At 59.4% G+C, this 115,343-nt stretch carries 99 protein-coding genes (1 of these 99 running past the window's edge); 51 read left to right on the top strand and 48 right to left on the bottom strand.

Translation table 11 applies throughout. The features are described from left to right. The 7 genes from algG to yaaA all read right to left on the bottom strand — a co-directional run. Nucleotides 1–1,542: the 5' portion of a mannuronan 5-epimerase AlgG gene (algG, locus tag AC0IXA_RS11995; RefSeq protein ID WP_471813168.1), read on the bottom strand. The gene continues 30 nt to the left of window position 1, outside the view; the window shows 1,542 of its 1,572 coding nt (coding positions 1–1,542); it begins with the start codon at nucleotides 1,540–1,542; the stop codon falls past the left edge of the window. 26 nt (nucleotides 1,543–1,568) lie between these two features. Then, nucleotides 1,569–3,050 (bottom strand): alginate export family protein, encoded by a 1,482-nt coding sequence (locus AC0IXA_RS11990; RefSeq protein ID WP_110600255.1) that lies wholly within the window; start codon nucleotides 3,048–3,050, stop codon nucleotides 1,569–1,571. Beyond that, on the bottom strand, nucleotides 3,047–4,459 hold the full coding sequence (gene algK / locus AC0IXA_RS11985; protein ID WP_073473671.1) for an alginate biosynthesis TPR repeat lipoprotein AlgK: 1,413 nt from the start codon (nucleotides 4,457–4,459) through the stop codon (nucleotides 3,047–3,049). Before algK ends, AC0IXA_RS11990 begins: the two co-directional genes overlap by 4 nt. Before the next feature lie 9 nt (nucleotides 4,460–4,468). Then, nucleotides 4,469–5,638: an alginate biosynthesis protein Alg44 gene (locus AC0IXA_RS11980; protein WP_024011680.1), complete on the bottom strand. Its 1,170-nt coding sequence runs from the start codon at nucleotides 5,636–5,638 to the stop codon at nucleotides 4,469–4,471. Nucleotides 5,639–5,673: 35 nt separating this feature from the next. Then, a complete protein-coding gene (alg8, locus tag AC0IXA_RS11975) occupies nucleotides 5,674–7,155 on the bottom strand; it encodes a mannuronan synthase (RefSeq protein WP_408005039.1) in 1,482 nt (493 codons plus the stop codon). A gap of 231 nt (nucleotides 7,156–7,386) precedes the next feature. After that, nucleotides 7,387–8,703 (bottom strand): nucleotide sugar dehydrogenase, encoded by a 1,317-nt coding sequence (locus tag AC0IXA_RS11970; RefSeq protein WP_341639135.1) that lies wholly within the window; start codon nucleotides 8,701–8,703, stop codon nucleotides 7,387–7,389. Between the two features lie 809 nt (nucleotides 8,704–9,512). Next, nucleotides 9,513–10,292: a peroxide stress protein YaaA gene (gene yaaA, locus AC0IXA_RS11965; protein WP_471813165.1), complete on the bottom strand. Its 780-nt coding sequence runs from the start codon at nucleotides 10,290–10,292 to the stop codon at nucleotides 9,513–9,515. A gap of 364 nt (nucleotides 10,293–10,656) precedes the next feature. Here yaaA and AC0IXA_RS11960 point away from each other — a divergent pair, with 364 nt between their 5' ends. From AC0IXA_RS11960 to AC0IXA_RS11935, 6 genes are all read left to right on the top strand, one after another. After that, nucleotides 10,657–11,733 (top strand): polysaccharide deacetylase family protein, encoded by a 1,077-nt coding sequence (locus AC0IXA_RS11960; RefSeq protein ID WP_471813281.1) that lies wholly within the window; start codon nucleotides 10,657–10,659, stop codon nucleotides 11,731–11,733. A gap of 338 nt (nucleotides 11,734–12,071) precedes the next feature. After that, the gene (locus tag AC0IXA_RS11955) at nucleotides 12,072–13,466 is read left to right on the top strand and encodes a PhoH family protein (protein ID WP_024011685.1); all 1,395 of its coding nucleotides are present in this window, start codon (nucleotides 12,072–12,074) and stop codon (nucleotides 13,464–13,466) included. Nucleotides 13,467–13,641: 175 nt separating this feature from the next. Next, nucleotides 13,642–14,115 (top strand): cyclic pyranopterin monophosphate synthase MoaC, encoded by a 474-nt coding sequence (moaC, locus tag AC0IXA_RS11950; protein WP_007972660.1) that lies wholly within the window; start codon nucleotides 13,642–13,644, stop codon nucleotides 14,113–14,115. Beyond that, nucleotides 14,112–14,354, top strand: a complete 243-nt coding sequence (gene moaD, locus AC0IXA_RS11945; RefSeq protein ID WP_471813163.1) for a molybdopterin converting factor subunit 1 — start codon at nucleotides 14,112–14,114, stop codon at nucleotides 14,352–14,354. Before moaC ends, moaD begins: the two co-directional genes overlap by 4 nt. A 2-nt stretch (nucleotides 14,355–14,356) precedes the next feature. Next, nucleotides 14,357–14,809 (top strand): molybdopterin synthase catalytic subunit MoaE, encoded by a 453-nt coding sequence (gene moaE, locus AC0IXA_RS11940; protein ID WP_016771590.1) that lies wholly within the window; start codon nucleotides 14,357–14,359, stop codon nucleotides 14,807–14,809. Between the two features lie 263 nt (nucleotides 14,810–15,072). Beyond that, nucleotides 15,073–15,849, top strand: a complete 777-nt coding sequence (locus AC0IXA_RS11935) for an ABC transporter substrate-binding protein (protein WP_110646409.1) — start codon at nucleotides 15,073–15,075, stop codon at nucleotides 15,847–15,849. 101 nt (nucleotides 15,850–15,950) lie between these two features. Here the strand turns inward: AC0IXA_RS11935 and AC0IXA_RS11930 are convergent, their stop codons facing one another. The 5 genes from AC0IXA_RS11930 to AC0IXA_RS11910 form a co-directional block, all read right to left on the bottom strand. Beyond that, nucleotides 15,951–16,577 carry a helix-turn-helix transcriptional regulator gene (locus tag AC0IXA_RS11930; protein ID WP_016771588.1) on the bottom strand — a complete coding sequence of 209 codons (627 nt, stop codon included), beginning with the start codon at nucleotides 16,575–16,577 and terminating at the stop codon, nucleotides 15,951–15,953. Nucleotides 16,578–16,661: 84 nt separating this feature from the next. Continuing rightward, nucleotides 16,662–17,789, bottom strand: a complete 1,128-nt coding sequence (locus tag AC0IXA_RS11925; protein ID WP_471813161.1) for an NAD(P)/FAD-dependent oxidoreductase — start codon at nucleotides 17,787–17,789, stop codon at nucleotides 16,662–16,664. 149 nt (nucleotides 17,790–17,938) lie between these two features. Then, on the bottom strand, nucleotides 17,939–18,883 hold the full coding sequence (locus AC0IXA_RS11920; protein ID WP_471813159.1) for an ornithine cyclodeaminase family protein: 945 nt from the start codon (nucleotides 18,881–18,883) through the stop codon (nucleotides 17,939–17,941). A gap of 116 nt (nucleotides 18,884–18,999) precedes the next feature. Then, nucleotides 19,000–20,478 (bottom strand): ATP-dependent RNA helicase RhlB, encoded by a 1,479-nt coding sequence (rhlB, locus tag AC0IXA_RS11915; RefSeq protein ID WP_016771585.1) that lies wholly within the window; start codon nucleotides 20,476–20,478, stop codon nucleotides 19,000–19,002. Nucleotides 20,479–20,574: 96 nt separating this feature from the next. Further along, the gene (locus AC0IXA_RS11910) at nucleotides 20,575–21,231 is read right to left on the bottom strand and encodes an alpha/beta hydrolase (RefSeq protein WP_110600245.1); all 657 of its coding nucleotides are present in this window, start codon (nucleotides 21,229–21,231) and stop codon (nucleotides 20,575–20,577) included. 468 nt (nucleotides 21,232–21,699) lie between these two features. Between AC0IXA_RS11910 and AC0IXA_RS11905 the strand changes: the two genes are divergently transcribed. The 4 genes from AC0IXA_RS11905 (at nucleotide 21,700) to AC0IXA_RS11890 (ending at nucleotide 25,862) form a co-directional block, all read left to right on the top strand. Further along, entirely contained in the window at nucleotides 21,700–22,731 is a 1,032-nt protein-coding gene (locus AC0IXA_RS11905) for an amino acid ABC transporter substrate-binding protein (RefSeq protein ID WP_016771583.1), read from the top strand. Between the two features lie 66 nt (nucleotides 22,732–22,797). Next, complete coding sequence (locus tag AC0IXA_RS11900; RefSeq protein ID WP_341639144.1) at nucleotides 22,798–23,979, top strand: amino acid ABC transporter permease; 1,182 nt, start codon at nucleotides 22,798–22,800, stop codon at nucleotides 23,977–23,979. A gap of 10 nt (nucleotides 23,980–23,989) precedes the next feature. Beyond that, nucleotides 23,990–25,084, top strand: coding sequence for an amino acid ABC transporter permease (locus tag AC0IXA_RS11895; protein ID WP_110600243.1), 1,095 nt, complete (start codon nucleotides 23,990–23,992; stop codon nucleotides 25,082–25,084). Between the two features lie 13 nt (nucleotides 25,085–25,097). Then, on the top strand, nucleotides 25,098–25,862 hold the full coding sequence (locus AC0IXA_RS11890; protein ID WP_016771581.1) for an amino acid ABC transporter ATP-binding protein: 765 nt from the start codon (nucleotides 25,098–25,100) through the stop codon (nucleotides 25,860–25,862). Between the two features lie 51 nt (nucleotides 25,863–25,913). On the opposite strand, the gene AC0IXA_RS11885 is transcribed toward AC0IXA_RS11890, so the two are convergent. Continuing rightward, the gene (locus tag AC0IXA_RS11885) at nucleotides 25,914–26,402 is read right to left on the bottom strand and encodes a type II toxin-antitoxin system MqsA family antitoxin (protein WP_122601891.1); all 489 of its coding nucleotides are present in this window, start codon (nucleotides 26,400–26,402) and stop codon (nucleotides 25,914–25,916) included. After that, the gene (locus tag AC0IXA_RS11880; protein ID WP_471813156.1) at nucleotides 26,399–26,710 is read right to left on the bottom strand and encodes a type II toxin-antitoxin system MqsR family toxin; all 312 of its coding nucleotides are present in this window, start codon (nucleotides 26,708–26,710) and stop codon (nucleotides 26,399–26,401) included. The genes AC0IXA_RS11885 and AC0IXA_RS11880 overlap by 4 nt, the downstream gene beginning before the upstream one ends. A 166-nt stretch (nucleotides 26,711–26,876) precedes the next feature. On the opposite strand from AC0IXA_RS11880, the gene AC0IXA_RS11875 reads away from it, so the two are divergent. The 5 genes from AC0IXA_RS11875 (at nucleotide 26,877) to AC0IXA_RS11855 (ending at nucleotide 30,853) form a co-directional block, all read left to right on the top strand. Next, complete coding sequence (locus AC0IXA_RS11875) at nucleotides 26,877–27,536, top strand: FadR/GntR family transcriptional regulator (protein WP_071174465.1); 660 nt, start codon at nucleotides 26,877–26,879, stop codon at nucleotides 27,534–27,536. After that, on the top strand, nucleotides 27,526–28,830 hold the full coding sequence (locus AC0IXA_RS11870) for a CynX/NimT family MFS transporter (RefSeq protein WP_024011695.1): 1,305 nt from the start codon (nucleotides 27,526–27,528) through the stop codon (nucleotides 28,828–28,830). Before AC0IXA_RS11875 ends, AC0IXA_RS11870 begins: the two co-directional genes overlap by 11 nt. A gap of 189 nt (nucleotides 28,831–29,019) precedes the next feature. After that, nucleotides 29,020–29,490: a nuclear transport factor 2 family protein gene (locus AC0IXA_RS11865; RefSeq protein ID WP_071174467.1), complete on the top strand. Its 471-nt coding sequence runs from the start codon at nucleotides 29,020–29,022 to the stop codon at nucleotides 29,488–29,490. Between the two features lie 40 nt (nucleotides 29,491–29,530). Then, nucleotides 29,531–29,833, top strand: coding sequence for a GIY-YIG nuclease family protein (locus AC0IXA_RS11860; protein WP_123595001.1), 303 nt, complete (start codon nucleotides 29,531–29,533; stop codon nucleotides 29,831–29,833). 84 nt (nucleotides 29,834–29,917) lie between these two features. Next, nucleotides 29,918–30,853, top strand: coding sequence for a glutathione S-transferase family protein (locus AC0IXA_RS11855; RefSeq protein WP_471813153.1), 936 nt, complete (start codon nucleotides 29,918–29,920; stop codon nucleotides 30,851–30,853). Between the two features lie 118 nt (nucleotides 30,854–30,971). Here the strand turns inward: AC0IXA_RS11855 and AC0IXA_RS11850 are convergent, their stop codons facing one another. Further along, nucleotides 30,972–31,322: a glutaredoxin family protein gene (locus tag AC0IXA_RS11850; RefSeq protein WP_471813151.1), complete on the bottom strand. Its 351-nt coding sequence runs from the start codon at nucleotides 31,320–31,322 to the stop codon at nucleotides 30,972–30,974. Then, entirely contained in the window at nucleotides 31,322–32,326 is a 1,005-nt protein-coding gene (yejK, locus tag AC0IXA_RS11845; RefSeq protein ID WP_341639147.1) for a nucleoid-associated protein YejK, read from the bottom strand. Before yejK ends, AC0IXA_RS11850 begins: the two co-directional genes overlap by 1 nt. Before the next feature lie 395 nt (nucleotides 32,327–32,721). On the opposite strand from yejK, the gene AC0IXA_RS11840 reads away from it, so the two are divergent. Next, on the top strand, nucleotides 32,722–33,003 hold the full coding sequence (locus tag AC0IXA_RS11840; RefSeq protein WP_003221909.1) for an HU family DNA-binding protein: 282 nt from the start codon (nucleotides 32,722–32,724) through the stop codon (nucleotides 33,001–33,003). A 193-nt stretch (nucleotides 33,004–33,196) separates the two neighbouring features. On the opposite strand, the gene rlmF is transcribed toward AC0IXA_RS11840, so the two are convergent. The 5 genes from rlmF to AC0IXA_RS11815 all read right to left on the bottom strand — a co-directional run bounded on the left by rlmF (nucleotide 33,197) and on the right by AC0IXA_RS11815 (nucleotide 39,802). Continuing rightward, nucleotides 33,197–34,216, bottom strand: coding sequence for a 23S rRNA (adenine(1618)-N(6))-methyltransferase RlmF (rlmF, locus tag AC0IXA_RS11835; RefSeq protein ID WP_016771571.1), 1,020 nt, complete (start codon nucleotides 34,214–34,216; stop codon nucleotides 33,197–33,199). A 223-nt stretch (nucleotides 34,217–34,439) separates the two neighbouring features. Then, entirely contained in the window at nucleotides 34,440–37,286 is a 2,847-nt protein-coding gene (locus AC0IXA_RS11830) for a valine--tRNA ligase (protein WP_217864281.1), read from the bottom strand. Nucleotides 37,287–37,415: 129 nt separating this feature from the next. Further along, entirely contained in the window at nucleotides 37,416–37,814 is a 399-nt protein-coding gene (locus AC0IXA_RS11825; protein ID WP_110647046.1) for a DNA polymerase III subunit chi, read from the bottom strand. An 8-nt stretch (nucleotides 37,815–37,822) separates the two neighbouring features. Then, complete coding sequence (locus AC0IXA_RS11820) at nucleotides 37,823–38,251, bottom strand: DNA polymerase III subunit chi (RefSeq protein ID WP_056783088.1); 429 nt, start codon at nucleotides 38,249–38,251, stop codon at nucleotides 37,823–37,825. Between the two features lie 60 nt (nucleotides 38,252–38,311). Continuing rightward, on the bottom strand, nucleotides 38,312–39,802 hold the full coding sequence (locus tag AC0IXA_RS11815) for a leucyl aminopeptidase (protein ID WP_341639148.1): 1,491 nt from the start codon (nucleotides 39,800–39,802) through the stop codon (nucleotides 38,312–38,314). 296 nt (nucleotides 39,803–40,098) lie between these two features. On the opposite strand from AC0IXA_RS11815, the gene lptF reads away from it, so the two are divergent. The 8 genes from lptF (at nucleotide 40,099) to pdxJ (ending at nucleotide 48,505) form a co-directional block, all read left to right on the top strand. Continuing rightward, the gene (gene lptF / locus AC0IXA_RS11810) at nucleotides 40,099–41,220 is read left to right on the top strand and encodes an LPS export ABC transporter permease LptF (RefSeq protein WP_016771566.1); all 1,122 of its coding nucleotides are present in this window, start codon (nucleotides 40,099–40,101) and stop codon (nucleotides 41,218–41,220) included. Further along, entirely contained in the window at nucleotides 41,213–42,274 is a 1,062-nt protein-coding gene (gene lptG / locus AC0IXA_RS11805; RefSeq protein ID WP_073473630.1) for an LPS export ABC transporter permease LptG, read from the top strand. Before lptF ends, lptG begins: the two co-directional genes overlap by 8 nt. Before the next feature lie 173 nt (nucleotides 42,275–42,447). Beyond that, nucleotides 42,448–44,244: a translation elongation factor 4 gene (gene lepA / locus AC0IXA_RS11800; protein WP_016771564.1), complete on the top strand. Its 1,797-nt coding sequence runs from the start codon at nucleotides 42,448–42,450 to the stop codon at nucleotides 44,242–44,244. 9 nt (nucleotides 44,245–44,253) lie between these two features. Next, on the top strand, nucleotides 44,254–45,108 hold the full coding sequence (gene lepB, locus AC0IXA_RS11795; RefSeq protein WP_016771563.1) for a signal peptidase I: 855 nt from the start codon (nucleotides 44,254–44,256) through the stop codon (nucleotides 45,106–45,108). Between the two features lie 169 nt (nucleotides 45,109–45,277). Beyond that, complete coding sequence (gene rnc / locus AC0IXA_RS11790) at nucleotides 45,278–45,967, top strand: ribonuclease III (protein ID WP_024011703.1); 690 nt, start codon at nucleotides 45,278–45,280, stop codon at nucleotides 45,965–45,967. Next, complete coding sequence (gene era / locus AC0IXA_RS11785; RefSeq protein ID WP_007909024.1) at nucleotides 45,960–46,862, top strand: GTPase Era; 903 nt, start codon at nucleotides 45,960–45,962, stop codon at nucleotides 46,860–46,862. Before rnc ends, era begins: the two co-directional genes overlap by 8 nt. A 167-nt stretch (nucleotides 46,863–47,029) precedes the next feature. Further along, nucleotides 47,030–47,719 (top strand): DNA repair protein RecO, encoded by a 690-nt coding sequence (gene recO / locus AC0IXA_RS11780; RefSeq protein WP_041479514.1) that lies wholly within the window; start codon nucleotides 47,030–47,032, stop codon nucleotides 47,717–47,719. 39 nt (nucleotides 47,720–47,758) lie between these two features. Further along, nucleotides 47,759–48,505, top strand: coding sequence for a pyridoxine 5'-phosphate synthase (gene pdxJ / locus AC0IXA_RS11775; RefSeq protein WP_016771560.1), 747 nt, complete (start codon nucleotides 47,759–47,761; stop codon nucleotides 48,503–48,505). An 83-nt stretch (nucleotides 48,506–48,588) separates the two neighbouring features. On the opposite strand, the gene mltF is transcribed toward pdxJ, so the two are convergent. Next, on the bottom strand, nucleotides 48,589–50,049 hold the full coding sequence (mltF, locus tag AC0IXA_RS11770; protein WP_341639150.1) for a membrane-bound lytic murein transglycosylase MltF: 1,461 nt from the start codon (nucleotides 50,047–50,049) through the stop codon (nucleotides 48,589–48,591). A 285-nt stretch (nucleotides 50,050–50,334) separates the two neighbouring features. On the opposite strand from mltF, the gene purL reads away from it, so the two are divergent. The 3 genes from purL (at nucleotide 50,335) to AC0IXA_RS11755 (ending at nucleotide 55,859) form a co-directional block, all read left to right on the top strand. After that, complete coding sequence (gene purL, locus AC0IXA_RS11765) at nucleotides 50,335–54,231, top strand: phosphoribosylformylglycinamidine synthase (protein WP_471813145.1); 3,897 nt, start codon at nucleotides 50,335–50,337, stop codon at nucleotides 54,229–54,231. A gap of 5 nt (nucleotides 54,232–54,236) precedes the next feature. After that, the gene (locus AC0IXA_RS11760) at nucleotides 54,237–54,548 is read left to right on the top strand and encodes a YqfO family protein (RefSeq protein ID WP_016771558.1); all 312 of its coding nucleotides are present in this window, start codon (nucleotides 54,237–54,239) and stop codon (nucleotides 54,546–54,548) included. 954 nt (nucleotides 54,549–55,502) lie between these two features. Further along, a complete protein-coding gene (locus tag AC0IXA_RS11755) occupies nucleotides 55,503–55,859 on the top strand; it encodes a DUF6124 family protein (protein ID WP_471813143.1) in 357 nt (118 codons plus the stop codon). A gap of 63 nt (nucleotides 55,860–55,922) precedes the next feature. On the opposite strand, the gene AC0IXA_RS11750 is transcribed toward AC0IXA_RS11755, so the two are convergent. The 8 genes from AC0IXA_RS11750 to AC0IXA_RS11715 form a co-directional block, all read right to left on the bottom strand. Continuing rightward, a complete protein-coding gene (locus AC0IXA_RS11750; RefSeq protein WP_471813141.1) occupies nucleotides 55,923–61,640 on the bottom strand; it encodes a membrane-targeted effector domain-containing toxin in 5,718 nt (1,905 codons plus the stop codon). Nucleotides 61,641–61,769: 129 nt separating this feature from the next. Beyond that, nucleotides 61,770–63,482: an N-acetylglucosamine-specific PTS transporter subunit IIBC gene (gene nagE / locus AC0IXA_RS11745; protein WP_471813139.1), complete on the bottom strand. Its 1,713-nt coding sequence runs from the start codon at nucleotides 63,480–63,482 to the stop codon at nucleotides 61,770–61,772. 23 nt (nucleotides 63,483–63,505) lie between these two features. Next, entirely contained in the window at nucleotides 63,506–66,019 is a 2,514-nt protein-coding gene (gene ptsP / locus AC0IXA_RS11740) for a phosphoenolpyruvate--protein phosphotransferase (RefSeq protein ID WP_471813137.1), read from the bottom strand. A 34-nt stretch (nucleotides 66,020–66,053) separates the two neighbouring features. Continuing rightward, nucleotides 66,054–67,076, bottom strand: coding sequence for an SIS domain-containing protein (locus tag AC0IXA_RS11735; RefSeq protein WP_110600223.1), 1,023 nt, complete (start codon nucleotides 67,074–67,076; stop codon nucleotides 66,054–66,056). Continuing rightward, nucleotides 67,057–68,163 (bottom strand): N-acetylglucosamine-6-phosphate deacetylase, encoded by a 1,107-nt coding sequence (gene nagA, locus AC0IXA_RS11730; RefSeq protein ID WP_471813135.1) that lies wholly within the window; start codon nucleotides 68,161–68,163, stop codon nucleotides 67,057–67,059. Before nagA ends, AC0IXA_RS11735 begins: the two co-directional genes overlap by 20 nt. Before the next feature lie 24 nt (nucleotides 68,164–68,187). Then, nucleotides 68,188–68,919, bottom strand: a complete 732-nt coding sequence (locus AC0IXA_RS11725) for a GntR family transcriptional regulator (RefSeq protein WP_016771550.1) — start codon at nucleotides 68,917–68,919, stop codon at nucleotides 68,188–68,190. A 282-nt stretch (nucleotides 68,920–69,201) separates the two neighbouring features. Next, nucleotides 69,202–69,717 carry a L,D-transpeptidase family protein gene (locus tag AC0IXA_RS11720; RefSeq protein ID WP_024011712.1) on the bottom strand — a complete coding sequence of 172 codons (516 nt, stop codon included), beginning with the start codon at nucleotides 69,715–69,717 and terminating at the stop codon, nucleotides 69,202–69,204. A gap of 76 nt (nucleotides 69,718–69,793) precedes the next feature. Then, nucleotides 69,794–70,345, bottom strand: coding sequence for an NUDIX hydrolase (locus AC0IXA_RS11715; RefSeq protein ID WP_016771548.1), 552 nt, complete (start codon nucleotides 70,343–70,345; stop codon nucleotides 69,794–69,796). A 147-nt stretch (nucleotides 70,346–70,492) separates the two neighbouring features. On the opposite strand from AC0IXA_RS11715, the gene AC0IXA_RS11710 reads away from it, so the two are divergent. The 5 genes from AC0IXA_RS11710 (at nucleotide 70,493) to purT (ending at nucleotide 73,772) form a co-directional block, all read left to right on the top strand. Next, nucleotides 70,493–71,092 carry a CoA pyrophosphatase gene (locus AC0IXA_RS11710; protein WP_471813133.1) on the top strand — a complete coding sequence of 200 codons (600 nt, stop codon included), beginning with the start codon at nucleotides 70,493–70,495 and terminating at the stop codon, nucleotides 71,090–71,092. A gap of 39 nt (nucleotides 71,093–71,131) precedes the next feature. After that, nucleotides 71,132–71,656, top strand: a complete 525-nt coding sequence (locus AC0IXA_RS11705; RefSeq protein ID WP_016771546.1) for a gamma carbonic anhydrase family protein — start codon at nucleotides 71,132–71,134, stop codon at nucleotides 71,654–71,656. Next, a complete protein-coding gene (locus tag AC0IXA_RS11700; RefSeq protein ID WP_071174484.1) occupies nucleotides 71,653–71,868 on the top strand; it encodes a DUF1289 domain-containing protein in 216 nt (71 codons plus the stop codon). Before AC0IXA_RS11705 ends, AC0IXA_RS11700 begins: the two co-directional genes overlap by 4 nt. A gap of 154 nt (nucleotides 71,869–72,022) precedes the next feature. Beyond that, entirely contained in the window at nucleotides 72,023–72,490 is a 468-nt protein-coding gene (locus AC0IXA_RS11695; RefSeq protein WP_016771544.1) for a VUT family protein, read from the top strand. Nucleotides 72,491–72,590: 100 nt separating this feature from the next. Then, complete coding sequence (gene purT / locus AC0IXA_RS11690) at nucleotides 72,591–73,772, top strand: formate-dependent phosphoribosylglycinamide formyltransferase (RefSeq protein ID WP_024011715.1); 1,182 nt, start codon at nucleotides 72,591–72,593, stop codon at nucleotides 73,770–73,772. A 98-nt stretch (nucleotides 73,773–73,870) separates the two neighbouring features. Here purT and AC0IXA_RS11685 read toward each other — a convergent pair whose 3' ends face one another. From AC0IXA_RS11685 to AC0IXA_RS11675, 3 genes are all read right to left on the bottom strand, one after another. After that, nucleotides 73,871–75,187 (bottom strand): MFS transporter, encoded by a 1,317-nt coding sequence (locus AC0IXA_RS11685; RefSeq protein ID WP_122692785.1) that lies wholly within the window; start codon nucleotides 75,185–75,187, stop codon nucleotides 73,871–73,873. A 232-nt stretch (nucleotides 75,188–75,419) separates the two neighbouring features. After that, nucleotides 75,420–76,661: a CNNM domain-containing protein gene (locus tag AC0IXA_RS11680; protein ID WP_471813131.1), complete on the bottom strand. Its 1,242-nt coding sequence runs from the start codon at nucleotides 76,659–76,661 to the stop codon at nucleotides 75,420–75,422. 12 nt (nucleotides 76,662–76,673) lie between these two features. Then, entirely contained in the window at nucleotides 76,674–77,486 is an 813-nt protein-coding gene (locus AC0IXA_RS11675) for a cytochrome C assembly family protein (protein ID WP_016771539.1), read from the bottom strand. A 210-nt stretch (nucleotides 77,487–77,696) separates the two neighbouring features. Here AC0IXA_RS11675 and ffh point away from each other — a divergent pair, with 210 nt between their 5' ends. From ffh to rplS, 5 genes are all read left to right on the top strand, one after another. Further along, on the top strand, nucleotides 77,697–79,073 hold the full coding sequence (gene ffh / locus AC0IXA_RS11670) for a signal recognition particle protein (RefSeq protein WP_007967791.1): 1,377 nt from the start codon (nucleotides 77,697–77,699) through the stop codon (nucleotides 79,071–79,073). 261 nt (nucleotides 79,074–79,334) lie between these two features. Further along, entirely contained in the window at nucleotides 79,335–79,586 is a 252-nt protein-coding gene (gene rpsP / locus AC0IXA_RS11665) for a 30S ribosomal protein S16 (protein ID WP_003185073.1), read from the top strand. A gap of 5 nt (nucleotides 79,587–79,591) precedes the next feature. Continuing rightward, nucleotides 79,592–80,128 (top strand): ribosome maturation factor RimM, encoded by a 537-nt coding sequence (rimM, locus tag AC0IXA_RS11660; RefSeq protein ID WP_471813128.1) that lies wholly within the window; start codon nucleotides 79,592–79,594, stop codon nucleotides 80,126–80,128. A 2-nt stretch (nucleotides 80,129–80,130) separates the two neighbouring features. After that, a complete protein-coding gene (gene trmD, locus AC0IXA_RS11655; RefSeq protein ID WP_038860625.1) occupies nucleotides 80,131–80,883 on the top strand; it encodes a tRNA (guanosine(37)-N1)-methyltransferase TrmD in 753 nt (250 codons plus the stop codon). A 45-nt stretch (nucleotides 80,884–80,928) separates the two neighbouring features. Further along, nucleotides 80,929–81,279: a 50S ribosomal protein L19 gene (gene rplS / locus AC0IXA_RS11650; RefSeq protein WP_003175895.1), complete on the top strand. Its 351-nt coding sequence runs from the start codon at nucleotides 80,929–80,931 to the stop codon at nucleotides 81,277–81,279. Nucleotides 81,280–81,444: 165 nt separating this feature from the next. Here the strand turns inward: rplS and AC0IXA_RS11645 are convergent, their stop codons facing one another. After that, the gene (locus AC0IXA_RS11645) at nucleotides 81,445–83,253 is read right to left on the bottom strand and encodes a cation:proton antiporter (RefSeq protein WP_471813123.1); all 1,809 of its coding nucleotides are present in this window, start codon (nucleotides 83,251–83,253) and stop codon (nucleotides 81,445–81,447) included. Between the two features lie 108 nt (nucleotides 83,254–83,361). Here AC0IXA_RS11645 and xerD point away from each other — a divergent pair, with 108 nt between their 5' ends. The 7 genes from xerD to AC0IXA_RS11610 all read left to right on the top strand — a co-directional run bounded on the left by xerD (nucleotide 83,362) and on the right by AC0IXA_RS11610 (nucleotide 90,771). Beyond that, nucleotides 83,362–84,258: a site-specific tyrosine recombinase XerD gene (gene xerD / locus AC0IXA_RS11640; RefSeq protein ID WP_186569435.1), complete on the top strand. Its 897-nt coding sequence runs from the start codon at nucleotides 83,362–83,364 to the stop codon at nucleotides 84,256–84,258. A 366-nt stretch (nucleotides 84,259–84,624) separates the two neighbouring features. Further along, nucleotides 84,625–85,356: a bifunctional protein-disulfide isomerase/oxidoreductase DsbC gene (gene dsbC, locus AC0IXA_RS11635; protein WP_016771534.1), complete on the top strand. Its 732-nt coding sequence runs from the start codon at nucleotides 84,625–84,627 to the stop codon at nucleotides 85,354–85,356. A 131-nt stretch (nucleotides 85,357–85,487) separates the two neighbouring features. Beyond that, on the top strand, nucleotides 85,488–86,792 hold the full coding sequence (locus AC0IXA_RS11630) for a homoserine dehydrogenase (protein WP_471813120.1): 1,305 nt from the start codon (nucleotides 85,488–85,490) through the stop codon (nucleotides 86,790–86,792). Between the two features lie 106 nt (nucleotides 86,793–86,898). After that, nucleotides 86,899–88,308, top strand: coding sequence for a threonine synthase (gene thrC, locus AC0IXA_RS11625; protein WP_471813118.1), 1,410 nt, complete (start codon nucleotides 86,899–86,901; stop codon nucleotides 88,306–88,308). A gap of 120 nt (nucleotides 88,309–88,428) precedes the next feature. Beyond that, on the top strand, nucleotides 88,429–89,802 hold the full coding sequence (locus AC0IXA_RS11620; RefSeq protein WP_471813116.1) for a transporter substrate-binding domain-containing protein: 1,374 nt from the start codon (nucleotides 88,429–88,431) through the stop codon (nucleotides 89,800–89,802). A gap of 117 nt (nucleotides 89,803–89,919) precedes the next feature. Then, the gene (locus tag AC0IXA_RS11615) at nucleotides 89,920–90,327 is read left to right on the top strand and encodes a response regulator (RefSeq protein ID WP_016771531.1); all 408 of its coding nucleotides are present in this window, start codon (nucleotides 89,920–89,922) and stop codon (nucleotides 90,325–90,327) included. A gap of 162 nt (nucleotides 90,328–90,489) precedes the next feature. Continuing rightward, nucleotides 90,490–90,771 (top strand): DUF3509 domain-containing protein, encoded by a 282-nt coding sequence (locus AC0IXA_RS11610; protein WP_016771530.1) that lies wholly within the window; start codon nucleotides 90,490–90,492, stop codon nucleotides 90,769–90,771. 221 nt (nucleotides 90,772–90,992) lie between these two features. On the opposite strand, the gene AC0IXA_RS11605 is transcribed toward AC0IXA_RS11610, so the two are convergent. Further along, entirely contained in the window at nucleotides 90,993–92,192 is a 1,200-nt protein-coding gene (locus AC0IXA_RS11605; protein ID WP_125918291.1) for a CaiB/BaiF CoA transferase family protein, read from the bottom strand. Between the two features lie 146 nt (nucleotides 92,193–92,338). On the opposite strand from AC0IXA_RS11605, the gene AC0IXA_RS11600 reads away from it, so the two are divergent. The 3 genes from AC0IXA_RS11600 (at nucleotide 92,339) to AC0IXA_RS11590 (ending at nucleotide 96,018) form a co-directional block, all read left to right on the top strand. Further along, nucleotides 92,339–92,881 carry a YaeQ family protein gene (locus AC0IXA_RS11600; RefSeq protein WP_007908961.1) on the top strand — a complete coding sequence of 181 codons (543 nt, stop codon included), beginning with the start codon at nucleotides 92,339–92,341 and terminating at the stop codon, nucleotides 92,879–92,881. A gap of 54 nt (nucleotides 92,882–92,935) precedes the next feature. Then, the gene (gene recJ / locus AC0IXA_RS11595; RefSeq protein WP_016771527.1) at nucleotides 92,936–94,645 is read left to right on the top strand and encodes a single-stranded-DNA-specific exonuclease RecJ; all 1,710 of its coding nucleotides are present in this window, start codon (nucleotides 92,936–92,938) and stop codon (nucleotides 94,643–94,645) included. A 266-nt stretch (nucleotides 94,646–94,911) separates the two neighbouring features. Beyond that, the gene (locus AC0IXA_RS11590; protein ID WP_471813113.1) at nucleotides 94,912–96,018 is read left to right on the top strand and encodes an NADH:flavin oxidoreductase/NADH oxidase; all 1,107 of its coding nucleotides are present in this window, start codon (nucleotides 94,912–94,914) and stop codon (nucleotides 96,016–96,018) included. A 178-nt stretch (nucleotides 96,019–96,196) separates the two neighbouring features. On the opposite strand, the gene AC0IXA_RS11585 is transcribed toward AC0IXA_RS11590, so the two are convergent. Then, nucleotides 96,197–97,825: a glucan biosynthesis protein D gene (locus AC0IXA_RS11585; RefSeq protein ID WP_110646996.1), complete on the bottom strand. Its 1,629-nt coding sequence runs from the start codon at nucleotides 97,823–97,825 to the stop codon at nucleotides 96,197–96,199. A gap of 403 nt (nucleotides 97,826–98,228) precedes the next feature. Between AC0IXA_RS11585 and AC0IXA_RS11580 the strand changes: the two genes are divergently transcribed. The 3 genes from AC0IXA_RS11580 (at nucleotide 98,229) to AC0IXA_RS11570 (ending at nucleotide 99,862) form a co-directional block, all read left to right on the top strand. Next, a complete protein-coding gene (locus AC0IXA_RS11580) occupies nucleotides 98,229–98,414 on the top strand; it encodes a hypothetical protein (protein ID WP_016771524.1) in 186 nt (61 codons plus the stop codon). Nucleotides 98,415–98,717: 303 nt separating this feature from the next. After that, complete coding sequence (locus tag AC0IXA_RS11575) at nucleotides 98,718–99,299, top strand: ComF family protein (RefSeq protein ID WP_471813111.1); 582 nt, start codon at nucleotides 98,718–98,720, stop codon at nucleotides 99,297–99,299. A 5-nt stretch (nucleotides 99,300–99,304) separates the two neighbouring features. Then, complete coding sequence (locus AC0IXA_RS11570) at nucleotides 99,305–99,862, top strand: hypothetical protein (protein ID WP_471813109.1); 558 nt, start codon at nucleotides 99,305–99,307, stop codon at nucleotides 99,860–99,862. A 172-nt stretch (nucleotides 99,863–100,034) separates the two neighbouring features. Here the strand turns inward: AC0IXA_RS11570 and AC0IXA_RS11565 are convergent, their stop codons facing one another. From AC0IXA_RS11565 to ydcS, 5 genes are all read right to left on the bottom strand, one after another. Next, nucleotides 100,035–101,459 (bottom strand): gamma-aminobutyraldehyde dehydrogenase, encoded by a 1,425-nt coding sequence (locus AC0IXA_RS11565; protein WP_471813107.1) that lies wholly within the window; start codon nucleotides 101,457–101,459, stop codon nucleotides 100,035–100,037. A gap of 160 nt (nucleotides 101,460–101,619) precedes the next feature. Further along, the gene (locus tag AC0IXA_RS11560) at nucleotides 101,620–102,444 is read right to left on the bottom strand and encodes an ABC transporter permease (protein ID WP_136492015.1); all 825 of its coding nucleotides are present in this window, start codon (nucleotides 102,442–102,444) and stop codon (nucleotides 101,620–101,622) included. Further along, the gene (locus tag AC0IXA_RS11555; protein WP_471813279.1) at nucleotides 102,434–103,354 is read right to left on the bottom strand and encodes an ABC transporter permease; all 921 of its coding nucleotides are present in this window, start codon (nucleotides 103,352–103,354) and stop codon (nucleotides 102,434–102,436) included. The genes AC0IXA_RS11560 and AC0IXA_RS11555 overlap by 11 nt, the downstream gene beginning before the upstream one ends. 16 nt (nucleotides 103,355–103,370) lie before the next feature. After that, nucleotides 103,371–104,408, bottom strand: coding sequence for an ABC transporter ATP-binding protein (locus AC0IXA_RS11550; protein WP_471813105.1), 1,038 nt, complete (start codon nucleotides 104,406–104,408; stop codon nucleotides 103,371–103,373). Nucleotides 104,409–104,555: 147 nt separating this feature from the next. Continuing rightward, on the bottom strand, nucleotides 104,556–105,707 hold the full coding sequence (ydcS, locus tag AC0IXA_RS11545; protein ID WP_471813103.1) for a putative ABC transporter substrate-binding protein YdcS: 1,152 nt from the start codon (nucleotides 105,705–105,707) through the stop codon (nucleotides 104,556–104,558). 294 nt (nucleotides 105,708–106,001) lie between these two features. Between ydcS and AC0IXA_RS11540 the strand changes: the two genes are divergently transcribed. Then, a complete protein-coding gene (locus tag AC0IXA_RS11540) occupies nucleotides 106,002–106,724 on the top strand; it encodes a tellurite resistance TerB family protein (RefSeq protein WP_341639163.1) in 723 nt (240 codons plus the stop codon). A 183-nt stretch (nucleotides 106,725–106,907) separates the two neighbouring features. Here AC0IXA_RS11540 and AC0IXA_RS11535 read toward each other — a convergent pair whose 3' ends face one another. The 7 genes from AC0IXA_RS11535 to AC0IXA_RS11505 form a co-directional block, all read right to left on the bottom strand. Continuing rightward, nucleotides 106,908–107,378: a hypothetical protein gene (locus tag AC0IXA_RS11535; RefSeq protein ID WP_341639164.1), complete on the bottom strand. Its 471-nt coding sequence runs from the start codon at nucleotides 107,376–107,378 to the stop codon at nucleotides 106,908–106,910. Nucleotides 107,379–107,389: 11 nt separating this feature from the next. After that, a complete protein-coding gene (locus AC0IXA_RS11530) occupies nucleotides 107,390–107,764 on the bottom strand; it encodes a hypothetical protein (RefSeq protein ID WP_471813101.1) in 375 nt (124 codons plus the stop codon). Between the two features lie 189 nt (nucleotides 107,765–107,953). Next, nucleotides 107,954–108,424: a hypothetical protein gene (locus tag AC0IXA_RS11525; protein WP_341639166.1), complete on the bottom strand. Its 471-nt coding sequence runs from the start codon at nucleotides 108,422–108,424 to the stop codon at nucleotides 107,954–107,956. Between the two features lie 289 nt (nucleotides 108,425–108,713). Then, complete coding sequence (locus tag AC0IXA_RS11520; protein WP_341639167.1) at nucleotides 108,714–108,977, bottom strand: hypothetical protein; 264 nt, start codon at nucleotides 108,975–108,977, stop codon at nucleotides 108,714–108,716. A 490-nt stretch (nucleotides 108,978–109,467) separates the two neighbouring features. Further along, entirely contained in the window at nucleotides 109,468–109,893 is a 426-nt protein-coding gene (locus AC0IXA_RS11515; RefSeq protein ID WP_341639168.1) for an SMI1/KNR4 family protein, read from the bottom strand. Nucleotides 109,894–109,908: 15 nt separating this feature from the next. Continuing rightward, a complete protein-coding gene (locus AC0IXA_RS11510) occupies nucleotides 109,909–114,762 on the bottom strand; it encodes an RHS repeat-associated core domain-containing protein (protein WP_471813099.1) in 4,854 nt (1,617 codons plus the stop codon). Further along, the coding region (locus tag AC0IXA_RS11505; protein ID WP_471813097.1) for a DUF4123 domain-containing protein at nucleotides 114,759–115,343 on the bottom strand (585 nt) is incomplete at its 5' end. The genes AC0IXA_RS11505 and AC0IXA_RS11510, both read right to left, overlap by 4 nt.

Here is a 115,343-nt window from a genome sequence, read left to right as displayed (position 1 = left end):
AGGGTCGATCAGCACGGCTTTCTGCTGGCGCACCAGCAGGTCGAGAATTTCATCCTGGCGCTCGCCAAGAATGCCGTTGAAGCTGATGCCGCTGGACTTGGTCGGCGCCAGCATCGACACGCGATACAGCTCGACACTCAGCGGCGAGTCGATCGACAGCGGGCCGCTGCCATTGGCCGCCAGCTCGCCGCCGACGACGATCAGCGACACCTGCGCGTCGAACGGGTCGAGCTTGATGTCACGGTCGGTGTCGGTCAGGTCCTTGATGTGGCCGTAGATACCGGTCAGGCCGTTGGTCATGGCGACGTTTTCGTAGAGGCGGATGTTCACGCTGTTACGAATACGGATGCCGTGACGGGTATTGCTGATGACCTTGTTGCCCCACAGCAGGTTGTCGGCGGACTCGTAGAGCGTGATGCCGTCGGTGTGGTTCTTGTAGATCTCGTTGTAGGCAATGATGTTGTTCACGCTGTTACGGTCGATCACCAGGCCCGACAACTTGTTGTCGAAACTCTTGTTGTTGAAGATGAAGCTGTCGTTGACCTCACGGGAAATAATGATCCCGTGCTTCTTCTTCGTGCCGTGGACAGTGTTCTCGGCAATGATCAGACGGTGCGAGCGGTCATGCGGGTCGATGCCGTAGACGATGTTGTCTTTGTAGGTGTTGCCCTTGACCACAAAGTCGCTGGTTTCGTAGCAGTAGAAGCCGTACCACATGTCCGAGAACTCGGAGCCGACGATCCAGCCGGTCGGTTCCGGGCGCTTGAGAACCTTGGCCATGTTCGGCGTGTACTGGGAAATACTCACCCCGTACGACTTACTGTTGGCGTAACCGAAACTGGCCATCTTGCTGTTGACGATGTAGGTCTCGGTGCCGCCCCAGGCGAGCAGGAACGGACGGAATTCCTTCGGCGAACGGAAGGTTGCCGGGCCATTGTCCTTCTCGCGCCAGCCGGTGACTTTGGTGTCACTGACAAACAGTTTGCCGTCGTTGACCAGGAACGAACCGGCCTCCTGCGACAGGCGCAGTTCCTGGGTCTGACCGTCGATTTCGAGGATGCCTTTCTCGCCGACCACGATCGGCAATTTGGCCAGATACACGCCTGGAGCGGTCTCGCTGAAATACTGCTTGGGCAGTTTCTTCGCCAGATCCTTGAGGTTCATGTAGCCGTCGTCGATGAAGATCGCCTGCGGGATGCCGTGCTGACGCACCACCCATTCGGCCATCTTGTTATCGCCGCCGATGAAGTCCTTCAGGGCGTTTTCCTGCATCATCCGGCGCACGCTGATCTTGCCCGGTTTGCTGCGCACGATTTTTGCGGCAGCGGCTTCGGCGGTGAAGCCGGACAGGTCGGGCAGTGTCGGCTTGGCCAGTTTCAGCGCGTCGGTCGGCGCGCTGCTGACGGTGTAGGTCTTGGCCTGTTGCAGTTCCTTGGCCACGGTCGCAGGTTTCGCCGGTTCAACATTGGCGAAGGCGCTGGCGCTGGCCAGCAGCATCGCGCCGGCCAGCAGGCTGAGTGAGCCTGTTCTGGTGCTGATCATGTCGGGCACTCCCTTGGCGGTTTGCATCAGAAGCGCCAGATCACGTCGATGAATGCGCGGTGCATGTAGGAATCAACCTGGCTGCCATAGGCATCGCCCGGTTTGAACACACCGCCACGGAAACGCACCAGTGCCGAAGGCTCGTCGATCGACTGGCTCAACGCCGCCGGCAACAGGCCTTGCTTGAAGTACTTGGTGACGACCAGGTCCATTTCCTGACCCAGGTCCTTGTTGCCATCTTCAAGCGGCAAGGATGTGCTGGAGAGGATTGCGCCGGTGACGTCGTCGGTGTTGTTTTCCACCGCGTTGATGCCGTTGCTGCCGACCGGCTTGTTGCCGTCGACACGCCAGAACTTGTGGTAGATCAGGCTGGCGTCGTACTCGTCGTTGACCATCCACGAACCGAACAGGGTGGCGGTCTGCATGTTGTTCATTTCGCCACGGAACGCTTCGCCGAAACGGTGCACGCGCGAGCGGGTACCGGTGTAGTTGGAGCGGTTGCTCTCCAGACCGTTCTGCTCGTAATCGGCACTGGCGCGGGCGTAGGCACCGCCGACTTGCCACTGCGGATCGAGGCGCAGACGCACGCCGACATCGGCTGCCCAGCCGCTGATGTCATCGCTGCGCTTGGCTTGTGTCGGGCGCGTGCCGTCGGCGTTCAGCGCATTGACCGTGTCGCGGTCGCCGCTCATGCCGGTGATGCTGCCCCAGTAGTTGACGGTGTTGGTGTTGCGCCAGTTGTAGGCGTCGCTGTCGGCAGTCAGGCCGATCCAGCTGATGTCGCCGTTCTCGGTCTTGTCCAGCGAATCGCGCGGGACGCCCGGCTCGGCGTAATCGAGTTTGCCGTCATCGTGAGTGTGGTGGCCGCGAATGCCGACCCACTGGCCCGGTGTCCACTGGTAAGCAGCGTCGGCGTAGGCGTGCAGGCGATCCTTGTCTTTCGGCGCCAGCTCTTTCAAGTCGGTGCGGTATTCGCTGAAACGCTCGGCAACACCGGCGTTGGCCCGCAGCAGGGTGGTATCGAAGGTCCAGTTCAGCGCTTCGATGTTGGTGTCGCGCCATTGGCCGTCGTCATTGCGCAGACGCTGACGACCGAACTTGAGGATCTCGCCAGGGTAGGGCGTGAAGCCGCTGTAGCCGACCCAGAATTCGCGCATCGCCAGGTAGTTTTTCTTGGTTTCGCGATCGCCGCTGTCGGTGGTCTGTGCGCCGTCCGATTGTTGCAGGGTGTCGGTCTCGATGATGTCGGTCGAGGTCACCGCCTGCCCCATCGCATAGGCGCTCCACGCGCCGCTTTCGCCGTAGATCCATGGACGCAGGTCGAGGCCCACGCCGTTGACATCGCCGCCGCCGGCAGTGCCGAGGTCACGGTCGTCTTCGGACTGGCCGGTGAGTTTTACTTCCAGACCGAAGTTCTTGCTTTCAGTCATCGCAGCCAGTGTCGGGCAAGACCAGAGCAGCGCGAAGGTGAGGCCAATACCGGCCTTCACGAATGGGTTCAGCTTCATAGTTTTTCCTCGCCGTCTTCTTCTTGCAGGGCGTGCAGTTGCAGCGTGTTCGAGTTCAGGGCGCCACGGCTGGCCTGTTCCTGTTGCAACAGGCGGCGGGCTTCGGGCAGGCGCTCGGGCGGCAGTTGCGCCTCGAGGGTCGCTGCCAGTTCATCGGCTTGCGGGGTGTTCTGGGCCTTGGCCAGTTGGCTGAACACGTAGGCATTCAGCGGATCGGGCTTGGTGCCCTTGCCTTGGGAGAACAACTGGGCGATGGCGAAGTCGGCACTGTTCTGGCCGTTGCGCGCAGCGGTCAGCAGGTGGTCGAGAGCCTTCTGCGGATAGACCTTGCCCAGGTAGCCACGACGGTAGATCTGGCCGAGGTAGTAATCGGCAGCGACTTCGCGGCCGACGGCTTTCTGGAAATGTTCCTCGGCGACTTTCGCGTCAGCCGGGACCATTTTGCCTTCGTAGTAGACCTTGCCCAGCAGCAGTTCGGCGCGCGGCTGGTCGGCGGCGCGGCCGTTGTCCAGGTACTTCATCATCTGGTCGACGTCGCCCAGTTCGGGGAAGTCGTAAAGCAATTGCGCGAGGGTGACCCACGACGCCGGGTAGCCCGGAGCGATCGGCTCGAGCAGCGCCTGCGCGGTTTTTTCGTCGGTCTTGCCCAGGGTCGAATCGGCCAGCACGCGGGCTACGGAGTCGACACGCTGCGCGGTGACGGTGCCACGGCTGTAACCGGCCTGCATCTGCTTGATCAGCTCGGCCTGTTGCTCCGGCTGGCCACGTTTCTGGTAGACGGTGGCCAGTTCGACGTAGCAGATGTCGGTGGTGTTGAGCGCGGCCTTGCAGATTTTTTCCACGTCATCCAGATGCTGGTCGTAAGTGCCCTGGGTGCGATACAGCAGCACCTGCGCCAGACCCGCTTCCGGGTAGCCCGACTTGCGCCACTGATCGATCTGCTGCTGCGCGTTGATGTTGGGGAAGCTGTGCGGGTATTGCAGATACAGCATCGCCAGCGGGATCAACGTGTTGCCTTCGCCATTGGCGGCGGCTTTTTTCAGCAGGGTTTCGGCTTCGTGGTGCTCGGCTTCGGTGGAGCCCGGCTTGGCCACCAGCAGACGACCGAGACGTGCCTGGGCACGCGGCGATACGCTGGCCGCTGCACGGTAAGTCGCCTCGGCCTGTTTCATCTGCGCCGGGTCGCGGCTGTCGACCTGGATATCAGCCAGGCCGACTTGCGCCTCGCTGTAACCCAGATCGGCCAGTTGCTGGTAATTCTGCGCAGCGGTGGCGGTGTCGCCACGCTTGAGCGCTTCGTTGGCCAGACGCTGGTCGGGCAGCCCGGCGCAACCGGCCAGACTCACTGCCAATGCCAGGGCACACAGTGATAGCGGTGTTCTGAGGATGGGTGGAGTAGTCACAGGCATGTCCTCGACTTAAAGACCGGCAGCCATGGCTTTGTCGATCAGCCAGTTCAGGTTCGGGCCACGGTCGCTGTTCACTTCCACCGGGCGGCCGGCGAGGCTGCTGTCGAGCGGCTCGTCAGGCTGGATCTGCACGCGGATGTCGGAGGACAGGTCGGCGCTCTTCAGGCTGGTGCTGCTGACGATCTTGCCGGTGCGGGTCTTGTCTTCGCCGGCGATCTGGAAGCTCACCGGAGTACCTGGACGCACGTCACCGAACTGGCGATAGGAGAAGCGTGCTTCAACGTTGGCCTGGGTGTTGCGCGGCACCAACTGGAAGATCACGTCGCCCTTGCTCGCGTACTGACCGTCAGCCACCAGTTGCTGGGCCACGGTGCAATCGCACGGCGAGGTCAGGGTGCCGGTCATTTGCTTGCCAAACAGCTCTTCAACCTTGGCCGGGGCCAGTTGGTCTTCGGCCAGATGGCCCTTGAGTACGTCGAGCATGCTGGTGCTGAAGGTCGCCAGCGGTGCGCCTTTGGCGGCAACGCCGTCGGACTTGACCAGGCTTTGTACGGTGCCGTCGCGCGGCATGGTGATGTTCATCCCCGGCACGCTGACCAGACCGGCCTGGGCATGGCTGACAAAGTACATGCCATACACCGACTTGAAGATAAAACCGGCAGCGACCAGGCCGACAGCGAAAATGCCGGCGCTGAAGGTCACGGCTTTCAGACGGCCGAACGGGGTCATGCCGGTGTCGTTGGTCTTGTTCTTGCGCGCCTTGGTGAAGTTGTCGCGCTGCAGGGTCGCCAGCACTTCGCCGATGCTGACGATGTCGCCGGCCAGGTGCGAAGTGATCAGGTGGCGCAGGGTGGAAATGTCCTGCGGCTCGAGGTTCTGGAACTGGCAGCCGGCGCGGCCGGTGGCACGATCGAAGGAACGCACCTGCAGTTCAACGTCCATGGCCAGGCCGAGGTTGTCGATGACAAATTGCAGACGCGCCTTGTACACCTCGCCGATGGTCAGCGGCATCTGCCCGGCGTTGAACGCCAGACCGCCAGCCGACAGATCGAGGACCCGCGCTTCGAGCGGAGTCCGGTCAGGGCCGAAGAAACGCAGCTTGGCCGGGATTTTCACGCGAGCGTGCTGGCGCTGGGCTTCGGATTCATGCACTACGTTGACGTTGACGGCGGTATTCATAGGGGCGATTTCCTTGTTAATTCAATAGGAGCGGGTCAGACCATCATCAGCAGCACGGCGACAAAAATGCTGCCGGCGGAGAAGGTCATGGTCCGAGACGACCAGGTGTTGAACCAACGTTGAAAGCTGGCGAGATCACGGGTCAGGGATGTGGGCTGGCGAGTCCAGGATTGTTGGTCGAGGCGGAAGAACACGTAGATCTTCACCAGGGCGCCAACGATCTGGTTGTAATACAGAATCGCCGGGTAAGCAGGGCCGATGCGGTGACCGGAACACGACAGCAACAGCGTCAGGATCAGGCGGGTGATGCCGATCCACAGCAGGTACACGAGGATGAACGCGGTGCCGTACTTGAAGCTGGCGATCAGTGCGACGGTCAGGCCGAGCAGCGAGGTCCACATCGACACGCGCTGGTCGAACAGCACCACCGAGGTGAATACGCCGAGGCGGCGGATACCCAGACCCAGTGCACGGGAGTTCTGGCGCAGGTTGTTGCCGTACCAGCGGAACATCAGCTTGCGGCTGGCCTTGATGAAGCTCTTTTCCGGCGGATGCTCAACGGTGTTGATCGCGGCGTCCGGCACGTAGAAGGTGTCGTAACCCAGGCGCATCAGGCTGAACCAGCTCGACTTGTCGTCACCGGTCAGGAACTTGAAGCGGCCCAGACGCCAGTGTTGCAGCGAGTCGCTTTCAACGTCGGCGATGAACTCCGGATTGGTCACCACGGAGGCTTTGAATACCGACATCCGACCGGTCATGGTCAGTACGCGCTTGGACAGGGCCATCGAGCACATGTTGATGTGGCGCTGGGCGAAACGCAGCTTGTGCCATTCGCTCATGATGTAGCCGCCGCGCACTTCGCAGAACTCGTTGGTGGTCAGGCCGCCGACATTGCCGAACAGCTGGAACCACGGCACGGTCTTGCGCACGACGCCTTCGCCGAGCACGGTGTCGCCGTCGATCACGGCCACCACGGCACGGTCGTCCGGCAGGTGACGGGAGATCGCGCGGAAACCGAAGGCCAGACCATCGCGCTTGCCGGTCCCGGGGATACGCACGAAGTCGAGCTTGACCCGCTCCGGCGGATTCATCCGCGCCCACAACGCCTTGACCAGCAGCTCGTCGGACATTTCCACGATCGAGCAGACAATGGTGGTCGGCAGTTCGCAGTCGATGGCTTCGCGGATCACCGAGCTGTAGACCTGCGCGGTGGTCAGCGCGTCAATACGAAAGCTGGTGACCATCAGAAACACATGCGACGGATCGGCCGCTTTACCCAGCTTGCGTACTTTGCGACGCAGGTGGGGGTAAACGATGTAGAGAAAAATCATGCCGCGCACAAAGTGCGTTGCACCCATCGAGTAGCGCCAGATACCCACGGCGCCAATCAGGAAAATGAAGTCCTTCGACTCGGAGTCGAATGTGGACGTGGGCAGCATCAAGGCCAGGCCCATCAACAAACTTAGGTAAAACAGCCAACCGGCGGCCTGAAGTAGGCCGTGTCTTAGCCTGTGCATAATCTGCATCCGTCTCTATCTCGGGCTGGGCCCGATGGGGTTAAGGCAGGCTCATCAATGGCCCACTGTAGGAGCTGCCGAAGGCTGCGATCTTTTGATCTTCTGGGTGTTCACTCACGACTCAAGTGAGCCCGGTAAAGATCGCAGCCTCGTTTTCACTCGTCAGCTCCTACCACGGGTTCACACAGTCAGTGCGCGGCGACGCGGTATGCGGTGCCGCGCAATGTCTGCTTACCAGCAGATCCCTTCGGTGCGGCTACCGGCGCTGGTGGACTTGGACATGAAGCCCACCAGGTCGATGACTTGCTTGCCCTGCGGCGCTTCCTGGGCCAGCGAACGGAACTTCTCGTCGCGGTTGCCGAGGATGATCACGTCGGAGTTGTCGATCACCGAGTCGAAGTCGGAGTTGAGCAGGGACGATACGTGCGGAATCTTCGATTCGATGTAGTCCTTGTTCGCACCGTGGACACGGGCGTATTCGACGTTGCTGTCGTAGATGCTCAGGTCGTAACCCTTGCCGATCAGCATTTCCGCCAGTTCGACCAGCGGGCTTTCGCGCAGGTCGTCGGTGCCGGCCTTGAAGCTCAGACCGAGCAGGGCGACTTTGCGTTTTTCATGGCTTTCGACGATATCGAAGGCGTTTTGCACTTGCGACTCGTTACTGCGCATCAGCGAGTTGAGCAGCGGCGCTTCGACGTCCAGGGAACCGGCGCGGTAGGTCAGCGCGCGCACGTCTTTCGGCAGGCACGAGCCGCCGAACGCGAAGCCCGGGCGCATGTAGTACTGGGACAGGTTCAGGGTCTTGTCCTGGCAGACCACGTCCATCACTTCACGACCATCGACGCCGACCGCTTTGGCGATGTTGCCGATCTCGTTGGCGAAGGTCACTTTGGTCGCGTGCCAGACGTTGCAGGTGTACTTGATCATCTCGGCAACGGCGATGTCCTTGCGGATGATCGGTGCGTCGAGTTCTTCGTACAGCGATTGCAGAACGTCGCCCGACGCGGTGTCGAACTCGCCGATGACAGTCATTGGCGGGTGATCATAGTCAGCGATGGCGGTGGATTCGCGGAGGAATTCAGGGTTGACCGCAACGCCAAAATCGACGCCAGCCTTCTTGCCCGAGCAGTCTTCCAGAATCGGGATGACCACGTTGGCCACGGTGCCTGGCAACACGGTGCTGCGCACGACGATGGTGTGACGGGTGGTTTTTTCACGCAGGACAAAACCGATCTCGCGGCACACAGCCTCGATGTAGTTCAGTTCCAGGTCGCCGTTCTTTTTGCTCGGCGTGCCGACGCAGATCATCGACAGGTCGGTATCACGAATCGCCTCGGCGAAGTTGGTCGTACCGCGCAGACGAGCGGTCTGGACTCCCTGTTGCAGCAGTTCGCCCAAGCCCGGTTCTACAATCGGCGATTTGCCGGCGTTAATCATGTCGATCTTGTCTTTGGCAACATCGACGCCAACTACGTCATGGCCCCGTGCAGACAGGCAACCGGCACATACTGCGCCAACGTAACCCAAACCAAATATGCTGATGCGCATCGCAATTACCTCTGTATATATCAGGCCTTAGAAGGCCGGAGTTAATGGTGTTCAGCGGTCACTAGTGCACTCGGAAGTGCGGCTTACAGGCGCCACAATGCCGTGTGCAGGCATACAAAGTTCCGAGTGTCTAATAAGTGCACTCAAGATGTGCGCAACTAGGCCTTGTTGTTATGACTTGCCCTGTTATGCAGCCGATCTTCCGTGCGGGAAGACTCTAGTGCAGTCGTGTAGCCTGCTCGACGTCCGGTAGGGAGCCGGTAAATCAAGCAGTTAGGTGCTCAGGCGAGCACGTTTATAGGGGCGCGGCCTTGGCCTTTGTAGGGGATATTAATGGTGCGTATCTCCTGTCCTTCGATTGTTTTGAGACTAGTTAGTCACTCAGGCAAGTTGCTGTGACAACTTGGTTACATGGCTATCAGCTCTGCGTAAGTTATCTCGTACAAACTCGGCGAGAATCGTTACCGGTGGTATGAGCAACGCATTTGGACATAGTTCCAGCCCGCTCATCGTGCCAGTCGAAATTTTTTGAAATATTGATGAAGATGGCACTGGGTGCAAATTGATAGCACTAACGATTTCGCCCTTTAGTTATCGGGGCGAAACCGGGGCCGATAGTTTTGTGCCACTACGGGTAAAAAATTTAGGTGCCACTACTGAAAAAAAACTTCAGTGTCGAGTGAAACTAAAATTAGAAAATAGAGTGTGGTTTTATTGGCGCCATGAATTTGGCGATATCTCGCGGGGGGATTTTGACTTCGGGCGGACTGCACGACTCCCGAAGAAAAGAGTCGTGCAAAGGGCATGCTTTATTCCGGGGCGTGATCGCGCAAAAACACCAGATTGTCGGGTTTCGATTGCTCGGCGCTGTAGCGATAACCCTGCACATCAAATCGCTTGAGCTGAGCCGGGTCGTTGATGCGTTCCTCAATCACAAAACGGCTCATCAGGCCGCGCGCTTTTTTCGCGTAGAAACTGATGATCTTGTACTGGCCGTTCTTCTGATCCTTGAACTCGGTGTTGATGATCCGCGCCTTCAACGCGCTGCGCTTGACCGCGCAAAAGTATTCGTTGGATGCAAGGTTGAGCAGTACGTCATCGCCTTGCTCGGCCAGCGCTTCGTTCAGCCACTCGCTGATGCGCGTGCCCCAGAACGCATACAGATCCTTGCCACGGGCGTTGGCCAGTTTGGTGCCCATTTCCAAGCGATAGGGTTGCATCAGGTCCAGAGGCCGCAGCAGGCCATATAGGCCGGAGAGCATGCGCAGGTGTTTTTGCGCGTAATCGAATTGCGCCTCGCTGAAGGATTGCGCGTCGAGGCCGGTGTACACATCACCCTTGAATGCGAGCAGCGCCTGCTTGGCGTTCTCTGGGGTGAAGGCGGGTGTCCAACTGCCGAAACGCGCGGCGTTGAGGCCACCGATCTTGTCGGACACGTGCATCAACTCGCTGATCTGCGCCGGGCTCAGCTCGCGCAGCTGCTGGATCAGTTCCTGGGAATGGTCGAGGTACTGCGGCTGGGTAAAGCGCTGGGTCGCCGGCGGTGTTTCGTAGTCGAGGGTCTTGGCGGGGGAAATCACCATCAGCATGAAGTCGTCTCCTTTAATCGTGGGGGCGATTCTAGGGGGTTGTCCTTGTTGACTCCAGCTATCAAGCCCATAGGTGATCGACGGCTTAACTCAGACCCTTTGTGGGAGCGAGCCTGCTCGCGAATGCGGATTTACATGATCGTTCCCACGCTCCGCGTGGGAATGCAGCCCGTGACGCTCTGCGTCACAGTCGTCGGACGCGGAGCGTCCGGGGAGGCGTTACCACGCAGAGCGTGGGAACGATCATCCGTGGCTGAGGGGGTATAGGACAGGATCAGCTATAGTGCCGCGCGGGTTTTGTTATGGAGACATCCCTTTGCGCATTGTTCTTTTATTCACCACGTGGCTTTTGAGCTTCGGCGCCATGGCGGCGCCCGGCGATGCGGCGACGCTGGATCGCACGACCTGGCCGGAGCAGCTCAGCAATCCGACCCTGTTCGACGTCGCGTCGCGGGCGGAAATCCTCATGTTCGCTCGCGGCCTGCTCGGCACCGAGTCCATCGACGAGGCGGCACTGGCCCAGCGCCTGGGCCTGCGCACGGTCAATATCGATGCGGTCAATCAGCTGCGCCAGCGTCTCTGGCAGCGCTTGCTCGCCAACTACAACCACGCCCAGCAAAGCTGCGATCAGGACGCCTCGTTCTGCTTCCTCGTCGAAGACCTGCCGACGCTGCGCGAGCAGGCGGCCAAGTTCGTCGTCAGCGACGACAGCTATTACACCAAGTGGGCCGAGCCGAGCCGGATCTTCCATTTGCAATACCTCGACGAGCTGATGCGCAAGGCCGCGCTGTCACCGCAAACCAGTAACGAATTCGATCGTTTCGGCGACTACGAGCGCAACGGCGACGACATGCACGACCGGCTGTTTCTGCTGACTTTCGACAGCGCCGCCAACGCGCAACCGGACAACACCGACTGGCTGACCGAATACCTGCGCAAGTCCAATCTGAGCGGAACGTTCTTTGTTCTGGGCAAGGATATTCAGGCACGACTCGCCGGCCGTTCGGTCAGCAGCCTGCAAGCGAGTTTCTCCCGGCAGTGCGTGGGCGTGCAGGGCTGGGAGTTCCGCTCCCATAGCCATTGGCAGGACTGGCAGGATTCGGTACGGCGCAGCGCCGACCTGGTGAAAAACAAACTGCCGGAAAACTACGTGCCGCTGTTCCGTCCACCGGATGGCCAGCGCCGCACTGACGCACAAGGTTTCTTCAATAGCCAGGGCCTGCAAGTGGCGCTGTGGGACATCGATGCCCAGGACGGTGCCGGCAAACTCAAGGGCCCGGCGAGCGCGCAGCGAGTGTTGACCCTGATGCTGCTGTGGCGGCATGGGGTGATCAATTTCAACATGAAACAGGATGCGGTGAAGACGTCCTTACCGTGGCTGATCACCCAGACTGCGCAGAGCGGCATCGGTTGGGAAGACTGTCAGGACGCGTTTCGTTGAGAAACGACAAAAAGCCCGGAAACATTGGGCTTGGGGTAATTTTCAGGAGGAATTCGATGCAGGCGGACTTCCGACTTTAGCGGGGTACGGGGAGTCCGCCAAGGGCTTTTCGTCACTCTGCAAAATAAACTTAAAAAAACCGTCAAAGTGCTTTTTTATGTCATCGGTTTTGGAGTATTACGAAGACAGACCGCCGAAACCTGCAACACAGGTGGCGTCTTCCCAGACTCCTATTGTGTGCAGTTCATCCAGGCCCTCGTGGATGAATTCGGCAGTCACCTCGAGGCGCAGCACTGTCACGGTATTGCGTCGAATGGCTCCCACAAAGGTGACCGAGTATGGATGATCACGGACGCAGCCCTTCCTCCAACCAGCCAATCCTGTATGTACTCGATACCAACGTATTGATTCACGATCCAAATGCCCTGCTGAATTTCGAAGAACACCACGTCGCCATCCCGATGACCGTGCTGGAAGAGCTGGACAAGCTCAAGAGCGGCCATCACAGCGTGGCCGCCGAATGCCGTCAGGCGATCCGTCTGATCGACAAGACCCTGGGCGATGCGTCCCCCGAGGACGTCGAACTCGGTGTGCCGATCCAGCGCGGCAAGGGCGGCCCGAAAGGCTTGCTGTCAATTCTGATGAGCAAGCAGGCCGAGTCGAACCTGATTCTGCCCGAGCACCTGAACGACAACAAAATCATCAACCAACTGATTGATCTGCACACCCGCGATCCGCAGAAACCGGTGGTGCTGGTCACCAAAGACATCAACATGCGCCTCAAGGCGCGCGCCTGTGGCATCGATGCCGAGGACTACAGCACCGACCAGTTGGTCGATGACGTGTCCCTGCTGCCCAACGGCTACCACAACATGACCGGCTCCTTCTGGGACCGCGTGAGCAAGGTCGAAACCCGTCAGGACCACGGCCGCACCTGGCATCAGGTGCAACTGATCGACAACCTGCCGGCCGTGCACATCAACGAGTTCATCATCGACGAGCAGGGCTTTGTCGGCTGGATCAAGGAAATCCAGGAAGACCGCCTGCTGATCCTCGACCTGCACCAGGAACCGCTGCTGCATCAGGAGGCCTGGGGCCTGAAGCCGCGCGACATCTATCAGAGTCTGGCGCTGTATGCGTTGCTTGACCCGGACATTCATCTGGTCAACCTGTCCGGCGCCGCCGGTTCCGGTAAAACCATTCTGGCGCTGGCCGCTGCGATCGAGCAGACCATGGTCAGCAAACGTTATCGCCGCATCATCGCCACCCGCAGCGTGCAGGGCCTGGACCAGGAAATCGGTTTCCTGCCCGGCACCGAAGCGGAGAAAATGGAGCCTTGGCTGGGCGCCATCACCGACAACCTCGAAGCCTTGCACATGGATGACGAAAACACCCATGGCAGCGTCGACTACATCCTCAGCAAAGTGCCGTTGCAGTTCAAATCGCTCAACTACATTCGCGGTCGCAGCTTCCAGCAAAGCCTGATCCTGATCGACGAATGCCAGAACCTCACGCCGCACCAGATGAAAACCATCATCACCCGTGCCGGCGCCGGTTCCAAAGTGGTGTGCCTGGGCAACCTGGCGCAGATCGACACCCCTTACCTGTCCGCGACCAGCTCCGGGCTGACCTACCTGACCGAACGCTTCAAGGACTTCCCCAACGGTGTGCACATCACCCTGCAAGGGGTGCCTCGCTCGATCCTGGCCGAATACGCCGAATCGCATCTCTAAGAGGAGCAGCTACAAGCTTCAAGCCGCAAGCTACAAGTGGTCCGAGTGAAATTCACTTGCCGCTTGAAGCTTGCGGCTTTCGGCTGTTTAAATGCGAGCTTTCCTGACGCCTGCCTACCGCGCTTTAACTTGCCGCTTGTAGCTTGCCGCTCGCAGCTGCCTCAAGGAGGCCCTCGTGCTGACTCATCTCGATTCCCAAGGTCGCGCCAACATGGTCGACGTCACTGAAAAAGCCGTGACGTTCCGTGAAGCGACCGCTCAAGCGCTGGTGCGCATGCTCCCTGAAACCCTGCAGATGATCGTCAGCGGCGGCCACCCCAAGGGCGATGTGTTCGCCGTTGCGCGCATTGCCGGGATTCAGGCGGCGAAGAAAACCAGCGATCTGATTCCCCTGTGCCACCCGCTGATGCTCACCGGCGTCAAAGTCGAGCTCAGCGCCGAGGGTGATGACAGCGTGCGCATCGTCGCCCGCTGCAAGCTGTCCGGGCAGACCGGTGTCGAGATGGAAGCGCTGACCGCCGCCAGCGTCGCCGCCCTGACCATTTACGACATGTGCAAAGCCGTGGATCGTGGCATGACCATCGAGAGCGTGCGTCTGCTGGAGAAAGTCGGCGGCAAGAGCGGCCACTTCCAGGCGGAGCAGCCATGAACCTGACCGTGAAGTTTTTTGCCCGTTACCGTGAAGCGCTTGGCGTGGATTCGGTAGAGGTTGAAGGTGATTTCGCCACCGTCGATGACGTACGCGCACTGCTCGCGCAACGTGATGGCGCCGAGGTGCTGAGCGAGCAGAACCTGATGTGCGCACGTAACGAAGACCTCTGCCAGCTCGACGAGCCGGTGGTCGATGGCGACGAAGTGGCGTTTTTCCCCACCGTGACCGGAGGCTGAGCATGGCGATTCGCGTGCAGGCCACGCCGTTCGATCCGGGCGCTGAAGTCAATGCGATGCACGCGGCCAACGTCGGCGTTGGCGCGGTGGTGAGCTTTGTCGGTTACGTGCGCGATTTCAACGACGGTCTCGACGTGGCCGGGATGTTCCTCGAGCACTATCCGGGCATGACCGAAAAGGCCCTCGGCAAGATCGCTGTCGAAGCTGAGCAGCGCTGGCCGCTGTTGAAACTGGAAGTGCTGCACCGCATCGGCGCGCTGGAACCGGGCGAACCGATCGTCTTCGTCGGCGCCGCCAGCGCCCACCGCCAGGCCGCGTTCGATGCCTGCGCCTTCGTCATGGACTACCTGAAAACCCGCGCGCCGTTCTGGAAGAAAGAAAACACCAGCGATGGACCACGTTGGGTCGAAGGGCGTGACAGTGATCATGCCGCCGCTGATCGCTGGAAAAAGTAATTCCTGTAGCGCCCCTCAGTACGCCTTCGCGAGCAAGCTCGCTCCCACATTTGAAATGCGTTCCCCTGTGGGAGCGAGCCTGCTCGCGAAGGGGCCTTCTGAAACACCAAAAATTCCTACCGCTCTGCCGGATTGACGATTTGTACCTGAGAGTCCAGTATGGATTTCCAAGTACAAAAAAAGCTTCTGTCTTGCAGCTATCAGCTTGCCGCTTGTAGCTGCTCTTCTTCGCCAAACCAACAACAACCCGCGAGAGAACGAACATGAAGAAACTCCCCCTCATCACCGGCCTTGCCTTCAGTCTGCTGGCCTGTGCCAGCACCTTTGCCGCCGAGAAAACCTTGCGCATCGGTATCGAAGCGGCCTATCCGCCGTTCGCTTCGAAAACCGATAAAGGTGAAATCGTCGGTTTCGACTACGACATCGGCAACGCCCTGTGTGCGCAGATGAAGGTCAAGTGCGTGTGGGTTGAAGGTGAGTTCGACGGGCTGATTCCTTCGCTGAAAGTGAAGAAGATCGACATGGCGCTGTCGTCGATGACCATCAATGAAGATCGCAAGAAGTCGGTGGATTTCAGCCACAAGTACTACTTTACTTCTTCGCGTCTGGTGATGAAGGAAGGCGCTACGGTGGATGATCAGTACGCCAGCCTCAAAGGCAAGAACGTCGGCGTGCAGCGCGCGACCACCACTGATCGTTACGCCACCGAGGTGTTCGAACCCAAGGGCATCAACGTCAAACGCTACAGCAACAACGAAGAAATCTACATGGACCTGGCGGCGGGGCGCCTTGATGCGATTTTTGCCGACACCATTCCGCTCAATGACTTCCTGTCGATGCCGCGCGGCAAGGGTTACGCGTTTGTCGGGCCGGAGCTGAAGGATCCGAAGTACGTCGGCGAGGGCGCGGGGATTGCCGTGCGCAAGGGCAACGGTGAACTGGTCAGCCAGTTGAACAGCGCCATCGACGGGATTCGCGCGAATGGCGAATATCAGAAGATTTCCGAGAAGTATTTCAAGACCGATATCTACGGCGATTGATCAAGCGCCTTCGCGAGCAGGCTCGCTCCCACAGGGGTAACGCATTCCAAATGTGGGAGCGAGCCTGCTCGCGAAGAGGCCAGCGCTGGCGATGCAAATCTTCAGCCCTTCAATTCTTTCAAATGCTTGTACACCGTCGCCCGCCCCATGTTCAGCACATTGGCCACGTAGTTCGAGGCGCTCTTGCCCTTGAACGCGCCTTCGGCGTGCAGCGCCAGCACCAGTTCGCGTTTGTGATCGCGGGTCAGCAGGTTCAGGCTCAACTGCCGCTCGCGCAACCAGGCGTGGAGGAAGGTGTTGATGCGCTCCTGCCAGTCATCACGGAACAGCGAGTCCGGCTGCGGAATCAGTTTGCTCGGCGAGAGAAACAGATCCAGCGCCGCCTTGGCGTTCTCGAACAGGGAAATATTCAGGTTGATGCACAGCACCGCCAGCGGACGGCTTTCGCTGTCGCGCAGCACGGTGCTCAGGCTACGAATTTTCTGACCGTCCCAGTTGAGCTTTTCGTACGGGCCGATGTTCCTGTCGCTGACATCCTCGCTGAGCATGTCTTCCAGCGATGAATCGTCGCCGATCTCGCGCTTGGACAGGTTGTTGGCGATGTAGTCGACCTTCTGCGTACGCAGGTCGTGCAGCACCACCTCGGCATGGGGAAAGAACAGCGTGGCGATGGCGTCGGCGATGGCGCGGAAGTTATCCAGCGCCGGGTCGAATTCGGGGGCAGTCATGACAGTGAAACTCCAGGCAGCGTCAGCGCCCCTTGTGCCGGGGCGCTGCGAGTGTGCCGCAATCTTTTCGACGAGTCGATGCGATCAAGCCAGTCGGGCCGGGGAGAGCATGGCGCTGTCCAGACCGAATTGATGCAGGTGCTCGGGAAACGGCTCGCCGCGCACCAGCGCCGCACTGGCCTGGCCCATCGCTGGCGACGTCTGGATGCCGTAACCACCCTGCGCGGCGACCCAGAACAACCCCGGCACCTGCGGATCGAAGCCGCTGAGCAAATCACCGTCGGCAACGAAACTGCGCAGACCGGCCCAGGTGCGGGTCGGACGGCGGATGGTCAGCGTGGTGGCCTCTTCGATCTGATAGATGCCCATCGCGATGTCGAGTTCTTCCGGCTGCACGTCGTGCGGTTCGACCGGATCGGCGTTGGCCGGCGAGCCGAGGAACATGCCGGCGTCGGGCTTCATGTAGAAGGATTCGTCGAGGCTGACCAGCATTGGCCAGTGATGAGTGTCCACGCCTTCCGGGCCGGCAAAGATAAATGCGGCGCGGCGCTTCGGTTGCAGCCCCAGCGGCTGCGCTCCGGCCAGGGCAGCGATCTTGTCGGCCCAGGCACCGGCGGCGTTGATGAGCACCGGTGCGCTGAATGTCTCGCCGTTGGTCTGCACGATCCACAGGCCATCGGCATCGCGGCTCAAGCCGAGCACCTCGCAATCGGTGCGGACTTCGCCGTGATTGCGCCGAATGCCGCGCAGGTAGCCTTGATGCAGCGCGTCGGTGTCGATGTCGCAGGCCGATGGGTCGTAGATCGCGCCGTGGACTTTGTCCCGGCGCAGGATCGGCAGGCGCGCGCAGGCTTCGTCGGCACTGAGCAGTTGCATCTGCGGCACGGTGGCTTTGGCGCTGAGGTATTGGTTGTTCAGTTCGGCGGGATCACCGATGAAGTCGACGGTCATTTCGCCGCGTGGGGTCAGCAGCGGGTGTTCGCAGAAGCCGCTCGGAGGACTGTCGAAAAACGCGCGGCTGGCCTGAGTCAGTGCGCGGACCTGTGCGGTGCCGTAAGCGGCGGTGTACAGCGCGGCGGAGCGACCGGTGGAGTGATAGCCGGGATGGGTTTCACGCTCGAGCACGATCACTTTGCCGTGCGGCGCCAGCCAGAACCCGGTAGAAGCGCCGGCAATCCCGCCGCCGATGATGATGAAATCTGCGTGGCTCATGTGGGTCTCCAGTGGGTACGCAATATCAAGGCGTACGCTAGTCCCTTGTGGGAGCGAGCCTGCTTGCGAAGCGGTGTATCAGTCGACATCTTCGGTGAATGTCAGTCCGCATTCGCGAGCAGGCTCGCTCCCACAGGGGATTTTTGGCGTTAGTGGGTTAAGTGATAAACCGCATTGGCGAGGGCAATGTCTTCCAGGCCCAAGCCGATTGAACGGAAGAACACGTGACGGTCGTAACCCGGGCGCTGCACTTTTTCGCTGAGCAAGTCGGCGAGGTCGCCGACAATCGAATCCTTGCTCCAGCCATGCTGTTCGGCGGCAATCAGCATCTCACCTGCCGAACCCGGCGTGGTCAGACGATAGTCGCAGAACACCTGCATGTCGTTGAGGCTTTGCGGCGGTACTTCATGGGCGCGCGGGGCGTTGGTGCTGATCGAGGTGATCAGCGCCGGTTTGTGCAGTTGCGCCGGATCGATCACCGGCCCGGCAGACGAGGTGCAGAGCATAATCACGTCAGCATCGGAGATGGCGGTCTCGCGGCTGTCGGCAATCTTCAGTGACGGCGCGATGGACTTCAACACAGTCTGTGTTTCCACATCTTCCAGCAGCGATGGCGAATACAGGCTGATGCTCTGCCAGTCGCGCAGCGCCTTGGCATAATGCAGATGCGCCTGAGCTACCTTGCCGCTGCCGATGATTGCCAGTCGCTGGGCGTCCAACGGCGCGAGGGCGTCGACCGCCACTGCCGTGGTCGCGGCGGTGCGCGCGGTGGTCAGTTCGCCGGCATCACAGAGCAGCAGCGGCTGGCCGGTTTTCATCGACATCAACAATGTCCACGCCGTCACCAGCGCACCCTGCTCACGAACGATGTATGGCGAAGTCTTCACTCCGTACACGCCATCCTCGGCCAGCACGCCCAGATAATTGATGAAGTCGCCGGCGCTTTTGGGGAATTCGACCCATTGCTGCGTCGGCTGCACGGCGTTACCGGCCGCCAGATCGCGGAACAGCTTGCGCAGGATCTGCGGCACATCGATACGCGCCAACAGTTCGTGGGCCTGGGCTTGATCGATCACATAAGGCGTACTGGACATTTCGCGCTCCGAAACTAAACTTATTTTTCCATTATGGACTTTTAGTTCTGGCGAGCAACCATCGGGCATAAAAAAAGCGCAGTCGTTTCCGGCTGCGCTTTCTCATATAGCGGGGCTTACTGCGGACGCTTGCGCTCAACCGCGCGCAGCAGATGCGTCGGTGGGGTTTCGCAGCTGATCTTGCGACCAAGCTTTTCTTCGATGGACGGCAACTGGTAGGAGTCGTCCTCGCCGGCAAAGCTGATCGACACACCGTCAGCGCCGGCGCGACCGGTACGGCCGATGCGGTGCACGTAGTCGTCAGGCACTTCCGGCAGGGTGAAGTTGATCACGTGGCTGATGCCGTCGATGTGGATGCCGCGACCGGCGACATCGGTGGCCACCAGCACGCGAATCTTGCCTTCGCGGAAACCTTCCAGGGTTTTGATGCGCTTGTGCTGCGGCACATCACCGGAGAGTTGCGCGGCGTTGATGCCGTCACGCACCAGACGCTCTTCGATGCGGCGTACCTCGTCCTTGCGGTTGGCAAACACGATGACCCGCTCCCAACCGTTATCGTTGACCAGGTTGTAGAGCAGCTTGTATTTGTCGGCAGCGGCCACGGCGTAGATGTGCTGCTCGACGTTCTCGTTGGCGACGTTGGTGATTTCGATTTCGACGATGGCCGGGTCGGTGGTCCATTGCTTGGCCAGATTCATCACGTCTTCGGTGAAGGTCGCGGAGAACAGCAAAGTCTGGCGTTCGGACTTCGGCGGGGTCTGGCGAATGATCTGCCGTACCTGCGGGATGAAGCCCATGTCGAGCATGCGGTCGGCTTCGTCCAGGACCATTACTTCAACCATGTCCAGATGCACGTCGCCGCGCTGGTTGAAGTCGAGCAAGCGGCCCGGCGTGGCGACGAGGATGTCGCAATGACGTGCTTCGAGGTGCTTGAGCTGTTTGTCGAAGTCCATGCCACCGACGAAGGTCATGACGTTGAGGCCGGTGTACTTGGTCAGGTCAGCGGCGTCCTTGGCGATCTGCACCACCAGTTCGCGGGTCGGCGCGATGATCAGCGCGCGCGGCTCGCCCATGTAGCGCTCTTTCGGCGGCGGCGTCTGCAGCAACTGGGTGATGATCGAGATCAGGAACGCGGCGGTCTTGCCGGTGCCGGTCTGCGCGCGGCCAATGGCGTCTTTGCCGGCGAGGGTGAAACCCAGCACCTGCGCCTGGATCGGCGTGCAGTACGGAAAGCCCAGGTCCTGGATGGCGTGCATCAGTTCCGGAGCAAGCTTGAAATCGTGAAAGCGGGTTTTGCCTTCCTGCGGCTCGACGACGAAGTCTTCGAGTTTCCATGGAATGACCGGTGCCTTGGGCTTCGGTTCGCGACGTGGCCTGGCCGGTTTCGGCGCTTCGCTGGGTGCAGGCTCTACGGCAATTGGCGCTGGTGCAGCGGGTATTTCTTCTGGCTTCGGTGCGGCTGCGGGAGCGGGGCGGTCGGCCTGCGGGGCATCGGTGCGATGACCGGGGGCGTGCGACGGCGCACTGGGAACTGGCGCGAGCTGCTCAGCCTCGCTTTTACCGAACATCTTCTTGAGTGCTTTGAGCACGGTCATCTCATCAGTTGGTTAAGGAATGTACGCCGGCCAGTGTAATGCAAGAATCGGGCGCGGCGTAGTAGGAGGGATCAATGGGCGGACATTGCTCGCGAATCAGCGCAGGCGTTCGCTCAGCCAGACGCCGACGTCGCGAATCTCTTCAGGTAACACTTCGTGCTCCATTGGGTATTCCTGCCATGTCACGGTGACACCATGCTTCACCAAATGCTCATAGGCAGTACGCCCCATCGAGTTCTGCACCACACCATCGAACTGACCGTGCAGACACAGCACCGGAATACGCTGCTGACTGGCGGATAACTCCAGTTCGTCGCTGAATGTCGGTGCGTACGTCGACAACGCCAGCACCCCGCCCAGCGGTCCCTGCCATTTAAGGAACGCGGTATGCAATACCACCGCGCCGCCCTGGGAAAATCCTGCGAGGAAAATCCGCGAGGCGTCTATTCCGCTGGCGCGCTCGTTTTCGATCAGCTCGATGATGCGCTCTGCCGATGCCTCCAGTTGGTCGCGATCGATCGCCCGGGCCGGGCTCATGGCCTTGATGTCATACCAGCTGGGCATGGCATATCCGCCATTTATCGTCACTGGACGGGTGGGTGCCTGCGGCAGCACAAAGCGCGTGCTCAACAGACTTTCCTGCAACGCCTCGGCTACCGGCAGGAAGTCGTAGCGGTCGGCGCCGAGGCCGTGCAGCCAGATCACGCAGGCATCCGCGGGCTTAACAGGCTGAAGAATCAAGGGCTCGGTCATGTCTGCTCCAAAAATGTGCGGGCGCTCTCATTCAGTGCGTGATTGAAGGGCGCGCCCGGTTGATCCGTTAACAAGATGTCGCAAGGTTACAAGTTTAGCTATTGACGTGTCGCGCAATCACTTTCGCAAGCGGTGTGGTACGGCGTTTGCTATGGAGCTTTGCGTACGAAGCATCCGTTGCGCGGCGGTAACACTATCAGTGTCAGTCGCGCGATGGGATAGCAACGAATCCGGTGATGGATGTTCGCCAATGGCCGCTACGGGCTTAGCGAACGTGAAAGGGCTACAGCCCGTTCGGCCGATTGGTGAGAAGTGAGTGATCCATGATGTGGATTTTCTCCTACTAGACTCATAGCGAAGGTCTTACGTCGGTTGACCCCAAAAAAAGCCAACACGGGTCAACAACGCCTCAAAAGGGTGCGACAGGACTCAAGCTCCGACACAACAAGAGCAAAACTGGAGGTTTGAATGAAGATGTTGAAATCCACTCTGGCGGTCGTGACTGCTGCAGCAGTACTCGGCGTCAGCGGGTTCGCTCAGGCGGGTGCAACCCTGGATGCGGTACAGAAAAAAGGTTTCGTGCAGTGTGGCGTGAGCGACGGTCTGCCGGGCTTCTCGGTACCGGATGCGACCGGCAAGATCCTCGGCATCGATGCCGACGTCTGCCGCGCTGTGGCGGCAGCCGTTTTCGGCGACGCCAACAAGGTCAAGTTCAGCCAGTTGAACGCCAAGGAGCGCTTCACCGCGCTGCAGTCCGGCGAGATCGACATCCTGTCGCGCAACACCACCATGACCAGTTCCCGTGACGCGGGCATGGGCCTGAAATTCCCGGGCTTCATCACCTACTACGACGGCATCGGCTTTTTGGTGAACAACAAGCTGGGCGTGAAAAGTGCCAAAGAGCTCGACGGCGCGACCATTTGCATCCAGGCCGGTACCACCACCGAACTGAACGTTTCCGACTACTTCCGTGGCAACGGTCTGAAATACACCCCGATCACCTTCGACACCTCCGATGAAAGCGCCAAGTCGCTGGAATCCGGTCGTTGCGACGTGCTGACCTCCGACAAGTCCCAGCTGTTCGCCCAGCGCAGCAAGCTGGCCTCGCCGAAGGACTACGTGGTGTTGCCGGAAACCATTTCCAAAGAACCACTGGGCCCGGTCGTACGTAACGGCGACGACGAGTGGCTGGCCATCGTGCGTTGGGTCGGCTACGCGCTGCTCAATGCCGAAGAAGCCGGCATCACTTCGAAGAACGTCGAAGCTGAAGCCAAGTCCACGAAGAACCCGGACGTGGCCCGTATGCTCGGCGCTGACGGCGAGTACGGCAAAGACCTGAAACTGCCGAAAGACTGGGTTGTGCAGATCGTCAAGCAAGTCGGCAACTACGGCGAAATCTTCGAGAAAAACCTCGGCAAGAGCACTCCGCTGGAAATCGACCGTGGCCTGAACGCCCTGTGGAACAACGGCGGCATTCAGTACGCACCACCAGTGCGCTAATGGTTCTATCGCCCGGCGGGCCAACCGCCGGGTGATGTTCTTGTTCCATTTCTTCCGGGGCACTTCATGCAAAATTCAATCGGCGCACCAAAGCAGAGGCTCAGCCTCAGCGATCCACGAGTGCGTGCGTGGCTATTCCAGATCATCACCGTTGTGGCAGTGGTCTCGCTTGGCTGGTACCTGTTCGACAATACGCAAACCAACCTTCAGCACCGGGGCATCACCTCCGGCTTCAGCTTTCTGGAGCGCAGTGCCGGATTCGGCATCGCTCAAACCCTGATCGACTACACCGAAGCGGACAGTTACGCGCGGGTGTTTGTCATCGGCCTGCTCAACACCCTGTTGGTGACCTTTATCGGCGTGATCCTGGCGACGATTCTCGGTTTCATCGTCGGCGTGGCGCGGCTGTCGCAGAACTGGATCATCGCCAAACTGGCGACGGTGTATGTGGAAGTATTCCGCAACATTCCGCCGCTGCTGCAGATCCTGTTCTGGTACTTCGCGGTGTTCCTGACCATGCCGGGGCCGCGCAACAGCCACAACTTCGGCGACACCTTCTTCGTCAGCAGCCGTGGCCTGAACATGCCGGCCGCACTCGCTGCCGACGGTTTCTGGGCGTTCATGATCAGCATCGTCCTGGCCATTGTCGGCATCGTGCTGATGTGCCGCTGGGCCAACAAGCGCTTCGAAGAAACCGGCGTACCGTTCCACAAGTTCTGGACCGGCCTGGCAATTGCGCTGGTGATCCCGACCCTGTGCGCGCTGATCTTCGGCGCTCCGCTGCACTGGGAAATGCCCGAGCTCAAGGGCTTCAACTTTGTCGGTGGCTGGGTGCTGATCCCGGAACTGCTGGCATTGACCCTGGCGCTCACCGTGTACACCGCAGCGTTCATCGCCGAGATCGTGCGTTCCGGGATCAAGTCGGTCAGCCACGGCCAGACCGAAGCAGCGCGATCCCTCGGCCTGCGCAACGGCCCGACCCTGCGCAAGGTGATCATCCCGCAAGCCCTGCGCGTGATCATTCCGCCGCTGACCAGCCAATACCTGAACCTGGCGAAGAACTCCTCGCTGGCCGCCGGTATCGGTTACCCGGAAATGGTTTCGCTGTTCGCTGGCACCGTGCTCAACCAGACCGGGCAGGCCATCGAAGTGATTGCCATCACCATGAGCGTGTACCTGGCGATCAGTATCAGCATTTCCCTGCTGATGAACTGGTACAACAAGCGCATTGCGCTGATCGAGCGGTAAGGAAAAGCGCATGAGTACTCATACTTTCAAACCCGACATGCCTCCACCGAACAGCAGCATCGGCGTGGTGGCGTGGATGCGCGCAAACATGTTCTCCAGCTGGCTCAACACCCTGCTGACGCTGTTTGCGTTCTACCTGATCTACCTGGTCGTGCCACCGATCCTCAGCTGGGCGATCGTCGATGCCAACTGGGTCGGCACCACGCGCGCCGACTGCACCAAGGAAGGCGCCTGCTGGGTGTTCATTCAGCAGCGTTTCGGCCAGTTCATGTACGGCTACTACCCGACCGAGCTGCGCTGGCGCGTCGACCTGACCGTGTGGCTGGCGGTCATTGGCGCAGCACCGCTGTTCATCTCGCGCGTGCCGCGTAAAGCGGTGTACGGCCTGAGCTTCCTGGTGCTGTACCCGATCATCGCCTTCATCTTGTTGCATGGCGGTTTCGGAATGACCACCGTGCCGACCAGCCAGTGGGGCGGCCTGATGCTGACTCTGGTGATCGCCACCGTCGGCATCGCCGGAGCATTGCCGCTGGGCATCGTGCTGGCGCTGGGACGGCGTTCGAACATGCCGGCGATTCGTGTGGTCTGCGTGACTTTCATCGAGTTCTGGCGCGGCGTGCCGTTGATCACGGTGCTGTTCATGTCCTCGGTAATGCTGCCGCTGTTCCTGCCCGAAGGCATGAACTTCGACAAGCTGCTGCGGGCGCTGATCGGCGTGATCCTGTTCCAGTCGGCCTACGTTGCCGAAGTGGTGCGCGGTGGTCTGCAGGCGATTCCCAAAGGGCAGTACGAAGCGGCTGCAGCGATGGGCCTCGGTTACTGGCGTTCGATGGGCCTGGTGATTCTGCCGCAAGCGCTGAAGCTGGTGATCCCGGGCATCGTCAACACGTTCATTGCGCTGTTCAAGGACACCAGCCTGGTGATCATCATCGGTCTGTTCGACCTGCTCAACAGCGTCAAGCAAGCCGCCGCCGACCCGAAATGGCTGGGCATGGCCACCGAAGGCTACGTGTTCGCCGCCCTCGTGTTCTGGATTTTCTGTTTTGGTATGTCGCGCTATTCCATGCATCTGGAACGCAAGCTCGACACTGGCCACAAGCGTTAGGAGTTCTCTGTAAATGAGCGAAGCAATCAAAAAGCCTGTGGGTCCGGAAGGCATTATCCAGATGCAGGGCGTGAACAAGTGGTACGGCCAGTTTCACGTACTCAAAGACATCAACCTCAACGTCAAACAGGGCGAGCGCATCGTTCTGTGCGGCCCGTCGGGTTCCGGTAAATCGACCACGATCCGTTGCCTCAATCGTCTGGAAGAACACCAGCAGGGGCGCATCGTCGTCGATGGCGTGGAACTGACCAACGACCTCAAGCAAATCGAAGCGATCCGCCGCGAAGTCGGCATGGTGTTCCAGCACTTCAACCTGTTCCCGCATCTGACCATTCTGCAGAACTGCACCCTGGCGCCGATGTGGGTGCGCAAGATGCCCAAGCGCAAGGCCGAAGAAATCGCCATGCATTACTTGGAACGCGTACGCATTCCGGAGCAGGCGCACAAGTACCCGGGGCAACTGTCCGGCGGCCAGCAACAGCGTGTGGCGATCGCCCGCGCCTTGTGCATGAAGCCGAAAATCATGCTGTTTGACGAGCCGACTTCAGCGCTCGATCCGGAAATGGTGAAAGAGGTTCTCGACACCATGATCGGTCTGGCCGAAGACGGTATGACCATGCTTTGCGTGACCCACGAAATGGGCTTTGCCCGCACCGTGGCCAACCGCGTGATCTTCATGGACAAGGGCGAAATCGTTGAACAGGCGGCGCCGAACGATTTCTTCGACAATCCGCAGAATGATCGGACGAAGTTGTTCTTGAGTCAGATTTTGCATTGATGGTTGATGAGTGAAACCAACCCGGCCATGTGCCGGGTTGTTTTTTCGGGGTCAGGAAACCGAAAGGGATTCATGTTCTTTGTGGACGATGTGCTCGAAACCTCTCAAATCTGCACCTTCGCCGAGAGTCTTTGCATCGGTTAGCAAATATGGGTAACGATCCAATAAACGCATCAGCAGTATGAGTGCCTTGGGCGGCAAGATTTCGCCGCGCTCGTAGCGAGAGAATGCGTTATGCCCACCCCCAGATAGCAGTTGCACCGTCTCTTTTTGCGTCAGATGCAATTTGCGGCGAATCCGCTTCATCTCGTCGCCAATCATTTTCCTGGCAGCGATGACCAACTCATCACCTGCGTCGCAATAACGTTCCGCGCTATCGGTATCGGCGTCCCATTCGACCTCACCGCAGTTCTGGCACTCCCAGCCAGAAAGATCATCCACACGCCGCTCCATGCCTTTGACTTTCAGGGTTTCGCCACGCCCCTGAAAATGCCTCATTCCCTCACGTGCACCGCAGCTGACACATTGCTGGGTTTTCATGGGTTTTTCTCCTTGAAGGAGATCACCGGTGGGCTGCCGCCAGGGCGGTATGTCACCTTGATGTAAATCTCCTGATCTCGTAAATTGATGTGATACACGTCTTGCCAGATTCGATGATCCTCATAAGTAGTCATCGATTTGTACAACATCCTGGTTTGTAGCTCGAAAACAATTTCCTGCATTTCGCTGACATTGAAGCCGAGCTTCTCAGCTGACCTTACTGAAGTTTTGGTGAAAGCATTTTGACCCAGTCGCCTCACTTCAGACTTGATCACCGCCAAGTCGTAATGGGGTGTGTTCTTTTCCATAAGAAGCCAAAACCCTGTCCCTGAAATTACCCTTAAAGGGTAATTTTGACCAATCGAAAATGCCGCTCCATGTGTCTCCGATTGACCCTAGGTGGTTGCCGTCCTACATGGGTCTGACTAACATGTCGGAAAATTCATCCTATGATTGGATGAAAAGGCGAAGCTCATGTCCGAAATTTCCCCTTTGATCAAGCGATCCCTGGTCGATCAGGCTTTGGATCAACTGCGTCAGCGCATCAACAGCGGTGCGTGGCAGGTCGGCGAGCGTCTGCCGACCGAGCCTGAGCTGTGCGCCGAGCTGGGTATCAGCCGCAACACGGTGCGTGAGGCGATGCGTGTTTTGGCGTTTTCGGGATTGATCGAAATTCGCCAAGGCGACGGCAGTTATCTTCGTGCGCTGGTCGACCCGCTCGACACACTTAAAGCGCTATCGCGTTGTTCGCTGGAGCAGGCCCGGGAGACCCGGCACATCCTTGAAGTCGAGGCCATCGGCCTGGCCGCGTTGCGCCGTACCGATGAGGATCTGGCGGCGCTGCGTGAAGCGCTCGGCACCAGCGGCAGCCATTACCACGGCGATCTCGACACCTATATCGCCTGCGATCTGGTGTTCCATCGCCGACTGGTCGACGCCGCGCACAACCCGACCCTCAGCGAGTTGTATCGCTACTTTTCCAGCATCGTCGGCGCGCAATTGCGCCAGACCCTGAATATCTCCCCGCGCCGTCAGGAAGTGTTCGATCTGCACATCGACTTGCTCGATGCGGTCGAGCAACGCGACCCGGAACGGGCCAAAGCCTTGTCGAGGCAGTTGATCAATGAACCTTGAAACCGAGAAAACCATGTCCCGCAGTGAGTTATCCACAGCGTCGAAACGCACCCCCGAACTTGAAGAGCTGCTGATCGATGCCGAGGCTGATGACGAGCAGGTGCAGCAAAGCCATCCGTTGGTGAAACGTCCATGGTTGCTGCTGCTCGGGCTGATTCTCGTGGCGCTGAACCTGCGCCCGGCGTTGTCGAGCATGGCGCCGTTGCTCAGCGAGGTCTCCAGAAGCCTCGGGCTGACTGCGGCGCAGGCGGGATTGCTGACCACGTTGCCGGTGCTGTGCCTGGGCTTGTTCGCACCGCTGGCGCCGATCCTGGCGCGGCGTTTCGGTGCTGAGCGGGTGGTGTTGGGGATTCTGCTGACACTGGCCGGCGGCATCATCCTGCGCAGCAATTTCGGCGAGATCGGGCTGTTCGCCGGCAGCGTCCTTGGCGGCGCCAGCATCGGCATCGTCGGCGTGCTGCTGCCGGGCATCGTCAAGCGCGACTTCGCCAAACACGCCGGGACCATGACCGGCGTCTACACCATGGCGCTGTGCCTGGGCGCGGCGATGGCGGCGGGTTCGACCGTGCCGCTGAGTGAACACTTCGGCAACAGCTGGGCGATGGGCCTGGGCTTCTGGGTGATTCCGGCATTGGTGGCCGCAGTGTTCTGGCTGCCACAAGTCGGCTCCAAACATGGCGCACACAACGTCGCCTATCGCGTGCGCGGGTTGCTGCGTGATCCGCTGGCCTGGCAGGTGACCTTGTACATGGGCCTGCAATCGTCGCTGGCCTACATCGTGTTTGGCTGGTTGCCGTCGATCCTCATCGGTCGCGGGCTGACACCGACTCAGGCCGGATTGGTGCTGTCCGGTTCGGTGATCATTCAGCTGGCCAGTTCGCTGGCCGCGCCGTGGCTGGCGACCCGTGGCAAGGATCAGCGTCTGGCGATCGTCGTGGTCATGGCGCTGACCTTGGCCGGCCTGTTCGGCTGCCTGTACGCACCGATCGAAGGTCTGTGGGGCTGGGCGATTCTGCTCGGCCTCGGGCAGGGCGGTACGTTCAGTCTGGCCCTGACCCTGATCGTCCTGCGCTCGCGCGATTCCCATGTCGCGGCGAACCTGTCGAGCATGTCGCAGGGTTTTGGCTACACCCTGGCGTCCATGGGGCCTTTCGCCGTGGGTGTGGTGCATGACTGGACCGGCGGCTGGAATGCGCTGGGCTGGATTTTCGGCATTATCGGCGCCGGTGCAATCCTCGCCGGGCTGGGTGCCGGCCGGGCGCTGTATGTGCAGGTGCAAAGCGAAAAGATCTGAATGCACTGGGTGCAAATGTGGGAGCGAGCCTGCTCGCGAAAGCGGTGTTTCAGTCAACATGGATGTTGAATGTTGAATTGCCTTCGCGAGCAGGCTCGCTCCCACAAGGGTTTTGCGTATTGCCGATAGTGTTTCTGCGCGCGGCAGATTATGGTGCTGGCAATCTGTACCTATTTTTTGGAGACTGCCTTGAGCGAAGCCCACAGCGCCCTGATCACCCGCTTCTACCAAGCTTTTCAGCGCCTCGACGCCGAAGCCATGGCCGCCTGCTACACCGATGACGTGGTCTTCAGCGATCCGGCGTTCGGTGAGTTGCGCGGGCGCGATGCCGGCGACATGTGGCGCATGCTGACTACCCGCGCCAAGGATTTCTCCCTGACCTTCGACAACGTCCGCGCCGACGAACGCAGCGGCGGCGCACACTGGGTCGCGACCTACCTGTTCAGCCAGACCGGCAACATCGTCATCAACGATATCCAGGCGCGTTTCGTGTTCCGTGACGGCAAGATCTGTGAGCACCACGACCACTTCGATCTGTGGCGCTGGTCGCGCCAGGCGCTCGGTTTCAAAGGCCTGCTGCTGGGCTGGACGCCGCTGGTGCGCAACGCCGTCCGCGCCCAGGCGCGCAAGGGACTGAAGGCATTTCAGGCCGGGCGCTGATAAGATCGCCGCCTGTTTTCCTACACGTTCAGATCCCGAAGTGACCAGCCTTAGCGAAAAATCCGTCGATGCTGCCGAACCAGTGAGTAAATCCTGGTTCGTCTACCTCGTGCGTGCCGCCAATGGCTCGTTGTATTGCGGAATCAGCGACGACCCCGTACGCCGTTTCGCCAAGCACCAGAGCGGCAAGGGCGCGCGGTTCTTTCTCTCCAGCCCGGCGATGGCGCTGGTCTACACCGAACTGTGCCGCGACAAAAGCGATGCTTTGCGCCAGGAACGGCTGATCAAGAAGCTGCGCAAAAGCGCCAAGGAATGCCTCGTCGCGTCTTATCAATCTGACTGATTGGTTCCCATCAGGCAGATCTGTAGGCTGCTAATCCAATGCACGCTAAGCTGCGGGCTCACTATCTGAGCGGCGGAGCCGAGCATGTCCGAGTTGATTCTGCACCATTACCCGACCTCTCCATTTGCCGAGAAGGCCCGCCTGCTGCTGGGTTTCAAAGGCCTGTCCTGGCGTTCGGTGCATATTTCCCCGGTGATGCCAAAGCCGGATCTGACGGCGTTGACCGGTGGCTACCGCAAGACTCCAGTGTTGCAGATCGGTGCTGACATCTATTGCGACACCGCACTGATCGCTCAACGCCTGGAGCAGGAAAAAGCCCTGCCGGCGTTCTTCCCCGAGGGCCAGGAAATGACCAGCGCCAGTTTTGCGGCGTGGGCCGATTCGGTGGTGTTCCAGCACGCGGTGAGCCTGGTGTTCCAGCCGGAATCGGTGGCGGTGCGTTTCGGCAAATTGCCGCCGGAAGCGATCAAGGCATTCCTGGCCGACCGCGCCGGTTTGTTCAGCGGTGGCAGCGCCACGCGTCTGTCCGCCGAGCAGGCCAAACATCAGTGGCCAACGATCATGGCGCGTCTGGAGCAGCAGTTGCAGCGCGAGCAGGGCGACTTCCTCTTCGGCGAGCCATCGATTGCCGACTTCGCCCTGGCGCATCCGCTGTGGTTCCTCAAGGCGACGCACGTCACGGCGCCGCTGGTGGATGAATATCCGGCGGTGGCGGCGTGGCTGGGTCGAGTGTTGGGGTTCGGCCATGGCGCAGCGAGCGAGATGTCTTCCGCCGAGGCACTGGAGGTCGCGCGTAACGCGACGCCAGCGGCATTGCCGGATGAGCGGTTCGTTGATCCGAACGGCTTCAAGACGGGACAGCAAGTGGCAATTGCCGCTATCGATTACGGCGTTGATCCGGTGGTGGGCGAGCTGCTGTTTGCTGGCAGTGAAGAGCTGATCATTCGCCGTGAAGACGAACGTGGCGGCGTGGTGCATGTGCACTTCCCGCGCTTTGGTTTCCGTATCGAAGCGCGCTGATTTATCCAGTCAGCTGCAAAACCTGTGGGAGCGAGCCTGCTCGCGAAGACGATGGATCATTCAACATGGTTGTTGGCTGATGCAGCGCTTTCGCGAGCAGGCTCGCTCCCACAGTGGATTATTTCAGGGCAGCGAGGATTTCGTCTGGATCAAATCCGCGAATCAACGTGCCGTTTACATCGATCAGCGGAATCCCGCGTCCACCCAATGCCTCATACGCCTTGCGCGCATCAGCATCTTTCTCGATATCGAACTCCTTGAACGGTATGCCCTTGCTGTCGAGAAAGCGTTTGGTCTGTTTGCAGTAGCCGCACCAGTCGGTGGCATAGAGCACGACACTGGCCTGCGCCCGGGTCTGCTGCGAGACCATCTGCGCGGGATTGAATAATCGCTCGATCTTGCCCCAGTTCTGATAGACCACGACCACCAGCAGCACCAAGGCGACTTTTTTCAGCACATTGCCGAGCATCAGTTACGCCGCTTCAGCTGGTCGGTCAGCGAAGTCGGCAGGCCTTTGATGATCAAAGTGCCGTTCTCTTCGTCGTACTCGATCTTCGAACCCAGCAGGTGCGCTTCGAAGCTGATCGACAGGCCCTCGGCGCGGCCGGTGAAACGACGGAATTGATTGAGGGTGCGCTTGTCTGCCGGGATCTCTGGCGAGAGGCCGTAGTCCTTGTTTCGGATGTGGTCGTAGAAGGCCTTCGGACGTTCTTCGTCGATCAGCTCCGACAGCTCCTCAAGGCCCATCGGTTCGCCGAGCTTGGCCTGGCTGCTGGCATAGTCGACCAGAGTCTTGGTTTTCTCGCGGGCCGAGTCTTCCGGCAGGTCTTCGCTCTCGACAAAGTCGCTGAAGGCCTTGAGCAGTGTGCGCGTCTCGCCGGGGCCGTCGACGCCTTCCTGGCAACCGATGAAGTCGCGGAAATACTCCGAGACCTTCTTGCCATTCTTGCCCTTGATGAACGAAATGTACTGTTTGGACTGCTTGTTGTTCTGCCACTCGGAAACGTTGATCCGCGCTGCCAGATGCAACTGGCCAAGGTCGAGATGGCGCGAAGGCGTCACGTCGAGCTCGTCGGTCACCGCCACGCCTTCGCTGTGGTGCAGCAGGGCGATCGCCAGGTAGTCAGTCATGCCTTGCTGATAGTGGGCGAACAGCACGTGGCCACCCACCGACAGGTTGGATTCTTCCATCAGCTTCTGCAGATGCTCGACCGCCACTTTACTGAACGCGGTGAAGTCACGGCCGCCGTCCATGTACTCCTTCAGCCAGCCGCTGAACGGGAATGCGCCGGATTCCGGATGGAACAACCCCCAGGCTTTGCCCTGTTTGGCGTTGTAGCTTTCATTGAGGTCGGCGAGCATGTTTTCGATGGCTGAGGACTCGGCCAGTTCAGAGTCACGGGCGTGCAGAACTGCGGGCGTGCCGTCGGGTTTTTTGTCGATCAGGTGGACGATGCAATGACGGATCGGCATGGGCTTCTCGGCTGTTGGAAGGGAGGAGGGCAGGCTCCCCCGAAAAAGCGCTCAGTGTACCGCAACCACTGGTTTTGGCGCGGGTTGCAGGGCAAAACCGGGGCGCGCGCCCGGCCTTAAGCGGTTTTTTACCGATTTAGCGCAATAAAGCTGACCAAATGGGTAGCTAGAGGCGGATATTTCCTTGTCGCTGTGCTAGTTTTGCCCGGTCTTACGCGAAGTCACTGCGTTAAGCGTGCATTCAGCATTTGTCAGGTCGAACCAAACCCTGATTTCGGCATCTATAACCCGACTCGTCGTGGTTATCGCCGAGGGTGCCAGATCCAGAAGATCGGGCTCGATGGCTGACACTGCACTCTGCAATCCATATGAATTTGATAGGGAAGGAACACTACATGGCTCTTACTAAAGACCAACTGATCGCCGACATCGCTGAAGCTATCGACGCGCCGAAAACCACCGCGCGTAACGCTCTGGACCAACTGGGCCAAATCGTTGCCGATCAGCTGGAAAACGGCGGCGAAATCACCTTGCCAGGTATCGGCAAGCTGAAAGTGACCGAGCGTCCTGCCCGCACCGGCCGTAACCCTTCGACTGGCGCTGCCATCGAAATCCCTGCAAAGAAAGTGATCAAGCTGGTTGTGGCCAAAGGCCTGACCGACGCTGTGAACAAGTAAGACGCAGCGATAAAAAAACCGTGCTTCGGAGTGATCCGGGGCACGGTTTTTTTGTGTCTGTGATTTGACGGTCAAGTCGCGGGCAAATGTGGGAGCGAGCCTGCTCGCGAAAGCGGTGGGTCAGTCGATATTGAAGCTGACTGACACGCTGCCTTCGCGAGCAGGCTCGCTCCCACAGGGGATCTGCTGTGTCTTAGCGAACCCAGCGCTCACGCCGCCAGATCTGCTGCTCGGACTTGGTCTGGAATGTCCAGGCGACAAAGCGGCTCTGCTTCTGCCCCTGCGACATCTCCACGACCTGGCTCTCCAGCACCCCGGCCTTCTTCAGCGCGGTTTCAATGGCCGGCAGGTTCGAGGCCTTCGACACCAGCGTGCTGAACCACAACACCTTGTGCTGGAAGTTCGCGCTCTCGGCAATCAGTTGCGTCACGAAGCGCGCTTCGCCGCCTTCACACCACAGCTCCGCCGACTGCCCGCCGAAGTTCAGCACCGGCAGTTTGCGTTTCGGGTCGGCCTTGCCCAAGGCGCGCCATTTGCGCTCGCTGCCCTTGGTCGCCTCTTCCATGGAGGCGTGGAATGGCGGGTTGCACATGGTCAGGTCGAAACGCTCGCCCGGCTCCAGCAAGCCAATGAGGATGTGCTTGCGGTTTTCCTGCTGGCGCAGCTGGATCACCTTGCTCAGATCATTGGACTGCACGATCGCTCGCGCCGCCGCCACGGCTGTAGGGTCGATCTCCGAGCCGAGGAAGTGCCAGCGGTATTCGCTGTTGCCAATCAGCGGATACACGCAGTTGGCGCCCATGCCGATGTCCAGCACATTGACGATCGCACCGCGCGGCACTTTGCCGTCGTTCATGCTCGCCAGCAGATCGGCGAGAAAGTGCACGTAATCGGCACGCCCCGGAACCGGAGGGCAGAGGTAATCTGCCGGGATATCCCAATGCTGAATGCCATAGAACGCCTTGAGCAGCGCCCGGTTGAACACACGCACCGCGTCGGGGCTGGCGAAATCGATGCTTTCCTTGCCGTACGGGTTGGTGATCACGTACTTGGCCAGTTCCGGCGTGGTCTTGATCAGTGCCGGAAAGTCGTAACGACCCTGATGGCGATTGCGCGGATGCAGGCTGGCCTTCTCGCGCGGCTCGACGGCTTTGCTCGGGGACGCGGCGTCAGGCTTCTTGCGCGCAGGTTTGGGTGTGCGGGGGGCGGTCATGGGCGTGGTCGATTCGGGTATGGCTGAAAGTGGCGGGTATTGTCCCACATTGATGGGCCATGCGCCGAACCCATGTAGGAGCTGCCGAGGGCTGCGATCTTTTGATGTTGATTTTTAGAAGCAAGATCAAAAGATCGCAGCCTTCGGCAGCTCCTACAGGGGAGAGTGGTGGGCATGAAAAAGGGAGGCCACCTGGGCCTCCCTTTTTCACTGCGATTTGCCGTTACAGGCTGGCAATCCGCGCATGCTGCTCGGCCAGTTTGCCCAGGGCCTGTTCGGCCTCGGCCAGTTTGGCGCGTTCCTTCTCGATGACTTCGGCCGGGGCCTTGTCGACGAAACCTGCGTTGGACAGTTTGCCGCCAACGCGCTGGACTTCGCCCTGCAAGCGCAGGATTTCCTTGTCCAGACGTGCCAGTTCCGCGCCTTTGTCGATCAGGCCGGCCATCGGCACCAGCACTTCCATCTCGCCGACCAGTGCGGTGGCGGACAGCGGTGCTTCTTCGCCAGCGGCGAGTACGGTGATCGATTCCAGACGCGCTAGCTTCTTCAGCAGCGCTTCGTTCTCGCTCAGGCGGCGCTGGTCGTCAGCGCTGACATTCTTCAGGAAGATCGGCAGTGGCTTGCCCGGGCCGATGTTCATCTCGCCACGAATGTTGCGCGTGCCGAGCATCAGTTCCTTGAGCCATTCGATGTCGTTTTCCGCCGCCGGATCGATGCGCTCTTCGTTGGCCACCGGCCAAGGCTGCAGCATGATCGTTTTGCCCTGAATACCGGCCAGCGGCGCGATGCGCTGCCAGATTTCTTCAGTGATGAACGGCATGAACGGATGCGCCAGACGCAGCGCCACTTCCAGCACGCGCACCAGCGTACGGCGAGTGCCGCGCTGGCGTTCGACCGGCGCGTTCTCGTCCCACAACACAGGCTTGGACAGTTCCAGATACCAGTCGCAGTATTGGTTCCAGATGAACTCGTACAGCGCTTGCGCGGCGAGGTCGAAACGGAACTGATCCAGTTGGCGGGTCACTTCGGCTTCGGTGCGTTGCAACTGCGAAATGATCCAGCGATCAGCCAACGACAGCTCGTAGGCTTCGCCGTTCTGGCCGCAATCTTCGCCCTTGTCCAGAACGTAACGCGCGGCGTTCCAGATCTTGTTGCAGAAGTTGCGATAGCCTTCGACGCGACCCATGTCGAACTTGATGTCGCGACCGGTCGAGGCCAGCGAGCAGAAGGTAAAGCGCAGGGCGTCGGTGCCGTAGCTTTCGATGCCATTGGCGAATTCTTCGCGGGTGGCTTTCTCGATCTTCTTCGCCAGTTTCGGTTGCATCAGGCCCGAAGTGCGCTTCTGCACCAGGGTTTCCAGGTCGATGCCGTCGATGATGTCCAGCGGGTCAAGGACGTTGCCCTTGGACTTGGACATCTTCTGGCCCTGGCCGTCGCGCACCAGACCGTGTACGTACACAGTTTTGAACGGAACCTGCGGCGTGCCGTCTTCGTTCTTCATCAGGTGCATGGTCATCATGATCATCCGGGCAACCCAGAAGAAAATGATGTCGAAACCGGTGACCAGCACGTCGGTGGAGTGGAATTTCTTCAGGAACTCGGTCTGCTCAGGCCAGCCCAGAGTAGAGAACGTCCAAAGGCCGGAGCTGAACCAGGTGTCGAGTACGTCGTTGTCCTGTTGCAGCGCAACGTCCGGGCCGAGGTTGTGCTTGGCACGCACTTCGGCTTCGTCGCGACCGACGTAGACCTTGCCCGACTCGTCGTACCAGGCCGGAATCCGGTGGCCCCACCACAGCTGACGGCTGATGCACCAGTCCTGGATGTCGCGCATCCACGAGAAGTACATGTTTTCGTACTGCTTGGGCACGAACTGGATGCGACCGTCTTCAACGGCAGCAATCGCCGGCTCGGCCAGCGGCTTGGTCGATACGTACCACTGGTCGGTCAGCCACGGCTCGATGACGGTGCCGGAGCGATCGCCTTTCGGCGTTTTCAGATTGTGATCGTTGACACTCACCAGCAGGCCGGCGGCGTCGAACGCAGCAACGATCTGCTTGCGCGCTTCGAAACGTTCGAGGCCGGCGAACTCGGCCGGAATCTTGCCGTCGATGCTCTCGTTCAGCGTGCCGTCGAGGTTGAACACCTGAGCGGCAGGCAGCACGTTGGCGTTCTTGTCGAAGATGTTCAGCAGCGGCAGGTTGTGGCGCTTGCCGACTTCGTAGTCGTTGAAATCGTGGGCCGGGGTGATTTTCACGCAGCCGGTGCCGAATTCAGGGTCGCAATAATCGTCGGCGATGATCGGGATGCGCCGGCCAACCAGTGGCAGCTCGACGAATTTGCCGATCAGCGCTTTGTAGCGCTCGTCGTTCGGGTTAACCGCGACGGCGGAGTCGCCGAGCATGGTTTCCGGACGGGTGGTGGCGACGATCAGGAAGTCATTGCCCTCGGCGGTTTTAACGCCATCGGCCAATGGGTATTTCAGGTTCCACAGAAAGCCTTTCTCTTCGTGGTTTTCCACTTCGAGGTCGGAAATCGCCGTGTGCAGTTTGGTGTCCCAGTTGACCAGACGCTTGCCGCGATAGATCAGGCCGTCTTCATGCAGGCGCACGAAGGCTTCCTTGACCGCTTCCGAGAGGCCGTCGTCCATGGTGAAGCGCTCGCGGCTCCAGTCGACGGACGAGCCGAGGCGGCGGATCTGCCGGCTGATGTTGCCGCCGGACTGATCTTTCCACTCCCAGACTTTCTCGAGAAATTTTTCCCGGCCCAGATCGTGACGATTCTGGCCCTGGGCTTCGAGCTGACGCTCCACCAGCATTTGCGTGGCGATACCGGCGTGGTCGGTGCCCGGCTGCCACAGGGTGTCGCGACCCTGCATGCGGCGGAAACGGATCAAAGCGTCCATGATCGCGTTGTTGAAGCCGTGACCCATGTGCAGGCTGCCAGTGACGTTCGGCGGCGGGATCATGATGGTGTAGGACTCGCCCGCGCCTTGCGGGGCGAAGTAGTTCTCGGACTCCCAAGTCTTGTACCAGGAAGTTTCAATGGCGTGCGGCTGGTAGGTCTTATCCATGCGCGGCGGGACCCTATTGGCATTTATTCAGGAAAAGCCGGCAAGTATAGCTGGGGGGGCAGCTACAAGCCACAAGCCACAAGCTGCAAGAGGATAGCGGTGGGTTTGGCTTTGGCTTTGGCTTGCAGCTTAAAGCTTGCCGCTTGCAGCTGCAGCGAGCAGCCGCTCCATCCGCGCATCGAGGCGGCGTTTGATTTCGGTTTCGATGTGCGGGGCGAAGTCGTCGATCACGTCTTGCATGATCAATTGCGCGGCGGCGCGCAGTTCGCTGTCCAGGTGCAGCAAGGCGTCCGGGCCTTTATCGACCGGTGCGGCAGCCGGGGCAGCCGGCGGCGCTGGTGGCGGCTCGACGGCCGCCGGCTGGTTGCCGACGGAGTCGAACAGCATTGGAATCTGTTCCTGTTCGCTGTCATCGACCGTATCGGTCAACAGCGGCGGTTGCAGGTTGTCATCGCCGAGCAACTGGCGGATCGATTCGAGATCGTCCAGCAGGTGTGCGGACTTCTGTTGCGGTTTCGGAGTGTCCATTGGAGTGCTCAGAGTCGCTGTAAACGGTGGTCTTGCAGAGAATAGCCCTGTTCGCGGTAGAAACGGAAACTCTCCCGCGCCGCTGCGCGGATGGTTGGATCTTCCACCACCACTTCCGCCACGCGGGCGAATTTGCTGGCGAAGGCCGGGACTTTCAGATCGAGATTGACCAGCAGATCCTGGTGCTCACCGCAGTCTGCCCCGTGTCCCAGCACGATCAAACCGTCGGGCTCACTGTCGGCAGGGCCGTGAGGCACGAAACTTTCGCCCTTGAATGCCCACAGCCGCGCATCGAGATCGTCACGTTGGGCCGCATCGCTGCAATGCAGGTAGATGCGATGGCCCATGCGCCAGGCTTTCTCGGTGAGCTTGCAGGCGAAATCCAGGCGCGCTGAAGGATCGGCGCTGGGCAGGATATAGAAGTCGACTTTGGTCATTGCGGTTCCAGAGCGGCAAGCGGCGTCACCCGAAAGTGACGCCGCCGCCCATCAGCGGTGTCAGGCTTTGGCGCGATCGAGCAGGTACTGGGTCAGCAGCGGAACCGGACGGCCAGTGGCGCCCTTGTCCTTGCCGCCGCTGGTCCATGCCGTGCCGGCGATGTCCAGGTGCGCCCAGTTGAGGTTCTTGGTGAAGCGCGACAGGAAGCAGGCGGCAGTGATGGTGCCGGCCTTCGGCCCGCCAATGTTGGCGATGTCGGCGAACGGGCTGTCCAGTTGCTCTTGATACTCGTCGAACAGCGGCAGTTGCCAAGCGCGGTCGTCGGCAGCCTTGCCGGCGCTGAGCAGTTGGTCGATCAGTTCGTCGTTGTTGCCCAGCAGGCCAGACGTGTGTGCGCCCAGGGCCACTACGCAAGCACCGGTCAGGGTGGCGATGTCGATCACCGCTTGTGGCTTGAAGCGCTCGGCGTAGGTCAGCGCATCGCACAGCACCAGACGGCCTTCGGCGTCGGTGTTGAGGATTTCCACGGTCTGGCCGCTCATGGTGGTGACGATATCGCCCGGCCGCGAAGCATTGCCGCTCGGCATGTTTTCGGCGCAGGCGAGGATGCACACCAGATTGATCGGCAGTTTCAGCTCAAGCACGGCGCGCAACGTGCCGAACACCGAGGCAGCGCCGCCCATGTCGTACTTCATCTCGTCCATGCCGGCGCCCGGCTTCAGGCTGATGCCGCCGGTGTCGAAGGTGATGCCCTTGCCGACCAGCGCGTATGGCTTCTCGGATTTCTTGCCGCCGTTGTATTGCATGACGATCAGGCGCGGCGGCTGGGCGCTGCCCTGGCCCACGGCGTAGAACGAGCCCATGCCGAGGGATTTGATCTTCTTCTCGTCGAGTACTTCGACTTTCAGATCCTTGAACTCTTTGCCCAGGTTCTTGGCCTGTTCGCCCATGAAGGTCGGGTGGCAGATGTTCGGTGGCAGGTTGCCCAGATCGCGGGTGAAGGCCATGCCATTGGCAATCGCGGTGGCGTGATTCACGGCGCGCTGCACTTCGGCCTGCGCAGCCTTGATGGTCAGCAGAGTGATTTTCTTCAGGGCGCGCGGTTCGGCTTTCTGGCTCTTGAACTGGTCGAAGGTGTAGCCGCCGTCGACCAGGGTTTCTGCCAGCAGGCGAGTCTTGCCGTAGCTGTCGCGACCTTTGACGATGACTTCATCCAGCGCCAGCACGGCATCACCGCCGCCCAGGCCTTTGAGGGTGTTGAGGATGCTGGCAACGATTTTGCGGAACGGACGGTCGCCCAGTTCTTCGTCCTTGCCCACGCCGACCAGCAACACGCGCTCGGCTTTCAGGTTCGGCAGGCTGTGCAGCAGCAGGCTCTGACCGACCTTGCCAGCCAGGTCGCCACGCTTGAGCACGGCGCTGATCGCGCCACCGCTCGACTCGTCAACCAGTCTGGCGGCGACACCGAGTTTGCGGCCTTCGCCGACGGCAACCACCAGGGTGGCGGTTTTCAACGTTTCTGGGCTAACGCTTTTTACAACCAGTTCCATGTCCGGATCCCTGAATGAATGGTCAACACGCAGGCGTTCGACGTTGTCCGCAGTCGCCTGCTTATAGATAGAAGAGGCGCAGGCCAAAGCCTGCGACAAGGGCCGCAGTTTGAACCTCGCTCCCCGCGCCTGACAACCCTCAGCAAAGGATTACAGCGATGGATGAGTGTGCGCAGTGACAGGCGCACCCAATCACAGGATAATGCCGCATCTTTTTTCGACCGCTCTGCATGGCGGGCCGGTCGATGTGTTTGCTTGTTTGGCCGCCTTAGCCTGACAACCCTGGAGTGTCTGGTTTGATCGTCTTCCGTTATCTGTCCCGCGAAGTCCTGTTGACCCTCAGCGCCGTAAGTGCCGTGCTGCTGGTCATCATCATGAGCGGTCGCTTCATCAAATACCTGGCGCAGGCTGCGGCCGGTCAGCTCGATCCGGGCTCGCTGTTCCTGATCATGGGCTTTCGTCTGCCGGGTTTCCTGCAACTGATTCTGCCGCTGGGCCTGTTCCTCGGGATCCTGCTGGCCTACGGTCGCCTGTACCTCGAAAGCGAAATGACCGTGCTCTCGGCCACCGGCATGAGCCAGCAAAAGCTGTTTCGCATGACCCTGTTTCCGGCAACGCTGGTGGCACTGGTGGTGGCGTGGCTGAGCCTCGGCCTGGCTCCGCAGGGCGCCAACCAGTTTCAGCTGCTGCTGAACAAGCAGGACGCGCTGACCGAGTTCGATACCCTCGAACCGGGCCGCTTCCAGGCCTTGCGTGACGGTACTCGAGTGACTTACACCGAAACCCTGAGCGACGACCGCGTCAATCTCGGTAGCGTGTTCATTTCGCAGAAGAACCTCGGCGCCGATAAGAAGGATCGCGGGATTTCCGTACTGGTGGCCGAGTCGGGCCGTCAGGAAATCCGCCCCGATGGCAATCGCTACCTGATCCTCGACAACGGCTACCGCTATGACGGCAGCCCGGGGCAAGCCGATTACCGCGCCATTCATTACGAAACCTACGGCGTGCTGCTACCCAAGCCGGACGTCAGCGAAGAAGTCACCGATCGCGATGCGATGCCGACCTCGTCCCTGTGGGGCAGTGATGACATCCGTTCAAAAACCGAGCTGCAATGGCGCATGTCCCTGCCTTTGCTGGTATTCATCGTGACCCTGATGGCGGTGCCGCTGTCGCGGGTGAATCCGCGTCAGGGGCGTTTCCTCAAGCTGCTGCCGGCGATTCTTCTTTATATGGCTTACCTGACCATCCTGATTGCCGCTCGCGGCGCCCTTGAAAAAGGCAAGATCCCGCCGGCCCTCGGTCTGTGGTGGGTGCACGCGATCTTCCTGGTGATCGGCCTCGGCCTGCTTTACTGGGAGCCGCTGCGCCTGAAGCTGGCCAGCCGTCGCAGCGCCGCGCTGGAGGTGGCCCGTGGTTAAACTAGATCGCTACATCGGCAGCAGCGTGTTCATGGCGATCATCGCCGTGCTGGCGATCATCCTCGGCCTGGCGACGTTGTTTGCCTTCATCGATGAAATGGGCGACGTCAGCGACACCTACACCTTGGTCGACGTGCTCGGTTTTGTATTGCTGACCGCACCGCGCCGTCTTTATGAAATGCTGCCGATGGCGGCATTGATCGGCTGCCTGATCGGTCTCGGCAGTCTGGCCAGCAGCAGTGAGCTGACAGTCATGCGCGCTGCTGGCGTGTCGATCGGCCGTATCGTCTGGGCCGTCATGAAACCGATGCTGGTGCTGATGCTCGCCGGCGTGCTGATTGGCGAATACGTCGCCCCGGCCACCGAAAGCATGGCACAGGCCAATCGCTCGCTGGCCCAAGGCAGCGGCGATGCGCAAAGCGCTAAACACGGTATGTGGCACCGTCAGGGTGAGGAATTCATCCACATCAACGCCGTTCAACCGAACGGTCTGTTGTACGGCGTGACGCGCTATCACTTCGACAAGGAGCGCCATCTGCTCAGCTCCAGCTTCGCCAAAAAGGCCGAGTTTGACGGCACCAAGTGGCAGCTCACCGACGTTGCCACCACGCTGTTCCACGAGCGCAGCACCGAGGTCGTCAATGCCCCGAGCGAGGAGTGGGACGTGGCGTTGAGCCCGCAACTGCTCAGCACCGTAGTCATGGCGCCGGAATCGCTGTCGATCAGCGGTCTGTGGGGCTACATCCACTATCTGGCCGAGCAGGGCCTGAGCAATGGCCGCTACTGGCTGGCATTTTGGGTCAAGGTGTTGCAGCCGCTGGTGACCGCCGCGCTGGTGCTGATGGCGATCTCGTTCATCTTCGGCCCGCTGCGTTCGGTGACCCTCGGTCAGCGTGTTTTCACCGGCGTGCTGGTGGGCTTCACCTTCCGCATCGTCCAGGATCTGCTGGGGCCATCGAGTCTGGTGTTCGGTTTCTCGCCGCTGTTTGCCGTGCTGGTGCCGGCCGGCGTGTGTGCGCTGGCGGGTGTCTGGCTGCTCAGACGCGCGGGCTGATGAACAAGCTTTCATTCAGCGCTTGACCCCTGAAAGCGCCTCGGTCGCCAGACCGGGGCGTTTTTGCATGCGATCCGGGTGACAGGCGAACGTGACGCTTGCGCCGTGTATCAGGTACAATTCCCGGCTATTTTTCGGCGGGCCAAGCCTGCAGCCTTTTTGAGTGTTGATCCGTGAGTGATTTGAGTCATATCCGCAATTTCTCCATCATCGCCCACATTGACCATGGCAAGTCGACGCTGGCTGACCGTTTCATCCAGATGTGCGGCGGCCTGGCCGAGCGTGAAATGGAAGCCCAGGTACTGGATTCCATGGATCTTGAGCGTGAACGCGGGATCACCATCAAGGCCCACAGCGTTACCCTCTATTACAAAGCCAAAGACGGCATCACCTACCAGCTGAACTTCATTGACACCCCGGGCCACGTCGACTTCACCTACGAAGTCAGCCGTTCCCTGGCCGCGTGCGAAGGTGCCTTGCTGGTGGTCGATGCGGGGCAGGGCGTCGAAGCCCAGTCCGTGGCCAACTGCTACACCGCCATCGAGCAGGGCCTGGAGGTCATGCCGGTCCTGAACAAGATCGACCTGCCCCAGGCCGAGCCGGATCGCGTCAAGGACGAGATCGAGAAGATCATCGGCATCGACGCCACCGACGCCGTCACCTGCAGCGCCAAGACCGGCCTGGGTGTCGACGAAGTGCTCGAGCGTCTGGTGCACACCATCCCTGCGCCGACCGGCAATATCGAAGATCCGCTGCAAGCGTTGATCATCGATTCCTGGTTCGACAACTACCTGGGTGTTGTTTCCCTGGTACGCGTGCGCCACGGCCGTGTGAAGAAGGGCGACAAGATTCTGGTCAAGTCCACCGGCAAGGTGCACCTGGTCGACAGCGTCGGCGTGTTCAACCCGAAACACACCGCCACCGTTGATTTGAAGGCCGGCGAAGTGGGCTTCATCATCGCCAGCATCAAGGACATTCACGGTGCGCCGGTCGGTGACACCCTGACCTTGAGCTCCACGCCGGACGTGCCGGTGCTGCCGGGCTTCAAACGCATTCAGCCACAGGTTTACGCCGGTCTGTTCCCGGTCAGCTCCGATGACTTCGAGGATTTCCGCGAAGCGCTGCAGAAGCTGACCCTGAACGACTCGTCGCTGCAGTACACCCCGGAAAGCTCCGACGCCCTGGGCTTCGGCTTCCGTTGCGGCTTCCTCGGCATGCTGCACATGGAAATCATCCAGGAGCGCCTCGAGCGCGAATACGACCTGGACCTGATCACCACCGCGCCGACGGTAATTTTCGAGCTGGTGCTGAAAACCGGTGAAACGATTTACGTCGACAACCCGTCGAAGCTTCCGGACGTGTCGGCGATCGAGGACATGCGCGAGCCAATCGTGCGCGCCAATATCCTCGTACCGCAGGAACACCTGGGCAACGTGATCACCCTGTGCATCGAGAAACGCGGTGTTCAGGTCGACATGCTGTTCCTCGGCAATCAGGTGCAAGTGACCTACGACCTGCCGATGAACGAAGTGGTCCTGGACTTCTTCGACCGTCTCAAATCCACCAGCCGCGGCTATGCTTCGCTGGACTACCATTTCGATCGTTACCAATCGGCTAATCTGGTGAAACTGGACGTGCTGATCAACGGCGACAAGGTCGATGCCCTGGCATTGATCGTGCACCGTGACAATTCGCACTTCAAAGGTCGCCAGTTGACCGAGAAGATGAAAGAACTGATTCCTCGTCAGATGTTCGACGTGGCGATTCAGGCTGCCATTGGTGGTCAGATCGTGGCCCGGACAACCGTCAAGGCGCTCAGAAAGAACGTATTGGCCAAATGCTACGGCGGTGACGTCAGTCGTAAGAAGAAACTGCTCGAGAAGCAGAAGGCCGGTAAGAAACGCATGAAACAGGTCGGCAACGTGGAAATTCCACAGGAAGCCTTCCTCGCCGTGCTCAGGTTGGAATAATCAGGTCCTATGTCGCTAAATTTCCCGCTGTTGCTGGTCATCGCCGTGTTCGTCTGCGGCCTGTTGGCGTTGCTTGATCTGCTGTTCCTGGCACCGCGTCGGCGTGCTGCCATTGCCTCTTATCAAGGCAGTGTCAGCCAGCCCGAGCCTGTGGTGGTCGAGAAGCTGAACAAAGAGCCGCTGCTGGTTGAATACGGCAAGTCGTTCTTTCCGGTGCTGTTCATCGTGCTGGTGCTGCGTTCGTTCCTGGTGGAGCCGTTCCAGATCCCGTCCGGCTCGATGAAACCGACCCTGGATGTCGGCGACTTCATTCTGGTGAACAAGTTTTCCTACGGCATCCGTCTGCCGGTGATCGACAAGAAGATCATCGAAGTCGGTGACCCGCAGCGCGGCGATGTGATGGTGTTCCGCTACCCGAGCGACCCGAACGTCAACTACATCAAGCGTGTGGTCGGCCTGCCCGGTGACACGGTGCGTTACACCGCCGACAAGCGTCTGTTCGTCAACGGCGAGTCGATTGCCGAGAAGATGGTCGGCGCCGAAGCGGGTTCGCTGGGCAGCGCGGAGCTCTATCAGGAAAAACTCGGCGCAGCCGAGCACCTGATCCGCAAGGAAATGAGCCGTTACCGCGCCACCCCGGACCGTTCGTGGACAGTGCCTGCCGGGCACTACTTCATGATGGGCGACAACCGCGACAATTCGAATGACAGCCGCTACTGGGATGATCCGAACATTCCCAAGGATCTGCTGGGCATGGTTCCCGACAAGAATATTGTCGGCAAGGCCTTCGCGGTCTGGATGAGCTGGCCGGAGCCGAAACTCAGCCACCTGCCGAATTTCTCGCGGGTTGGCCTGATCAAGTAATCAAACACGGCGCTGTTGACCACAGCGCCGAATGCATTTCTGGAGCCGGCACAATCGGCTTCGCAATCGCCAGGATTTATTTTTTGAACACAGCGTTAATTGTCCCAGGCCTGCGCCGTACCCCGGCGATGGCAGTGGAAACCAGCCACGAACTCAGCGTGGGTAAACCGTGAGCGTTTCTCTAAGCCGTCTCGAGCGCCAGCTCGGTTACACCTTCAAGGACCAGGAGCTGATGCTGCTGGCCCTCACGCACCGCAGTTTTGCCGGGCGCAACAACGAGCGTCTGGAATTCCTCGGTGATGCCATCCTCAACTTCGTCGCTGGCGAGGCGCTGTTCGATCGCTTCCCGCTGGCTCGCGAAGGCCAGTTGTCACGTTTGCGCGCTCGGCTGGTAAAAGGTGAGACGCTGGCCGTACTCGCTCGCGGTTTCGACCTCGGCGATTATCTGCGCCTGGGTTCGGGTGAACTGAAGAGCGGTGGGTTCCGCCGTGAATCCATTCTGGCCGATGCCCTCGAAGCGTTGATTGGCGCGATCTACCTCGATGCCGGCATGGACGTCGCCCGCGAGCGCGTGCTGGCCTGGCTGGCCGGCGAATTCGAAGGCCTGACGCTGGTCGACACCAACAAGGATCCGAAAACCCGCTTGCAGGAACACCTGCAATCGCGCGGTTGCGAACTGCCACGCTACGAAGTGGTGGATATCCAGGGCGAACCGCACTGCCGAACCTTCTTCGTCGAATGCGAAGTGGTCTTACTGAATGAAAAAAGCCGAGGTCAGGGTGTGAGCCGTCGTATTGCCGAACAGGTAGCGGCCGCCGCAGCACTGATTGCCCTGGGCGTGGAGAATGGCAATGACTGATACAAACGCAACTCGCTGTGGCTACGTTGCCATCGTCGGCCGTCCCAACGTCGGCAAGTCGACGCTGCTTAACCACATCCTCGGGCAGAAGCTCGCGATCACTTCGCGCAAACCGCAGACCACCCGCCACAACATGCTCGGGATCAAGACAGAGGGCGACGTGCAGGCGATCTACGTCGACACCCCGGGCATGCACAAGGGTGGCGAAAAGGCCCTGAACCGTTACATGAACAAAACCGCTTCGGCGGCGTTGAAAGACGTCGACGTGGTGATCTTCGTCGTCGACCGCACCAAGTGGACCGACGAAGACCAGATGGTTCTGGAGCGTGTGCAATACGTGACTGGCCCGCTGATCGTCGCGCTGAACAAGACCGATCGCATCGAAGACAAAGCCGAGCTGATGCCGCACCTGAGCTGGTTGCAGGAACAGCTGCCGAACGCACAGATCATCCCGATTTCCGCGCAGCACGGGCACAACCTCGACGCGCTGGAAAAGGTCATCGCCGATCACCTGCCGGAGAATGATCACTTCTTCCCGGAAGACCAGATCACCGACCGCAGCAGCCGTTTCCTTGCCGCCGAGCTGGTGCGCGAGAAAATCATGCGCCAGATGGGCGCCGAGCTGCCGTACCAGATCACCGTCGAAATCGAAGAATTCAAGCAGCAGGGCAAGACCCTGCACATCCACGCGCTGATTCTTGTCGAGCGTGACGGCCAGAAGAAGATCATCATTGGCGACAAGGGCGAGCGCATCAAGCGCATCGGCACCGAAGCGCGCAAGGACATGGAGCTGCTGTTCGACTCCAAGATCATGCTTAACCTGTGGGTCAAGGTGAAGGGCGGCTGGTCCGATGACGAGCGCGCGCTGCGTTCGCTGGGTTACGGCGACCTGTAAGTAGCGATCTCGAGAACACCGATACCCACTGTGGGAGCGAGCCTGCTCGCGAAGAGGATGTAACATTCAGCATTGATGTTGACTGTCACTCCGCTTTCGCGAGCAGGCTCGCTCCCACAGTGGTTTTGGGTTGCATGTAAAAACCGCGTTTCTTCATCGAGAACTCAATGTCGCAAAACCCGCCTCCTGCCCAACCCGCCTATGTCCTGCATTCGCGTGCCTATCGCGAAACCAGCGCATTGGTCGATTTCCTTACGCCGCAAGGTCGGCTGCGGGCGGTGTTGCGCAGTGCGCGAGGCAAGGCCGGGACGCTGGCGCGGCCGTTCGTGGCGCTGGAGGTCGAGTTCCGTGGCAAGGGTGAGTTGAAGAATGTCGGGCGCATGGAGAGTTCTGGCACCTCTGCTTGGCTCAACGGCGAGGCGCTGTTCAGCGGTCTGTATCTCAACGAACTGTTGATTCGCCTGTTGCCTGCCGAAGATCCGCATCCCGCAGTGTTTGATCATTACGCCGCGACCTTGCTGGCGCTGGCCGAAGGTCGGCCGCTGGAGCCATTGTTGCGCTCCTTCGAATGGAGATTGCTGGATGATCTCGGCTACGGCTTCTCCATGAATACCGACATCCACGGCGAACCTGTCGCTGCTGACGGCCTCTATCGCTTGCAAGTGGACGCCGGACTCGAGCGCGTTTACCTGCTGCAACCCGGCTTGTTCAACGGTACCGAGCTGCTGGCCATGGCCGAAGCCGACTGGTCGGCGCCCGGTGCGCTGTCGGCGGCCAAGCGTCTGATGCGCCAGGCCTTGGCGGTGCATTTGGGCGGGCGTCCGCTTGTCAGTCGCGAGCTGTTTCGCAAGCCCTGATATGCTGTGCGCCGAACCTCTCAATTCAGGAGCGCATCCGTGACCAGCAGCAATCGCATTCTTCTCGGCGTGAACATCGACCACGTCGCCACCCTGCGTCAGGCCCGTGGCACGCGCTACCCGGATCCGGTCAAAGCGGCGCTGGATGCAGAAGAGGCGGGCGCCGATGGCATCACCGTGCACCTGCGCGAAGACCGCCGTCACATCCAGGAGCGTGACGTGCTGCTGCTCAAGGATGTGCTGCAAACCCGCATGAACTTCGAAATGGGCGTCACCGAAGAAATGATGGCGTTCGCCGAGCGTATTCGCCCGGCGCACATCTGCCTGGTCCCGGAAACCCGTCAGGAACTGACTACCGAAGGTGGCCTGGATGTGGCGGGGCAGGAAGAACGCATAAGGGCTGCGGTCGAGCGCTTGTCGAAAATCGGCAGCGAAGTGTCGCTGTTCATCGATGCTGACGAGCGGCAGATTGCGGCTTCCAAGCGCGTCGGTGCGCCGGCAATCGAGCTGCACACCGGTCGTTATGCCGATGCTGAAACCCCGACTGAAGTGGCCGAGGAATTGAAGCGTGTGGCGGATGGCGTTGCGTTTGGTCTGGCCCAAGGCTTGATCGTTAACGCCGGTCACGGCTTGCATTACCACAACGTTGAAGCCGTGGCTGCGATCAAAGGCATCAACGAGCTGAACATCGGCCACGCGCTGGTGGCGCATGCGTTGTTTGTCGGCTTCAAATCTGCTGTGTCGGAGATGAAAGCGCTGATCCTGGCTGCTGCTCTCAAGGGCTAAGAACAAAAGATCGCATCCTTCGGCAGCTCCTACAGGTGTACACATAGCTCTGTAGGAGCTGCCGAAGGCTGCGATCTTTTGCTTTAAAGAGGGGCAGGTTCCTGCGCCGGTTTCGACTTGTCGATCGCCGGCACATGCAGGTTGCCCTCGGCCACCTGATCGCCTTCAAGCTGCGGCTGGGTCACCCAGGTCAGGATGTCGTAGTAGCGACGGATGTTCGCCACGAAATGCACCGGCTCGCCACCGCGGGCGTAGCCGTAGCGGGTCTTGCTATACCACTGTTTCTGCGAGAGGCGCGGCAGGATCTTTTTCACGTCCAGCCACTTGTCCGGATTCAGGCCTTCCTTCGCCGCCAGTTTGCGCGCGTCATCCAGATGGCCGCTGCCGACGTTGTACGCCGCCAGCGCGAACCAGGTGCGATCCGGTTCCTGGATCGAATCGTCTAGCTGATCTTTCATATAAGCCAGGTACTTGGCGCCGCCCATGATGCTCTGCTTGGGGTCGAGGCGGTTCGATACGCCCATCGCCTGCGCGGTGTTCTGGGTCAGCATCATCAGGCCGCGTACGCCGGTTTTCGAGGTCACCGTCGGCTGCCACAGGGATTCCTGATAGCCGATGGCGGCCAGCAGGCGCCAGTCGACTTTCTCTTTCTTCGCGTAGTTCTTGAAGTGCTGTTCGTATTTCGGCAGACGCTGCTGCAAGTGCTGGGCGAAGGTGGTGGCGCCCATGTAGCCAAGCACATCGACATGGCCGTAGTAGCGGTCTTTCAGGCGTTGCAGGGTGCCGTTCTTTTGCACCTTGTCCAGATAGGCGTTGATTTCATTGAGCAGGCTGTTGTCTTCGCCCGGGCCCACCGCCCAGCTCTGGCTGCGCGCGTCGCCGAGGTCGAAAGCCACGCGGATATTGGTGAAGTACACCTGATTCATCGCCACTTCGTTGGAGTCGACCAGCGTCAGGTCGATCTGGCCTTCATCAACCATGCGCAGCAGATCGACCACTTCAACCGCGTCGGATTCTTCGTAGTCGATGCCGGGATATTTCTGTTTCAGCGCGGCCAGTTGTTCGGCGTGGGTGCTGCCCTTGAGCACGGTGATCTTCTTGCCGACCAGATCCGCCGGATCTGTAGGGCGCGACTGGCCGTTGCGGTAGATGATCTGCGGGGTGACTTCGAGGTAGGAGTGGGAGAACCGCACCTGCTTCTTGCGTTCATCGCTGCTGACCAGACCGGCGGCTGCGAGTACCGGGCCGTTCGGCTTGCCGACCTGATTGAACAGGTCGTCGAGATTGTCGGCGGTCTCGATCTTCAATTCGACTCCCAAATCGTCGGCGAAGCGCTTCACCAGCTCGTATTCGAAGCCGGTTTCACCGCTGCGATCCTGAAAGTAGGTGGCGGGGCTGTTGCGGGTAACCACGCGCAGCACACCGTCCTCCTTTACGCGCTCGAGTGTGTTGGGTTTATCAACACAGCCACCGAGCACCAGGAAGAGTCCGGTTGCGATCAGCCATTTGGCGTATCGCGGACGCAAAGCCGTTGGGAAAAACATCTGCGCAGTATACGCAAACGGCCACGGGCGCCATATCTCGACAGCGTAGGACTAGTCTGCTAGCGATCACAAAATCGAACGAAATCCCTTGAATACGGGCCTTCAGGGCATTTTGTTACAGTAAAAATAAGCCATGCTGAAACGCTCGATTTACCTGACCCCGAAGGCAGAAACACAGATTGCTACCCGAGTGCAACCGTGCGTAGCGTTTCGGGTGATGTTGAGGTCGGTTTAGGCTAGAATGCACGGCCTCAAAGCACACCCCTTCCCGAGGCTGTCCCGAAGATGTTGATCCTGCGCGGCGCTCCTGCCCTTTCTGCCTTTCGCCACAGCAAACTCCTTGAGCAACTGAGCCAGAAGGTTCCAGCTGTCAGTGGCCTGTATGCTGAATTCGCTCACTTCGCCGAAGTCACCGGCGTCCTGACCGGCGACGAACAGCAGGTGCTAGCGCGCCTTCTGAAGTACGGCCCAAGTGTTCCGGTTCAAGAGCCTACCGGCCGTCTGTTTCTGGTGTTGCCGCGTTTCGGCACCATCTCGCCGTGGTCGAGCAAGGCCAGCGACATCGCCCGCAACTGCGGCCTGAGCAAGATCCAGCGCCTGGAACGCGGTATCGCCTTCTATGTTGCAGGGCAGTTCAGCGAAGCCGAAGCCCAGCTGATTTCGGACGCGCTGCATGACCGCATGACCCAGATCGTGCTGGCCAACCTCGAACACGCCGCCGGTCTGTTCAGCCATGCCGAGCCGAAGCCGCTGACCGCCATCGACATCCTCGGTGGCGGCCGCGCCGCGCTGGAAAAGGCCAACACCGAGCTGGGCCTGGCCCTGGCCGAAGACGAGATCGACTATCTGGTCAACGCCTTCAACGGTCTGAAGCGCAACCCGCACGACATCGAACTGATGATGTTCGCCCAGGCCAACTCCGAGCACTGCCGCCACAAGATCTTCAACGCCAGTTGGGACATTGACGGCCAGAGCCAGGAAAAAAGCCTGTTCGGCATGATCAAGAACACCTATCAGATGCACAGCGAAGGCGTGTTGTCCGCTTACAAGGACAACGCTTCGGTGATCGTCGGCAACGTTGCCGGCCGCTTTTTCCCGAATCCTGAAACCCGCCAGTACGGCGCGGTGCAGGAGCCGGTGCACATTCTGATGAAGGTTGAAACCCACAACCACCCGACCGCGATTGCCCCGTTCCCGGGCGCATCCACCGGTTCCGGTGGCGAGATCCGTGACGAAGGTGCAACCGGTCGCGGCGCCAAGCCAAAGGCTGGCCTGACCGGTTTCACCGTCTCCAACCTGCAGATCCCTGGCTTCGAACAGCCGTGGGAAGTGCCGTACGGCAAGCCTGAGCGCATCGTCACCGCGCTGGACATCATGATCGAAGGCCCGCTCGGCGGCGCTGCGTTCAACAACGAATTCGGTCGTCCGGCGCTGACCGGCTACTTCCGTACCTTCGAACAGTCGATCACCACTCCGCACGGTGACGAAGTGCGTGGTTACCACAAACCGATCATGCTCGCTGGCGGCATGGGCAACATCCGTGAAGAACACGTCAAGAAAGGCGAGATCGTCGTCGGCTCCAAGCTGATCGTGCTCGGCGGCCCGGCGATGTTGATCGGTCTCGGTGGCGGCGCGGCTTCGTCGATGGCCACCGGCACCAGCTCGGCGGATCTGGATTTCGCTTCCGTGCAGCGTGAAAACCCTGAAATGGAGCGTCGTTGCCAGGAAGTCATCGACCGTTGCTGGCAGCTGGGCGACAAGAACCCGATCAGCTTCATCCACGACGTCGGCGCGGGCGGTCTGTCCAACGCCTTCCCGGAACTGGTCAACGACGGCGACCGCGGTGGCCGTTTCGAACTGCGCAACATTCCAAACGACGAGCCGGGCATGGCCCCGCACGAAATCTGGTCGAACGAATCCCAGGAACGTTACGTGCTGGCAGTCGGCCCGGAAGACTTCGAGCGCTTCCAGGCGATCTGCGAACGCGAGCGTTGCCCGTTTGCCGTAGTCGGGGAAGCGACTGCCGAACCGCAACTGACCGTGACCGACAGCCACTTCGGCAACAACCCGGTGGACATGCCGCTGGAAGTGTTGCTGGGCAAGGCGCCGCGCATGCACCGTTCGGTGGTTCGCGAAGCCGAGCTGGGCGATGACTTCGATCCGTCGAACCTCGACATCAGCGAATCCATCGAACGCGTTCTGCATCACCCGGCCGTGGCCAGCAAAAGCTTCCTGATCACCATCGGCGACCGCACCATCACCGGCCTCGTCGCCCGTGACCAGATGGTCGGCCCATGGCAAGTGCCGGTGGCCGACGTTGCCGTCACCGCCACCAGTTTCGACGTCTACACCGGTGAAGCGATGGCGATGGGCGAGCGTACTCCGCTGGCTCTGCTGGACGCGCCGGCCTCGGGCCGCATGGCCATCGGCGAAACCATCACCAACATTGCTGCCTCGCGCATCAACAAGCTCTCCGACATCAAACTGTCGGCGAACTGGATGTCCGCTGCCGGCCACCCGGGCGAAGACGCGCGTCTGTACGACACCGTGAAAGCGGTCGGCATGGAGCTGTGCCCTGAGCTGGGCATCACCATTCCGGTGGGCAAGGACTCGATGTCCATGGCCACGCGCTGGAACGACAACGGCGAAGACAAGACCGTCACCTCGCCAATGTCGCTGATCGTCACCGGTTTCGCGCCAGTGGCTGACATCCGTCAGACCCTGACCCCGGAACTGCGCATGGACAAGGGCACCACCGACCTGATCCTGATCGACCTCGGTCGCGGTCAGAACCGCATGGGTGCATCGATCCTCGCGCAAGTCCACGGCAAACTCGGCAAGCATGCGCCGGACGTCGATGACGCCGAAGACCTGAAAGCCTTCTTCGCGGTGATCCAGGGCCTCAATGCCGACGGTCACCTGCTGGCCTACCACGACCGTTCCGACGGTGGTCTGCTGACCTCCGTGGTGGAAATGGCCTTCGCCGGCCACTGCGGTCTGAGCCTGAACCTGGACAGCGTTGCCGAATCTGCTTCGGAAATCGCCGCGATCCTGTTCAACGAAGAGCTCGGCGCAGTGATCCAGGTTCGTCAGGACGCCACCCCGGACATCCTCGCGCAATTCAGCGCCGCCGGCCTGGGCGACTGCGTGTCGGTGATCGGTCAGCCGATCAACAATGGCCAGATCAACATCACCTTCAACGGTGACACCGTGTTCGAAGGCCAGCGTCGTCTGCTGCAACGTCAGTGGGCCGAGACCAGCTATCAGATCCAGCGTCTGCGCGACAACGCCGACTGCGCCGAGCAGGAATTCGACGCGCTGCTGGAAGAAGACAATCCGGGCCTGAGCGTCAAGCTCAGCTACGACGTCAATCAGGACATCGCCGCGCCCTACATCAAGAAAGGCATCCGCCCGCAGGTTGCCGTGCTGCGTGAGCAGGGCGTCAACGGTCAGGTGGAAATGGCCGCCGCGTTCGATCGCGCCGGTTTCAGCGCGATCGACGTGCACATGAGCGATATCCTCGCCGGTCGTGTCGACCTCAACGAGTTCAAAGGCCTGGTGGCCTGCGGTGGTTTCTCCTACGGCGACGTGCTCGGCGCCGGTGAAGGCTGGGCCAAGTCGGCGCTGTTCAACAGCCGCGCCCGCGATGCGTTCCAGGGCTTCTTTGAGCGTAACGACAGCTTCACGCTGGGCGTGTGCAACGGTTGCCAGATGATGTCCAACCTGCACGAGCTGATCCCGGGTAGCGAATTCTGGCCGCACTTCGTGCGCAACCGCTCCGAGCAGTTCGAAGCGCGGGTGGCGATGGTGCAGATCCAGGAATCGAACTCGATCTTCCTGCAGGGCATGGCCGGTTCGCGCATGCCGATCGCCATCGCCCACGGTGAAGGGCATGCCGAGTTCGCCAGCGAAGAAGCACTGCTGGAAGCCGATCTGTCCGGTTGCGTGGCGATGCGTTTTGTCGACAACCACGGCAAGGTCACCGAAGCCTATCCGGCAAACCCGAACGGCTCGCCGCGCGGGATCACCGGCCTCACCAGCCGTGACGGTCGCGTGACGATCATGATGCCGCACCCGGAGCGTGTGTTCCGTGCGGTGCAGAACTCGTGGCGTTCGGAAGACTGGAACGAAGACGCGCCGTGGATGCGTATGTTCCGTAACGCTCGCGTGTGGGTTAACTGATCGTCGTGTACAAGTTGGCGTTTTTTGTTCCTGACAGTCATGTCGAGGTGGTCAAAGGGGCTGTGTTCGCTGCCGGTGGTGGGCGGATCGGTGACTATGACCACTGTGCGTGGCAGGTGCTTGGCCTGGGCCAGTTTCGACCGTTGGACGGCAGTCAGCCGTTTATCGGTCAGGCGGGGCAGGTCGAGCGGGTTGAGGAATGGAAGGTTGAGCTTGTCGTTGCGGATGAGTTGATTGTGGCTGTGGTGGCGGCGTTGAAGCTCAGTCATCCGTATGAGACGCCGGCTTATGAGGTGTGGCGGCTGGAGGATTTCTGATCTTCTTGGCTGCTGGAACGGGAGACCCGCAGATGAGTGATTGTCTGCGGGTTTTTTGTTGCCGCTGATTTTTGTGCGGGCGCATTTTCACTGTGGGAGCGAGCCTGCTCGCGAAGGCGGCCCTACAGGCGAGCATGCTGGCTGATTGAGTGAATATCCGTTGCTTCGGGTGCTGCGGCTGGCGGTTTCGCCCTTACGGCGAGTCACCTTTTTCAAACGCCAAAAAGGTAACCGAAAAGGCTTGCTCCTACGTTCGGCCCTCGCAGGCTCGGGTTCCTTCGCTCCGGGACTGATCCGGGCGCAGCGGCTCCGGTTTGCTTCGCTGCACCTCCTTCCGCTGTGTTCGACTTCGTCGAACGGTCGCTGCGCTCCCACCCCCGGATCAATCCCTCCACTCAGCCTTCCGACGTCGCCGGTGGATCAAGATCAAGAGCACTCGAGCTTGCGCTCATTGTGTAGGAGCTGCCGAAGGCTGCGATCTTTTGATCTTGATTTTGCTTTCTGTGGGAGCGAGCTTGCTCGCGAAGGCGGCCTGTCAGCCGACCCGTTTCTCACTGAATGACCCGATGACAACTGTAGGAGTGAGCCTGCTCGCGATGAGGCCCATCCATGCTCTCGAGAACTAGAGATTGTTTAAATCCGGTACCCGATGACCAGAACCTTCCCACAAGGTTTTCAGGTTGTCCGTCGGACGTGCGATCTCTAGTCTTTTCCCGTCGCTGCGAATCAGCGATCGGGAGTGAGATCCCCGGATAGCTTGCAACTGGCGCCAGCACCACGATAATTGGCGCCAGCTCAATCTGCTGCCTGCTTTATGGCGGCTGTGTGCGGGCAGACTTCGGTCTGGCCGGTTGCCTGCTCCGGTGGATCTCACCTCGCACATAGCTGCCACCTATTCGCCGCGTGAGATCCGGCGATTGATGGCTGCCCATCAGCATCAGCAGGAGAAGCATTTTGGATAAGATCGTCCCCGACCCACCCCACGAACCCACAACCCCTCTCGAACAAACCATCCGCGCCGACGACCTCGCGAAAAACCGCGAAGCGATCAAGCGTGCTCTGGATTTTTACCTGTGCCCACAGCCGAGCAAGGCGCGCCCGCCCGGCACCATGTTCCTCATCCAGCCCGACGTCGACACCGAATCCCTGCTGGCCCACGCCTGTGAGTCACTCGCTTCAGCCAACACCTTGGCCAGTGATTTCGCCGATCAGTTGGGGCGACCGCAGCGCAATACGGCGCTGGCGATTCAGCAGATCATCATGCTCGCTGAGCTGGCGGTGAACCGTGCGCTGGATCGGGTTGATCCGTAGGCGTGAAAAAACCACCGGGCCGTCGAGCCCGGTGGTTTTCCACGACGTGCAATCGCGTGGATGTCACGTCACCTGTGTCAGCTTGACGTCCGTTACAAGCATGTCGACCAAGGTTCGCAGGTATTTGAAGCTCTCATCTTTTTTCCCCCAGCGATCAATGAAGAACAGACCTTTGTCATTGATCTGAATCGGCGTCTCAACGATCTCGCCGGACCTGGATCTATGCACCACACTGGCGTTGCGGGTATCTGCATTTTCGATCAGGAATTGGCCCTGTCGAGTCAGTCTGCTGCGACTGACAGACGGAGGCGCAGCAGGCTTTCTCGTGCCGGGGACGGCCACCTCCATCACAAAGTCGCTGCTCAAGGCCCTCACGTTGGCCTCGTGCTTGTCGCTGATAAATTCCCATGTCCCACGGTGAATATCCCTGGCCAGTTCAGGGGCGGTGTCACGCACGTGCAGGCTGACGGCTGAAAGCGTATCGGCCAGACCTGGCACACCGAGGTTGTAATTGGTGTGCGTACTGCCGATGAGGGCCACCCATTTATGCGGGCCGTTGGCCAGTTGATCAGCCTCGATCACTTGGGTTGCAAAATAGCTGAACATCTCGTTTCGCGAGACTGCTTTGTCATGCAGGCCCTTGAGGTGGTAGGACGCTGTGCAATCGATCGCTCTGATGCGGATGTTGTATTTGGCTGCTGCCTGGTAGAGCTCCGTGTAGGTATCGCTCCCACCGTAAGCCATCATGTGCCCTCGGTCCTGACGATGCAGGTACGCCTTCAGCCTGTCCGGCATACGTTGGGTTCGCAAAAAAATGTCGAGATCGGCCTGGTGCAGATCGGTGAACAGGTGCTCGACATACAACGTGTCATAGCCTGCTTTCTTGAGCGCTTTCATGTGCTTTTTCAGCAGCGCTTTGCTCGCTACATCGGCATGGGCCTCGCCGATCAGCAGATTCAAGCGTCCGTCGGCCAGTTGCCGCAAAAAAGTCTCGAATGTGCAGTCAGAGGTGAGCACCGGCAGGATCGGCGCATCGGGAGGGACGTAGTCGGCGAAAGCGTCTCTGGCGGTTTTTTCCAGGCGCTTGCGCTGGGCGATGAAAGCCTCGTAGGCCGTTCTTTCACTGGAGATCGTCGGGGTGTAATTCGAGTCCATGGAGTAGGGCTTATGCAACATTTCAGCAATATCGTCACGCAGCGGCAAAGCCACATCGAAATCGCTGAAGTGATCAACGGCGCTAGCTGCGGCGGGCGGCCTGGAGACGGGTAGAGGTGCCTTGTAGGTGCTCGGCATCTGTACCAGGAAATCACCTTGCGCAGTCGCATCGCCGGCGATAGCTCCGGGTGTATCCCTGCTTATGCGTGCGGGTTGGTACAGGTCGATGTCTTCAACACGTATGGCTACGGCCTCGTGCAGGTCGGCCAGGCCCGGCGTGTTGTCGAACGTGGTCATGCGCGACTGTTCAGTCAGGGCAATCCAGCGCTCTTCGCCGACGTCGGCCACATCGCTGGCAAGCGCCTTGTGCGAATAGAAGTTTCTGATGGAGTTGGTTCGCGGGGTCAGCGGCGAGACTTCGGACATCACCATGATCCCTTCGAGCTTATAGCTGGTCGAGCCGTCCAGCGCATGGATGCTGATGCCTTTTTCCCGGGCCCTGCGCACCAGCGCCAAGTAAGAAAAAGCTGCGTCCGGCGCATACCCCATGGCTTTGTCGAGCGCTTTCAGATGTTTCTTGATATGAAACCAGGAGCCGTTTCTGTTGAGCTTTTCCAGTTTGAGGTGAAACACGTCACCCGGCAGGTATTCGAGAAACAGATGCTTGTAGCCGTTCGCCACGAGGACGTCGAGATTCTCGATCAATAACTGTTTGCTGGCGATCGAACCAGGTTGTGCACCGATCACCAGGTTTTTTGCGGCGAATGCATCGCTGCCAATCAACTGTGCGAATGAGGTATTGGCGGCAACCGCCGGCACTTCGGCACGGGCGGGCAGGGGGGCGAGCCGGGCAAAATGGTCCGTGGCATCTTTGGTGAGTTTTTCGACCTGTTGCAGATAGGCTGTGCGTACATCGCTCAACTGATCGACCACCCGGGCCATGATGGTCTGCCGCGGGATACCCATGTCGCTCAGTTGCAGCAATGCCTCGCGCGATTGCGGCACCAGCAACGTTTCGACGCGCTCGCGGTAGTTGATCGCGACTCCATAATCTTTGTGCGGACCGGGTGTATCGGGCACAGCTTCGTATTTCGGTGCCCCGCCGGACAGGCCGCTGCGCACCATCACCCCGTCGGAGTTACGCACGGTCAGAATGCCGGTCGAAAGCAGTCCGGAGCCATTCGGATCCGGGCGGTAGAGCAAATAACGGCCCAGCGCGTCCGGGTTGTTGCTGGCGTAATACGACTGTCCTCTGAAAGCGACCGCTTGCATATCATCCCAGACGGGTTCAGTGGCCATTTGATCGACCAATGCCAGAGCACTCTGTTGCTCATCGCCGGCAGTGGCGACAGCCTGACGCAACGGGCGCCGGACGGGCTTGAGTGACCGTAGCGCCGGACGCAGATCCGTCAGCACCGCGCCGGCACTGTTGAACAGATAACCGAGCAAGTGCCGGAACGCTTCGTTGTTGTTGCCCTGACGATAGGCATGCAGGGCGAGCATCGCGTCCTTGAAGGCCAGCAACAGGCCGGTGCTCAGGCTCAACAGCGGGAAGGGCGCGGTGGCGATGGCCGCGACCCACTCAACGCTTGTCCAGATCAGGCCGGCGATCATTTCGATACGACTGGTGGTGGTCGCGTGGACGTTGTCGATCCGCCGTTGCAGCTTCATGTCATAGAGCGCGGTGAGCAGGTCGCTGACGGCGTCAGCCGGTCGCATCGAGTCGTAGCGGGCGGGGCTGGGGGTGGTTTTGTTGAGGTCTTTGGGCAGCTTCTTGCGGATGTTGTCCAGGTGCGTGCGGACCCGGGTCTGGGCGCTGATACCCACGCGCGAGGTGAAGTACTCGACCATGCCCGATTGCAGCAGCAGATAATTGAACAGGCGCGCTTCACGAAAACGCACGCCGTCCGGCGCGTCCGGCGTATACAGCAGAACCGGATTACTGCCATGGCTGAACAGCCAGGTATCGATCACCCATTCGCCGTCGATCATCAACCGGTGGATCGGGTACTTCGTCCGCGTCTGCCCCGACGTTTGATCCATGCTGGTGATGCTGTGCTGGAGCCATTGCAGGTCGCTGCTGGCGATATGTCCTTGCAGTTGGCATTCCAGCGCGGCGCTTTGCATCTGGCGCTGAGTGATGGCCAGCGTCGCGTTGCGGCGGAACGCGTAGCCTTCGCTCTGGGAATTCTGCAGCTCCTTTTTGACTTTGTCGGTATAGCGTTGACCGATCCATACCCCTGTGACCGAGCGCGCGACATTCTGCGCGGTCAGGCTGCTGATATCGATGCCTTGCGGACCTCTGAAGCGCGCCGAGCGTGAGAATTTCTGCTCGAGAAAACCCACGCCGTCGGCATAGCCGTCGCGATACAGCCGGGTATAGGTCAACGGCTTTGGTGTCCATGAGGGCACGATCGATTTTGGCGAGTAGGCCCAGACGGTGTCAGGATCGACGTCATTGGCCGCACGTTTGAGCAAGCGGTTCAGGCTGAGCTTCGCTTGCTCGTGCACGTAGGCGTCAAATGTCTGGAAACGCCCGCCCGACAGCGGATGTTGATTGAATGCGAGCAGTGCGCCCTCGGCGTCGTCGCTCAGCGTCGTCAGTTGTCGGCGATTGGCCGCAGTGGTCGAGCGATACCACACCGGTGTACTGAAATCATAATCATCGATGCGTGTGGCGAGCATGTGTTCAGCCATTGCTTTGAGGCAATCGAGATGGTTGCCGAGGTGATCGAAAGTCACCTTCTGGTGCTCCGCTGCTTCCGGCTTGAAGCTCAGCCCCGACAAGACTTTGCGCAGAGCAGGACGAAAGCGCATCGGTGCGCGGCTGACCAGGTAACCGGCCATGGTTTGGGCGGCGTCACTCTGCTTGGCCCACGACAACACATGGGTCTGACATTCGCGCTCACTGTCAAAGGCCTCGAACTGGCGATCGCGTGGGGCCTGTGGCGTGCATAGCAGAACGCGTTTGAGCGCACCGGCCTGATCGTTCTGACGCAGCACCCAAAGGTCTTGGAGTTGCGCACCGTGCAAGCACAGCGTGGCGGCGCGCAACTGTGAATCGCTACCGCTGCGCAGGCGCTGGATCATTTGCAGGTCGCTGTCGAGCAGGTGCCCTTGCAGCGCTGCGGTATGGGCGAGCGCGACGATGCGCTGATCGAGCATCTGCTCAATCGCAGGTTTGATTGCGGAGCTTGCCTGCATCTGCGTTTGCAAACGTGCGAAGTCGACGCGCGGTTCCAGCTCCAGTGCCTGCTTGAGCACCCAGGCGGGCGTCACGTCCGCGTACTCGTCGGATAACGGCAGGTCGTTGTAAGTCAGCCGGGTGTGGCTGAGAAACTCTGAGCCTGGCAACTCATCGCCGGTATGCGGGCCGCGCAGGGTCAGCTCGAGCAGGTTGCGCTTGTGCACATATACGCCGTATCCCGGTACCCGCCGGTCGGTGGTGATTTGCAGCTTGTCCGGTTGCAGATCGTCGATTTGCAGATCATCACTCAGACGCTCCAGCCATTGCTGGCGGGCCACGGCCATCAGACTGACCGCCGGGCCCATGAGGTCAAGCAGGTTTTGCCGGGCCTGATTGTAGTTGCCCAGGTGCAACGCCAGTTCGGCCCGCTTGGCGGTGTCGGCGCTGCGGTACCAGTCCGGGGCGCTGTTGCGCAGGTGCCGTTCGAACAGGGTTTGTGCCTGAACGGCCAGACGCGGAGTGAGATCCGGCAGCGCAGCGCCGATGGCGCGCTCCAGCTCGGCGATCAAGCGAGCGGGATCCTGCTGCGGGTTAGCGGCGAAGCTCAGTGCATATTCGATATCCAGGGTGCGTTTTTCGATCAAGGCATCGTAGATGTGTTCGAACAGCGGTTGGCTGTCGATGGGCGCCAGCTGCAATGGCCAGATTCCTGCTGTACCGACCTCGTGGTAGCGGCTGGGCAGCAGCTGCATCAACTCGCCACGGCTGATGCTGTGCTTCATGGTCTCGAGCAGATGGGCATCGAGATCAGCCAGAGAATTGAACAGCTCCAGGCCCCTGGCAGGTGTGAACAAAACGACGAAACCCGCGCTCTGGTCTGTCAGCAGATCGCTGACTTTCGGGGTGTCGTTTTGCGTAACAACAAAGGCCCCGGCGAGCTCGACAGTGGTTTGCTGATAAGTGAACTGCAACGCATACATGGCCGGACGCAACAGCGGGCCCAGCGCCAGTTTCTTCATCAGTTCACCAGCCTGCGGGTGCAACAGGCGATCCTTGACAGCTTGTTGCGCCTCATACTCGAGCGCGGTGAAACCGGCGTCGTATTTAAGGAAGGTTTTTGCCGGTTTGCCGTCGATCTGGTCACGCAGATCCATGTTGATCAGTTGCGTGCTGAGGCGCACCTTCAGCGTGGCGATCAGTTGCTTGCCTGCCTCGCTTTGCAGGTCGCTGGTTGCCAGCGCCTGATAGAGCGTGCGGCTGCGTTGCAGGTAGCTGTCGCGATAGGTTTTCAGCTGCTCTTCGAGGCGTTTGAGATGGGCCTGCTCGGTGCTCGGTTTGTGCTCGGGCAGCAGCGGGGTTTCGGTGTTGAAGAGCAGACGGCCGATCTGGTTGAGATCGTTTTTGATCTCATCGGGTGTGGGTGCGTTGGGGGTGCTCATAGGCACGATTTCCATGCTGGGGATGAAGGGCCAGCATGGCGAGCGGGGCGTGGAGGAGGGTGGTATCCATATATCGTGCGCGAGCCGGATTTTCCCCGCCCGCTCCAGCCCTCCCGCCACCCGCGCAGATCAAACCTGCGCGCTGACCTCCCCGCGACTCAGCAATGTCTCGATCGCCCCGCTCAAACTCGCGGCCTTGTCCCCCACCAGCAAATGCCAGACGCCGCCGTCCAACTGGCTGACACCCAGGCAGCCGAGCGCTTTGAGCTGCGCATCGGAGAATGCCTTGGCATCGGCCAGTTGCAGGCGAATGCGGGTCATGGCGATGCAATCGAGCTGCAGCACATTGTCGCGACCGCCCAGTGCATCCAGCCATTGCTGCGCCTCGTTGCGGGTAAGCGCAACGCTCTTCGGCTCATCGATGACTGCGGTTTCCACCAACGCTGTTCGGCCCAGCGCAGGCATGGCCAAGCGAATTTCATCGGCGATGCTGTCAGCCAACGGCCCGACCACGACCTGCAAACTGCCGCCCTTGCCCGGGCGCACCACCGCCATCGCGCCCAACGCTTTCAGCTCGGCATCCGAGGCCTTGTTGCGGTCGACCATCTCCAGGCGCAGTCGGGTCGTACAGGCGCCGACGGTCAGCAGGTTGTCTGCGCCGCCTAGGGCTTTGATGTAAGCGCTGGCGCGTTCGGTTTCCGAGAGCACGGTTTTTTCGGCGCTGGCGACGTCTTCGCGCCCCGGCGTCTTCAGATTGAAGCGGCGGATACAGAAGTCGAAGACCAGGTAATAGATGACCGCATAAGCCAGCCCGACCGGCACCACCAGCCAGCCATTGGTCGACTTGCCCCAGCCGAGAATCATGTCGATGAAACCACCGGAAAAGGTGAAGCCCAGATGAATGTTCAAGCCGTTGGTGATCGCCATCGACAGCCCGGTCAGCAGCGCGTGCAGGAGGAACAGCAGCGGCGCGAGAAACATGAAGGCGAATTCGATTGGCTCGGTGACGCCAGTGAGAAACGAGGTCAGCGCCATCGACAGGAAGATCCCGCCCATCACCTTGCGCCGCTCCGGCAAAGCGTTGCGATACATCGCCAGGCACGCGGCGGGCAGGCCGAAGATCATCATCGGGAACATGCCGGTCATGAACTGGCCGCCCTTCGGATCGCCGGCAAAATACCGCGACAGATCGCCGGTCACCAAGGCGCCCGTGGTCGGGTCGGTGAAGTTGCCGAAGACGAACCACGCCATGTTGTTGAGGATGTGGTGCAGGCCGGTGACGATCAGCAGGCGGTTGAACACGCCGAAGACGAAGGCGCCGATGCTGCCGCTTTCCATCATCAGTGCGCCGAACGCGTTGATGCCCTGCTGGATCGGCGGCCAGATATAGCCGAACAGCACGCCCAGACCCACCGCCGCGAACCCGGTGACGATCGGCACAAAACGCCGGCCACCGAAGAATGCCAGATACTCCGGCAGCTTGATGTCCTTGAAGCGGTTGTACAGCGCGCCGGCCATCAGGCCGCTGACGATCCCGGCGAGCATGCCCATGTTGATGGTCGAGTCGAGCACCTTGAGCGTGGAGATCATCACCAGATAACCGATCACCCCGGCCAGGCCGGCGGTGCCGTTGTTGTCCTTGGCGAAACCGACGGCGATGCCGATGGCAAAAATCATCGCCAGGTTGGCGAAGATCACTTGCCCGGCATCGTGAATGATCGCGATGTTCAACAGGTCGGTGTCGCCCAGGCGCAGCAGCAGGCCGGCAATCGGCAGGATCGCGATCGGCAGCATCAGCGCGCGGCCCAGGCGTTGCAGGCCTTCGATGAAGAGTTGGTACATGGCGTTTGTCCTTTTTGTTTTTGTTAGCGCAGAGGCCAATGTTGATGACAGGCGTGGCGAACGGCGGCGGCGCTGGACAGCTTGAGCAAGTCGCGGCTCAGGCGCTGACATTCGGCTTCATGCAACTGGCGTACGCGGTCCTTGATTTCACCGATCTGCACCGGGCTCACCGACAGTTCGGTGACGCCGAGGCCGATCAGCACCGGCGTGGCCAGCGGGTCGGAGGCGAGGGCGCCGCAGACACCGACCCAGCGCTTGTGCACCGCCGCGCCTTCGCAGGTCATGGCGATCAGGCGCAGCAACGCCGGATGCAGGGCATCGACCCGTGCCGCCAGCCCGGCGTGGTCGCGGTCCATGGCCAGGGTGTATTGCGACAGATCGTTGGTACCGATCGAGAGAAAGTCGGCGTGTTCGGCCAGTTGTTCGGCTTGCAGCGCGGCGGCGGGGACTTCGATCATCACGCCGATCTCCGGGCGCTCGGTAATGCCGAGCTCAAGGCGCAAGGCATCGACGCGCTGGCGGATGTGCAGCAGTTCGTCGACCTCGGTGACCATCGGCAACAGAATCCGGCAACGCGACAACGGCTTGACCTGCAGCAGCGCGCGCAGTTGCTGATCGAGAATTTCCGGCCGCGCCTGGGCCAGCCGAATGCCGCGCAGACCGAGCACTGGGTTGGCCTCGGCGGGCAGCGGCAGGTAGTCGAGTTGCTTGTCGCCACCGACGTCGATGGTGCGGATGATCACCGGCTTGTCGCCCATGGCATCGATCACCGCTTGATAGGCGCTGCGCTGTTCTTCGACGTCCGGTGCCGTCTGGCGATCAACGAAGAGAAACTCGGTGCGCAACAGGCCGACGCCATCGGCACCGTTGGCAAAAGCGTCTGCTGCTTCGTTGCTTGAGGCGACATTGGCGACCACTTCGATGTGCACGCCATTGCGCGTTTCAGCGGGCAAATGGGCTTTGGCCTGTTGGCTTTCGCGACGCTGCTGACGCTCGATCTGCGCCTGTTGCACTTCGGCCAGGCGCTCGGCGTTTGGCGTCAATTCGAGACGACCGCCCTCAGCGTCGAGCACCACGGCCTGATCTTGCGGCTGCTCAAGCAATTGCGCGCCCAAAGCGACGATGCACGGCAGGCCTTTGCCGCGCGCCAGAATCGCTACGTGCGAGGTCGCGCCGCCCTCGGCCATGCACAACCCGGCGACACCTTGCGCGCTGAGTTGCAGCAGATCCGATGGCGTCAGTTCGTGAGCGGCAACAATGGCGCCGGCCGGAACCTGGTATTGCCAGGCCTCGCCAAGCAGGGCGCGCAGGACGCGTTGCTTGAGGTCGCGCAAATCGTTGGCCCGTTCGGCCAGCAGCGGACTGCCGGTGCCTTGCAACATGTCGCACTGGGTGTCGATCGACTGACTCCAGGCATGGGTCGCTGCGGTGCCTTGTGCGATGAATTGCTGCGCGGCGTCGAGCAGGGCCGGGTCTTCGAGCAGCGCCATGTGTGCAGCGAAGATCGCTTCTTCGTCGGCGTTCTTATGCTTTTTCGCCTGGGCGAGGGTGGCGGCGATTTCGCTGCGCACCGCGTTCAATGCCGTTTCAAGCGTCTGCTGCTGTTGCACTGGATCGTGATGGCCCGCATCCGCCGGTAGAGTTATCGCGTTCAAGCGAAACAACGGCCCGGCGACCAGCCCCGGCGCGGCGCAAACACCATGCAACACCCCAGCCTCGGCCGGGCGTTTCAGCGCGGCGGTGGTGGTCGGCGCTTGCCCGTGATGATCGTCCGGCAGCGCCGTGGCCAATGCGCTGAGCAGAGCTCGCAATGCGGCATCGGCGTCCGGCCCCTGACAACTGACCTGCACCTCATCCTGCTCACCAATCGCCAGCCCCATCAAACCGATCAGACTGTTGCACGGCGCCGATTTGCCGTTGAAATGCAGTTGTGAGTGGCTGCTGAACCCCTGGGCGGTCTGGCGGATCAGCGCAGCGGGGCGCGCATGCAGGCCACCGCGATGAGCGACCTGCACTTGACCACGAACCTCAGGCCCGCCGCTTATATCGGTATTCGCCGCCACCACATTGCGCGCGATGATGTGCAGCAACGGCTCGCCGACTTTCACCGCTTTGAGGGTGATCGGCCGCACCTGAAAATCCGCGCTGTTGGTCAGGATCAACAGGCTGACCAGGCTTTTGCAGTGCTGGCCGACCTTGTCCAGGTCATAACGCAGCAGCGGCTGACCGAGGCTGACGCGATCGCTTTCCTTGACCAGCATGGCGAAACCTTCGCCGTTCAGTTCAACGGTGTCGAGGCCCAAATGCAGGAGGATTTCCGCACCGTTGTCGGCGCGAACGGTCACCGCGTGGCTGCTGCGCGCAACGTGGATGACCACGCCGGCGCAGGGCGAATACAGCGTGTCGTTGAGCGGGTCGATGGCGATGCCGTCGCCCATCGCGCCACTGGCGAACACCGCGTCCGGGACGTTGGCGAGCGTCAGCACCGGGCCGCTGAGCGGGGCGCTGAGGGTCAGCTCTTTATTGTTGTCGGGCATGGCTGGGTCTCATCAGGTGTGCAGTCAGTCGGACTTAATGCGTGCGGGTCACTTTGCTCAAATGGCGCGGCTGATCCGGGTCCATGCCCCGCGCCACGGCCAGGCCTGCGGCCATCACGTAAAAGCTCTGGATCGCCAGAATCGGATCGAGGGCCGGGTGTTCGGCGCGAGTCAGGGTCAGGTCGCGTTCGCTGACGTCATCCGGCGCGGCGAGCAAGACCCGGGCGCCGCGCTGGCGCATTTCCGCTGCCAGACTCAGCAGGCCGGCCTGCTCGGCGCCGCGTGGGGCGAAAACCAGCAGCGGATAGTGTTCGTCGATCAGCGCCATCGGGCCGTGACGGACTTCGGCACTGCTGAACGCTTCGGCCTGAATCGCCGAGGTTTCCTTGAACTTCAGCGCCGCTTCCTGAGCAATCGCGAAACCGGCGCCACGGCCGATCACCATCAGGCGCTCGCAATCGCGCAGGGCTTCGATGGCCACGCTCCAGTCCTGTTTCGCCGCTTCGCGCAGGCCTGCTGGCAGCGCGTCGTGGGCTTGCAGCAATTCGCTGTCCTCTTTCCAGTGCGCGATCAAACGCGCGCTGGCGCTGAGGGTGGCGATAAAGCTTTTGGTCGCAGCGACGCTGCTTTCAGTCCCGGCAAGCAGCGGCAGGCTGAATTCACAGGCCGCTTCGAGTGGCGAATCGGCAGCGTTAACCATCGACACGCTGAGCGCGCCACGCTTGCGCAACAGGCGCAGGCTGTTGACCAGATCCGGGCTCTGCCCCGACTGCGAAAACGCAAAGGCGACCTGACCGCTGACTTTCAGTGGCGCCTGCTGCATGGTCACCACCGACATCGGCAACGAGGCCACCGGCACGCCCAGTTGCTGCATGGTCAGGTAGGCGAAGTAGCTCGCCGCGTGGTCGGAGCTGCCACGGGCGACGGTCATCGCCACTTGCGGCGGCTGACGGCGCAGGCGCCCGGCGATCTCGATCATCGGCGCGTCGAGCTGTTGCAGTTGGGCTTGCACGGCCTCGAACGAGGACAGCGCCTCTTCAAGCATTTTTGAAGTCAATGTCTTCTCCTTCGACCATGACGGCGGTCAGTGTGAGTGAGCGATCGAGCCGCACGCAGTCGGCCCAGGCGCCGGGGGCAAGGCGCCCGCGTTCGGTAATGCCGAGGTAGTCGGCGGGAAATTGCGACAGACGCTGCGAGGCTTCGCTGATCGGCAGGCCGATTTTCACCAGATTGCGCAGGGCCTGATCCATGGTCAGGGTGCTGCCGGCCAGCGTGCCGTCGGGCAGACGCACGCCGCCCAGGCATTTGGTCACGGTGTGGCTGCCAAGCTTGTATTCACCGTCGGGCATGCCGGCGGCGGCGGTCGAATCGGTGACGCAATACAGACACGGGATCGAACGCAGGGCCACGCGGATGGCGCCGGGATGCACGTGCAACAGATCGGGAATCAGCTCGGCGTATTTGGCGTGGGCCAGTGCTGCGCCGACGATGCCCGGCTCGCGGTGATGCAGCGGGCTCATGGCGTTATAGAGGTGGGTGAAACTGCTGGCACCGGCAGCCAGCGCGGCCACGCCTTCCTCGTAGCTGCCGAGGGTGTGGCCGATCTGCATGCGGATGCCACGGCTGCTCAGTTCGCGAATCAATGCATCGTGACCGGCGATTTCCGGGGCGATGGTGATGACGCGGATCGGCGCCAGCGCCAGATATTCTTCAACTTCGGCCATCAATGCGGTGTGGGCGAAGTTCGGTTGAGCGCCGAGTTTTCCCGGGTTGATGTACGGGCCTTCAAGGTGCACGCCGAGGACTCGCGCGGCGCCTTTCGGACGCTGTTCACAGAATTGTCCTACCTCTTTCAGGACATTTGAGATATCCGCGCTCGGCGCAGTCATGGTGGTGGCCAACAGCGAGGTGGTGCCGAAACGCACGTGGGTTTTGCTTATGGTTTCGAAGGCTTCGGCGCCTTCCATAATGTCTTTGCCACCGCCGCCGTGCACATGCAGGTCGATGAAACCCGGCAGCAGATAGGGCAGATCATTAGCCGCCGGATCGCAGGGCACGCCTTCGATCGACACGACCTTGCCGTGTTCGTGAATCAGCCGGCCGCGAACCCAGCCGCTGGCGGTGAGGATGTTGTCTTCGGACATTTTCGTTCTCGCTTGGGGCCGCTCTCAGCGGCGCAGCTCTGCCACAAAGTCGTAGTAGTCGTTGCGGCAATAGGTGTCGGTGACTTCGATCGGCGTGTTGTCTTCCAGATAGCCGACCCGGGTCATCAGCAGCATGGCGGTGCCGGGGGCGATGCCGACCAGTGCGGCGAATTCGTCCGAGGCGTTGATCGCCTGAATGTGCTGCAGGGCGCGGACGATCGGTTTGCCGATGCCGTCGAGGTATTCGTAAAGCGAATCGCCCACCGCTTGCGGCCTGGGCATGATTGAGGCGGGCAGGGTGCTCATCTCGATCGCCATGACCGTGTCATCGGCTTTGCGCAGGCGCTTCATGCGCGCCACCTTGTCATTCGGCGACAGGCCGAGGCGGATCAATTCTTCGTGGGTCGGCAGGGTGATCTCCCGCTCCAGCCATTTCGAGCTCGGCACGAAACCTTTCAGGCGCAGCATTTCGCTGAAGCCGGACAGACGCGACAGCGGTTGTTCCAGGCGTGGGGTGATGAAGGTGCCCGAGCCTTGCAGGCGGCGGATCAGGCCTTGCTCGAGCAAAACTTCCAAAGCCTTGCGTGCGGTGACCCGGGAGATGCCGAGCTGGTCGCTGAGGTTGCGCTCGGACGGCATCGCCTGTTCGGCCTTCCACTGCCCGGCATGAATCGCCGCTTCCAGATTGCGCGCCAGTTGCAAGTACAGCGGCGTCGGCTGGGAGTCATCGGGACGTAGGGTTTGAAGGTCGTTCATGTAGGTCGTTTCCGTCGCGAGTATAGGATTGTTGTGGCTCGCTTGTGCGACGGAAGCTAATACCACTTGAATACCATGTCAACGCAATGAAATGGCGTCTGACCCAATGGATTGGCGGGTTTCAGGGGGCAGTGTTTAAAGTGGTATTAGTGATGGCCTATAAAAAGCAAAAGATCGCAGCCTGCGACAGCTTCTACAGTTGAGAGTGGTATCACCCCTGTAGGCGCTGTCGCAGGCTGCGATCTTTTGATTTATTTTTTTTGCGGTGACCAGCGGTCGAGTTTACGGACGAATCTCGATCATCGTGCCGTCCGGTACCAGATTCCACACTTCACGCATGTCGACGTTGCGCATGGCGATGCAGCCGTCGGTCCAGTCGAGGGTGTGGAATAACTGCTCCGGATTGTCTGCTGAATCCGGAGTGCCGTGGATCATGATCATCCCGCCGGGCTCGACACCTTCACGGCGTGCGCGGGCGGCATCGCTGATGTTCGGGTAGGAGATGTGCATCGACAGGTTGAATTTGTCGCTGGTCTTGCGCCAGTCGATCCAATAGAAACCTTCGGGTGTGCGTTTGTCGCCCTCGATCAGTTTCGGGCCTTTCTTTGCACCCTTGCCCAAGGAGATGCGATAGGTCTTCAGCGGCTTGCCGTCGGCAATCAACTGCAGTTGGTGGGCCGATTTCAGTACCAGGACTTTTTCGATCAGCGGAGTGTTCGAGGGCGTCACGGTGGTCACGAATGACGCTTGCGAAACGCTGACGAACGACAGGCACAACAGGGCAAGCAACCAACGCATTGAAACGATTCCCCAAGAATGACGCAGACACATAGTGATAGATGCAGGTGTGGTTATCGGCAGGGTGCCGCGAAGCTCAAGTGATCGCCGGCTGCACCAGTGGCGGAATCGACTCCGAACGCACCGGGTAAACCTCGCTGCGCCGATCGGCAAAGAAACATTCCAGCGTGCGCCCGACCGTGCGGAAAGCCAGCTCGTCCCAGGGAATGTCGGCTTCTTCGAACAGCTGCACTTCAAGGCTTTCCGGCCCGGCCGCGTATTGCAGATCGGCCAGTTCGGCGCGGAAGAACACATGCACCTGGCTGATGTGCGGCACGTCGATCAGCGTGTAGATGCTCAGGTTGCGCACCCGGGCGCAGGCTTCTTCGGCGGTTTCGCGGATGGCGGCCTGCTCGATGGTCTCGCCGTTTTCCATGAAGCCGGCAGGTAGCGTCCAGTAACCGAGACGCGGCTCGATGGCGCGGCGGCAGAGCAGCACTTTCGTCCCCCAGGTCGGCACGCAACCGGCGACGATATTGGGGTTCTGGTAGTGAATGGTCTGACAGCTGTCGCAGACAAATCGCAGCCGCGAGTCGCCTTCGGGAATGCGCTGGGTGACCGGGTTACCGCAGTGGCTGCAAAATTTCATGCTCGGGTTCCTGAATGCTGCGCCTATCTTGGCGTGCAGCGGGGCCGGTCGGCAAGTTGTCGTTTCGCGACACGACGGGTTTCGGGGGCTTGGGCGCTCGCTTTGATTGGTGCATGATGCGGAGCAAGGCACCGATCGAGAACACTCATGCTGGACGAGCTACTGCATAGGGTAAGCAACCACACACCGCGCACGCTGGAGACCGACGCACGTTTCCCCGAAGCCGCCGTGCTGGTGCCGATCACCCGCAGTGACGAACCGGAACTGGTCCTGACCCTGCGCGCCAGCGGGCTTTCGACCCATGGCGGCGAGGTCGCCTTCCCCGGAGGGCGACGCGACCCGGAAGATCCGGACCTCATATTCACCGCGCTGCGCGAAGCCGAAGAAGAGATCGGCCTGCCACCGGGCCTGGTCGAAGTCATCGGCCCGCTGAGTCCGCTGATCTCCCTGCACGGCATCAAGGTAACGCCGTATGTCGGGGTGATTCCCGACTTTGTCGAATACCAGCCCAATGATGCCGAGATCGCCGCCGTCTTCAGCGTGCCGCTGGAATTCTTCCGCAAGGACCCGCGTGAGCATACCCATCGCATCGATTATCAGGGCCGCAGTTGGTACGTGCCGAGCTATCGCTTCGGCGAGTACAAGATCTGGGGCCTGACGGCGATCATGATTGTCGAGTTGATCAACCTGCTCTATGACGCCAAAATCAGCCTGCACCGACCGCCGAAAAGCTTTGTCGATACCTGAGCCGTCGTTCGAACGGCCGCGAGCCCCGAGGAAAACAAAATGAAATACCGCCTGGGCGACGCCCGTGTCGAAACCCATCCACAGAGCTGGGTCGCGCCCAATGCCGTGCTGGTGGGCAAGGTCCGCCTGGAAGAGGGCGCCAACGTCTGGTTCAACGCTGTGTTGCGCGGCGACAACGAACTGATCCTCATCGGCAAGAACAGCAATGTGCAGGACGGTACGGTGATGCACACCGACATGGGCTATCCACTGACCATCGGCACTGGCGTGACTATCGGCCACAACGCGATGCTCCACGGCTGCACGGTCGGCGATTACAGTCTGATCGGCATTAACGCGGTGATTCTCAACGGCGCGAAGATCGGCAAGAACTGCATCATCGGCGCCAATTCGCTGATCGGCGAAGGCAAGGAAATTCCCGACGGTTCGCTGGTGATGGGCTCGCCGGGCAAAGTCGTACGTGAACTGACCGAGGCGCAAAAGAAGATGCTCGAAGCCAGCGCCGCGCACTATGTGCATAACTCGCAGCGTTACGCCCGCGATCTGGTCGAGCAGGAACAATGACGACTGTTGAACGACCAGTCGCCTCGCCTTGCGTGAATATCTGCGCGCTGGATGAAGATGACGTTTGTACCGGGTGCCAGCGCACGGTCGCGGAGATCACCCGCTGGGGCCGCATGAGCAATGACGAGCGCCGGGTGGTGCTGGGGCTGTGTCATGAACGGGCGAAGGCGAGTGGATTGGTCTGGATGATTCCCGCGAAGTCAGGCGTCTGAACCACCGCTTTCGCGAGCAGGCTCGCTCCCACCTTGAAAATGCGTTCCACTGTGGGAGCGAGCTTGCTCGCGAAGACGTCGGTCCTGTCACCGCACCTATTGGCGCAATACCAGCGCTCAAGTAACCTGTGCGCCACATTTACAGGCCGCCCCCATGATCTTCCTCATCGCCTACATCAGCAGCGTCGTGCTGATCAACTTCGCCTTTTCCACCGCACCGCACCTGGACATCATCTGGTCGGCCTGGGGCGGCCTGGTGTTCGTGCTGCGTGACATGGTGCAAACGCGCTTCGGTCATGGCGCGATCGTGGCGATGCTGGCGGCGCTGGTGCTCTCCTACATCACGTCCGACCCTTCCATCGCGCTGGCCAGCGCCACGGCGTTCGCGGTCTCCGAGTGCATCGACTGGCTGGTGTTCAGCATTACCAAGCGGCCGTTGCGTGATCGACTGTGGATCAGTTCGGCGCTGAGCATTCCACTGGATACCTTCATCTTCTTCGGCATGATCGACGCCTTGACGCCGCCGGTGATCATCACCGCGCTGGCCTCCAAGTTTGCCGGCGTCACCGCGGTCTGGCTGATCATGGCCTGGCGTGATCGCAAACAGGCTGTCGCCAGCTGAAGCCAAACCCTCGGGTTCATGTAAAATGCCGCGCTTTCTCCCCATGGAAAGCGCACCTGCGTGGCTTTCCTCGATGATCCGCTTCCTTTGAGGACCTGAGATGACCCGTATCGGAACTCCATTGTCGCCAACCGCGACCCGCGTATTGCTGTGTGGCTGTGGTGAGTTGGGCAAGGAAGTGGTAATCGAACTGCAGCGCCTGGGCGTTGAAGTGATTGCCGTCGACCGCTACGCCAACGCGCCGGCCATGCAAGTCGCCCATCGCAGCCACGTGATCAACATGCTCGACGGCGCTGCTCTGCGTGCAGTGATCGAAGCCGAGAAGCCGCACTTCATCGTGCCGGAAATCGAAGCCATCGCTACCGCCACGCTGGTCGAGCTGGAAGCCGAAGGCTTCACCGTGATTCCGACCGCGCGTGCGGCGCAACTGACCATGAACCGCGAAGGTATTCGTCGTCTGGCTGCCGAGGAGTTGGACCTGCCGACTTCGCCGTACCACTTTGCCGACACCTTCGAGGACTACAGCAAAGCCGTTCAGGACCTGGGTTTCCCTTGCGTGGTCAAGCCAGTGATGAGTTCGTCGGGCAAGGGCCAGAGCCTGTTGCGCAGCGCCGATGACGTACAGAAAGCCTGGGATTACGCGCAAGAGGGCGGACGCGCCGGCAAAGGTCGGGTGATCATCGAAGGCTTCATCGACTTTGACTACGAAATCACCCTGCTGACCGTGCGCCACATTGGCGGCACCACGTTCTGCGCACCGGTCGGTCACCGTCAGGAGAAGGGCGACTATCAGGAATCCTGGCAGCCGCAGGCCATGAGCCCGATTGCTCTGGCTGAATCCGAGCGCGTTGCCAAAGCAGTCACTGAAGCGCTGGGTGGCCGTGGTCTGTTCGGCGTCGAGCTGTTCATCAAAGGCGATCAGGTGTGGTTCAGCGAAGTCTCGCCACGGCCGCATGACACCGGGCTGGTGACGCTGATCTCTCAGGATCTGTCGCAGTTCGCTCTGCATGCCCGCGCCATTCTTGGCCTGCCGGTACCGCTGATCCGTCAGTTCGGTCCGTCGGCGTCGGCCGTGATTCTGGTGGAAGGCCAGTCGACCCAGACTGCATTCGCCAATCTGGGCGCTGCGTTGAGCGAGCCGGACACCGCGCTGCGTCTGTTCGGCAAGCCGGAAGTGAACGGTCAGCGCCGCATGGGCGTGGCGCTGGCCCGTGATGAGTCGATCGAGGCCGCACGCGCCAAAGCGACCCGTGCGTCGCAGGCGGTTGTTGTCGAGCTGTAAACCGGGTCGCGGCAGCTATTCGCGAGCAGGCTCGCTCCCACATTTGGAATGCATTTCCCTGTGGGAGCGAGCCTGCTCGCGAAGCTTTTGATCTTCTGTCAGGCAACCTGATTCAGATCGTTATTGCGCGTCTCCTTCAAGCACAAGACCGCAATCAGACTCAACACCGCCGCCGCCGACACATACCCGCCGACATAACTCAACCCACCCATCGCCACCAGTTTCTGCGCAAAGAACGGCGCCGCCGAGGCCCCGACGATGCCGCCCAGGTTGTACGCCGCTGAAGCGCCGGTATAACGCACGTGGGTCGGAAACAGCTCAGGCAACAGCGCGCCCATCGGTGCGAATGTCACGCCCATCAAAAACAACTCGATGCACAGAAACAGCGCCACGCCCCAGGTCGAGCCCTGCGTCAGCAATGGCTCCATGAGAAATCCGGACAGAATCGCCAGCACGCCACCGATGATCAGCACCGGTTTGCGCCCGTAACGGTCGCTGGCCCAGGCCGACAAAGGCGTCGCGGCGGCCATGAACAACACGGCAAAGCACAGCAGGCCAAGGAAAGTCTCGCGGCTGTAACCCAGCGTCGATACGCCATAGCTCAGGGAAAACACCGTCGAGATATAGAACAGTGCATAGCAGACCACCATCGCCGCCGCCCCGAGCAGGGTCGGCGCCCAGTATTGGCTGAACAACTCGACCAGCGGCACCTTGACTCGCTCCTGACGGGCGATCGCATTGGCGAACACTGGCGTTTCATGCAATTTCAGGCGCACATACAGGCCGACCATCACCAGCGCCGCACTGAGCAGAAACGGAATACGCCAGCCCCAACTGCGGAACTGTTCGTCATCCAAGGTCATGGCCAAGGTCAGGAACAGGCCGTTGGCCGCAAGAAAACCAATCGATGGCCCGAGCTGCGGAAACATGCCGAACCAGGCGCGTTTGCCCTTCGGCGCGTTTTCCGTGGCCAGCAGCGCTGCGCCGCCCCATTCGCCGCCAAGGCCCAGGCCCTGACCGAAACGCAGCACGCACAGGAGAATCGGCGCCCAGGCACCAATGCTGTCGTAGCCCGGCAACACGCCAATCAAGGTGGTGCACACGCCCATCAACAGCAGTGAGGCGACCAGCGTCGATTTACGGCCGATACGGTCGCCGAAGTGGCCAAACAGTGCCGAACCCAGTGGTCGGGCGAGGAAGGCAATGCCGAAAGTGAGAAAAGCGGAAAGCATCTGCGCCGTGCCGGAGGTCTGCGGAAAGAACACCGGCCCGATCACCAGCGCCGCAGCGGTGGCATAAACGTAGAAGTCGTAGAACTCGATGGCGGTGCCGATAAAGCTTGCCGTGGCCACGCGGGTGGCGGAATTGGTCGGCTGGGCAGGCGCGGTTTCGCTGTAAGCGGTTTGGGTCGTCATGCGGTGATCCCTGACAGTCATGAGCTCCAGTGGAGCGAATTATTATGGTCGAACACCCAGGGATGTGGGGTAGGGCGCGAGCGCTGTTTCGAGTAGGAACAGTCGTCGGTTTGCAGCGGAAACAGTCAGGATCCGGGCAGTGCCGGGTAGGCACAGGGATCGACGGCGCTTGGGTAAGCGCCTCGATTATAGGAAGGGGGCTAACGATCAAACAAGCGCAAACAATGCAGCTTTATCGAGCAGGCACCAGAGCAGGCACCGATGAGGTCAGCCAGATCAACACCTTGCTCACCCGGTTCTCCTCGGTCTCAAGGATTTCCAGTCGATAACGCCCGATCTTCAGGCACACCGCGCTTTCCGGAATGGTTTCCAGCGCTTCGGTGACCAGGCCGTTGAGCGTCTTCGGCCCGTCGCTCGGCAGGTGCCAGCCCAGGCACTTGTTCAGGTCGCGGATCGATGCGGCGCCATCGATCACCATACGCCCGTCGGCCTGGGGATGGATGTGCGGGTTGTCGAGGCTGTGCTCGCTTTCGAATTCGCCGACGATCTCTTCGAGAATGTCTTCAAGGGTGACGATGCCCAGCACTTCGCCGTATTCATCGACGACCATGCCGAGGCGGCGTTGCTGCTTGTGGAAATTCAGCAGTTGCAGTTGCAGCGGCGTGCTTTCCGGGACGAAGTAGGGCTCGTAGCTGGCGGCCAGCAGTGCCTCGCGGGTCAATCCGCCGTTGCTTAGCAAATGGCCGATCTGGCGGGTGTTGAGCACCGCTTCGACCTGATTGATGTCGCTGTGAAAAACCGGCAGACGCGTGCGCTTGTTCTCGCGCAGTTGCTCGATGATCTCTTCGATCGAATCGTCGAGGTTGATGCCGTCGACGTCACTGCGCGGCACCAGAATGTCGTTGACCGTGATGCTGTCCAGCGCATGAATGCCCGATACCGGGTGGGTGCGGACCGGATGGTCGTGATCATCGTCGTGATCGGCCGGCAACTCGTCCTCGCTCTGTTGCACCACCTGCGCCTTGCGCGTGAACGGGGTCATCAACAAAGCGCTGACCCGGCTGAACAGCCACGCGAACGGGTAGACGATTTTCATCGGCACGGTCAGCAGGGCATTGCCGAACGCCAGCACGGCATCCGGATAGCGCCGGGCCACGGTGCGCGGGAAATAATCGGCGAACACCAGCAGGATGCCACCGGCGCTAAGGCAGGCCGCCCACGGGCCGTTTTCTTCGCAGAGAAAAATCGCCAGCAGCGTCGCGATGATCACCGCGAGAGCGCGGCACAGGGTGTTGCAGAGGATCAGGCTGTCGAGCGGGAAGCTCAGCTTCGCCAGCGGTTTATCGCTGGCGCGCGAGGCGATACGTTGCGCGAGCAGGTGCTGCTGCGCGATTTCGACGGCGGTAAACAGCCCTGACCATAAAATCAGCAGGACAAATACCGCGAGCATCGGCCCTATGGGCAAACCGTCCATTTATGCCGCCCGTCAGATGTGCAGAATGTATTCACGAACCAGTTTGCTGCCGAAGTACGCCAGCATCAGCAGGCAGAAACCGGCGAGGGTCCAGCGAATCGCCTTGTGGCCACGCCAGCCCAGACGGTTGCGGCCCCACAACAGCACGCTGAAGACGATCCATGCCAGGCAGGCCAGCAGGGTCTTGTGCACCAAGTGCTGAGCGAACAGGTTCTCGACGAACAGCCAGCCGGAAATCAGCGACAGCGACAGTAGCGTCCAGCCGGCCCAGAGAAAGCCGAACAGCAGGCTTTCCATGGTTTGCAGGGGCGGGAAGTTCTTGATCAGCCCGGACGGGTGCTTGTGCTTGAGCTGATGGTCCTGAACCAGCAGCAGCAACGCCTGGAACACGGCGATGGTGAACATGCCGTAGGCGAGGATCGACAATAGAATGTGCGCGAGGATGCCCGGCTCTTCATCGATGATCTGCACCGTGCCGGTCGGCGCGAACTGCGCCAGCAATACCGTGATCGCACCCAGCGGGAACAGCAGCACCAGCAGGTTTTCCACCGGGATCCGCGAGCAGGCGAGCAAGGTCAGGGCAATCACCGCCGCGGCGATAAGGCTGGACGCGCTGAAGAAGTCCAGGCCGAGGCCGATCGGGGTCAATAGATGCGTGAGCAGGCTGGCGCCGTGGGCGAGCACGGCGAAGACGCCGAGGCTGACCAGCAGGCGCTTGTTCGCCTTGGCGCCGGTGGCCAGGCGGGTACTTTGATAGACGGTCGCAGCGGCATAGAGCAGGGCGGCGGCGAGGGTGGTCAGCAAACTGGGTGACAAGGGGAGCATAAATCCTGTTAGGCGAGCCCGAAAGGCGCTGAGTTTGGCATAGAACCGCCACGGCACGAAAGACTCCGCAAGCTGACGGCGAGGTGTCCGCCGGCCGCAGTCTTCGCTATAATCCGCGACCTGCCCACGCCGCAGGCTCGCCGAGCACATGTTGATTCCGGTCTGGGCCGCCATTATCCCGGTTCGTACAGGGCCTGAAAGGATCGCGCAATGTTTGAAAACTTAACCGACCGTCTCTCGCAGACGCTGCGCCATGTCACCGGCAAGGCCAAGCTGACCGAGGACAATATCAAAGACACCCTGCGTGAAGTGCGCATGGCGTTGCTCGAAGCTGACGTCGCATTGCCGGTGGTCAAGGACTTCGTCAATTCGGTCAAGGAGCGCGCTGTCGGCACCGAGGTGTCGCGCAGCCTGACGCCGGGCCAGGCATTCGTGAAGATCGTCCAGGCCGAACTCGAAAGCCTGATGGGCGCGGCCAACGAAGACCTCAACCTGAGCGCCGTTCCGCCAGCCGTGATTCTGATGGCCGGTCTGCAGGGCGCGGGTAAAACCACCACTGCCGGCAAACTGGCGCGCTTTCTTAAAGAGCGCAAGAAGAAGTCGGTCATGGTTGTTTCGGCGGACATCTACCGTCCGGCGGCGATCAAGCAGCTGGAAACCCTGGCCAACGACATCGGCGTGACGTTCTTCCCGTCCGACCTGAGCCAGAAGCCGGTCGACATCGCCAATGCGGCTATTAAAGAAGCCAAACTGAAATTCATCGACGTGGTTATCGTCGACACCGCCGGTCGTCTGCACATCGACGAAGAGATGATGGGCGAGATCAAGGCGCTGCACGCGGCGATCAACCCGGTCGAAACCCTGTTCGTGGTCGACGCCATGACCGGTCAGGACGCCGCCAACACGGCCAAGGCCTTTGGCGATGCGCTGCCGCTGACCGGTGTGATCCTGACCAAGGTCGATGGCGACGCCCGTGGCGGTGCCGCGCTGTCGGTGCGCGCCATCACCGGCAAGCCGATCAAGTTCATCGGTATGGGCGAGAAGAGCGAAGCGCTCGATCCGTTCCACCCTGAGCGTATCGCCTCGCGGATCCTTGGCATGGGCGACGTGCTCAGCCTGATCGAGCAGGCCGAAGCGACGCTGGACAAGGACAAGGCCGACAAACTGGCCAAGAAGCTGAAGAAGGGCAAGGGCTTCGACCTCGAAGACTTCCGCGATCAGCTGCAACAGATGAAGAACATGGGCGGCCTCGGCGGGCTCATGGACAAACTGCCGAGCATCGGCGGTGTCAACCTGTCGCAAATGGGCAATGCCCAGAACGCCGCAGAGAAGCAGTTCAAGCAGATGGAAGCCATCATCAATTCCATGACCCCGGCCGAGCGCCGCGACCCTGAGCTGATCAGCGGTTCGCGCAAGCGCCGGATCGCCATGGGTTCCGGCACGCAAGTGCAGGACATCGGTCGCTTGATCAAGCAGCACAAGCAGATGCAGAAGATGATGAAGAAATTCACCGCCAAGGGCGGTATGGCAAAAATGATGCGCGGCATGGGCGGTATGTTGCCCGGCGGCGGCATGCCGAAAATGTGAGACAGGACACCAAGACTTCGCCGGTCGTCGCACCGGCGCAGACCCTGCAAGGACGCAGGATCAACAGCAAACCCGCACTCGGCGGGAGCTGACTGGCCGTTTTTATCGACGGCTCTCTATGCAAATCCGCACGGCATGCCATGGGCGCCGGAAAAAGTCATTTGCAAAAGTCCGGATATTCCTTAGAATATGCGGCCTTTCGGGCACCCATGCCCGCTGTGCATTTAGATTTGCAGCACCGACTACAGGAACGATGTTCACATGCTAACAATCCGTCTTGCCCTTGGCGGCTCCAAAAAGCGCCCGTTTTACCACCTGACCGTAACCGACTCGCGTAACCCGCGTGACGGCTCCCACAAAGAACAGGTTGGTTTCTTCAACCCTGTTGCCCGTGGTCAGGAAATCCGTCTGTCCGTGAACCAAGAACGCGTTGCCTACTGGCTGAGCGTTGGTGCACAACCTTCTGAGCGCGTTGCTCAGTTGTTGAAGGAATCTGCCAAGGCTGCGGCCTGAGCAATATGAACGCGACGCCAGCCCCTGCCGATGATTTGATCGTTATTGGCAAAATTTATTCTGTTCATGGCGTTCGCGGCGAAGTGAAGGTTTATTCCTTTACTGATCCGACTGAAAACCTGTTGCAGTACAAAACCTGGACGCTCAAGCGCGAAGGCAATGTCAAACAGGTCGAGCTGGTCAGTGGACGCGGGAGCGACAAGTTCCTGGTCGCCAAGCTCAAGGGTCTCGATGATCGTGAAGAAGCTCGTCTTCTGGCCGGTTATGAGATCTGCGTGCCGCGCAACCTGTTCGCTGAATTGACCGAAGGCGAGTACTACTGGCACCAGCTGGAAGGTCTGAAGGTCATCGACACCCTTGGGCAACTGCTCGGGAAAATCGATCATCTTCTGGAAACCGGCGCCAATGATGTAATGGTCGTCAAGCCTTGCGCTGGCAGCCTGGATGATCGCGAACGCCTGTTGCCCTATACGGAGCAATGCGTGTTGGCCGTCGACCTGGAAGCGGGCGAGATGAAGGTGGATTGGGACGCGGACTTCTGAACGTGGCTAACTTGCGCGTAGAAGTGATCAGTTTGTTTCCCGAGATGTTTTCCGCCATTGGCGATTACGGCATCACCAGTCGTGCGGTCAAACAGGGGCTCTTGCAGCTGACCTGTTGGAATCCGCGAGATTACACGACGGATCGGCATCACACTGTGGACGATCGCCCGTTTGGCGGTGGTCCGGGCATGGTGATGAAGATCAAGCCCCTGGAAGATGCACTGGCTCAGGCCAAGGCAGCAGCCGGGGAGGCGGCGAAGGTGATTTACCTGTCCCCCCAAGGCCGTCAACTGACTCAGTCGGCGGTACGCGAGCTGGCACAATCGGATGCATTGATCCTGATTGCCGGCCGCTACGAAGGCATTGACGAGCGCTTTATTGAGGCTCATGTCGATGAAGAGTGGTCGATTGGCGACTATGTACTGTCTGGCGGCGAGCTGCCGGCCATGGTCCTGATCGATGCGGTTACACGACTGCTGCCTGGAGCTTTAGGGCATGCGGATTCCGCTGAGGAAGATTCCTTTACGGATGGTCTGCTGGATTGCCCGCACTACACCCGACCGGAGGTGTATGCGGATCAGCGTGTTCCCGACGTGTTGCTGAGTGGCAATCACGCGCATATCCGGCGTTGGCGTTTACAGCAGTCCCTTGGTCGGACCTATGAACGACGCGCCGATCTTCTGGAAAGCCGCTCGCTTTCTGGAGAAGAGAAGAAGCTGCTCGAGGAATACATCCGCGAGCGGGACGATAGTTAACAACGTATCGATGGTAGATCGAACGATTTACCTTAGGAGCACAGCATGACCAACAAAATCATCCTTGCACTCGAAGCAGAGCAGATGACCAAAGAAATCCCTACCTTCGCCCCAGGCGACACTATTGTCGTTCAGGTGAAAGTGAAGGAAGGCGATCGTTCCCGTCTGCAAGCGTTCGAAGGCGTTGTAATCGCCAAGCGTAACCGCGGCGTGAACAGTGCGTTCACCGTTCGTAAAATCTCCAACGGTGTTGGCGTAGAACGTACTTTCCAGACCTACTCCCCGCAGATCGACAGCATGGCTGTCAAACGTCGCGGTGACGTACGTAAAGCCAAGCTGTACTACCTGCGCGACCTGTCGGGTAAAGCAGCACGCATCAAGGAAAAACTGGCTTAAGCCCAGCTTCCGATGCAGAAAAAAGCAGCCTACGGGCTGCTTTTTTGTTGCCTGCGATTTGCGCTACAAAGATCTTCTGTCCGTGACCGAGTCGCGGCCTTCGCGAGCAGGCTCGCTCCCACAGGAATTCAAATGTGGGAGCGAGCCTGCTCGCGAATCGCTCTGTCAGGCGCTGGAACCTTGCGGTTGAATCAACGCCAGCAACGTCCACCCCGCACCCGGCTTCAACGCCGTTTCCGGTGTCACCACATGCACCCAGCCGCTGTCATCACGCATGAACAGCAGCGTCGCGCGATTGCCGTGCAGCGCTTGGTAGTCCTCCCAGCCGAAGCCGTCCGTCAATGTCGTGCTGTAGAGCTCCGCTCCCTGGCCCATCTGGCCGGCCAGTTTCGAATAGGTCAGTGCCTCACTGCCCAGTTGATTGCCCCGGTGTTCCAGGCTTGCGCGGTGCTTGTCGCTGCGGCGGCTTTCATGGCCGCTGGCCAGACCGAACAGGCGCTGATGACCGAAGTCATGACGAAAGCGCATCGCCGCCAATGTGTTCAGCTCGCCCGACGGTGACAGTGCCAGCAAATGCCCCAACCCCACCAGATCCAGATGCGCGTCGGCATGCTGCGACGCCGGGTTGCCGAAATAGGTCGGCAAGCCTTCCATACGTGCCGCGCGGATATTCTCCCAGCTCGAATCGGTCAGCAGCACGCGACTGCCCAGTTGCTGCAGCGACTTGCCCAATTCACGAGCCGGGCCATTGGCACCAACGATCAGAAAACCGCTCGGTGCCGGTTCGGCGACCTTTAACAGCCGTGCCAGCGGTCGCGCCGTTGCGCTTTGCAAAACCACGGTGCCGATGATTACCGCAAAGGTCAGCGGCACCAGGAGCAGGGCGCCTTCATGTCCGGATTCATCCAGGCGAATCGCGAAAATCGCCGAGACTGCCGCAGCGACGATTCCGCGCGGCGCGATCCAGCACAGCAACGCTCGTTCACGCCAGCTGAGACTGGAACCGGCGGTGCTGAGCAAAACATTCAACGGACGGGCGATCAGTTGGATCACCAACAGCAGAATCAACACCAGCGGTCCCAGACCGATCAAAGCGTCCAGGTCCAGGCGCGCCGCGAGCAGAATGAACAGTCCGGAAATCAGCAACACGCTGAGGTTTTCCTTGAAGTGCAGAATGTGCCGCACGTCCACGCCTTTCATGTTGGCCAGCCACATGCCCATCAGCGTCACCGCCAGCAGGCCGGACTCATGCATCACTTGGTTGGCACCGATGAAAATCGCCAGCACCGCTGCCAGCGAGGCCAGGTTATGCAAGTATTCCGGCAGCCACTGGCGCCGGATCACCGTCCCCAACAGCCAGCCACCGACGACACCAAACGCGGCGCCGCAGAGGATCACCCCGCCAAAGGTGAAGAGGCTTTGCTTGAGGCCATGGCCTTCAGCGCTGGCGATGATGAAGCTGTACACCACGACCGCGAGCAGCGCGCCGATTGGATCAATGACGATGCCTTCCCAGCGCAGGATGTTGGCGATCGAAGCTTTTGGCCGCACCACCCGCAGCATCGGCACGATCACGGTCGGACCGGTGACCAGCGTCAGGCTGCCAAACAGAATCGCCAGCATCCAGTCGAAACCGAGCAGAAAGTGCGTGGCAACCGCGATGACGATCCAGGTCGAGATCGCACCGAGGGTCACCAGGCGATGGACGACGCTGCCAATTTCTTTCCATTCCGACAGGTGCAGGGTCAGGCTGCCCTCGAACAGGATCAGCGCCACCGCCAGCGACACCAGTGGCATCAGCAGCGGGCCGAACATTTCCTGCGGGTCGAGCCAACCCAGCACCGGGCCGGCCAGAATGCCGGTCAGCAGCAAAAAAAGAATGGCTGGCAGCTTCAGGCGCCATGCCAGCCACTGACAACCCAGCGCCGCCGCGCCGATCCCGCCAAATGCCAAGAGAATTTGCTGCTCGTTCATTGATGCTCCCTGTTCCTTGATCTGGCTGGCTATGAAAGACTAGCGGCCATTCCCGTCGTTCACTGTCTATTTGCGCGCAGTGTTAAAAACCGCCTGCCCCGAGCACCCATGCCTGCCATCGACCATCCGCTGATTGATCAATTTCTCGACGCTTTATGGCTGGAGAAAGGCCTGTCCGACAACACCCGCGACGCCTATCGCAGCGACCTCGCGCTGTTCAACGGCTGGTTGCAGGAGAAAAATCTCGAGCTGATCAATGCCGGCCGCGAGTTGATCCTCGATCACCTGGCGTGGCGGCTGGAGCAAAACTACAAGCCGCGCTCGACGGCGAGATTTCTCTCCGGGGTGCGTGGCTTTTATCGCTATCTGCTGCGGGAAAAACTGATCAGCGTCGACCCGACGTTGCGCGTCGACATGCCGCAACTGGGTCGGCCGTTGCCCAAGTCGCTGTCGGAAGCCGATGTCGAAGCACTGCTCAAGGCACCGGACCTGAGTGAAGCCATCGGCCAGCGTGACCGCGCGATGCTGGAAGTGCTGTATGCCTGCGGCCTGCGCGTGACCGAACTGATCAGCTTGACGCTGGAGCAGGTCAACCTGCGCCAGGGCGTATTGCGGGTGATGGGCAAGGGCAGCAAGGAGCGTCTGGTGCCGATGGGCGAGGAGGCGATTGTCTGGGTCGAGCGCTATATGCGTGATGGTCGTGGCGAGTTGCTCGGTGGCCGCCCCAGCGATGTGCTGTTCCCCAGTCAGCGCGGCGAGCAGATGACCCGGCAGACGTTCTGGCATCGGATCAAGCATCAGGCCAAGGTCGCCGGGATCGGCAAGTCGCTGTCGCCGCACACCTTGCGCCACGCGTTTGCCACGCACCTGCTCAACCACGGCGCGGACTTGCGCGTGGTGCAGATGCTGCTCGGCCACAGCGACCTGTCTACGACGCAGATCTATACCCATGTCGCCCGCGCCCGCTTGCAGGACTTGCACGCGAAGCACCACCCACGCGGCTGACACATCCCATAATGTTGAAACACTGACCTCTGGCGAGGGGATTTATCCCCGTTCGGCTGCGCAGCAGTCGCAAACCCGGCTGGCTCGATTTTGACTGAAAGATCGCGGTGGATGGTTCAGGGCTGCTTCGCAACCCAGCGGGGATAAATCCCCTCGCCACAATAATGTGTGTCAGCCACATGTGGTTGTGGGTCAGCTGTACAAGCATGAAGATGTGTCAGTTGCACATGAGTGTGTGGCGACAGGCGCATTCGGCCCTCGTGACCTTATGTGTTAGGCTTTGCCGGTTTGCACGATGGACGGTTATGACCCGGTGTTTCGCACGGGCGTTCTGACCGTTTCATTGGCCCGCCCTCAGGAGTACTCATGCGTCTGACCCAGATTTTCGCCGCCGCCGCCATTGCGTTGGTGAGCACCTTTGCCGTCGCCGACGACGCGGCTGACAAAGCCATTCGTCAAAGCCTGGAAAAACTCGAACTCGAGGTTCCGGTCGAGAGCATCAGTGCCAGCCCGTTGCCTGGCATGTACGAAGTCAAACTCAAAGGCAGCCGCGTGCTGTATGCCAGCGCCGATGGCCAGTACATCGTGCAGGGCAACCTGTATCAGCTCGCGAATGGCAAACCGGTCAACCTGACCGAGAAGACCGAACGCCTGGGCATTTCCAAACTGATCAATGCCATCCCGGTGGCCGAAACCGTGGTCTACCCGGCCGTGGGCGAGACCAAGTCGCACATCACCGTGTTCACCGACACCACCTGTCCGTACTGCCACAAACTGCATGCCGAAGTGCCCGAGCTGAACAAGCGCGGCATTGAAGTGCGCTACGTGGCGTTTCCGCGCCAGGGCCTGAATTCGCCGGGTGACGAGCAGCTGCAAGCAGTGTGGTGCTCGAAAGACAAGAAAGCCGCCATGGACAAAATGGTCGATGGCAAGGAAATCAAGGCCGCCAAGTGCGATAACCCGGTTTCCAAGCAATTCGCCCTCGGTCAGTCGATCGGCGTGAACGGTACACCGGCCATCGTTTTGGCCGACGGCCAGGTCATTCCGGGCTACCAGCCGGCGCCACAAGTCGCCAAACTGGCGCTGGGCGCGAAGTAATTCGCATCGTCACGGGCAACCGTTGACGATCGTGGTCCGGCAGCAGCAGCGCCGGGCCATCAACAGAGAGCCGCGAGCACGCGGTTGTTTTCCGGCCGACCCTGTGTCGGCCGTTTCATGGGGAGTTCACAGTGAATCCGGTCAAAGTAGGCATCTGTGGGTTAGGGACCGTCGGTGGCGGTACCTTCAACGTACTTCAGCGCAACGCCGAGGAAATTGCTCGTCGTGCCGGGCGTGGAATCGAAGTGGCACAAATTGCCACGCGCACGCCAAAGCCTCAGTTCCAGACGACCGGTATTGCGATTACCAACGATGTCTTCGAAGTGGCCACGAACCCTGAGATCGACATCGTCATAGAGCTGATGGGCGGCTACACCGTTGCCCGCGAGCTGGTACTCAAGGCCATCGAGAATGGCAAGCATGTGGTCACCGCGAACAAGGCGCTGATAGCCGTTCACGGTAATGAGATTTTCGCCAAGGCACGCGAGAAAGGCGTGATCGTGGCATTCGAAGCGGCGGTGGCCGGTGGCATTCCGGTGATCAAGGCGATCCGCGAAGGCCTGTCCGCCAACCGCATCAACTGGGTTGCCGGGATCATCAACGGCACCGGCAACTTCATCCTCACCGAAATGCGCGAAAAAGGTCGTACGTTCGAAGACGTGCTCGCCGAAGCGCAAGCGCTCGGTTACGCCGAAGCCGACCCGACCTTCGATGTCGAAGGCATCGATGCGGCGCACAAGCTGACCATTCTGGCATCGATTGCCTTCGGCATTCCGCTGCAATTCGACAAGGCTTATACCGAAGGCATCACCAAACTGACCACTGCCGACGTCAACTACGCCGAAGCGCTGGGCTATCGCATCAAGCACCTCGGTGTGGCACGCAGCACTGACGCCGGCATCGAGTTGCGCGTGCACCCGACGCTGATTCCGGCCGATCGCCTGATCGCCAACGTCAACGGCGTGATGAACGCAGTGATGGTCAACGGCGACGCCGCCGGTTCGACGCTGTTCTATGGTGCCGGCGCTGGCATGGAGCCGACCGCCTCCTCGGTGATCGCCGACCTGGTCGACGTGGTTCGCGTGATGACTTCCGACCCGGAAAACCGTGTGCCGCACCTGGCCTTCCAGCCGGACTCGCTGTCGGCGCATCCGATCCTGCCGATCGAAGCGTGCGAAAGCGCTTACTACCTGCGCATTCACGCCAAGGATCATCCGGGCGTACTGGCGCAGGTGGCGAGCATCCTGTCGGAGCGCGGCATCAATATCGAATCGATCATGCAGAAGGAAGTCGAAGAGCATGACGGCCTGGTGCCGATGATCCTGCTGACCCACCGCGTGATCGAGCAGCGCATCAACGATGCGATCACCGCGCTGGAAGCACTTGCTGGCGTCGACGGCCCGGTTGTACGGATCCGTGTCGAACATTTGAACTAAAAGCAGCGGCAAGCTTCGAGCTGCAAGCGGCAAGAGAGAAGCAGTCTGGCTTTTACTTGCGACTTGCAGCTTGCAGCTTGCAGCTCAAACCGAAGGTTTGAAAAAAATGCGATATATCAGTACTCGCGGCCACGCCCCGGCCCTGAATTTCGAAGAGGTCCTGCTGGCCGGTCTGGCGACCGATGGCGGTCTGTACGTCCCGGAAAACCTGCCACGTTTCACTCAGGAAGAAATCGCTTCCTGGGCCGGCCTGCCGTATCACGAGCTGGCCTTCCGGGTGATGCGCCCGTTTGTCACCGGCAGCATTCCGGATGCCGATTTCAAGAAAATTCTCGAAGAAACCTACGGCGTGTTCGCCCACAGCGCCGTTGCGCCACTGCGTCAGTTGAACAGTAATGAATGGGTGCTTGAGCTGTTCCACGGCCCGACCCTGGCGTTCAAGGACTTCGCCCTGCAACTGCTCGGTCGCCTGCTCGATTACGTGCTGGAAAAGCGCGGCGAGCGCGTGGTGATTGTCGGTGCCACCTCTGGTGACACCGGTTCTGCGGCCATCGAAGGCTGCAAGCACTGCGAAAACGTCGACATCTTCATCCTGCACCCGCATCAGCGTGTATCGGAAGTGCAGCGTCGGCAGATGACAACGATCTTCGGCGAGAACATCCACAACATCGCCATCGAAGGCAACTTCGATGACTGCCAGGAAATGGTCAAGAACAGCTTCGCCGACCAGAGCTTCCTCAAAGGCACGCGTCTGGTGGCGGTGAACTCGATCAACTGGGCGCGGATCATGGCCCAGATCGTTTACTACTTTCATGCGTCCCTGCAGTTGGGCGGTCCGGCGCGTTCGGTGTCGTTCTCGGTACCGACCGGCAACTTCGGCGACATCTTCGCCGGTTACCTGGCGCGCAACATGGGCCTGCCGATCAACCAGTTGATCGTCGCGACCAACCGCAACGACATCCTGCACCGCTTCATGAGCGGCAACCAGTACGTCAAGGAAACCCTGCACGCAACGCTGTCGCCGTCGATGGACATCATGGTGTCCTCGAACTTCGAGCGCCTGCTGTTCGACCTGCACGGGCGTAACGGTGCGGCGATTGCCGGCCTGATGGACTCGTTCAAAAAGGACGGCAGTTTCAGCGTCGAGCAGGAACGCTGGACCGAAGCACGCAAGCTGTTCGATTCGCTGGCGGTGGACGATGCGCTGACCTGCGAAACCATCGCCGACGTCTACGAGCAAACCGGTGAGGTGCTCGACCCGCACACTGCCATCGGTGTGAAAGCCGCGCGCGAATGCCGTCGCAGCCTGGATATCCCGATGGTCATTCTGGGTACTGCCCATCCGGTCAAGTTTCCTGAGGCAGTGGAGAAAGCGGGTGTAGGAAAAGCGCTCGAACTACCTGCACATCTTTCTGATTTGTTTGAGCGAAACGAGCGCTGCACGGTTCTGCCAAACGACCTGAAAGCCGTGCAAGCCTTTGTCAGCCAGCATGGCAACCGCGGCAAGCCGCTCTAAGCCAGTAAAAGCTGTCACATTTTGAAGCCCGTCTCCTGACGGGCTTTTTTGTTTCTGCTGCCACACTGCTCGGGTTTTCACCCACGAAGGACGGGTGAGTCGATCACGAAGGAAATGGCAATGCTGTTTTACAGAGGTTTGAAACCGGCACTGGGCTGGTTGTTTTTGTTGGCGGTGCTGGGGTGGACACACAGCGGCGTGGCAGCGCAAATGGCACTCGATCAGGCCAATGCGTCAGCCAGTGTCCAGGCTATTGAGCTGGATGCGCACGAGCAGCAATGGATACGTGACAACCCCAGAGTGACGGTGGCATCGGTGCAATATCCGTTGTACCTGTTTCAGGACGAACATGGCCAGTGGAGCGGTCTGAACAACGATGTGCTCAAGCGCGTCAGCGCAATGACCGGCCTGCAATTCGAGCACCAGGAATCGTTCTCTACCGACCATATGCTCGATCGCCTGCAAAGCGGGATCGCGGACATCAGTACGACCTTGGCCATGAGTGATGATCGCAAGGCGTTTCTCGATTTCAGTCATGCTTTTGGAGGGGCAGGCTGGGTTTTTGTCGGACATGCCAATACCCCGCGGGTGGAGTCTTTCGAGCAACTGGCCAAGCGCGTTCTGGTGCTGCCCGCCCGTCATGCCCTGGAGGATGCGATTCGGCGCGACTATCCGTCGATTGAAATACGCTCGGTGAAAACCTACGCCGAAGCGCGGGCTCTGGTCGAGAGCAGTGAAGCCTACGCAACCATCGAAAACGAAATCGGCGCGCAGCTCTATCCGTTGGGCATGCTCAAGGTCGGTGCCCTGGTAGAGGGCAAGTGGGAAGCCGATCATCTGGCTGTACGAAAAGGCATGCCGCAACTACTGAGTATTCTCAACAAGGCGCTGGAAGCGTTTCCTGCGGCGGAGTTGCGGGCGATGCGTCTCAAGTGGCTGGCAGGCGTTTCGCCGCCGCCCGTGCCCTCCGTCTGGGAACGGCTGGTCGAGTGGGCATGTTGGGCGATGGGGGTAATCGGCGTTTTCGGAATGCTGTCGCTGGTGTGGAACAGGCGTCTGGCAGCCGTAATCAAGCTGCGCTGCGCAGCGGAAAAGGAGCTGGGTGATCAACTGGCCTTTCAGCACGCCCTGATCGATTCGATGCCGGATCCGGTGTTTGTCCGTGATCTGCACGGGCGCTTGATCATCTGCAATCGCAGTTACGAGGAAGCACTGTCGGTGCGCCTGGACCAGATGCAGGGTCGCCTGCTGATCGAAGTCGATGCGTTTCCAGAAGCCACTGCGCGGATGCTGCACGACGAATTCATCGCCCAGTTGCAGACCCGCAAGTCGCGCTTCAGCAAACGGCAGCTGCTGTTCAAGGGCGGGTCTCGCGAGGTGTATCAGTGGACCGTGCCGTTTTACAGCGGTGACGGTAAATTGCGCGGCCTGTTGGGTGGCTGGACCGACATCACTCAGCGCAGGACCGAGAGCGGGTGTCGCTGTCTGCAGTAAAGAAGGGAAATGTCCTGCAAGACGCGGCTACTTTTCTGATGGGAGGCTTAAGACGCCTGCCCTAGAGTGAACGACAACTGCGGTGAGAGTCCGCGATGATCGCTCCAGAGGTCGCCCATGCGCTCGCTTAAAGTCCTGATTCTTGAACCCAACCCGTTCCAGCTGATGGCATTGCATCAAATGCTCAATGCCATCGGCATCTACGATGTATTGACCGCGCCTTCGCTGGCGTCAGCCTTGAGTTCACTGGGACATCGCGGCGCGGTCGATATCGCCATTTGCGATCCGCAGCTCAAAGGTGGCGATGGGCTGGCTTTGATTCATCACCTGGCGGCGCACCATGAGGCGCGTGCCCTGATTCTGCTGGGCTCGGTCGCGCAGAGTTTGATGAGTGATCTGGAGCCGCTGCTCCGCCAGCAACGCCTGCGCCTGCTGGGACGGCTGCAAACGCCGGTTTCGGCGGTGTTGATGAGAGGTCTGCTGGACAGTTATCTGATCACCCCGCAGGAGCTCATCGAGGCCTGAAACCGGCGAATATTTTTCTGTCATCTTCGCCGTGCATGCTCTGTCAGACGCGGACCCGCAAGGTCGGGACGCGACAGGCAGAACTTTCTTCTCGGGCCGGTGGTCATTTAATGTGAACACGCCCCAGGCACTGTGTTTTCGGACTATTGAGTGGAGATCGAGATGGAAAGTATCAGTCTATTGCTCGGTGAGGCTCTGAGCCCGTATCAGGTGACGCTGACCCCTCGCGGCAGCCATGGTGAATGTCTGGTGACGCTGAAGAACAGCAGCGGCGCCATTGTGGTGGAACGCGAATTCAATCAGGCCCAGTTGAGCGACAAGCGCTTGCTGACCGACGTGGTGGACGGCCTGCACCGTGACGTGATGATCGCCGAAGGGCGGCTGGAACCCTGCGTCATTGCGGCGTTGCGCAATGCAGCTCTGGACAAGCGTCCGGCCCTGTAAAGATGAAATATTTTTTGTGGGAACCTTCCTGCATCCCTGTCAGTCAGAGCCCATAACAGCAGGATCAAGCATTGTGCTCCGGTGCTTGTCGCTTGCTGCTACGGGTCTCGAAGCAGACCCCGTTTAACCCCGAGTCGTCTCCCCACTTCTCGGGGTTTCTTTTGCCCGGCGTTTGCGCAATGCGCGGCTATTGCTCGAAAAAGCCAAGCGCCCGGCGCTGCTCAGATGGCCCCGTCTTCACGCAGCCGAGCGATTTGCGCCGCGTCGTAGCCCAGATCGCCAAGCACCTGCGCATTGTGTTCGCCCAACTGCGGCCCGACCCATTCGGATGAACCTGGGGTTTCGGAAAGTTTCGGCACGATGCCGGGCATCTTGAAGTCCTTGCCGTCCGGCAGCTTGGCATGCAGGAACATCTCGCGCGCCAGATATTGCGGATCGTTGAACATGTCCTCGGCGCTGAAGATCCGGCTGACCGGTACGTCGGCCTGATTGAGCAAGTCGAGAACAGTCTGCAGTGGTAAGGAATTGACCCAGCGATCAATCACGCCATACAACTCGTCCCGGCGACTGTCACGCCCGTCGTTACTGGCCAGCTGCGGGTCGTTGGCAAGATCTTCGCGGCCAATCACGAGCATGAAGCGTTTGAAGATCGCATCACCGTTGGCACCGATCTGCACATGCTTGCCGTCGGCGCTGGTGTGGATCGAAGAGGGCGTGATGCCCGGCATGATGTTGCCGCTGCGCTCGCGGATGAAACCGAACACGTCGAACTCCGGCACCATGCTTTCCATCATCGCGAAGATAGCTTCATACAGCGCAACGTCGACTACTTGGCCCAGTCCGCCGTTGACCTCGCGATGACGCAGTGCCATCAACGCACCGATCACGCCCCACAGCGCGGCAATCGAATCACCGATGGAAATCCCGGTGCGCACCGGCGGCCGATCTTCGAAACCGGTGATATAACGCAAACCGCCCATGGATTCGCCGACCGCACCGAAACCTGGCTGGTCCTTCATCGGCCCGGTCTGACCGAAACCGGACAGGCGCACCATCACCAGTTTCGGATTCAGTGCGTGCAGGGTTTCCCAGCTCAGGCCGAGTTTTTCCAGGACGCCGGGGCGGAAGTTCTCGATAAGGATGTCGGCCTCGCCCAGCAGCTGTTTCAGGATCGCCAGACCGTCCGGGTGTTTCAGATTGAGGGTCAGCGACTTCTTGTTGCGCGCCTGGACGAACCACCACAACGAGGTGCCTTCGTACAATTTGCGCCACTTGCGCAGGGGATCGCCGCCGTCCGGCGACTCGATCTTGATCACCTCGGCGCCGAATTCGCCGCAAATGCGCGAGGCAAAAGGCCCGGCGATCAGCGTACCCAATTCAATGACTTTCAGACCCGAGAGCGGTTTGCTGGTGAACGGCATGCGAAATCCTGTAGGACAAGGCTGAACGGATACAGGGTTTTAACATAGCCGGCTGTCAGACGCCGCAGCTGGATTGCCATCAATTCGATGATTGCCTGTGGCATCGGTTAGACTTGCCGACTTTCCTCGTATCAAGAAGCCCGTTCATGGCCCAGCCGTCCACTACCTACAAATTCGAACTGAACCTCACCGACCTCGACCGCAGCGTCTACGAGAGCGTCAAGCAGACCATCGCCCGTCATCCTTCGGAGACCGAAGAACGCATGACTGTGCGGCTGCTGGCCTACGCGCTCTGGTACAACGAGCAGCTGTCGTTCGGCCGTGGTCTGTCAGACGTGGATGAACCGGCCTTGTGGGAAAAGAGCCTGGACGACCGTGTCCTGCACTGGATCGAAGTTGGCCAGCCGGATGCCGATCGCCTGACCTGGTGCTCGCGCCGCACCGAACGCACCAGCCTGCTGGCCTACGGCAGCCTGCGTGTGTGGGAAACCAAGGTGATCCCGGCGATCAAGAACCTGAAAAACGTCAACATCGCCGCCGTCCCGCAGGAAGTGCTGGAGACCCTGGCCAAGGACATGCCGCGCGTCATCAAGTGGGACGTGATGATCAGCGAAGGCACGATCTTCGTCACCGACGATCGCGGTCAGCACGAAGTCCAGTTGCAATGGCTGCAAGGTGAGCGCGGCTGAGGTCGCGACACCGCTGATATTTCCCACGAATCAAAGAGAAGCCTCCGTCGCCCCATGCGTATCGAACCTCGTCAATTGCCTGCCACGCTGCCTTTCCTCGGTGATCTGCCGCCACTGCTGACCCGCCTGTACGCGGCGCGGGGCGTGCAGTCGGAGGCGGAGCTGGACAAAAGTCTGGCGCGCTTGATCCCGTTCCAGCAGCTCAAAGGCATCGATGCGGCGGTTGACCTGCTGGTGACGGCATTGGAGCAACGCCAGCGCATTTTGATCGTCGGCGACTTCGATGCGGACGGCGCCACCGCCAGCACCGTCGGTGTGCTCGGCCTGCGCCTGCTGGGCGCTGCGCATGTCGATTATCTGGTGCCGAACCGTTTCGAATACGGCTATGGCCTGACGCCGGAAATCGTCGAAGTCGCGCTGACCCGTGAACCGCAACTATTGATCACCGTCGATAACGGCATCTCCAGCGTCGAAGGCGTCGCGGCGGCCAAGCGCGCCGGACTGAAGGTTTTGATCACCGACCACCACTTGCCCGGCGATGAACTGCCGCAGGCCGATGCGCTGGTCAATCCGAACCAGCCGGGCTGCGAGTTTCCGAGCAAAGCGCTGGCCGGCGTCGGGGTGATTTTTTATGTGTTGATGGCCTTGCGCGCACGCCTGCGCAGCCTTGGCTGGTACGAGAGCAAACCGCAACCGAACATCGGCGAACTGCTCGATCTGGTGGCGCTGGGCAGCGTCGCCGACGTGGTGCCGCTGGATGCCAACAACCGCATTCTCGTGCATCAAGGGCTGGAGCGGATTCGTGCCGGCCGGGCGCGGCCGGGGATCAAGGCGATTCTCGAAGTCGCCAAGCGAGAGGCTGCGCGGATCACTTCCACCGACTTGGGTTTTATTGTCGGCCCTCGCCTGAACGCCGCCGGGCGTCTGGACGACATGAGCCTGGGCATCGAATGCCTGCTCACCGCCGACGCCAATCTGGCGCGGGAAATGGCTGCGCAACTGGACGGCATGAACCAGGATCGCAAATCCATCGAGCAGGGCATGCAGCGTGAAGCGCTGGCGCAGCTCAAGGATCTGCCGGTCGAGTCGATGCCGTTCGGTCTGTGCCTGTTCGATCCGGAGTGGCATCAGGGCGTGATCGGCATCCTCGCCTCGCGGATGAAAGAGCGCTATTTCCGCCCGACCATTGCCTTCGCCGATGCCGGTGATGGTCTGCTCAAGGGCTCCGGTCGCTCGGTGCAGGGCTTCCATATTCGCGATGCGCTGAGCGTGGTCGCGGCGCAGCATCCGAACCTGATCGCCAAGTACGGTGGCCACGCGATGGCCGCTGGTCTGACCTTGCCGCAGGAGAATTTTCCGCTGTTCGCCGAGGCATTCGACGCTGAAGTACGTAGGCAACTTCGCGAAGAAGACCTCACTGGGCGAATGTTGTCGGACGGCACGCTGGCCGTCGAAGAGTTCCACCTCGAACTGGCCCGCGCCTTGCGCCACGCCGGGCCATGGGGTCAGCACTTTCCGGAGCCGCTGTTTCATGGCGTGTTCCAGTTGGTCGAGCAGCGCGTGGTTGGCGAACGGCATTTGAAAGTGGTGCTGAAAAGCGAATGTGGTTCGGTGAAGCTCGATGGCATCGCGTTTGGCATTGATCGCGATGTGTGGCCGAACCCGACGATTCAGTGGGTCGAGTTGGCCTATAAACTTGACGTTAACGAGTTTCGTGGCAACGAGACTGTGCAACTGATGATTGCTCATATCGAACCGCGTTAAGCCATTCGCGAGCAGGCTCGCTCCCACAGGTACGGTGCTGCCTTGTGGGAGCGAGCCTGCTCGCGAAAGCGTCCTTTCACACACTGAATTACTCTGAACCCTCCGTCATCTCCGGTTGTCGACTAGGCTCTAAGCACTGCTTGATTGGCCTTGTGACGTCTTGTCGAATTCTTGCCCGCGGGGGCGGGTGCTGCACCCTTTTTCTGTCACTCGTCGACTTTTCAAACAGAACCCTGGAGCCTGCCCACTGATTCGAGAGGTGCCCCATGAGTCTGCTGCTTGAACCCTTTACCCTGCGCCAACTGACCCTGCCCAACCGCATCGCCGTGTCGCCGATGTGCCAGTACTCCAGCGTCGACGGCCTGGCCAACGACTGGCATCTGGTGCACCTGGGCAGCCGCGCGGTGGGCGGTGCCGGCCTGGTTTTTACCGAAGCCACGGCGGTGACCGCCGACGGGCGCATCACCGCCGAAGACCTTGGACTGTGGAACGACGAACAGATCGAACCGCTGCAACGCATCACTCGCTTCATCACCGCTCAGGGCGCGGTCGCCGGTATTCAACTGGCCCACGCCGGGCGCAAGGCCAGCACCCACCGGCCGTGGATCGGCAAGCATGGCAGTGTCAAACCCGAGGACGGCGGCTGGACCCCGGTCGGGCCATCGCCGATTGCTTTCGACCCGCAGCACACCCAACCGAAGCAGCTGGATGAAGGGCAGATCGCCGAAGTGATCCAGGCCTTTGTCGACGCGGCCAAACGCGCGCTGAAGGCGGGTTTCAGCGTGGTCGAGGTGCATGCCGCGCATGGCTATCTGCTGCATCAGTTTCTCTCGCCGCTCAGCAATCAACGCCGCGATCAGTACGGTGGTTCGTTCGAGAATCGTATCCGTCTGGTGCTGCAAGTCACTGAAGCGGTGAGGGCGGTATGGCCGGAGGAATTGCCGGTGTTTGTCCGCGTCTCGGCGACCGACTGGGTCGAAGACGGCTGGAATCCGGACGAAACCGTGGAACTGGCGCGTCGCCTTCACACGCTGGGCGCCGATCTCATTGACGTGTCTTCAGGAGGGACTGCTGCAAACGCGGAAATCCCGGTTGGACCCGGATATCAGACGCGCTTCGCCGAGCGGGTACGCAAAGAGTCAGGCATCGCGACCGGTACTGTCGGAATGATTACCGAGCCGGCCCAGGCCGAACACATTCTGCGTACCTGTCAGGCTGATATCATTTTCCTCGCGCGCGAACTGCTGCGCGATCCGTACTGGCCGCTGCACGCCGACGATGATCTGGGCGGACGCAAAGCAGTGTGGCCCGCGCAGTATCAGCGCGCGACCCATCGGGATCAGCCCATTCATGAGTCGGATTTGCGTGATTGATTGAAGGCTGGAAAGCAAAAGCCCCGAACCAGTGATGGCCGGGGCTTTTCTATTCGGCAGAAGTTTGCGTTATCCAGGCGGGCCTCTTCGCGAGCAGGCTCGCTCCCACATTAGGAATGCGGACCCCTGTGGGAGCGAGCCTGCTCGCGAATGACGCCAGAACAGCCGCCTTAGAACCTCAAGGGTATTTACGCTTGTCCGGCGCCGGCGGGAAGTACTGGTACAACCAGGTCTCGCTCAACGTGCGGTCATTGGTGCGAATGAACAGGCGCAGTTCCACCGGCTCGACACTGTCATTGGTCGGGTACCAGTCGAACAGAATCCGATAACCCTTGATGTCATCCAGCACCAGCACGCTGAAGTCCTGCACCTTGCCGTTTGAACAGGTAATCACCGGCTCGATCCCGGTGCCCTGTGGCAGGCGCTCGAGGCCGCCACCGGTGAAGTCCACGGCAAAGCGCCGCGCCCAGACTGGCGGGTAATGCTCACCCGGCGCCCAACCCTCGGTGAAGCCGCCCATGCCCGAACGCGTTGCGTGCACCCGTGCCAGTGGCGTGCCGACCGGTGGCAGGGCGCTCCAGTACAGCTTGTACCCGTAGTTCAGCGAATCACCGGCAGCCACGGGTTTCTTCGGCGTCCAGAACGCGACGATGTTATCCAGCGTCTCGCCGGTCGTAGGAATTTCCAGCAGATCGATAGAGCCTTCGCCCCATGCGGTTGTCGGTTCTACCCACAGGCTCGGGCGCTTGCTGTACCAGTCGACAGTGTCCTGATAGTTGGCGAATTCGTGGTCGGTCTGCACCAGGCCAAAACCTTTCGGGTCCTTGTCGGCAAATGCGTTGAATTGCAGCTTTGCCGGGTTGTTCAACGGACGGCAGATCCATTCGCCATTGCCGCGCCACATGGCCAGACGGTCGGAATCGTGAATCTGCGGGTGAATGGTGTCGCACATGCGCCGTTCGTGGGTGCCGCAGCTGAACATGCTCGTCATTGGCGCCACGCCCAACTGTTCGATAGTGGTGCGTGCGTTGATGTGCGCGTCGATTTCCATGACCACGCGCTCGGCCTGGCAATCAATGTCGAAGCGATAGGCACCGGTGGCGCTCGGCGAGTCGAGCAGGGCGTAGACCACAAAACGCGTGGCGTTCTTGTCCGGAGTTTCGAACCAGAACTTGGTGAAGTCGGGAAACTCTTCGCGCTTCTTCGCGTAGGTATCAATGGCCAGGCCGCGCGCGGAGAGGCCATATTGGCCAGTAGCATCGACCGCGCGGAAATAGCTGGCGCCGAGAAACGACACCACGTCATGCCGATCCAGCTCCGGTGCCTTGAACAGTTTGAAGCCGGCAAAACCCAGATCGCCCTTGAGCTGCTGGGTGTCGACCGAAGTGTTCTCATAATTGAACAGCGCCGGGCGGAAATGCACCTCGCGCGCCATGCGCGTCTTCGGATCAACGCTGTACATGCGCACCGGTTGACGGAAACCCATGCCGACGTGGAAGAACTGCACGTCCAGCTGACCTTTGTTTTCCTTCCACAGGGAATGCTCGCCGTCGTAGCGGATCGCGTTGAAGTTCTGCGGAGTCATGGTCGCCAGGGTCGGCGGCAATACCTGTTTCGTATCCTGATAGGCATTGCCGGCGAGCTGCTTGGCCTGACGCTTCAACGCCTCGAAATCGAAGGCCTGGGCCTCGCCATCGGCGGCGCCACCATTGGCCGCCCAGGCGCGAGCGGCCAACAGACCCGACGCGGAAAGACCGGTATAGGCCGCAATGGCCATAGACGCTTTGAGCAAATTCCTGCGGTGCATAAATACAACCTGTCGTGTGCAATCCAGCGCCGTTCCTGGCACCTGTCGGATCGGAAATTACGGTTCGGTCATGCCTTCGGCCAAACGCAACGGACTATAAACAGATGCCCGCTAGCTTAATCGGTTCGATTGTCGGGCAAAAAGGCTTGTTTTCGTTACGTCATCTGGCAATGAAACAAGACATGTCTGTAATTTTTCTGACAGGGCTCTCTGATTTAGAGGGCATATCTGCTTTTTTCGATTAATTACTCTAAAAACCACTTTTCAACGCCGATTTAATTCCTATTCTATGGGCAAGACCGGATACAAGCCTTCGTGCCGGCGGGGCACACGACGCTGCTCGAAGAGGCAGGGCGATGTGAGGTTCAGCAGTTTCTTGACTCAATAGAGAAGGACATCGTCCATGGCAAAAATACAGGGCATCACCGAAATGTTGGGCATCTTCCCATGCTTGGGCGGCGGGCGCAGAAGACGTCGTCTCAATTCCGAGGAATTGAAACTGGTGGAACGTTATCGAGAGCTATCGGAAAGCGACCGGATCGCCATGCGCTATCTGGTGGATGCGATGCGGAGTGTTTCGCGGTTTTAACACTGAAGCAGGCACCCTGAAAGCGATTTGGCTTACACGGTGGACAGATAAATTAACCTTACCTGTGGCGAGGGAGTTTGCTCCCTTGCCAAAGTTTTTGGGCAGCAACCGGATGATGCCGTAGGAAATGGGAGTTTTTCAGGAAGGTCGTATCTGTAGGAAATGCCTGTTTTTGTCCAGGCATCAGCGTGACCACCCCTAGCCGGAGTTTTTTCCGTTATTTGTTTGATCTTACGCATCGCTGCAGATGCCCGGCCCTTGGTTCAGGGCTTAAGAGATTGTTACGAATAACGGAGAATTCGAATGAAAGTGTCCCTAAAGCAGATTAACGGCCCTTGGGATCAGGGCTGGGTGCTGGACAAACACATGGTAAGTAGTACCTTTCTCGGCAACGATGATCGCGGACACCCATGTTTCGATAATCAGCGTACCGAGATAGGTGAGGCGACCTACCAGCTCAAGTACCAGAAGGATTGGAACCAGGTCGGCCCACTTGCTCAAGCGGTAGCGACAAACGTGTTCCCAAAACTGGATCAGGTAGGTTTCGTAGTGCCTATGCCAGCTTCGAATATTCGTCAGCGCCAACCGGTAACCGAGGTCGCATTGGCGTTGGGACGAATCATCGGGCGACCTGTTTTCTCGGATTTGCTCCGAAAGTCGGCTACGGGGAAATCGCTCAAGGATCTGCATTCCAAAGCAGACAAGGTTGCAGCGATTGGAAACAGTTTTAGCGTCAATGACGAAATCACTACTGACGGGCGCTGGAATGTTTTGGTGGTAGATGATTTGTTTGATAGCGGCGCGTCGATGGACGCGGCCTGCGCCGTTTTACGTCAATATCCAAAGGTCGGAAAGATTTACGTAGCGGCATTAACTTGGAAATGAACGTGATGACCACCGTATTTATTGCTGGCTCTATCAACATCAAGAACCTTGATCCAAAGGTTAAAGAGCGCATCAATAATATCGTTGCGTCTGATTTTGAGGTGGTGGTGGGTGATGCGGGTGGCGCTGATAGCTCCATTCAGGAGTACCTGCTGAGTCTCGAAGCATCCAGAACAACGGTGTTCTGCAGCGGTCCGGTGCCCAGGAATAACCTTGGGCAGTGGCCCGCGAGGACCGTGGCCTCAAAACATTCCAAGGGATCGAGGGCCTTTTTCACCGAAAAAGATTTGGTCATGGCCGAAGCGGCTGATTACGGGTTGATGATCTGGGACGCAAAGAGTACCGGTACGCTCAGCAATGTGATCGAACTGTTATCCAGAAAAAAGAAGTCGCTTGTATTCGTCAACAAGGAAAAGCAATTCAAAGTGGTCGGAGATGTCAGCCAGCTCGAGGAGTTGATTGCAGTCATGTCCGATCACGCCAGGCAAAAAGCCAATGAAAAAATCAGGCTGTTCGATCGTATTTCCTTGCTGAAACACGATCAGGCAGAGCTTTTGTTTTGATGATGCTTTCCGGGGGTTTATGGCCCCTGAACTTGTTCCTGCGGGCCCAGGAAAGTGATGCATCGAGCCGGTTTCCGTTCTGGAGCCGAGGTGACACTTTCGCGAGCAGGCTCGCCCCCACAGGGAATAGAGATCAAATGTGGGAGCAAGCCTGCTCGCGTAGATTTAGATCCTAGTGCTTGAACATCACATGCCGAACCGTGGTGTAGTCCTCCAACCCGAACATGGACATGTCCTTGCCGTAGCCGGACAGTTTCTGACCGCCATGGGGCATTTCGCTGACGAGCATGAAGTGCGTATTCACCCATGTGCAGCCGTACTGCAAGCGCGCCGACAGACGATGCGCGCGTCCCACATCGGAGGTCCACACGGATGACGCCAGGCCGTAGTCCGAATCGTTGGCCCACTCCAGCGCCTGTGCTTCATTGGTAAATTTCGTCACCGAAACTACCGGCCCGAATACCTCACGGCGAACGATTTCATCATCCTGCTGCGCGTCGGCCAACACGGTTGGTTCGAAGAAGAAACCATCGCCGTCGACCGATTTGCCACCAGTGATCAGGCGAATATGCGGTTGCGCCACTGCACGCTCGACGAACCCGGCAACACGGTCGCGATGTTGCGCGGTGATCAATGGGCCGAGTTCGGTCGACGGATCGTCCTGCAAGCCGTACTTGATGCTGCTGACCGCCGCGCCGAGCTTTTCGACGAAGGCGTCGTAGATGCCTTGCTGCGCGTAGATCCGGCACGCAGCGGTGCAATCCTGCCCGGCGTTGTAGAAGCCGAACGTACGTATACCTTCCACTGCCGCGTCGATATCGGCATCGTCAAAGATGATCACCGGCGCCTTGCCGCCGAGTTCCATGTGCATGCGTTTGACGCTATCGGCGGTGCTGGAAATGATGTTGGCGCCCGTGGCGATCGAACCGGTCAGGGAAACCATGCGCACTTTCGGATGGTTCACCAGTGGACTGCCCACCGTAGGACCGCGCCCGAACACCAGATTGATTACACCCGCCGGGAAGATTTCCGACGCCAGTTCGGCCAGACGCAACGCGGTCAGCGGAGTTTGTTCCGACGGTTTGAGCACCACCGTATTACCGGCAGCCAACGCCGGAGCGATTTTCCAGGCGACCATCATCAGCGGGTAGTTCCACGGCGCGATGGACGCTATCACCCCGACCGGATCGCGGCGAATCATCGAGGTATGCCCGGGCAAGTATTCGCCAGCGGCCGAACCGCCCATGCAACGACTGGCGCCGGCGAAGAAGCGGAACACGTCGGCAATCGCCGGTATCTCGTCATTGAGCGCGGCGCTGTAGGGTTTGCCGCAGTTGTCGGATTCCAGTTTCGCCAGTTCCTCGCCGTGGGCTTCAATGGCGTCGGCGAGTTTGAGCAAAAGCAGCGAGCGGTCTTTCGGAACAGTTTGTGACCACTCGGCGAAGGCGTTGTCGGCGGCACGCACGGCGGCATCGACCTGGGCTTCGCTGGCTTCGTTGACCTCCACCAGTATTTCGCCCCGCGCAGGATTGAGCACCGGCTGCGCCGGGCCTTCGCCGTCGACCAGTTGGCCGTTGATCAAGAGTCTGGTTTGCATTTCATTGCCCTCGCTAACACTTTTGTTTTTCTGTCGAAACCGAATCCACCTGTAGGAGCCGCCGAAGGCTGCGATCTTTTGATGTTGCTTTGAAGATCAAGATCAAAAGATCGCAGCCTTCGGCAGCTCCTACGGGGATCTGGTTTCTTCAGTCATTTGGTTATTTCCCGCCACTCCCCGCCACGCTCTCGCCCCCTCGCGTCAAGTAATACGCGCCGAGAATCGGCAACATGGTCACGATCATTACCAGCATCGCCACGACATTGGTCACCGGCACATCCCGTGGGCGGCTCAACTGATTGAGCAGCCACAACGGCAACGTGCGTTCATGCCCGGCGGTAAATGTGGTGACGATGATTTCATCGAACGACAGCGCAAACGCCAGCATGCCTCCCGCGAGCAGCGCCGAGCCGAGGTTCGGCAGGATGATGTAGCGGAAGGTCTGCCAGCCGTCGGCGCCGAGATCCATCGACGCTTCGATCAAACTGTGTGAAGTGCGGCGCAGGCGAGCGATAACGTTGTTGTAGACGATCACCACGCAGAAGGTCGCATGGCCGACGATGATGGTGAACATCCCCGGCTCAATGCCCAGCGACTTGAACGTCGCCAGCAAGGCGATCCCGGTGATGATCCCCGGCAACGCGATCGGCAAAATCAGCATCAGCGATATGCCTTGCTTGCCGAAGAAATCGCGCCGGTACAACGCGGCCGAGGCGAGTGTGCCGAGCACCATGGCGATCAACGTGGCGATGGCTGCGATCTGTAATGACAGCTTGATCGCTTCCAGTACATCCGGCCGGGAAAACGCCACGCTGAACCAGTGCAGCGTGAAGCCCTTCGGCGGAAAACTGAACGCCGCGTCTTCTGTGTTGAAGGCATAGAGGAAGATGATCAGGATCGGGAAATGCAAAAACACCAGCCCGCCCCAGGCTGCGACGCGCAAACCTATAGAAGCATGCCCTTGGGATGAAGATTCAGAGCGCATCGAAAGCCCCCAGACGTTTGACGATGGCCAGGTAAATCGCAATCAGCACGATCGGCACCAGCGTAAACGCCGCCGCCATCGGCATATTGCCGATTGCTCCTTGCTGCGCGTAGACCATGCTGCCAATGAAGTAGCCCGGCGGGCCGATCAGTTGCGGCACGATAAAGTCGCCCAGGGTCAGCGAAAAAGTGAAGATCGAACCCGCCGCAATCCCCGGAATCGACAAAGGCAGGATCACCTGCATAAAGGTCTGACGCGGCTTGGCGCCGAGGTCAGCGGAGGCCTGTAATAGCGACGGCGGCAACCGCTCCAGCGAGGCCTGGATTGGCAGGATCATGAACGGCAGCCAGATGTAGACGAACACCATGAACCGCCCCAGATGCGAGGTCGACAAGGTGCTGCCACCAACTCCGGGAATCCCCAGAACCATCTGCAACAGCGGCTCCAGACCCAGGTGCTGAACGAACCATTGCGCCACGCCGCCCTTGGCCAGCAGCAGCGTCCACGCGTAAGCCTTGACGATGTAACTGGCCCACATCGGCAGCATCACCGCGATGTAGAAAAACGCCTTGGTCTTGCCCGTTGTATAGCGCGCCATGTAGTAGGCAATCGGGAACGCAACGATGGCGCTGGCGATCGAGACGGCGATCGCCATGCTCAGCGTGCGCAGGATGATGTCAAAGTTCGACGGCTGGAACAGCGCGGCAAAATTGGCCAGCGTCAGGTCCGGCGTGACTGCCATGGTGAAGTCGTCGAAGGTGTAGAAACCCTGCCACAGCAGCATCAGCAACGAGCCGAGATAGATCGCGCCGAACCACAGCAGCGGCGGCACCAGCAGCATCGACAGATACAGGTTGGGCTTGCGATAGAGCAGGTTGGAAAACCTGCGCAGCGGTGGTGACGAAGTCATCGCGAGGGCGCTCATGTCACGCCTCGCTCGCCACGTTGTCACGCAGTTCAACCATCGCTTCCCGCGCCCAGCGCGCACTCAGTCGCTGCCCGGTCTGATGTTGCGCGCTGCTGTCGAGCCATTGATTGTTGGCGTGGCTGATGCTCAGGTTCTGGCCGTTTTCCAGCTTCAGTTCATAACGCGTGGCGCTGCCCTGATACTGGATGTCGTGGAGCAGGCCGCTGACTTCGATTTCATTACTGGCGAGCGGGCCATCGGCGAAACGCACGTGTTCCGGACGGATCGAAAACGCTTGCGAATGACCGCTGATGTGCAGCGCCAGATCGCCTCGGATCACGTTCGACGTGCCGACGAATTCAGCGACGAAAGTGGTGGTCGGCTTCATGTACAGATTGCGCGGCGTGTCGACCTGTTCGATGCGGCCGTTGTTGAACACGGCGACGCGATCGGACATCGACAGCGCTTCGGTCTGATCATGGGTGACGAAGATGAAAGTGATGCCGAGCTGGCGTTGCAGCTTTTTCAGTTCGCTCTGCATCTGTTCGCGCAGTTTCAGATCCAGCGCGCCGAGCGGCTCATCGAGCAACAGCACACGCGGGCGATTGACCAGAGCGCGGGCGAGGGCGACACGCTGGCGCTGACCACCGGACAACTGCACCGGTTTACGCGCGCCGTAACCACCGAGGGCGACCATGTTCAGGGTTTCTTCGGCACGTTTGTGACGTTCGGCCTTGCCGACACCTTTGACCTTCAAACCGTAGGCGACGTTATCAAGCACGTTCATGTGCGGGAACAACGCGTAGTCCTGAAACACTGTATTGACGTCACGTTGATACGGCGGCAAACCGGCCGCTTCGGCACCGTGGATGCGGATCGATCCGGCGCTCGGTTGCTCGAAACCGGCGATCAGGCGCAGGCAAGTGGTTTTACCCGAACCCGAGGGGCCGAGCATGGAAAAGAACTCGCCGTCCTCGATGTCGATGGAAACCCGGTCAACGGCCTTCACCTCACCGAACTGCCGGGACACGTTGGTGAACTGGACTGCAAGTGGCATGGTGTGTTGCTCCCCAAAAGGCGAGGGCTGTCGCGCCTGCTCGGCCTTACTGCTGGAAAACCTGAATCTTAAGAGCTTCGCGAGCAGGCTCGCTCTCACAGGAGGAATACAATCCAATGTGGGAGCGAGCCTGCTCGCGAAGAGGGTTTAACGGCCGCCCATGATCGCAATGTAATCCTGCGTCCAGCGGCTATACGGCACGAACTTGCCGCCCTCAGCCTGCGGGGTCTTCCAGAAAGCGATCTTGTCGAACTGATCAAAACCATTGGTCTTGCAGCCCTCAGCACCGAGCAACTCGCTTTCCTTGCACGCTGCTGGCACCGCCGGCAACGAACCAAACCACGCCGCCACATCACCCTGGACCTTGGGCTTCAGCGACCAGTCCATCCACTTGTACGCGCAGTTCGGATGCTTGGCCTCAGTGTGCAGCATGGTGGTGTCGGCCCAGCCGGTGGCGCCTTCTTTCGGAATGGTCGAAGCGATCGGCTGCTTCTCGTTGATCAGGCCGTTGACCTGATACGGCCAGGCGCTCGATGCGACCACACCTTCGTTTTTGAAATCGCTCATCTGCACCGTGGTGTCGTGCCAGTAGCGGTGAATCAGCGGCTGCTGCGCGCGCAACAGATCGAGCACGGCTTTGTACTGCGCTTCGGTGAGCTGATACGGATCGTCGATGCCCAGCTCCGGCCTGGCGGTCTTCAGATACAAGGCTGCGTCGGCGATATAGATCGGTCCGTCATAAGCCTGCACACGACCCTTGTTCGGCTTGCCGTCGGGAAAATTCTGCGCGTCGAACAGCACGCTCCAACTGGTCGGCGGCGTCTTGAACACATTGGTGTTGTACATCAACACGTTCGGCCCCCATTGATACGGTGTGCCGTAAGTCTGGCTGTTGACCACGTACCACGGCGCATCCTTGAGGCGCGGGTCGAGGGTGTTCCAACTCGGGATCAACCCGGTATTGATCGGCTGCACACGCTTGCCGGCGATCAACCGCAGCGACGCATCACCGGACGCAGTGACCAGGTCATACCCGCCCTTGGCCATCAGGCTGACCATTTCATCGGAGGTCGCCGCTGTCTTGACGTTGACCTTGCAGCCGGTTTCCTTCTCGAAACCGCTGACCCAGTCGTAGGCCTTGTCGCTCTCGCCACGTTCGATGTAACCCGGCCACGCCACGATATCCAGCTGACCTTCGCCAGCGCCGACAGCCTTCAACGGCTCGGCGGCCTGCAAACTGGCGCTGGCCAGCAGCGCCGTGGTGATTGCACTGAGCAGTGCGGTCTTGTGCACGAACATGGTTGATCCCTCTTTTTCATATTATGGTCGGGGCAGTTGTGAACGCGGTGCAGCATGCCGTTGGCGGCTTGTTATCAGCGTAGTCAGAAGGCCGAAGCGGGGCGGGCGATCTCGATTACGGCGGCGGATATTGTTTCGCCCGGCTGAAGTGTAGATGGGTTTTTCCAAGGTCAGCTGCGCGCTTCAATCCAGAGCGCGAGCAACATCTCGAAGCACACTCGCGGCGCGGGTTGGGGCACTTTCGAACTAGGCTGAGGGCCTTAGATCCGGATAACCCTTGTTTGGAGACGGAACATGAACACCCGTGGATTGCTCGATCAACTGCTCAAGTCCGGGCAGGAAATGCTGCAGAACAAGACTGGCGGCGCTTCCAGCAAATCGGCTGCCAGCGGGCTGGGCGGCTTGCTCGGTGGCTCGTCTGGCTCCAGCGGCCTCGGCGGCCTGCTCTCCGGCGCGGGTGGCGGCGCATTGGCCGCAGGCGCGATGGGGCTGCTGCTCGGCAATAAAAAGGTCCGCAAGGTCGGCGGCAAAGTCGCGATCTACGGCGGCCTGGCTGCGCTGGGCGTACTGGCTTACAAGGCTTACGGCAACTACAACGCCCAAAAAGGCAGCGCACCCCAACGCGAACCGCAAACCCTCGACCGCTTGCCACCCGCTCAAGTCGAGCAGCACAGCCAGGCAATCCTCAAAGCCCTGGTCGCCGCCGCCAAAGCCGACGGCCACATCGACGAGCGCGAGCGCGAACTGATCGAAGGCGAATTCACAAAACTCGACAACGACCAGGAACTGCAACACTGGCTCCACGCCGAACTCAACAAACCCCTCGACCCCACCGACGTCGCCCGCGCGGCGAGCACGCCGGAAATGGCGGCGGAGATGTACATCGCCAGTGTGATGCTGGTGGATGAGGAGAATTTTATGGAGAAGAGCTATCTGGATGAACTGGCGCGGCAGTTAAAGCTGGAGCCGGGGTTGAAGGTGGAGTTGGAGAGGCAGGTGCGGTTGGCGGCGGTTTGAATTATGGGTTTGAGAAATCGCAGCGTTGAGTTGCGATTTTTCCGTCTGCGGGATTGAGGAAACCAGAGTTAGACAAATGAGAAAGACAAATGAGAAAGACAAATGGGGACAGATTTATTTCTCGTGATTAGAAAATAAATCTGTTCCATTTTTCTAAAAATATGTTGGGTTTCGTCGAACAATTTAGAGGTTCTCAATGTTGGTTGGGCCACCGTCATCAATGAGTTTCCTCATGCGACGATTATAGAGTTCAAGGTCCTGAGCATCATTGTTGGCTTCGATTGTTTCTCCCAGAAAAACCATGATACGTGAGATTTTCTGTTTCTCACTTTCAGTCGTGTCGCACACGAGATCAAATCCGTCTTTTGACAAGAAAGGGTATTTGTTTCTTAGGTAATAATAGCAGCCAATGTTTTCAAGCAAGTCGCTGGCGTCTTTTTTTGTCAGCTCAACCGAATTTAAGTATTCGCTAAATGCATCTTTCAATATTTCGATCGAGGTTTCTAGCGGCTCTAAATAGGTGCACAGTCCTTGCCAATTTATGATATGCAACTGGGTTCCCCAGTCAGGATCTCTTGTGAAATATTGGTCACTACCTTTGAAGTAGGCAGGGAACTGATTTTTGTTCAAAGCTATTTCAAAGTTTGTTGTCATTGAGGTTGTTCTCAGTTGTCAAGTTGGCTTGGCAAGCAAATCTGTACCCATTTTAATTTTTTATTTCGGACTGGCCAAAATCTAATTGTGTCTAGGTTGTCAATATGCGCGGTTAGCTTTTCAAGAAAAGCCTTTTCGCTGCTGAAGTTGTTGTTGGCAATCATATCTAAGAACCAAGTGGAGTCTAAAACTGTAAATATTTCAGTCCACTCTGGACTTCTAGCTTTCCATTCGGGCATGACGTTCGCGGCAAAGCCGTGGCCTTTGCCTTGGGATAAGTGAAAATAGTTGTCTTCGAATGAGTAGCCTATAATTTTCGGCCAGTTTGAACTGTGCAGAAGATTTGGCTCCATATCCTTTCTAGCAATCACATAAAAAGTTCTCATCATTCTTCAGGAGGTATCTGTGGTTTGTCGAAGTTGGCTGTGCGTGGGGTTGGGTGGATTTTTTTTTGCTCCGCTGTCACCCATTTTTAATGCGTGCTTAAACCAAGGGCTAAAGTTTTTGGTTTGTTCAACAGGGCATGTCATGTATCAGTGCACGGTGGCGTAAAAATTTAGCATTATACGCTCTGCTCAAAAAATTTCGAGATTAAGCAGGCAACCCTTCAGTTTTAACCGCTTGATCTCGTCGTCAAACTTGTATTTTGGCGATTCTTTGTTTTTTGTATCGTGCTGCTGTCTAAGGAGGCGAAATAATTTCCCTGTATTTTTCTTGCTTTGTTCATCAAGGCTTTCAATTAGGTCGTAATTAGTGGCTGACAGAAACGCGATTTTGTTTTTTAGTGTGTAGTAAGCGCTTATGTTTGAAAGCAATGCCTCTGCATCTGAATAGTCTTCTTTTAAATGTTTTGCGTAATCTTCGAATATGGTCGTTAACAGGCTTTGTGCTGCTTTTTGATTTTTTAAAACTCCACACATTTCCTGCCAGTTGCTGATGAAGAGATGGTCTCCCCAGTCGGATCCGCGGGAAAAATACTTTCCAGTCCCTTTAAAGAAGTCAGATGTTTCATGAAGTTCTAAAGCCGTCTCAAAAGTAGTCTTCATTGAGCTTTTTCCAGCCATCAAGGTTTGTCACAAAACGTTCCAATGTCAATGCTTTGATGAGCATTTTTTGAATCACGAATTTGTGGATTCGGAACCTAAGTATGCTCTAGCTTGGGAATATACCGGTGTCATTATTTTTCTAAGAACGGTTGGCTGTCATTTAGAGTTAGCAGTCCAAGTCAAAAGCATGCGACTGTGAGGGCCGCAATCGGCTGAAACGAGATACCTATCCCGAAAAAGGGCTAGAGCCTTCCCGAGAAAATAGCAAGTTCGGCTCGTCAGAAATTTTTTAGGTCGCAACTCCGCGGTCTGCGCCTGGCTTGAACATGAGAGATTCGTCTTCTTGTCTAGCTTTACAGCTCTCTACAAAAATCAGTGCTGCAGACGGATCTTTAAGAAAGAGTTCGTACGACTCTTTGCTTATTTCGTAATACTCATCATAGTCAACCAAGCGGTTGTTAACATGGATAGAAACATAATACGTTCCACTAACTGCTTCTATTCCTATGGTAAATCGCTCGTCTGTATTGATAGAAGTGTCATTGAATTTCATGATCATCCTCTTATAGAGACAGTGGTGATATTTCAAATTTTGGTGCAAGCGGGCCTTTAGCGTCGACTATTGCTTCACTGTTTCCATCTGGCAATTTTCGACCCGGAATCCATAGGTCGTTATCGCCAGCTTCATTTCCTGATGGAATTCTTGGTCCAAGTCCGCGTTCGTTTTCGATTTCACTGATCAGAAGAAGTGATAATTATTTTTCGGCTGGGGCGTTCCTTGAGCTAAGTTATAATTACGGTAGCACTGAATCGCTATGACGACAGTCTGGCCGAGTATAATCATAGTGCCGAACGCCTTTATCGAGCCATTGTTTGGGTTTCGCTTTTCAAAGCGAACATCAGCATCGTGTAGTAGCTGTGAAAAAAGAAACTTCGCTATTTCTAAATCAGGTTAAATGCACTGTGTCACTCCCAACGCCCTAGCATGATGTACGCAAAGTCGGAGAGGGGATGCGCACGGTTGTTTTCGTCCCTTTTTCTACTCACGCCCATAAACCAATAAAATCATCAAAGTTATTAGAAACTAAGTGGGTTTTACTTGAGTTTGGGTCAAAAATTTCAACCGTAATTGAGGGCGTATTGAAATTCAGGCAAACAAGGTAACCGCCCGCATCCCGTGCGATAGGGACCAATCCATTCGGAAGCCCTGGGGGTTTTCCTGCCCCTGAGTACCATGAGATGGTATACGGGGTTGCGTCGGGCGAAAATGAAAAGAACTCGCTTATGCAAGTTCCTTCGTCGTCATATGAAAATGAAGACACCTCAGGAGAGGCTTCGTCGGAATATTTAACTAAGTCCAAGTAGGACTCTGGGAAAATTACACCAAGTAGTTTTTCTACTTGGGAAATCGTATTGGCATCCACTGAGGATCCCTGTTCAATCCCGAAAGTACTCCAGTCAATCTTCATGTCAGCCCTCCGTAATTATTTCTTTCCATCCGCAAAGCCCCCTTTGTTTCCGGGGTGGAACATCTTCTGCCAAAGAGCATTCCATTGAGGACCTTTCGATTGTTCATGTTGATAGCGCCATACCAGCTGGAGTGTATCCGTTCCCGGTACGTGATGCCATGTGACCTCCTTACCAGGGCTAATGCCTTTGGTAGGTATCTTGGTGCCCTTTACACGTCTGAATCCTGGCACCATGGTTTCCATTATTTTATTAAAATCTGCATCAGTATCGGCTGACTTTAAGAGGCTTTCGTTTGCAACCTTGAAATGTTCTGCGCGGTTCGGAACTGCTAGCACATCCGGGCCAATTTTGGTCTCGTATAAAACGCTATATGCGTGGGGATCCAATGGCGTCGCCATACCGCTTAGTGCTTCATTACGGTTTGCTGCAACCGGATCCACTGCTCCGGCAGTTTTTGCCTTGCCTCCATCCGCCTCTAGGCACTCCAATCCCAACGGATCCACCCACATAGTGGGGTTAGGGACGTATTGGTAGTTGTTCAACCCTCCTGCGAGTTTGAACGGATCCGGCGTCAGAAACCGCCCAGTTCCCGGATTGTAGTAACGATGGCGGTTGTAATGGAGGCCCGTCTCCGCATCGAAGTACTGACCTTGGAACCGCAGCGGGTTGTCGATTTCACTGACATCCAATGCCGCGAGGTTGCCATAGGCACGGTACTTCGCCGACCACATGATTTCGCCGCTGTAGTCGGTGAGTTCTTGAGGGGTACCGAGGTGGTCAAGGTGGTAATAGAACGGCGTTGCCTTCAGGGGGCCTTCGCCGTCGAGCATTGCCAGAGGACGGAAACTGCCAGGTTCGTAGATATAGCTGCGATACCGGTTTTCTGCGCTTTCTGCGATCAGACGTTCGCCTTGCCATAAGAACTCGGTGGTACGGCCGTCGACCGTTTTTTCGATACGGCGGCCGAAGGCGTCGTACTTGTAGCTAGCTGTGCTTCCGCCTGGCAGGCTGACGCCGATCAGGCGATGCTGGCGGTCATAGCGGTACTCGGTGACGACTTTCTGGGCGGCGCCGCGGCGTTCGCGAATCAGATTGCCGTAGGCGTCGTAGTCGTAATGCCGGTCACCCTGCATCAACAGGCGGTTGCCTTTGACGTTGGCGAGGTTGGCGGTGCCTTCGTTGGTTTGGCCAAGCAGGTTACCCGCCGGGTCATGGGCGAAGCTTTCCGGTGTGGCGCCGCGCACGCTGATCAGACGATCGAGTGGGTCGTAGTGATAGCTGCGATTGCCTTTGCGGCTATCGTCGACGCCGGAAAGGTTGCCAATGGCGTCGTATTCATAGCGACGCTGGAACAGGTTCTTATCACGCTGACTGACGCTGTGTGCTTGCAAACGACCTTGTTCGTCGTACTGGTATTGGCTGAGCAACAGTCCTTGTTGGCGTTGTAGTTCGCGACCGGCGCTGAATTGGTGGCTGGTCAGGCGAGAACCGTTGAGGTCGATGCTGCTCAGGCGCCCACCGGACAAATGACGGTAGTCGAGCGTGCTTCCATCGGGCAGGCGACAATGGCTCAATTGGCCGACGCTGTCATATTCGTAACGTGTGGTGCCCCAGCCTTGGTGTTCAGTGATCAGGCGGTCCTGTACATCGTATTCATATGCAAGCGGCCAATGACCATCATCAATATTTACCAAGCGACCCAGTGCGTCGTAGCTGTAGTGAATCTCTTCGCTGTCGGGCAGGGTTTTGACCAGGAGGCGACCGGAGGCGTCGCGCTGGTATTCGGTGACCAGTTCGCTGCCGTCGTCGCCGAATTCGGTTTTCTTCAGCAACTGGCCTTTGAGGTCATACTCGTAGGCAGTGCGGCGACCGTCGAAGCCGATTTCTTGCTGGATCAGGCCATTTGAGTAGTAGTCGAGCTGATAGCGTTCGCCGCGCTCGTTCTCAATCTCGGTGAGGTTGAGTTGCGAGTTGTCGTAGCGGTAGCGAAGTTGGCTGCCATCCGGATTGATGCGGCGGCTGACCAAGTGCAGGTTGTCGGCGTATTCGTAGCGAGTGATACGGCCCAGCTCGTCGCGTTCGGCGGTGACTTTGCCGTAGGCGTTGTAACTGAAAGTGCGTGTCGTGCCACCGGGTAAAGTGATCTGCGCCAAGCGCTGCGCTGCGTCCCATTGATAATGGGTGATGGCGCCGCTCTCGTCTTGGCGGGTGATCAATCGGCCGAATGAATCGTAGCGGTACTTGCGCTGGCCTCCATCGGGCAGACGTTCTTCAAGCAATTGCCCAAGGCCGTTCCAGTCGAGCTGATGGCGGCTACCGTCGGGGTGGGTAATTTCCAGCAAGCGGCCTCGGCGGTCATAGCGGTAGCACGTCTCATTGCCGTCGGGGTCGGTCTGCTGGGTGATGTCGCCCTGAAGGTTCCGCTGGTATTTCCAAGTGGCCTTGCCCCGACGGACTACTCGTATGAAACCGTTGTGATACTCGTAAGTAGTCGGTTGGTCTTCAGGGGGAATGATTGCGACCAGGCGTCCGGCTTCGTTGTATCGATATTCTGTGATGGCGCCAAGAGGGTCCTTTTCAGCAATTAGCTGACCTTTTTCATCATAGGCTCTTTGTGTTTCTGCACCATCCGGACCGGTCTCGCTGACCAGTCGAGCGTTTTTATCGTGGACGTAAATCTGCTCGCTGCCGTCTGCATTAGCGACAGTAACTGTGCCTTCATCGTCCCAAACATAACGCGCATCGATCTGCGCAATATTGGACCACTGACGAGTACAACGGGCCCACTTGCCTTCGCGTTCCCACTCCCAGTGAAAGCTTGCGCCGCCGGCCAGTTGGCGCTGTTGGATTACATGCTGCTCGTCATAGTGATAGTGCTCGACTTCCCCAACGGCATTGGTGGCGCTTATCAGTTGATTACGCTCGTTGTACTTATAGCTAACCAGTGTCTTGACCGTCTGCCACGGGTCTTGGCGTTCGCCTCGTTCGTTGTACTCCTGACCTAATTGTTGGTAGTCAACGGCGACAATATGGCGATCTTCATAGCGCAGGAGCAAAGAACGTCCCGCTCCGTTATCGATGCGCTGGATGCGATCAACCAAGTCATAGCTGATGTGCAATTGGTTGTCGTAGGCATCGCTAATGGTAGTCAGGCGTCCGGCGCGGAAATGATAAAAACGTGTGTCCTCTCCGGCCTGAGCCAAGATCAATTCGCCTGGCGCATCCCCTATGAAAATCGCCGCCTCGGAAAGGCTATTGGTGATGGACGGACGCTGTTCGTTAGGTAGAGGGAACTCGGTCCGACGGTTTTCGTTGTCAGTCCACAGCACGACGTCATCGCTGATTTGTAAACTATGTGATAGCGGATGGCTCCAGCCGAAGCCTAGACGGTTGTCGATCTCTACCGCGCTGGTGCGGTAAAGACGTACCCATTCCAGCGGTAGCAGGCCGTCCAATTTTCCATCAGTGAGGGTTAGTAGTTCCTCACCGGTGACCATCGAAATGGGGTCGCCCTCGCAACGGGTTTTGGATTTGCACTGTGCCGCTTGATTAGCCGGGTTCGTGGACTGCTTAGGTGCGTCATTAACCGGTTCGTTTTTCACCAGCAGGCTTTGCGGTTCTGTTTTCTTCCGAGCAAATACCGAGGCGTTCGGCTCCTTAAGCGTGGGGGTATCAGCGGTCTTGGGAAGAGGCACAGGGCCACCACCAGTATCAGTAACACCGATGGAAAGAGGTGCCTTCTTACCTGCGTTCAGTGGAACATCCTTGGCCTTGAGCATTACAGGCTTGGAAAGCTCTGTATGGGCCGGAAGGCTATGTTTGCTGCTAGCCGACATCAACTGTTCAGCCAAACCCTCAAGGTATTTGAGTGCTCCCCCAGGCTTCATTTTGCTCAGGGCCTTGGTCCCCAACCGCACGGCAAGGCCGGCTCCGCCCGTAAGACAGATACCGATGACTACGTTGATCAGGAACTCGACGCCGATGCTTGCGATCACGTTGACGATCACCTGCGGCGGCAGCATGCCCACCCAGGCCACAATTGCCGAGATGTAGATAAACATCAGCGGTTCGTCGTTGAGTATCAACAAGGCAGAGGCAATTGCTTCTTTGGAGGTCGCGTAGAGCTTTTCGAGTTCAAGGTCTGATAAGTAGTCGCGAAGCTTTTTGGCATTCCCTATCGGATCGGCCAGAAGACCGACAAGGTTTTTCAAGTCATCCCATAAACTGAGTAGCGCCTGCTCGAAGCTATCGAGCGCTTCTTTCAGCAGAATCATCGCGCGACCCGCACGATCCGCCGCAGAGTAGGTGCTCCACTGCGCTTGGAACTTGCTCGCCCACTCGCTTCTCAACCAGCCGTCGAGATCGCTGATCACACCTTTATAAGAACCATAAAGAGCTTTGACATCGCTTTCGGAGACGTCTGGAAAAAAGGTGATGCGATAGTGTTTCCCCGGGATGCAGTTATCGATAGTTTCGATACCACTGGGGCCAATCTTTTTATTGATCGGGGCTCCTACCACGGAGTAGCCAATCATTGCTTTTTCGACCTGTTCGATGCGCACCGGGGTATCGCCGATGGGCACGTAGCGTGCGGTCTCGAATGCATGGATCAGCGTAAACTTGCCATCCTTTGGACACACGGCAAAGGTCTCGACTGCCCCTGTCCTGGTTCTACGCTGCGTAACGCTGACCTCATTGCCAACCTTGAATTTCTGGTCGACGTCCATAGCCCAGCCTGTCCAGAAACCATCCGCCCAATTTTTGTAGTCGCTCAGGCAATTATTGAAGTCTTTAAGGATCAGGTTAACGTCGGGAGCTTTGGCGTCCAGTACCTGAAGAACCAAGGTTCCCAGTGGGCTGCTAATCATGCGTTGACTTCCTTTGTCAGCTGCGCGACGAGGCGCTCTGCCATGTCTTCGGTATTCGGTTGATGTCGGACGAAGCGTTCGACTTTGCGGCGCAGGTTGTTTTCAGGAAATGCGAAATACAGCTCAGGACAGTCTTCACCCAGCCACTGCATCAGGTTGTCGATGACAGTGTTTAGGTCGCCCTCGGCAAGCTGTTTGAGTAGCTTCTCGGGCACCTCCCACCACGGCCAGTCCCGCACCTTCGGCAAAACCCGTGTCCCAACCTCCAGCGTTTGCCCATTAATCAGATACCGCTCAAACACCGGCAGTACTTCCCCAGCCTTCTCCCCAAGCCCCTTCAAAATCGGGTAGATGTGCCGCCCATCCCAGAAGCGGAAAAACACCTCCGTCCCGTCAGGCATCTTCACCTGTGTCAGGCTGCGCAGGTGCTCGAACACGTCGTTCGGTTCGGCGCGTGAGACGGCCAGCCAGCCCCAGTCGAGGACGTCGGTTTCGGCGATCCAGGGCAGGAGTGCCGAGTTCGGTTTGAGTTCGGTGACGTAGGGCATCACCGGTTGCCAAGTGGAGTAGGGTGTGCCGCC

The sequence above is a fragment of the Pseudomonas sp. AC083 genome (genome assembly GCF_979253165.1).
The sequence above is the reverse complement of the archived record's forward strand: the minus strand, read 5'-3'. Positions and strand labels throughout refer to the sequence as shown.

Coding starts and splice junctions, on each gene's coding strand:
- AC0IXA_RS11990 (WP_110600255.1), bottom strand. CDS start 3,050: ATGAAGCTGAACCCATTCGTGAAGGCCGGTATTGGCCTCACCTTCGCG.
- algK (WP_073473671.1), bottom strand. CDS start 4,459: ATGCCTGTGACTACTCCACCCATCCTCAGAACACCGCTATCACTGTGT.
- AC0IXA_RS11980 (WP_024011680.1), bottom strand. CDS start 5,638: ATGAATACCGCCGTCAACGTCAACGTAGTGCATGAATCCGAAGCCCAG.
- alg8 (WP_408005039.1), bottom strand. CDS start 7,155: ATGCACAGGCTAAGACACGGCCTACTTCAGGCCGCCGGTTGGCTGTTT.
- AC0IXA_RS11970 (WP_341639135.1), bottom strand. CDS start 8,703: ATGCGCATCAGCATATTTGGTTTGGGTTACGTTGGCGCAGTATGTGCC.
- yaaA (WP_471813165.1), bottom strand. CDS start 10,292: ATGCTGATGGTGATTTCCCCCGCCAAGACCCTCGACTACGAAACACCG.
- AC0IXA_RS11960 (WP_471813281.1), top strand. CDS start 10,657: ATGGCGGCGCCCGGCGATGCGGCGACGCTGGATCGCACGACCTGGCCG.
- AC0IXA_RS11955 (WP_024011685.1), top strand. CDS start 12,072: ATGGATGATCACGGACGCAGCCCTTCCTCCAACCAGCCAATCCTGTAT.
- moaD (WP_471813163.1), top strand. CDS start 14,112: ATGAACCTGACCGTGAAGTTTTTTGCCCGTTACCGTGAAGCGCTTGGC.
- moaE (WP_016771590.1), top strand. CDS start 14,357: ATGGCGATTCGCGTGCAGGCCACGCCGTTCGATCCGGGCGCTGAAGTC.
- AC0IXA_RS11935 (WP_110646409.1), top strand. CDS start 15,073: ATGAAGAAACTCCCCCTCATCACCGGCCTTGCCTTCAGTCTGCTGGCC.
- AC0IXA_RS11930 (WP_016771588.1), bottom strand. CDS start 16,577: ATGACTGCCCCCGAATTCGACCCGGCGCTGGATAACTTCCGCGCCATC.
- AC0IXA_RS11925 (WP_471813161.1), bottom strand. CDS start 17,789: ATGAGCCACGCAGATTTCATCATCATCGGCGGCGGGATTGCCGGCGCT.
- AC0IXA_RS11920 (WP_471813159.1), bottom strand. CDS start 18,883: ATGTCCAGTACGCCTTATGTGATCGATCAAGCCCAGGCCCACGAACTG.
- rhlB (WP_016771585.1), bottom strand. CDS start 20,478: ATGACCGTGCTCAAAGCACTCAAGAAGATGTTCGGTAAAAGCGAGGCT.
- AC0IXA_RS11910 (WP_110600245.1), bottom strand. CDS start 21,231: ATGACCGAGCCCTTGATTCTTCAGCCTGTTAAGCCCGCGGATGCCTGC.
- AC0IXA_RS11905 (WP_016771583.1), top strand. CDS start 21,700: ATGAAGATGTTGAAATCCACTCTGGCGGTCGTGACTGCTGCAGCAGTA.
- AC0IXA_RS11900 (WP_341639144.1), top strand. CDS start 22,798: ATGCAAAATTCAATCGGCGCACCAAAGCAGAGGCTCAGCCTCAGCGAT.
- AC0IXA_RS11895 (WP_110600243.1), top strand. CDS start 23,990: ATGAGTACTCATACTTTCAAACCCGACATGCCTCCACCGAACAGCAGC.
- AC0IXA_RS11890 (WP_016771581.1), top strand. CDS start 25,098: ATGAGCGAAGCAATCAAAAAGCCTGTGGGTCCGGAAGGCATTATCCAG.
- AC0IXA_RS11885 (WP_122601891.1), bottom strand. CDS start 26,402: ATGAAAACCCAGCAATGTGTCAGCTGCGGTGCACGTGAGGGAATGAGG.
- AC0IXA_RS11880 (WP_471813156.1), bottom strand. CDS start 26,710: ATGGAAAAGAACACACCCCATTACGACTTGGCGGTGATCAAGTCTGAA.
- AC0IXA_RS11875 (WP_071174465.1), top strand. CDS start 26,877: ATGTCCGAAATTTCCCCTTTGATCAAGCGATCCCTGGTCGATCAGGCT.
- AC0IXA_RS11870 (WP_024011695.1), top strand. CDS start 27,526: ATGAACCTTGAAACCGAGAAAACCATGTCCCGCAGTGAGTTATCCACA.
- AC0IXA_RS11855 (WP_471813153.1), top strand. CDS start 29,918: ATGTCCGAGTTGATTCTGCACCATTACCCGACCTCTCCATTTGCCGAG.
- AC0IXA_RS11850 (WP_471813151.1), bottom strand. CDS start 31,322: ATGCTCGGCAATGTGCTGAAAAAAGTCGCCTTGGTGCTGCTGGTGGTC.
- yejK (WP_341639147.1), bottom strand. CDS start 32,326: ATGCCGATCCGTCATTGCATCGTCCACCTGATCGACAAAAAACCCGAC.
- AC0IXA_RS11840 (WP_003221909.1), top strand. CDS start 32,722: ATGGCTCTTACTAAAGACCAACTGATCGCCGACATCGCTGAAGCTATC.
- rlmF (WP_016771571.1), bottom strand. CDS start 34,216: ATGACCGCCCCCCGCACACCCAAACCTGCGCGCAAGAAGCCTGACGCC.
- AC0IXA_RS11830 (WP_217864281.1), bottom strand. CDS start 37,286: ATGGATAAGACCTACCAGCCGCACGCCATTGAAACTTCCTGGTACAAG.
- AC0IXA_RS11825 (WP_110647046.1), bottom strand. CDS start 37,814: ATGGACACTCCGAAACCGCAACAGAAGTCCGCACACCTGCTGGACGAT.
- AC0IXA_RS11820 (WP_056783088.1), bottom strand. CDS start 38,251: ATGACCAAAGTCGACTTCTATATCCTGCCCAGCGCCGATCCTTCAGCG.
- AC0IXA_RS11815 (WP_341639148.1), bottom strand. CDS start 39,802: ATGGAACTGGTTGTAAAAAGCGTTAGCCCAGAAACGTTGAAAACCGCC.
- lepB (WP_016771563.1), top strand. CDS start 44,254: ATGTCGCTAAATTTCCCGCTGTTGCTGGTCATCGCCGTGTTCGTCTGC.
- era (WP_007909024.1), top strand. CDS start 45,960: ATGACTGATACAAACGCAACTCGCTGTGGCTACGTTGCCATCGTCGGC.
- recO (WP_041479514.1), top strand. CDS start 47,030: ATGTCGCAAAACCCGCCTCCTGCCCAACCCGCCTATGTCCTGCATTCG.
- mltF (WP_341639150.1), bottom strand. CDS start 50,049: ATGTTTTTCCCAACGGCTTTGCGTCCGCGATACGCCAAATGGCTGATC.
- purL (WP_471813145.1), top strand. CDS start 50,335: ATGTTGATCCTGCGCGGCGCTCCTGCCCTTTCTGCCTTTCGCCACAGC.
- AC0IXA_RS11750 (WP_471813141.1), bottom strand. CDS start 61,640: ATGAGCACCCCCAACGCACCCACACCCGATGAGATCAAAAACGATCTC.
- nagE (WP_471813139.1), bottom strand. CDS start 63,482: ATGTACCAACTCTTCATCGAAGGCCTGCAACGCCTGGGCCGCGCGCTG.
- ptsP (WP_471813137.1), bottom strand. CDS start 66,019: ATGCCCGACAACAATAAAGAGCTGACCCTCAGCGCCCCGCTCAGCGGC.
- nagA (WP_471813135.1), bottom strand. CDS start 68,163: ATGTCCGAAGACAACATCCTCACCGCCAGCGGCTGGGTTCGCGGCCGG.
- AC0IXA_RS11725 (WP_016771550.1), bottom strand. CDS start 68,919: ATGAACGACCTTCAAACCCTACGTCCCGATGACTCCCAGCCGACGCCG.
- AC0IXA_RS11720 (WP_024011712.1), bottom strand. CDS start 69,717: ATGCGTTGGTTGCTTGCCCTGTTGTGCCTGTCGTTCGTCAGCGTTTCG.
- AC0IXA_RS11715 (WP_016771548.1), bottom strand. CDS start 70,345: ATGAAATTTTGCAGCCACTGCGGTAACCCGGTCACCCAGCGCATTCCC.
- AC0IXA_RS11710 (WP_471813133.1), top strand. CDS start 70,493: ATGCTGGACGAGCTACTGCATAGGGTAAGCAACCACACACCGCGCACG.
- AC0IXA_RS11705 (WP_016771546.1), top strand. CDS start 71,132: ATGAAATACCGCCTGGGCGACGCCCGTGTCGAAACCCATCCACAGAGC.
- AC0IXA_RS11700 (WP_071174484.1), top strand. CDS start 71,653: ATGACGACTGTTGAACGACCAGTCGCCTCGCCTTGCGTGAATATCTGC.
- AC0IXA_RS11695 (WP_016771544.1), top strand. CDS start 72,023: ATGATCTTCCTCATCGCCTACATCAGCAGCGTCGTGCTGATCAACTTC.
- purT (WP_024011715.1), top strand. CDS start 72,591: ATGACCCGTATCGGAACTCCATTGTCGCCAACCGCGACCCGCGTATTG.
- AC0IXA_RS11685 (WP_122692785.1), bottom strand. CDS start 75,187: ATGACGACCCAAACCGCTTACAGCGAAACCGCGCCTGCCCAGCCGACC.
- AC0IXA_RS11680 (WP_471813131.1), bottom strand. CDS start 76,661: ATGGACGGTTTGCCCATAGGGCCGATGCTCGCGGTATTTGTCCTGCTG.
- AC0IXA_RS11675 (WP_016771539.1), bottom strand. CDS start 77,486: ATGCTCCCCTTGTCACCCAGTTTGCTGACCACCCTCGCCGCCGCCCTG.
- ffh (WP_007967791.1), top strand. CDS start 77,697: ATGTTTGAAAACTTAACCGACCGTCTCTCGCAGACGCTGCGCCATGTC.
- rpsP (WP_003185073.1), top strand. CDS start 79,335: ATGCTAACAATCCGTCTTGCCCTTGGCGGCTCCAAAAAGCGCCCGTTT.
- rimM (WP_471813128.1), top strand. CDS start 79,592: ATGAACGCGACGCCAGCCCCTGCCGATGATTTGATCGTTATTGGCAAA.
- rplS (WP_003175895.1), top strand. CDS start 80,929: ATGACCAACAAAATCATCCTTGCACTCGAAGCAGAGCAGATGACCAAA.
- AC0IXA_RS11645 (WP_471813123.1), bottom strand. CDS start 83,253: ATGAACGAGCAGCAAATTCTCTTGGCATTTGGCGGGATCGGCGCGGCG.
- xerD (WP_186569435.1), top strand. CDS start 83,362: ATGCCTGCCATCGACCATCCGCTGATTGATCAATTTCTCGACGCTTTA.
- dsbC (WP_016771534.1), top strand. CDS start 84,625: ATGCGTCTGACCCAGATTTTCGCCGCCGCCGCCATTGCGTTGGTGAGC.
- thrC (WP_471813118.1), top strand. CDS start 86,899: ATGCGATATATCAGTACTCGCGGCCACGCCCCGGCCCTGAATTTCGAA.
- AC0IXA_RS11620 (WP_471813116.1), top strand. CDS start 88,429: ATGCTGTTTTACAGAGGTTTGAAACCGGCACTGGGCTGGTTGTTTTTG.
- AC0IXA_RS11615 (WP_016771531.1), top strand. CDS start 89,920: ATGCGCTCGCTTAAAGTCCTGATTCTTGAACCCAACCCGTTCCAGCTG.
- AC0IXA_RS11610 (WP_016771530.1), top strand. CDS start 90,490: ATGGAAAGTATCAGTCTATTGCTCGGTGAGGCTCTGAGCCCGTATCAG.
- AC0IXA_RS11605 (WP_125918291.1), bottom strand. CDS start 92,192: ATGCCGTTCACCAGCAAACCGCTCTCGGGTCTGAAAGTCATTGAATTG.
- AC0IXA_RS11600 (WP_007908961.1), top strand. CDS start 92,339: ATGGCCCAGCCGTCCACTACCTACAAATTCGAACTGAACCTCACCGAC.
- recJ (WP_016771527.1), top strand. CDS start 92,936: ATGCGTATCGAACCTCGTCAATTGCCTGCCACGCTGCCTTTCCTCGGT.
- AC0IXA_RS11590 (WP_471813113.1), top strand. CDS start 94,912: ATGAGTCTGCTGCTTGAACCCTTTACCCTGCGCCAACTGACCCTGCCC.
- AC0IXA_RS11585 (WP_110646996.1), bottom strand. CDS start 97,825: ATGCACCGCAGGAATTTGCTCAAAGCGTCTATGGCCATTGCGGCCTAT.
- AC0IXA_RS11580 (WP_016771524.1), top strand. CDS start 98,229: ATGGCAAAAATACAGGGCATCACCGAAATGTTGGGCATCTTCCCATGC.
- AC0IXA_RS11575 (WP_471813111.1), top strand. CDS start 98,718: ATGAAAGTGTCCCTAAAGCAGATTAACGGCCCTTGGGATCAGGGCTGG.
- AC0IXA_RS11570 (WP_471813109.1), top strand. CDS start 99,305: ATGACCACCGTATTTATTGCTGGCTCTATCAACATCAAGAACCTTGAT.
- AC0IXA_RS11565 (WP_471813107.1), bottom strand. CDS start 101,459: ATGCAAACCAGACTCTTGATCAACGGCCAACTGGTCGACGGCGAAGGC.
- AC0IXA_RS11560 (WP_136492015.1), bottom strand. CDS start 102,444: ATGCGCTCTGAATCTTCATCCCAAGGGCATGCTTCTATAGGTTTGCGC.
- AC0IXA_RS11555 (WP_471813279.1), bottom strand. CDS start 103,354: ATGACTTCGTCACCACCGCTGCGCAGGTTTTCCAACCTGCTCTATCGC.
- AC0IXA_RS11550 (WP_471813105.1), bottom strand. CDS start 104,408: ATGCCACTTGCAGTCCAGTTCACCAACGTGTCCCGGCAGTTCGGTGAG.
- ydcS (WP_471813103.1), bottom strand. CDS start 105,707: ATGTTCGTGCACAAGACCGCACTGCTCAGTGCAATCACCACGGCGCTG.
- AC0IXA_RS11540 (WP_341639163.1), top strand. CDS start 106,002: ATGAACACCCGTGGATTGCTCGATCAACTGCTCAAGTCCGGGCAGGAA.
- AC0IXA_RS11535 (WP_341639164.1), bottom strand. CDS start 107,378: ATGACAACAAACTTTGAAATAGCTTTGAACAAAAATCAGTTCCCTGCC.
- AC0IXA_RS11530 (WP_471813101.1), bottom strand. CDS start 107,764: ATGAGAACTTTTTATGTGATTGCTAGAAAGGATATGGAGCCAAATCTT.
- AC0IXA_RS11525 (WP_341639166.1), bottom strand. CDS start 108,424: ATGAAGACTACTTTTGAGACGGCTTTAGAACTTCATGAAACATCTGAC.
- AC0IXA_RS11520 (WP_341639167.1), bottom strand. CDS start 108,977: ATGAAATTCAATGACACTTCTATCAATACAGACGAGCGATTTACCATA.
- AC0IXA_RS11515 (WP_341639168.1), bottom strand. CDS start 109,893: ATGAAGATTGACTGGAGTACTTTCGGGATTGAACAGGGATCCTCAGTG.
- AC0IXA_RS11510 (WP_471813099.1), bottom strand. CDS start 114,762: ATGATTAGCAGCCCACTGGGAACCTTGGTTCTTCAGGTACTGGACGCC.